The following is a 115343-nucleotide window of genomic DNA, read 5'->3' on the forward strand; positions in this document are numbered from 1 at the left end:
ATGTGTTAGGCCTGCCGCCAGCGTTCAATCTGAGCCATGATCAAACTCTTCAATTAAATATATCGAAATATGAATCGTCGTTGTGACACTCTTAACGAGTGCCCACACAGATTGTCTTGTCTAAATTGTTAAAGAACGTTGCGACTTCGTCGCAATTCACCAGAAGCCGTTGCTTCTTAGTGACCCACCCTGTTCGAGTGAGGTGCGCATTATACGCTGGAAGTTTTCGTTGTCAACACTTTTTGAAAATTTATTTTCTGAAGCGTTTCTTCTAAACTCCCGTCTTTACTGGCCTATGTAGGTAGTAGAGACTTACTTCAGGAGGGTTGCCGTTTTGCTTTTCCCCCGAAGCGGATGCGCATTTTAGGGAAATGAGCGCTCACGTCAACACTTATTTTAAATAAATACAAAAAAAGCGACCATTCGGTCGCTTTTCACTCTATTCGTTTATTATGCAGGCAGAATTATGGAAAAGAGCTCTGTCTAATAACACTAAAAGAGGTTTCCCTCTTTTCATAAAGACTAGAACTGCCTACTTACTGCTTAGAAACGTCTTCACTTTCGCTTTGGTTCTTTTTATCAGCATTGAAGTCCGCGTCTTCTTCGTGATCGCCTACCACGTCATCTAAAGTCACTTTCTCTACCGTGCGGAAAGTATTGATAGGCCCTGCCAGTGCATACAAGGCAAATACTAAAAATAGTACAAGCGCTGGCTCTGTTGCAACAACAACGAATATTAAAAGCACTAATAGAAGGCCAACGAATGGAACCTTGCCATGCCAGTTAACTTCTTTGAAAGAATTATACTTAAAGTTACTCACCATAAGTAAGCCAGCTAAACCAGTTACTGCGGCCACAATTAATCCGTAGTCAGTCCCTACTGCATCATACTCGACACCAACCCAAACAAGACCGGATACAACTGCCGCTGCCGCTGGACTAGCAAGACCTTGGAAGAAACGCTTATCAGCGATGCCAACCTGTGTATTGAAGCGAGCTAGACGCAATGCTGCACCGGCTACATATACAAATGCAGCTAACCAACCTAACTTGCCTAGTTCTGTTAATCCCCAATTATAAGCAACAAGCGCAGGTGCCATACCAAAAGAGACCATATCGGCCATAGAGTCATACTCTGCGCCGAAATCACTTTGCGTATTTGTCATTCGAGCTACGCGTCCGTCCAGTCCATCAAAAATCATCGCGACAAATATAGCAACCGCTGCAGCTTCAAAGCGGCCGTTCATTGATGATACAACAGCAAAGAAACCAGAAAACAAACCTGCTGTTGTTAATAAGTTGGGAAGTAAGTATATCCCTTTACGTTTTTGTTCAGACATATGTCCTCGTACTTCTACATGTAATTGAGTTAATTATTTCATAGATATGCAAGAAGGCATAGCAAAGTAAAGATACAGCCAGCTTCCATACATAAATTTCTGCGATGACATATTCAAAAAGCTTTGCAATACATTTAGATGAGTCCACTTTATCAAATAAGGACAACGCACAAAGGCTAATAATTTAGAACCTGCTACCTTACTTACCTCGCCAATCAGTAATAACTAGGTATACGGTCACATACCTTAAACAGGTCACCGTTTATATATCATACAACTCCATGTTGAAACTAAGTACTTTCCAAAAAAGTGTGTGTATATAAATAGTACAACGCTTGGAAGGATTGTACTTGAAGCGCTATGCGCTTTTTATATAGGAAAGTAATGATGCGATTACTAGACAAAACCCTTTCTTCCAAGACCTTGCTATTGCTTTCGATGGCGTTAGTATCGACGCTGAGCGCCAATTCTGCATTTGCTACCTATTATAAAAAGCATGATTACTCTTACTGCGGCTCATCGGGTAGCAGCAACACCCAGAGTAAACAGTGTAACTCGCCGCTTGGTGAGTATACCTATGATCTAGTCGACGATGGTGTTTACAATAGTGTTAACCCTGTTAACTCTCCTGTGGAGATTGATGGCGTAAACATTTCTTTGTCCGCATTTTCAGATACTAATAATGTGACTGGCGAAACAGTGGTTGCCGCTAGCCTACAAAAAATCTCAAATACTTGGGCTTATGGAGTTACCAATAATGACGAAGCTTACTACAACGGTAGTTCTGACCATGCTATCGACAACCTAAACTATTATTATGAAGGTAGTAAGGCTGCATATAAAAGCGGAGTGACCAATGTTGAGCGTGATTATGACTTTGTACTGCTTTCATTTGACTCTGCAGTGACGCTAACTGGCGCGAGCTTTTCATGGTTATATAGCAGTAATGATAGTCAAGTTTCAGTAGCTGCCTTAAATGACACCTCTGCTTTGACCTCTGGTGTAAATACATGGAGTGATATTGTTGCAGACGCGCTTACTTCTGCATCTTATGATATCGAGAACTGCGACTACCTAGAACACCGTGCAGATTTCGCATTCACTGAATCTGCGCAATATTGGCTCGTAGGGGCATACAACACAGTATTTGGCAATATTGGTGGGTACATTGGCAACGATGCTTTCAAACTTGCTAATGTTGGTTTCTCAATTACAGAAACGACAGGAACACCGGATACTACAGAAGTGTCTGAGCCTGGTACTATCGGCTTGTTAATGGCTTGCTCTCTATTCGTCATGTGGCGCCGTAAAAAAGCCATTTAAGAAAATTAGACTTTAGATCACTGACAGGTGGTACAACCTGTCAGTTTTTTTTACTCACGACGACAACAACTTAAAATACAATCTTAAAATCAATAGGATACAAAGCGGCACACTTAATGCTTACACGTAAAACATATTTTGTTTTTAGCATTACGTGACGGATAATCCATGAAGTATATAAAGAGAGCGGCTCTTTGCGCTATGTCACTTCTTAGCAGCACAGTTTTCGCAAATGACAGCACTTTAAATGAAGAAACCTATTCGTTGGGTTCTACTAAATATATAAGCGAATCTCTTAACCCGCTTTCATCGAATTTCATCGAAATAGATGGCCAAAAAATCTATGTTGGAATCACCGGTTGGGCCGATACTGGCGGTAGTTCAGACTTGGTATTAGAACAAGGCGCTATTAAAGGTTGGGAAAACAGCAAAGGCGTCTGGGGCTATGGTCTCTATAACAATGACACTCGACATAATTCGCAATACGGAACCTATGACACTCATAGTCTAGATAACTATACAAATGAAGGCTCCCAAGACTTTGATATGTTTTTAATTTCGTTTAGCGAAGAAGTTACGTTAACGAGTGCTTCATTTAGTTATAAACATGGTGGTGATGGAGAAAGAGAAATAACGGTAGCAGGACTTAAAAATGCTAACGCCTTTCAGGATGCTGTAAACTCAACTTGGAGCGATGTTTATAGTACTATAGTTGAGAACACACTGGGCCATTTTAGTTTGGGGAATAAGGTTAATGGTGTATTTGAATCAAGTTTCACAAACACTATTTCTGGAACAGCTCAGTATTGGTTAGTGGGTGCTTACAATACTGTATTCGACAAAAACAATACATCTCACACTGGAATAGGCTTAAAACTCTCATCTTTAAATATTGGGTTGAAAGACAACACGCAGCAGCCTCCCTCAACAGAAGTCAGCGAGCCAGGTGCCCTTGCACTGATGAGCTTAGGTTTGGGTCTTGTTCTTTATCGACGTAAGCGTCGCGTTTAATTGTTTAAAAACGCTTAGAAAACACGTATCTTTAGAAGGTGGCTTAGGCCACCTTTTTTTATGCTATTTTTGAGCCAGTGGCTAGGCTAAGTTTCGAAGGTTTATATGGATTTTTTTAATAATAAAAAGCGAATTGTACATCGCGCTATTATCTCTGCAGTTGCCTCATCGTTAATCACTTTCAACAGTTTTGCTACTACATCTGAAGATTACGAAAAAGCGCTCACCGCGTTTAACCAAAACGAGTATGACGAAGCCTATATCCACCTTAAAAACAGCTTACAGAAAGACCCTGAGAATCTAGCTGCAAAAATTCTTATGGGCGAAATGTTGCTTATAAACGGCTACTTAACCGCGGCCGAAATGGAGTTTGTAGAAGCACTTGAAATGGGTGCTGACATTAACCTTCTGGCAGAACCGCTTGGCAACACATGGCTATTTCTAAACAAGTATCAAAAGATTGTGGACTTTTTAGACTCAGACAAGCTGTCAGGTGAAGCAGAGCGTGAATGGTTGATGATTCGTGCAACCGCGTGTATTAGATTGGAAGACGAGCAGTGCGCCTTACGCGACTACAACAGCATCGTTTCCCTTTCGCCAGACTTCGTACCTGCCATTAATGGTCTAGCGTCTATTGCCCTTCAAAACGAAGATTTATCTAAAGCAAACTCTCTTATCAATAAAGCCATGTCGTTAGAACCAGAAAACGCAATAACATGGCGATTGAAGGGCCAGCTTGCTTACCGGCAGGGAGATACTGACGCAGCAACCGCGCATTTACAAAAAGCCCTTACGTTCAACCGGGACGACCCTATTGCCCTGCGTAATTTAGTAGATTTGTATTTAGAAGCGAAAGACTACGATACAGCAAAGCTATTCGTTGATGAGATCATTGAAGACACGCCTAATGATCCTCTGGCCATTTTACTCAATAGCTGGTTGCAAAGCAGAGACAACCAACAAGCTATTGATAACGAGAAGCTAAAAGAGCTTAATGATTTTATGGCGCAGCTTGACCCTGAGCTCATAACTTCGCAACCTATGTTGCTATATATCAGTGGTTTAACAAACTTCTTTAATAACAACATGGAAACAGCTGCGAAAGACTTTAATGGCTATTTGCAACAAGAGCCTGATGACTTACAGGCTGTATTAATGCTAAGCCAAGTCTATATGGCAACACAGCAAGACAAACAAGCGCTTGCGCTGCTTGAACGCCATCAAGATGCGTTAATGGAAGACCCTGACTCAGCACTTCTTCTAGGTGACTTATTTATTCGCCAAAACAAAGCGTTCAAAGCTGAACGCCTACTGCAAAATCTTGAATACAAATACCCTAATGAGAACAAGCTTCAGCTTTTCAAGATTAAATTAATGGCTGCCAGAGGTAAGCAGGACGAAGCGCTATCGATTCTTGAAAAGAATTTGCCGACCTACAAAGATAACGCGGGTTTTCTATTCACTTATTCATTAATGAATTTACAAGCCCAGCAGTTTGATAATGCTTTAAAAGGCGCAAACCTGCTAAGTGAACTTTATCCTGACGAAGCTGAAGTGTACAACTTAAAAGCCGGCATCTTGATAAGACAAGGTCAGTTAGAAGAAGCTAAAACCAATATCGAAAAGGCGCTGGCACAGAACCCTACCCTCTTTCCAGCAAAATTCAATTTAGCAGCTACAGAGAGTCGTTTAGGGAATGTAGATAAATCTAACCAACTTGTAGAAGAGCTACTTGCTTTGTCCCCTCAGCATAACGAAACTTTAATGCTAAAGGCGTTTAATTTAACCAAAGCGGGCGCCGTAGAAGACGCGAAGCAAATTTACCTCGATATATTAACGCTCAATCCTTCGAATATCGGTGCTAGAGAGCGCATTTCATCTTTATACCAGCAACAAGGCGACATCAAGAACGCACTGTATCATTTAGATTTGCTTATAAAAGATGATTTCGACAATGCTGACTACCTTCTTCGTAAAGCTGCCCTTCAGTTAGGGAATAACCAGCGTGCAGATGCCGAAAAAACGCTAAGCATTGTAAGAAACTTTATTAACGACGACGCGGGTAAATTAATTGCCTATGCCGACCAAGCCCGAAACATTGGTGATAGCGAGGGCGCGTTAAACGCCATGGCTCGCGCACACGACATAGCCAAAACGAGTACTTTTGTAACTTTGCGTTATACCAGCTTATTGTTAGATTTACAAAAAAACGATAACGCACAGTCGCTATTAGCGACCATTCCAGCAAACCAGCAAGAAAATCCGGTCTATCACTTTCTGAAGGGAAGATTAGCTGCGAATAAGGGTAATGATGAAAGTGCGATTAACGCTTTCGAAAAAGCGCTAGACGTGGATGCTGCTTTTGCACAGGCATTTATTGCGATCTACAACTACGCATTAAACGAACAATTTGTTGATGTTTTTTTGAAAACCGCGCGAAAACTTGTTCGTGAAAATGAAAATAACCTGCTGGCGAAAAATCTGCTGGCTCAGTACCTTTTCTTTATACAAGAGTTCGAGGAATCAACAGCACTCTATAAAGAACTTATTGAAGAGCCCAACCTACTTAATCCAGCAGAAGCCTTTAATCGCTTAGCTATCATGCATATTGAAAAATCGCTAATTACCGCGAAAAACTATGCGCGACAAGCTTATGAGCTACAGCCTAACTCTTCTAAAATACTAGACACATTTGGACACATTAAAGCGCTACAGGGAGATTATGAGGGTAGTCTTAAAATGCTTAGAGACGCTTTCGCAAGAGACGCTAATGACCCCAACATTCGCTATCATTTGGGGTACACGCTAGCAAAATTGAATAGAACTGAGGAAGCGAAGAAAGAGCTAGAGTATGCAGTAAATGTAGAGCGACCTTTCTTCAGGCGTCCGCAGGCTAGAGCATTATTAGAGAGCCTTTAAGGCTCTCTTCACATATAGCTATAAACAGCACGAACAATTGCGTTTGTGCTTCTCCATCTTACCAATGCCTGGATTAAAGGTATTGGTAGGGTCTAGCTCTCTGTAAAACTGCTGTAAAGTACTCTCTGCTTTATACAGATGCCCAACATTATGCTCGGCAGGATATTTAGCACCTCGGCTATCTAATAGTGCCAACATGTCTGCTTTGACTTTGTGAGCGTCGCTTCCCTTCTTTAGTATGTAATCTTGATGAAAAACATGACAGAAGAAATGTCCGTAATAAAGCGGCTTTTCAACATGTTTGGCTATGTGCTCAGGCAATTCTTCTACCCAAAACTTGTCATTGCGTCGCAGGGCAATATCTAACGCCAAAATATCCCCTACTTGTTTGTGATGCATCATTTGATAACGCACCGCGGCACCTGCCGCTGCGAAGCGAAGTAAAAAGGCTTTAGACGCCTCCTCTTCATTACAGGTAATGTAGTCACCATCTAGCTTCTCTTCAGCAAACAGTTTGGCTAAAAGAGTCTTTGCCTCTTCAATACCACCATCGCTCATCTTAAGAATAAGGTGGTGTTCGTACTTGTCGCGGTAGGCTCTCAAACTTGTAGGAATTTGGTCAGGGAAAAACTTACTCACAAACTGCATAATGTTGTCGCTTAGGTAACGAGGCATAAAAGGTAGTTTGTTAAGCACAGCATCCACCCGCCCTTTAAGTGCAAACATTTTAGGTAGTGAATCTGTACCCAAACGTTCAATACTCAATATCGTGTCTTTGCCATACACATCTGCAATATCAAACATTTCTCTATGCAGGTATTCACCTACTTCAGGAATATTTTCAAACGTCGACAAAATGTCTCTGCGTATACGGGTAAGTACACCAGCATCGTTTGTACCGATATAAAACGTTTGTTCTTTTTTTGGTACTTCGAATGTATCTAAGCGAACGGCAAAAACGGCAATTTTACCCGCGCAACCGCTGGCTTCATATAGTCTTGATGGGTCAGCATTGAAGCGACTAGGCGAACTAGCATTTACATCTCGAACGAGCTCTTCATAGTCACTAGCTGACGCTTTTTCACTCGTTTCTGGGAGTGATTTTGGAAAGTTGCCTGATGCGAGATTACCGATAATTTCTTCAGGTGATTCACCCAAGTCTATCCCTAAGTGATTCGCCAGCTTTAAGTCACCGTTAGCATCTACTTGAGCGAATAGCGACAACTCCGTATAAGCGGGGCCTCGTTTAACCAATGCGCCACCAGAATTATTAGCTACACCACCAACGATAGACGCCCCCAAACAGGACGAGCCAATAACCGAATGTGGCGCGCGGTCAAGGGGCTTTAACATTTTTTCAAGCTTAAACAAGGTTGCCCCAGGAAAACTCAATACCTGGTTTCCATCGTTTATTAGAACAATATCATCCATTGCTAGGGTGTTAATAACTACCACAGGTCTATCGTAATCGTCTCCGCTTGGTGTAGAACCTTCCGTTAACCCGGTTTTGGCTGCCTGCATAATGATGATGCAGTTATATTCAACGCAAACCTTAAGCACTTCCCAATATTGCATTAGCGTGTTTGGAAACAGCACGGCCAATGCCTTACCTTCGCCCGAGCGCCACCCTTTTCTGTAATGTTCAGTCTCACGTTTTCCAACGGCAAGGTTGCTTTCCCCTAGTACGCGTTTAAATGCGTTAATAATTGGGGCTGTTTCCATGTATGACTCCTAACACTCATGCTGAAATTGCTCTAGCAAGTAAACTAAAGGAAAAGACAGTGCCAAGGCAATAATAAAGCAATAAAAAAGGCACTGTCTCCAGTGCCTTCAAATTAAAGATTTGGCTTGATGATTAACTGCTTACTACAAATAGACCGCTTTCGTCAGCATCAATACGAATGGTTGATTCCGGTATTAATTCACCCGCTAGCAGTTGCTGTGCGAGTGGATTTTCCACCTGCACTTGTATCGCTCGCTTAAGTGGCCGTGCACCAAACACAGGGTCGAAACCTGCGTCTGCTAACTTATCCATTGCCGCAGCAGAAAGAGTAAGTTTGTAACCTTTTTCCGCTAGTCGTGCTCTTAAGGAAGCAAGCTGAATTTTAGCAATAGACTTAATTTGCTCTTTACCTAACGGATGGAATACCACTATATCATCGACGCGGTTAATAAATTCAGGTCTAAAATGCTGCCCTACAACGTTCATTACCGACGCTTTCATATCGTCATACTGACTTTCGTTGTGTTTATCTTGGATGATGTCTGAGCCTAAATTAGACGTCATGATCACCACGGTATTTTTAAAGTCTACCGTGCGACCTTGGCCATCAGTTAAACGGCCGTCATCCAACACTTGAAGCAGAATGTTAAATACGTCTGGATGTGCCTTTTCAACCTCATCCAATAAAATAACCGAGTAAGGTTTGCGACGTACCGCTTCGGTTAGGTAGCCACCTTCCTCATAGCCAACATAGCCAGGAGGCGCCCCGACTAAGCGTGCTACCGAGTGTTTTTCCATAAACTCAGACATATCGATACGCACCATGGCGTCTTCAGTGTCGAACATGAAGCCAGCCAAAGCTTTACACAACTCCGTCTTACCCACGCCAGTTGGCCCTAAAAATAAGAAAGAGCCAATAGGACGGTTTGGATCGGCAAGCCCCGCCCGTGAACGGCGAATAGCATTTGAGACTGCTTCAACAGCTTCTTCTTGCCCAACTACCCGTTTATGAAGTACGTCTTCCATGCGTAACAGCTTCTCTCGCTCGCCCTCAAGCATTCGCGCTACAGGTATACCTGTCCATCGAGAGAGAACATCAGCAATTTCAATGTCTGTTACTTTGTTTTTAAGCAACGTGGTCTCTCGGGTCTCATTTTCAGCCGCTTGCTCTAACTTTGCTTCAAGCTCAGGGATACGGCCGTACTGAAGTTCCGACATACGATTCAAATCAGATGCTCGACGGGCAATTTCTAAATCTAGCTTTGCTTGTTCAAGCTCCCCTTTGATAGTTTGGGTGCCCTGCATGGCATCTTTTTCATCCACCCACACTTTTTCAAGCTCTGCGTACTTGGTTTCTGCCTGCTCGCGCTCAAGTTCAATCATTTCAAGGCGCTTATGGCTCGCATCATCTGTTTCTTTAGCAAGCGCTTGCTCTTCCAACTTAAGCTGAATAATCCTGCGCTCCAAACGGTCCATATCCTCTGGCTTAGAGTCTATTTGCAAACGAATGCTAGAGGCCGCTTCATCAATAAGGTCGATGGCTTTATCGGGCAATTGACGGTCACTAATATAACGATGCGACAAACTTGCCGCTGCGACAATAGCAGGGTCAGTAATATCTACCGAGTGATGGAGCTCATAACGCTCTTTTAAGCCTCGAAGAATAGCAATAGTGTCTTCTACGCTTGGCTCTTCAACCAATACTTTTTGGAAACGACGCTCAAGCGCAGCGTCTTTTTCAATGTACTGACGATATTCGTCTAACGTGGTTGCTCCCACACAGTGAAGCTCACCGCGTGCCAGTGCTGGTTTGAGCATATTCCCGGCGTCCATGGCGCCATCGCCCTTCCCTGCCCCTACCATGGTGTGCAGTTCATCAACAAATAGAATGACACGGCCTTCTTCTTTAGCCAATTCGTTTAGTACTGCCTTCAAACGTTCTTCAAACTCACCACGGTATTTAGCTCCCGCCACTAACGCGCCCATATCTAAGGCAAGAACGCGCTTGTTCTTCAAACCTTCAGGCACTTCGCCGTTAATGATGCGCTGCGCTAACCCTTCAACGATGGCCGTTTTACCCACACCTGGCTCACCAATAAGCACGGGGTTGTTTTTGGTTCTGCGCTGTAGCACCTGAACGGTACGTCGAATTTCGTCATCACGCCCAATTACCGGGTCGAGCTTGCCTTGCTCCGCTCGCTCAGTTAAGTCTGTGGTGTACTTTTCAAGTGCCTGGCGCACGTCTTCAGCGTTGGGGTCTGTCACCTTCTGTCCGCCACGCATATCATCGATAGCGCCTTCAATGGCGTCTTTGGTGATATTCAAACTTTTAAGAATTTCACCTAATCGCCCTTTATCTTCAAGGGCAGCTAACACGAAAATTTCCGACGTTATATATTCGTCTTTTCGCTGCTGAGCTATTTTGTCGCAAAGGTTCAGCAGAATACCACTATCCTTGCTCAACTGAACATCGCCACCAATGCCTTCAATTCTAGGTAAGCGTTCAATAGCCTGACTCAATGCAGAGCGTAGCGCATTAACATTGATGTTTGCTTGATCAAGTAGCGGACGAACTGAACCACCTTGCTGGTTTAGCATGGCGGTCATTAAATGGACAGGTTCAATATATTGATGGTCTCGCCCCAATGCGAGTGATTGAGCATCGGATATCGCGAGCTGAAATTTACTGGTAAATCTATCTAGTCTCATATTCTCAACCTAATGAATAAACAACTATACCTGCGATAACACGCCGCGATTACGAACATTTTAACTCTCGCTGAGTGGGTAATGATCTGTGCGGAATGGTATTCTTTATGTTCTAGTTATGTAGGCTGCTCAATTGCGATTCAAGTACGAGATTGAAAAGTTAGCCAAAAAATAACAAATACTGTAGGAATTTTGATGTAGCGCAAATAAATGATGGGATTAAGAACTACTGCCCTTAGGGCCGGGTATCTAAAGCATACCTATTACGCTAACCATTCGCCCAGTTGTGCGTTTGTTTTGGTGAGTAGCTCTTCGATGCGAATAGAAGCGTCGCTCGTCAGTGTAAGTACACAGGTTACTTTGCGTAATATCTTCAACGCCAGTTTGCTGCAATTGCATCTGTGCTACTAGAGGTAAATCTAATAAGTACTTCCCTTTATTAGTACTATTGGCAATAGCGCCATCTATGTGGCTAAATTTACTTGCCAACTGTGCATCTACTTCATAGCAAGCGCCGCTAATTGCAGGTCCTATCCATGCTATGAGCTTATTAGCATTACAGCTAAAGTGTCCAACTGCATTGGCGATAATGTTTGTTTCGAGACCTTTCCAGCCGGCATGCACTGCAGCTACTAGTTCACCACTTTCATCACACAACAAGATGGGCACACAGTCTGCGGTCATCACCGCACAAAAGTGTGACTTGGAAGAAGAGTACGCTGCATCCGCAGTGGTATCCACGCTTGGCAGTGACACCACCCGATTACCGTGTACTTGCTCTAGCCACGTTATTTTTTCGCTGTGTGGGATCAGGCTTCTATTGGCTTTAACTAATAAAAGGTCATCCCCCACGTGTGCACCAACATTTAGACCTGCAAAATCCCCCATACTACCGCCCCCCAATCTTGTCGTTGTATATGCGACAATGTTAGAGGGGCATGACCATGCCGGACTGATTAAATCCAACGATGACGTAATAGGTGAATTTGCAGCTGAAAATGTCATAGTGTCATCTGCTTAAAGCATATCTTGCGGGTTGTCTGCAGAGTCTTTCTTCACCGCCTTAAGCAAGTCTTGCATATCTTGAGGCAGAGGTGCCTTCCAGGTCATCCACTCTTCGGTCTCAGGATGGAATAGCGATAGCTGAGCGGCATGTAACGCTTGGCGCTGGAATCCGCGAAGTGCAGCAATAAATTCCTCAGACGCACCTTTAGGTAAACGCGGACGCCCGCCGTACACCTGATCGCCTAACAGCGGATGCTTTATATGCGCCATATGCACGCGGATTTGGTGCGTACGACCGGTTTCAAGTTTCAAACGCAAGTGAGTATAAGCGCGGAACTTTTCAATAACGCGATAATGCGTTACTGCTGGTTTACCCATTTCGCGAACTGCCATGTGCGTGCGCTTTGTGGCATGCCTGCCGATAGGTTCATCTACAATACCACCCGCAACCATAGTACCTAAAGCGATGGCTTCATATTCACGGCTCATCTCACGGCGCTGTAGCTGATCCACAAGGTGCGTTTGCGCAGGTATTGTTTTTGCTACTACCATCAGACCCGTAGTGTCTTTGTCAAGACGGTGGACAATGCCTGCTCGGGGAACTTTGTCAATTTCAGGATAGTGATTTAGCAATGCATTAAGCACTGTACCGCTTGGATTTCCCGCACCAGGATGCACGACTAAATCAGCAGGTTTATTTATAACTAAAATATGCTCATCTTCGTAAACAATATCTAGCGCAATGTCTTGCGCAACACTTGTTACCTGCACGTCCATTTCGGCTTGTACAGTAATGAGTTCATCCATTTGCATTTTGTGTCGTGGAACGGTGATTACTTCACCATTTACCGAAACATTCCCGTCTTGAATCCAAGTTTTTAACTTAGAACGAGAATATTCAGGGAACAAATCAGCCAAAACCTGATCTAAGCGTAAACCAAAATGCGCAGCTTCCGTTGAAGCTTCTAATTGTATTGTGTTCGGCGACTGTGTCATAACACCATTGATTACGTCTAAAAAAGGGTATTATAACAAGTATTCACGCTGTACACTGCCTTGTTTACGTTTTTGTATGGTTTTTCTCGTCGTTAGTACGTTAGAATGCAATTAAAGTGTTGTTGTTTAACACATGAGCTTAGACAGCGAAGTATTAAACTGTTTAGCAGGAAAATAGAATTATTATGAAATCATTTCGTCTACTGGCTCCCGTTTTATTGGGCGCTATGGTATCTGTCGCAGGATGTAGTTCTTCAGATAAAGAAGAGAAAGCCGTTTTAGCTAACATGGGTGCACAGCAACTGTATGACAGAGCAAAGCAAAGCATGGAAGTCGGTAACTTTAGCGCTGCTGCTCAAACGTTAAGTGCGCTAGATTCCCGTTACCCGTTTGGACCACTGTCTCACCAAGTACAGCTAGATCTTATTTACAGCTACTACAAGTCGGGTAAGAATGAAGAAACACTTGCCACCATCGACAGATTTATCCGTCTTAACCCTAATCATTCGGATGTTGACTACGCATATTACATGCGTGGTTTAACTAACATGGAATCAGACAGTAACCTATTCCAAGAGTTAATGAACATCGATCGTACGGATAGAGACCCATCAAAATCTCGCGCAGCGTTTGAAGACTTTCGTCGTTTGATTCAGCAGTATCCTGACAGCAAGTATGCGGCTGATGCGAAGCAGCGTATGGTTCATATTAAAGACCGCTTGGCGCGTTATGAAATTGCAATTGCACGTTTCTACATGAGAAGGGAGGCGTATGTTGCTGCTGCCAACCGTGGTCGCTATGTTATTGAGCACTTCCCGAACACTACGCAGGTCCGACAAGCCCTGGAAATTATGGTTTCAAGCTACGAACAGCTTGGTCTAACTGAGCTTCGTGATAACGCCATGAAGACACTTAGACTTAACTATCCGGATAGCGAGTTTATTAGCTAGTCTAAGCAAGTTCGAAGCGCGAACGACTATTGAACATTAATATTTAAAACGAAAAAACGCACTTAAGTGCGTTTTTTGTTATTTAGCGATTGTAAGCAAAGAAGCAGACAAGCAACCGTTTTAAACCTTAGCGGAAGAAGAGATGGCTAAATGGATTTAATAGTCTCGCTAAACCGGAAGTAAAGTGTAATGGCTGATCTACAATGCTAAATACTAAGCAACCTTCTTTTCCTTCAGCTTTGGGCGTATGGGTCTTTTCACCATCCATGAAAATAAAGTCGCCGGTATCATAGCGGCTAAGTCCATCGCTAAACTCACCATCAATAACTAGCGTGTATTCGGTTCCTCGGTGAGTATGCTCTGGCACACTACCGCCACCGCCCATAAATATAAAATTGGCTACACCCTGATTACCTAAATCAACTGGGGCCTGCCATAGCTTACCGACTAAACTAGACCAGTTCCCGGTCTTGTCGATATACCGGTGAAGGGTTCTAGGCAAAGTAAACGTCCTGCCATCCAATTCAATAGTATTTAATTTTTCTGATTTAGATGGTGCAAGAGGCTTTTTAAAAGATTCTCGATACTCAGAAACACCAACAGTTTCGACACTGCCGTCAGGGGTTTGTGGGAGTTGTGTAATTTGTGAAAACATATCGCCAAACTGAAGGGAAGCATCAGAAGTCGCGAAAGCATTTTCGCTTACAGATGACACCATTTGTGCAGCTAAGCTTTCTGTCTCAATCTCAACGAATCGTTGGCATTTCGGACACATATCACAATGTGCTGAAACCATTAAAGATATAGCAGGTGACAGCGTGCCCTCAACGAAATCTTTAAGTTGTTGGGCACTGGGATGAAACCTAATCATTATCGTTTAACATGACCTTTAATCGTTGAAGCGCCAAACGCGTGCGTGACTTTACCGTTCCTAACGGAATGGAAAGTTCATCGGCAACTTCCTGTTGAGACTTGCCATCAATGTAGATAGCTTCAACTACCGCTTTTTGTTTTACCGGCAGTGATTCAAACAAGTGACCAATTTGCTCTAAAGTAACTTGCTCGTCAAGTGGCGCCTCATTAGCATCTGCAGTTTGCTCACAAAGCACTGGCCACAGGTCATCAGAGCATACATCTTCTTTTCGGTTCTGCAACTTACGCAACATATCAAAGCGTATGTTACGCGCAATTGTGAATATCCATGTCGATGGAGACCCTTTCTCAGCGTTGAAAAGGTGCGCTTTTTGCCAAACATTTGACATAGTATCTTGCACAAGCTCCATAGCTAACGCTTCATTACCCATTTGTTTTAAAGCATATGAACGTAAGCGAGGTGCGAAGTAATTAAATACTCTAGCAAAGGAGCGTTTGCATCTGGCGTCAGCAACCGCCACTAGGTAATCAGACATTTCAGTAGCACATTCTTTAGGTTTGATTGTGCTGTTGCTTTGTTCCAAAGGAATTCCAACTAACATAAGATTCGTCCGCTTTTCCGTTTTGGTTGTATCATTCTACGACGTTCTGACTTAAAACGTTTGCGAAAAACGCAAATGTTGGATTACGAATTTGTAATGTCAACTTCAACTCTCAAAACTAGGCAATCAGTGCAGAAAGATAATTTACCAAACTAGTACATTCTCTTTGTGCTAAAAAATGCTGTTTTTGCGAGCCATCCACTGGCAGTAACTCCAACCATCTATTTAATACCCAGTTGGGACAATCAAATTTTGGTGAGTCGTATAACGACGCCAGTTCTTCGTAATTTCCAAATATTTCTTTAAGCCGCTCGTCCATAGGCGCTATTTGTTGAGGGGCCAAATCGCATTTCCAAGGCGCTAACACCTTACAACTTCCAGTGCGAAGACCGTCTTTTTCGACTTCAATGCTACTTACCTCAACTAAGTGAGAACCAGCAACCTTTATGCCAAGCAACCCATCGTCGAGCATATCAAAGTCAACAACCTGTGCGTATGTCCCTATTTTATGGATATGTTCATTTGAATCTTTGTCACCGTTTGCATTTAGCATACACATCACAAAGCCTTTATTTTCGGCACATGCCTGCTTAACCATACGCACATACCTAGGCTCAAAAATACGCAACGCCATTCTGCCTTCAGGCAAAAGATGCGCAGATAAAGGAAATAAGGGAAAACGTTCTACACTCATACTCAACACTTCCGAAAACACGAAAATACTTACGCGACCGAGTACAAATAGGATCGAATGGGAAAATTTTTCACAGATAAACTGAAAAACATGATCTTAAGTTCAGCAATTAATGTAATTTAGATTTTGTATAAAAATACTAACAGATTTGATATCAGAGACTTGCAATCGATAATCAAAAAATGGTCGAGAGATTAAAAGAAAGTCACAACTTATCTGTCAACCGGTACCTAATATTTTAACGTGAAGGATGCTATATGGATGTCATCGCGCGCTTTTGTAAAATTTACACAGATATATGTCAGATATCTCCAGATGACTTGGAAGACATCTATGCCAGCGATATTACATTTATCGATCCCATCACTGTGCATAACGGAATAGACGAAGTTAAAAGCTACTTTTCTAACCTTCTTACCCAGGCCGAAACGTGCAAGTTCGATATAGCAAACATTTTCCAGTGCTCTGTACAAAATAACCAAAGTCAATCCGAGGTGACTCACGTCATAAACTGGACAATGACCCTCGTCCTCAAAAACAAGACTAAAAAGATAACGCTAGACGGTACAACGCAACTTGGCGTTGCCGATGACATCATCATTTACCACAAAGATTATTACGACTTGGGCGAAATGGTTTACGAGCACGTACCTATCTTAGGTTTTATAATCAAAAAGATAAAAGGGAAGCTGGCAAAATGAAGAGTATCTTAATTACTGGCGCAACATCTGGAATAGGTAAGGCATTAGCAATCAAGTGTGCAGATAATGGGTATAATGTCATTGCCTGTGGACGAAACCAAGATGCCCTCGATGAGCTTAGCAAACATAGTAATATTAGCGCTTGTCAGTTTGATGTGTCAGATGTGGAAGATACAAAGCGAGCATTAGCAAATGTTAAGTTCGATATTGCTGTACTTAATGCTGGTACTTGTGAGTATGTCGACCTTGAAGATTTCGAACCAGACATGTTCCGCCGCGTTTTCGAGCCTAATTTTTTCGGAGTAGTCCACTGTGTTGATGCGCTTCTCCCGAGATTAAAAGATGGCGACAAGCTAGTGATAGTCGACAGTATGGCCCGTCTATTGCCTTTCACACGCACGCAAGCTTATGGCTCTAGTAAAGCTGCCCTTCATTATTTTACGAAGTCTTTAGAAGTCGATCTTCACCATAGAGGTGTGAAAGTACAGGCAGTATCGCCCGGTTTCGTTGAAACACCTTTAACCGACAAGAACGACTTTGAAATGCCGATGAAAATTAGCGCTGAGGAAGCCGCTGAGGCCATGCTCAAAGGAATAGAAAGTAATAAGCAAACCGTTTTCTTTCCTCGCTTCTTTGGGTTTATTCTGCGATTTATGCACATATTGCCGACGCCAATTCAAAAGCGCTTATCCGTGGCCATGCGAAAAAAACAATAAGAGAAGTAAGAATGAATAATAAGATTGCCATAATAGGCACAGGTATTTCAGGGTTGACCTGCGCACACCTTTTAAATAGACAGCATGACATCACCGTTTACGAAGCGAATGACTACATTGGCGGTCACACGGCAACAAAGAAAATCGATGATAACGGCCAGACACATCATATTGATACGGGTTTTATCGTCTTTAATGACTGGACTTACCCGAACTTCATAAAGCTTATTACTCAGCTAAACGTTGACTACCAACCAACAGAGATGAGCTTCTCTGTTATGAGTAAAAAAGCAAACCTAGAATACAACGGTAATAACTTAAACAGCTTATTTGCACAGCGACGTAACATTCTTCGACCTAAGTTTTGGCGCATTGTTAGAGACATACTGACGTTCAATAAAGCGTGTAAAGCCATGGTGGCTGATAAGCGCGACACGTCTTCGTTAACGCTGGAAGATATTATTAAAGAATTAGGGCTAAGCGACGATTTCGCGCGCTACTATATACTACCTATGTGCGCAGCAATTTGGTCTAGTAGCCTCGAACAGACGAGGAAGTTTCCGTTAACCTTCTTCCTGCAGTTTTTTAATAACCATGGCCTGCTCAATATTACTGACCGACCACAGTGGTACACAATTAAAGGTGGCTCAAGCCAATATATCCCCCCACTGATTGCGCCATTTGAGTCTAAAATTAAATTATCTACGGCGGTAGTTTCTGTGGCCAAAAGCGATGATAAGTGGGAAGTTACCGATTCATCTGGTGCAGTTGTGACCTTCGATCATGTCGTGTTTGCGTGTCACAGTGACCAAGCGCTAAAAATGATTCATTCTCCTACTTCACTGCACAAAGATATTCTAGGCAATATTCCCTATGCGGAAAATGATGTAGTAATGCACAAAGACACTGATCAATTACCTAAAAGGAAGTTGGCGTGGGCTAGTTGGAATTACAGCTTAAAAGAAGACTCAAGCGAGGAGGCCCGCCCCGCTTCTGTCACCTACAATATGAACATTCTCCAGCGATTAGAAGCAGAGAATACTTATTGTGTAACGCTGAATAATACGCCTGAAATCGACGAAAAGAGTATTTTGCGAAGCTACCAATACGCGCACCCGCAGTATAGTGCCAACATGGTTGAAGCGCAGTCACGAAGAAATGAGATTTGCGGAGTGGATAACTTACATTTCTGTGGTGCCTACTGGTACAACGGTTTCCATGAAGACGGCGTTACCAGTGCACTAGACGTTTGTGCTCGTTTTGGTGAAGCCCTGTGATAGAAAGCGCGATATATAAGGGCAAGGTATATCATCAACGTTTCAAGCCTACCCAACACAAGTTTGACTACGACATTTATCTGTTTTGGTTAAAGCTTGAAAGCGACGAACTTAACGAGCTATCCGATACGCTGATGTATTTTAGCGCGCATACCAAAGCACGAGTTCGATTCAAGCGAGAAGACTATTTAGGCGACGCTTCTATTCCCTTGAAACAAGCCGTGTTGCAAAGAATGACCGAATTAAATGATGGTAAAGCGCTAAGCGGCGACGTTTTTATGCTTGGCCAATTACGCATGTGGGGGCTTTATTTTAGCCCGGTAAATTTTTATTACCTTCGCAACGCAGAGGGTAAATACACCCATATGCTTGCCGAGGTTAGCAATACTCCTTGGAATGAGCGCCATCACTATCTTGTAAATCTAGACAGCCAAGCCGATACGCCTAAGGCTTTTCACGTGTCGCCTTTTAACCCTATGGATATGACCTATAAATGGTCGATTTCCCAGCCTTCGTCTAGACTTTCTTTAGCGATGGATTGCGTAAGAGAAGACAAAGAATTTAGCGCTGGGATTAATTTGACCAAATTTACTTTAGATAATGCGAATCTATCTGCTGCACTTAAACGTATACCCAGTATGACAATAAAAACCGTGGCCGGAATTTATTGGCACGCGCTTAAGCTATTGCTAAAACGAACGCCACTATATACACACCCAGAAAAGAGTCAGGAACAATAACAATGTCTTTCGGTGAATCTGTACTACTGACCACCTCAGAGGTCTCTTTTGTAGATAAAACTTGTAGAACACTATTTTTGAAGTGTTTAAATCAGCTTCCATTTGGTCGCTTAACTATCCAAGAAAACGGCGATGTCGTTGCGCGGTTCGGCACCGACGAAAGCGACTTGCGCGCTACGGTAAATATCAAAGATGTGCAAGCCTATCGAAAGTTGTTACTTGGCGGCAGTGTGGGGGCTGGCGAGGCGTACATGGATGGGTTGTGGGACAGTGACGATGTAACAGCCGTAGTAAGGATTTTCGCACGGAACTTACCCACCCTAGATGAGTGGGAAAATAAGTTCAAGTGGCTGACCATGCCCATCAATAAAATTCAACATTTTGCGCGTCGAAACACAAAAGACCAAGCTAAAAAGAACATTGAAGCGCATTATGACTTGGGCAATAAGCTTTACACCCGCTTTCTTGATCCAACAATGATGTATTCATCAGCAATATACCCAGATGCAAATGCAACGCTAAACGACGCGCAGAATTACAAATTAAAAGCCATTTGTGACAAATTACAACTTTCTGAAGCAGACCACCTTTTAGAAATAGGCACTGGCTGGGGCGGCCTAGCTGTTTTTGCGGCAAAACATTACGGCTGCAACGTAACAACAACCACCATTTCAGAAGAACAGCACGCCTGGGCAAAGGACTGGATTGAGCGAGAAGGTCTAGAAAGTAAAATTACGTTACTTAAAAAAGATTATCGTCTACTTGACGGTAAATACGACAAACTGGTTTCCATTGAAATGATTGAAGCGGTTGGCAAACAGTATTTAGGTAACTTTTTCGAAAAATGTGCTTCTCTTTTAAAAGACGACGGTCTTATGTTACTTCAGTCGATAACCATTGATGATAGACGTTATGATAGCTACTCAAACAGCGTAGACTTCATACAGAAATACATTTTTCCGGGTGGTTTTTTACCATCGCAATACCAGCTAAATGCTCATCTTAAAAAATACACGAACATGATGATCCGTGATTTACACGATATTGGTGTGGACTATGCAAAAACCCTTAACCACTGGTATGAAACATTTATCGCGGCGAAAGATGAATTATTAAATGATGGTTACGACGAACGCTTTATGCGTATGTGGACCTACTACCTGAAATACTGCGAAGGTGGCTTTCTAGAAAGAACTATAAGTACTGTACAACTTGTTATATCTAAACCTCAATACAGAGGGGATTTAGCCAGAGTTTGATTCTCGTTGTTGGGTGATACCAGCAAGCACTTTGAAACCAAAAAGCGGTGCCATATGGCACCGCTTTTTTGAGGATATTGCATTTCAAAGGCGTAACGCTTAATCGTCTACCACTGATATAGGTTTAGATATCATTGGTTTACCTTGGTTAATATTAATTTCCACTCGGCGATTCTTAGCTCTATCACTTGCAGTCGTGGCATTTTCGACAATAGGATTAGTATCTGCTTTGCCTACAACAGACATACGGCTTTCATCAAATCCAGGCGCTGAGCGCATGGCTTCGGCCACCGCAACAGCACGTTGCGACGATAGATCCCAGTTCGAACGATAGAGCTCATTGGCAATATGCTGTCCGTCACTATGGCCAGAAATCTCAATTTCACCAGGCACATCCGCTAACAATGAACCAATTTTTCTTAATACAGGCTGAAATTGTGGCTGCAAGAAAGCAGACCCTGCTGAGAAAGAGCCATTCTCTCGAATACGAATGGTAAGCTGCTGCCCCAGCGACTCCATCTCAACCGAGCCATCTAAAATTTGCTTTTCCAATTGTTGGGCCACCTTTTTCATCAACTCAGCCATTTGAGATTGATCAGTGCTTTGCTCAGCAGATGAAGATGACTCAGTAGCCGTTTGTTGAGACTGACCGCCGCGTTGTTCGCCACGCTGTTTTTGCCTTCCGCCGGCCGAGTCCTCGTTTCCTGCCTGAAACTCTAGCATTTGCTGTGTCATTTCGTTGGTTTGCTGTTGTATAGATTCAATTGGCGTAGGATCAGGCTTACCAGGTCGAAACTCCATAGCTATTACACTGGTACCCTTTGGAATATCTTTTACTTCAATTTTATTTTGTACACCGAAAGCGAACTTCATCGAACCCGCTATTTGCTTAAATTTAAGTACGTCCATCTCTGAAAATGAAAGCAGAAGTACAAAGAAGCACATAAGCAGTGACATTAAGTCTGCGAAGGTTCCCATCCAAGCTGGAAGCCCCTCGGGGGGGCATTTTGGGCATTCTTCTTCTGCCATTATTCTTCCTCTGCGCTTCCGCGTTTACTCGCCGCCAGGTAGTTTTTCAATACGCCTTCAATAACTCGCGGGTTTTGACCGTCAGCTATACCGACAATACCATCTAGAACAAGGCTCTGATTTAGCTTTTCTTCCCCCGCTCGCACAGACAGCTTGAATGCAATTGGCAAACAGATAACGTTGGCGAAAAAGGCACCATAAAGCGTTGTGAGTAGTGCTACCGCCATTGCGGGGCCGATAGCTTTGGGGTCATCCATGTTTGATAGCATGGCAACCAAACCAATCAAGGTGCCGATCATACCCATGGCGGGTGCAATATCGCCCATACCTTTAAAAAACGAGGCGCCGAAATCATGTCGCTCTGACGTCATAGAAATATCTTTAGCAAGTGTCTCTCTAACCACCTCGATATCGTGGCCATCAACCAGCATGTCTACGCCTTTTTGCATAAATTCGTTCGAGATTTCCGCTTCCTCTAAAGCCAAGAAGCCACCTTTTCGCGCCGCATCCGCCATCTCTACGATTTTCTCAATAAGCTCTTCTGGCGATTCAATCTTAAACATGAAAGCTTTACCAGCAATCTTACCCGCACCGAAGAATTGACCTAAAGTAAATTGTGACAAGACAACAAACAAAGTCCCACCAAACACGATCAATATCGATTGGACGTCGATGAACATGCCTAAGCTGCCGCCTAGAATCATAGCCATAACTATGAAACCAATGGCGCCCAACATACCTATGACGGTTGCTAAATCCACTCACTCTTCCCCATTTATGCGCAGTCAGTGCTGTTAATGTACAAATATTCTATCGGCAACGGATAAAAATACTAAAACGACATTATTGAAAAATATCATATTTATTTGTTTTTTATTAAGTGTGACTTTAAAAAACCTTGTTCAGTCTTCTATATATCGACCATGCTTATAGCGTTCGCCTACCTATCAGAACACGCATGCATTCTTTTATTTAAAGTAATGTAGCCACTTATTTCGAATATAGCACAATATCTTCATATTCAACGTGGTCAACTGCATGAAAAAAAAGCTATATTGCTGTGATATAGGCGATATACGGACAAACCATTTGACCCTTGTGCGGCCCTCGGTTAATGTGCGCGGTACACGTATTTTGGCCAATGTATTGAGTGTTTTTATGACGACAGAAAAAGCATCAGCGTCTTTTGAAGAAACTTTATCAGAACTAGAAGCTATCGTTAACGAAATGGAAAACGGTGATCTGCCGCTTAATAAAGCACTGGAAAAATTTGAACGAGGTATAGCATTATCTCGTCAAGGCCAGCAATCACTTGAAAACGCCGAGCAAAAGGTGAAAATACTGCTTAGTGAACAAGGCGAAGAAACGCTTCAAACTCTTCCTGAAAGTGAACAGCCGTAAAACGTTCATTTTTAACTTACAGGCGACCTATGAATTTTTCTGCTTTGCATCAGCAAGTAAAACAGCAAACTGATGCATCCCTTCTTACCTTAATTGATGATTTACCCGATTACGCACCGCGCCTTAAAGATGCGATGCGTCACGCATTGCTTGCGGGTGGTAAGCGTATGCGTCCTCTACTAGTACAGGTTGTAGGAAACACGCTAGACGTGCCCAAAAAAGATCAGATGGCTATAAGCATGGCTATTGAGTGTGTGCACGCCTACTCGTTAGTTCATGACGATTTACCAGCCATGGACGATGATGATTTACGTCGTGGAATGCCAACGTGTCATATCGCCTTCGATGAAGCTACGGCTATTTTAGCGGGGGATGCTCTGCAATCTCTTGCATTTACTGTACTAGCTGATGCTCCTTTAAGCGTATTTGCCGAAACCAAGCGCGGACAACTGTTGTCTGTACTTGCTAAAAGTGCAGGATATGTAGGAATGTGTGGTGGCCAGGCAATTGATTTGGCCAGTACAGGTGAGGCCATCTCGTTAGAAGAACTAAAACAGCTCCATAGATTAAAAACCGGAGCATTGCTAAAAGCCTGTGTTGAAATGGTTGCTATTGTCAGTGAAGGCTTATTGCCACAAACTAAAACTGACTTAATGGCTTATGCCGCCGATATCGGGCTAGCTTTTCAAGTTCAAGACGACATTTTAGACGTTGAAGGCAGCAGCGAGAAATTAGGTAAACCGGCAGGGTCAGATGAAGCATTGGGTAAAAACACGTTTCCCGCCAAGCTTGGAATGGCTGGCGCTAAACAAGAATTAGAAATGCTTCACAATAATGCACTTCAAGCATTGACGCGTTTACCCTACAATACTGACAGTTTAATTGCGTTTAGCGAGCTTTTGGTAAAACGCGACCATTAGCCACGCGCCATGTTGAAAAAGATAATAAGTACATGAGTTTAGATCTCCAACATTACCCAACGCTTGCGCTTGCGCAAACACCTGAAAAATTGAGGCAACTGCCCCAGGATAAATTACGCGAGCTCGCCGATGAATTACGTGAGTATTTACTTAACAGTGTAAGTCAAACGAGTGGTCACTTCGCTTCGGGCTTAGGCACAGTAGAGCTCACAGTCGCGTTACACTATGTGTACAACACACCTTTTGACCGTTTATTGTGGGATGTAGGGCATCAAGCCTATCCTCATAAGATTCTTACTGGCCGTGCAGAGCGCATGAGTACCATTCGTCAAAAGAATGGTCTGCACCCTTTCCCATGGCCGCCTGAGAGCGACTATGACACCTTTGCTGTGGGCCATTCTTCTACATCGATTAGCGCGGCGCTGGGTATGGCCGTAGCGGCAGAAAAAGAAGGTGAAGATCGCAAAGTGGTTGCCGTTATCGGCGATGGCGCAATGACCGCAGGTATGGCGTTTGAAGCCCTTAACCACGCAGGTGACATCAAAAAAGACATGGTGGTTGTACTTAACGACAACGAAATGTCCATATCTGAAAACGTAGGGGCGTTAAACAGCCACCTAGCCCGCTTGCTAACAGGTAATTTTTTCAATTCAATTCGGGATGGCGGCAAAAAGCTGTTAAGCAATGTACCACCTATTAAAGAGTTCGCTAGCCGTGCAGAAGAGCACCTTAAAGGTATGGTTGTGCCCGGTACTATCTTCGAAGAGTTGGGCTTTAATTATATTGGTCCTATCGATGGTCACGATGTGAACGCTGTAGTCGATACCCTTCGCAATATGCGTAACTTTGAAGGTCCTCAGCTTTTACATGTTGTGACAAAGAAAGGTAAGGGCTACGCCGTTGCTGAAGAAGACCCAATTAAGTTTCACGCGGTGCCAAAATTTAACCCAGCAGATAACGCTTTGCCAAAGTCGAAGCCCTCTGCCCCAACCTACTCTGCTATTTTTGGAAAATGGCTATGTGATATGGCCGCGCAAGACCCAAAATTAATGGCTGTGACACCTGCTATGCGTGAAGGTTCTGGTATGGTTGAGTTTTCTCAACGCTTTCCAGATCAGTACTTCGATGTTGCTATTGCCGAGCAGCATGCTGTGACCTTTGGTGCCGGTCTTGCCAAAGACGGGATGAATGCGGTTGTTGCGATTTATTCATCGTTCCTTCAGCGCGCTTACGATCAGCTTATTCACGATGTGGCAATTCAAGACTTGCCGGTATTATTTGCTGTAGACAGAGCGGGTATTGTGGGCGCCGACGGCCCTACTCACCAAGGCGCGTTTGATATTGCTTTCCTTCGCTGCATTCCCAATATGGTCGTTATGGCACCGTCAGACGAAAATGAATGTCGTCAAATGCTCTACACCGGTCATAAGCTACAAAAGCCTGCTGCAGTGCGCTACCCTCGTGGTGCAGGCATGGGGGTTACACCAGATGAGGCGATGACGGCACTTGAAATAGGTAAATCACGTACCTGTCGAGAAACCTCTAAAGATAAATCTGAAAGCGTTGCTATTTTGAACTTCGGCTGTTTATTGCCCTATGCACTAGAAGCAGCAGAAGCTATTGATGCAACGGTTATCGACATGCGCTTTATAAAACCATTAGATGGCGATGCCGTTTTAAAAGCTGCAAATGAACACAGCGCACTTATCACGTTAGAAGACGGCTGTATTATGGGTGGTGCAGGTAGTGCCGTACTAGAACACTTGCAGCAAAACGGCGTACTAAAGGCAGTCAAAATGTTAGGGCTGCCTGATAGCTTTATTCTGCAAGGTACGCAACAGGAAATGTACAAAGAGCACGGCTTAGATGCTGAAGGTATTATTGCTGCGGCAAATAGGTTTACAGCTAGCTAATCAGTTATCTAATTCGTTACAAAACTAGCTTAGTAAAAGCGACTACTATGCTTTTCGTTTAAGCCAGAGATCAAAAAGCCCGCAAACTGCGGGCTTTTTAGTTATGTATTTTCGCTATTGCCTGACTCTTTATTACCTGAGTTTTCATTGCCTGATTTCTCACTGCCTAACTTTTCATTGCCTAATCGTTCTCAGTCGCCAATCTATGAGAGCGGCCCTGAATCTTTACTTTTAGCTAGAACAACGCCAGTGCTGCAGGCCAGAACACCATTAATAAATGTAAACAGCCACACGCCATGGCTCCAGCAAGAATATCATCCAGCATAATGCCTGTACCGCCGTGTAAGCGCTTGTCGATAATACCTATTGGCCAAGGCTTTAAGATGTCAAAAAGTCTGAACAGAACAAAGCCCACGAGTAAAGATGACGCTGAGATAGGTACAAATAGAAAGGTGATAAACATGCCCGCTATTTCATCCCACACAATAGAGCCGTGATCGTGTACCTGCATATCGTCTGCAGTCTTGCCACACAGATAGATACCTACCACTGAGAATATCAGCGTAAGCGCGATGAAGGAAACCACAGAGATCTGGCTGCACGCTACAAGTAGCGGTAGTGCAGCAAGCGAGCCAAATGTACCTGGCATAAAAGGAACAAGCCCGCTACCAAAACCGAGTGCGAGAAAATGAACTGGATTTTTCATACTCACTCTAGCGCGATATTCCGCCTGCATGCTTCTTCCTTTATTTACTCTTGTAAGATGTGGTTTGCCTAAAAGGCGTGCTCATAGCCAGATGCATTAGCTGGCGTATACTTTTCGTTATCTTTTAGCAACGAAAGTGTGCCGCTATGCCCGGTTAATTGGCCAATACACGTGGCTTTTACATTCGTACTTGCCAACGAAGTTTCAAGGCTACCGCGCTGCTCTTCACTTACAGTGAAAATAAGTTCGTAGTCATCGCCAGCGGATAGTGCATATTCAATAGCTTGTTCAGGTGTGACTGCACTTGTTAGAGCTCGTGATAGCGGTAAACGATCTACATGAACATTCGCACCGCAATTAGACGCTTTTAAAATGTGCCCTAAATCTGAAATCAAGCCATCAGAGATATCAATGCACGATGTTGCAATACGACGTATTGCCGTACCTACCGCAACACGAGGCGTTGGGAAGTAATGGCGATTAACCAAAACGTCTTTCGCTTCACCACTTACGCTGAGATTTTTTTGCAGAATATCTAAGCCCGCTCCTGCATCACCTAGTGTTCCGGTAACATAAAGCCAATCACCCGGCTTCGCGCCACTGCGCGTTAATTCGGAACCCGGCGGTATAAAACCTTGTGCGGTAATAGTAAACGCCATAGGGCCTTTTACTGTATCGCCACCGATAAGCTGGACAGAATAGTACTGAGTAAGCTCGTATAAACCAGATACAAAGTCATCTAACCAGGCTTCATCTACTTCAGGCAGTGACAAAGACAAGCTTATCCACGCGGGCTCAGCCCCCATAGCGGCAAGGTCACTTAAGTTAACAGCAACGGTTTTGTATGCTACAGACTTAGCCGGTGCATCTTTTAAAAAGTGCACTCCTGCAACGAGAGTATCTGTAGTAACGGCAAGTTGTTGGTTTTCAGGAACCGTTGTTACTGCACAGTCATCACCAATACCAATAACAACGTCTTTGCGTTTGTGGCCGCTGTTTGAAAAATAGCGGCCGATAAGATCAAATTCTTTCACGGTAATTTTTAAACCCTTTTAGCGGCAATCCATGCCGCCACGGTAAGGTTAGTCGCGCTCGTCTTTACGCAACGTGCGCACTGCTTTATCCAGTGCACCATTAATGAATTTATGGCTTTCTTCAGCACCAAATGCCTTAGCTAGCTCAATCGCTTCATTAATAATTACGCGGTAAGGTACGTCGATACGCTCAGTGAGTTCCAGCGTCGCAATGCGCAAGATGGCTTTTTCGATAGCGTCTAACTCTTCTGGCAAACGGCCAAGGTAAGGTTTAATGGTTGCATCAAGGTTGCTTGCGTTGTGTGCAACACCGCGAAGCAAGGCTTGGAAATACGCCATGTCTACCTTTTGCATGTCGTTACTGGTGGCTAGCGCCAGTTCAACCTGCTGAATATCGTTGTGACTCATTTGCCATGAATACACACCTTGAAGGGCGAGTTCACGGGCTTTACGACGAGCTGAAACTTTCACTTAATGTTTACCTTAAAGCTTTTCAACAGCATCGATAACGTTAACCATTTCTAGCGCGCCTAGTGCAGCTTCTGCACCCTTATTGCCCGCTTTGGTTCCCGAACGCTCGATAGCTTGTTCAATTGAATCTGTTGTGATTACGCCAAATGATACAGGTACGCCGTATTCAAGTGATACTTGCGCAAGACCTTTATTGCTCTCGCCTGCTACAAAATCAAAGTGTGGCGTGCCGCCACGAATAACTGCACCAAGAGCGATGATGGCGTCAAATGACTTCTTCTCAGCTAATTTCTTAGCAATTACAGGTAACTCGTAAGCACCAGGTACACGTACTACCGTGATATCGTCATCGCTTACTTCACCGTGACGCTCTAGTGTATCTAATGCGCCTTCTAGTAAGCTTTCAACAACAAAGCTATTAAAGCGTGATACAACGATAGCAAACTTCTTACCGGTTGCTCTGATATTACCTTCAATTACCTGCATGGATTCATTCCTCGAGAAAAAACGGCGCGAAGTATACCACAACTGCGCCCAAACTAAATCGATTGTTTCTTTAACTTCAACTATTCGTAAACGGCCACTTTATGCTTAACAAAATGTGGTGAGGGAATGCTCGTCGCAAACCCTCCACCGCATGGATGCGGTGGCGGAGCGTACAGGGATGTATTCACCGCGTGTTTGCGACGAGCATTCCCTCTCCACTTTCACTGTGGCCTACACCCCAGAGCTAGTCGTGCACGTACTCAACAACTTCAAGGCCGTAGCCTGAAAGTGCATGATATTTAATTGGCTTACTAAGAAGACGCATTTTGTGAACGCCCATAGAGGCAAGAATTTGGCTACCCACACCAATAGTGCGTGACGACCCCTGCCAGTCAGCGCCAGCTGGGCGTTCGCCTCTGTCTTCGGCTGCAAAGCGGCGTACTTGGCTCTCAATATGCTCTTCTTTGCCTAATAGCACTAGCACACCACCTTCTTGTGAAATTTTGCGCATGCCATCTGCTAACGTCATTGAGCGTTGAATACCGCGCGTCGAGCCAAGAAGATCACTAAAAGTATTGTGAAGGTGAACTCGAACAAGTGTCGGATCATCCTCTCTAATGTCGCCTTTTTTAAGCGCATAGTGCAACTGGTTGTCGATGCTGTCTTTAAACGTGTGCAGCTCAAAATCACCGTATTCTGTTGGCATGTTACACTGCGCAACTTTTTGGATTGTCGTTTCGTTTAAGTTGCGATATTCAATTAAATCAGCAATGGTACCAATTTTAAGGTTGTGCTTGGCCGCGAACTTTTCTAACTCTGGGCGGCGAGCCATAGTGCCGTCTTCATTAAGAATTTCTACAATAACCCCAGCTGGCTCTAAGCCGGCCAAACGTGGCAAGTCTACACCTGCTTCGGTGTGGCCTGCGCGATTTAACACACCGCCCTCTTTAGCAATTAATGGAAAAATATGGCCAGGCTGAACGATGTCTGTCGCTTTCGCATCTTTGGATACAGCCGCTTTGATTGTTGTCGCACGGTCGGCAGCTGAGATTCCGGTTGTCACGCCTGTTGCTGCTTCAATAGAAACGGTGAAGTTGGTAGAAAACTGCGCTTCGTTTTTATCAACCATTAAAGGAAGATTTAGCGTGCGGCAGCGCTCTTGAGTCATAGGTAAGCACACCAAGCCGCGAGCGTGAGTAACCATAAAGTTTATGGCTTCAGGCGTGACATGCTCCGCCGCCATGATTAAATCACCTTCGTTTTCCCTATCTTCATCATCCATCAAGATAACCATTTTACCTTGGCGAATGTCTTCAATTATTTCTTGTGTAGTGTTAAATGCCATGTTGTGTGCTTCTTGTAGGGTTATTTTCTTAAAAATCCGTTCTCGGCAAGAAATGCCATGTCGATGCCTTTGCTTGTAGGCTCGGCGGCTTTATCGCCTAGCATTAATCGCTCTAAATAGCGCGCAATAACATCAACCTCTAGGTTTACCGCTGTGCCCACTTTATAGCTTCCCATAATCGTTTCTTGCAACGTATGAGGAATAATCCAAAGCATGAATTCCGCACCGTTGACTTCGTTCACAGTCAAACTGATACCATCAACGGTGATACTGCCCTTGTGCGCAATGTATTTCGCTAGTGCTTCAGGCGCTTTTACCCAGAACTCTACATAGTCTGAGTGCTTGATAATTTGCGTAACCTCGCCCACGCCGTCCACGTGACCTGACACGATATGACCGCCTAAACGGTCGCTAGGACGCATAGCTTTTTCAAGGTTAACGGTTGAGCCTGCACTATAATGTGCAAACCCAGTCAATTTGATGGTTTCTGCCGATACATCCGCGCAGTAATAATCGGGGCCCATATCAGTCACTGTTAAGCAAACACCATTAGTCGCGATACTGTCTCCAAGTGCGACATCAGACATATCAAGCGTAGGTGACGCAACGGTTAGGCGAATATCGTTGCCACGGTTATCAAGCTTTTTAATAGTACCGAGCGCTTGAATAATTCCAGTAAACATAAAGTTCCTCTTTAATCGCGTTAACCACGAGTGTTGCCAACATCAGGGCGAAAGATAAGCTTAATATCGTTCCCCACCTGACGATTTTCAATAAGCGAAAGCGAAATACATTCATTTAATGACGTAAACGCTGGCAAATTAACCATACTTATACCCTTTTCACCTAAAAGCTTAGGCGCTTGGTAGCAAATTAGCTCATCCACCAGCCCCTCTTGCAACAATGCACCGGCTAAGCCTGGGCCCGCTTCCACCCATACTTCATTATATTGCTTATCGCCTAATGCCAACATTAGTGTATGTAAGTTGAGTTTACCGTCTTTTTCATCTACCACTAGGTAGTGCTGTGTTGCCGTATCAGGATGGGAATGGGAAGTAGCCGTTAAGGTAATATTGCCGTCGTTAAACAACGCGTAGTCTCGACTGAGCTTGCTTTTGCCATCAACGACAACTCGAGCAGGCTGGCGAATTTGTTCAAGAGGATAATCAGTGAGCTGTGCTTCTTGTTCTCTAACCAACAAACTAGGGTTATCAGCTTTTACCGTACCTGAACCTGTAAGTACCGCGCAACTTTGCGCGCGATAGCGCTGTACATCGCGTCTTGCCTCAGGTCCAGTGATCCATTGACTTACACCATTTTGAAGGGCTATTTTTCCGTCTAGGCTAATGCCTAATTTCACGCGAACGAAAGGCTTGCCAGTAAGCATGCGCTTGATGAACCCGGGGTTTAATGCTGCAGCTTCTGCGGCCATCACATCGCTGACCACTTCAATACCAGCTTCTTGCAGGATGCTGATACCGTTACCGCATACGTTTGGGTTAGGGTCGGTCATGGCAATAACCACTCGCGCCACTTTTGCTTCAACCAAAGCCACCGCACAAGGCGGCGTGCGGCCAAAATGACTGCAGGGCTCAAGGGTTACATAAGCCGTCGCGCCTTTTGCTCCGCCTTCTCTTGTGCTAGCAGCTTGTCTTAATGCATGTACTTCGGCATGAGGGGTGCCAGCTTGGATATGATATCCCTGACCTATTAGTTGATTATTTTCATCAACAATTACGCAACCAACGCGAGGATTAGGAGAAGTGGTATAGCGCCCTTGTTGGGCAAGCTGAATGGCTTTTGCCATCCAATGATAATCGTTTTTAACCGTTTCGTGGTTCACTTGGATTCCTGTTGTAGCCCTAAGTGTCTGAGGTTTTGGGTGTGCCCGACCTAGTCCCCTAATCGCGCAATTTCTTCTCCAAATTCACGAATGTCTTCGAAGGAACGATAGACAGAAGCGAACCTGACATAGGCAACTTTGTCGAGTTCTTTTAGGGCTTTCATTATTAGGTTGCCGAGCAGTTCGCTACTCACCTCACGCTCACCTGTTGCACGCAACTGTGACTTCAGTGAAAGGACACACTGTTCAACTTTTTCAGTGCTAACAGGACGCTTTTCAAGTGCGCGTTGCAAGCCTGCACGAAGTTTATCTTCGTTAAACGGTTCACGTGAACCGTCGCGCTTTATCACGCGGGGCATAACGAGCTCAGCACTTTCAAAGGTCGTGAAGCGCTCGTGACACACCATACATTCACGGCGCCTACGCACTTGCTGCCCTTCTGCAACCAAACGAGAATCAATAACTTTTGTTTCTTGTTCTGAACAAAACGGGCAAAACATGAATATTCCTTAAATATTGCGTACTTAGGCTTGTTGATCAAACCTAGACTAGTTAGTCCAGCATTAGTACCAAAGTACGCAATAAAACACAATCCTATTTACTTATAAACAGGGAATTGTGCGCAAAGAGCAACCACTTCATCTTGAACACGCTTAATAACTGACTCATCGCCCATGTTATCTAGAATGTCGCAAATCCAAGTAGCAACTTGCTTAGCTTGTTCTTCTTTAAAACCACGGCGAGTGATCGCTGGGCTACCGATACGAAGACCACTGGTTACAAACGGTGAACGTGGGTCATTTGGAACCGAGTTTTTATTAACGGTGATGTTTGCTGCGCCTAAGGCTGCGTCTGCATCTTTACCCGTAATATCCTTGTCGATGAGATCAAGAAGGAACAAGTGGTTGTCGGTACCGCCAGAAACAATATTAAAGCCACGCTCTTGCATTACAGAAACCATAGCTTTCGCATTCGCAACAACCTGCTGCTGATACACTTTAAATTCTGGCTGTAGTGCTTCTTTGAAAGCCACCGCTTTAGCTGCAATAACATGGCATAGAGGGCCACCTTGGTTACCTGGGAATACCGAACTGTTAAGCTTTTTGTAAATTGCTTCGTCGCCACATGCTGACAAGATTAGACCACTACGCGGGCCTGCAAGGGTTTTGTGCGTTGTCGTTGTTACCACGTGTGCATGAGGAAGTGGGTTAGGATAAACGCCAGCCGCTACAAGACCTGCAACGTGCGCCATATCTACAAGCAAGTATGCGCCTACGCTATCTGCGATTTCGCGGAATTTAGCCCAATCAACAACACCTGAATACGCAGAGAAACCACCGATAATCATTTTAGGCTTGTGCTCTTTGGCCAGCGCTTCTACTTGAGCGTAATCGATTTCACCGGTTTCTTTGTTTAAACCGTATTGTACAGCGTTGTAAGTTTTACCAGAGAAGTTTACATGCGAACCGTGAGTCAGGTGACCACCTTCAGAAAGGCTCATACCCAATACCGTATCGCCCGCGTCAAGTAATGCCATGAAAACAGCTGAGTTTGCTTGTGAACCAGCGTGTGGCTGAACGTTTGCGTAGTCTGCACCAAATAGCGCTTTTGCACGGTCGATAGCTAGTTGCTCAACAACGTCTACGTGCTCACAACCACCGTAGTAACGCTTGCCTGGGTAGCCTTCAGCGTATTTGTTAGTAAGCTGCGAACCCTGTGCTTCCATTACACGTGGGCTACAGTAGTTCTCAGAGGCAATTAGCTCAATGTGATGTTCTTGACGCTCAACCTCTTTAGACATTGCATCGGCTAATTCAGGATCGAAGTCGGCTATATTCATTTCGCGAGAAAACATGGGGGCTCCTTAACTGCGGTTTTTATATGGCGTTACGCACTGATTGCTCAAATTCGAGCCATATTCTAGTCATTTTCGGTTACTTGTATACCGCTTTATGACCAAATTAATATAAATGGCGCAGGTTTAACGTAATACCTGCGCCAGCGCGAGATCAGACCTGTTTCTCAAGGGCTTTAACACGGTCAAATAAACTGCCAATTTTAGCAAGGCGAACTGTGTTTTTACGCCAATCACGGTTGGTTTGTGCTGGCTGACCAGAAGAATAAACGCCGGGCTCAGTGATATCTTGCACAATCATGGTATAGCCGGTCACCTGGACGTTATCACAAATGCTAATGTGACCGTTGATGCCAACTCCTCCGCCAATAATTACGTGTTTGCCAATATGGCAACTGCCGGCGATACCGGTAGCGCCGCAAATGCAGGAATGATCGCCAATAATACAGTTATGACCAATTTGTACTTGATTGTCGATAATAACGTTAGTGCCTAACACCGTATCTTCCATAGCACCGCGGTCGATGCTGCTGCTCGCACCAATTTGACTGTCGTCACCAATACGTACTGAGCCGGTTTGCGGAATAGGGATCCACACGCCTTTATCATTTGCATAGCCAAAGCCCGCTGCACCAATTACAGTTTGACTATGAATAGTCACGCGCTTTCCAATAACCACGTCGTGATAAATGGTCACATTTGGATGGATAGTACAGCCTTCACCAATGTGAGTGCCTCTTCGGATAACGGTATTAGCGCCAACCGTAACTCTATCGCCCAGCACCACATTATCTTCAATAATAACGTTGTGTCCTAGCGACACATCACTGCCAATACGCGCAGACGGCGCAATAACCGCTGACTCAGAAATGCCTGTAGCAACCGCTGGTGTAGTATCGAATAGTTGAGCGATAAGCGCAAAGGCTGCATGAGGGTTTGCCACAACTAGTGCAGGAACTGGGCTGTCACTTTTTAGGCTCTCGTGCAGAATAACCGCACCGGCATTTGTATCTTTCAACTGTGGTTTATATTTAGGGTTGGTCAGAAACGAAATTTGATGCGATGCTGCACCAGAAAGTGTGCCAACCGCGGAAATAGTGATATTGCCATCGCCCTGCACTTCCCCACCTACATGCTTGGCGAGCTCATCCAGACTATATATGCGTTTATTCATAGCGGTCATCTTAATTGCCTGTTCAGAAATATGAATAGTATTGAGTCTATCGCTTTGGGTTCTTTATTGCTTTTTACTAGATCAGTAGCTCACCCTAAAGCCCATGTTTACTCATGCTTATAAAAAGCAAGTTTACCTTAAATCAACTCGCCAACCGATGCATAAATCAAACTTTTTGGCATGAGTGATTAAAATATCGCCAAGCACTAATACACTAAGCGTAAGTAACTGGCACAAACTACCCTGTTACGAGTAGAATAGACCACAATCACTTTTTTATTTTTCACCGCTTATTCAGCGAGGATAGAGCATGGCGCAATACGTTTACAGTATGCATCGCGTGGGCAAAATCGTCCCACCTAATAGACACATTCTAAAAAATATCTCACTTAGCTTTTTCCCAGGCGCCAAAATTGGTGTGCTAGGTCTAAACGGTGCAGGTAAATCTACTTTACTTCGCATTATGGCCGGCGTAGACACCGACATCGAAGGTGAAGCGCGTCCTCAACCAGGTTTGAAGGTGGGCTACCTTCCACAGGAACCCCAGCTTGATGAAACCAAAGATGTTCGTGGTAATATCGAAGAAGCCGTAGCCGATGTTAAACATGCACTGACTCGCCTTGATGAAGTCTATGCCGCTTATGCAGAAGCAGACGCTGATTTCGACGCCCTTGCTAAAGAGCAAGGTGAGCTAGAAGCAATCATTCAAGCGAAAGATGGCCACAATTTGGAAAATGCCTTAGAGCGTGCAGCAGATGCCCTTCGCCTACCAGCGTGGGATGCGGACGTAAGCAAACTATCTGGTGGTGAGCGTCGCCGTGTTGCGCTTTGCCGCTTACTTTTAGAAAAGCCTGAAATGTTGCTTCTTGACGAACCGACCAACCACTTGGACGCGGAGTCAGTGGCATGGCTAGAGCGCTTCCTTCACGATTATGAAGGTACAGTGGTAGCTATTACCCACGATAGATATTTCCTTGATAACGTTGCGGGTTGGATTTTAGAGCTTGACCGAGGTGAAGGTATTCCATGGGAAGGTAATTACTCTTCTTGGTTGGAGCAAAAAGAGAACCGACTAGAGCAAGAAGAGCGTACCGAAACGGCGCGTATGAAGAGCATGAAACAGGAACTTGAGTGGGTACGTTCAAACCCGAAAGGTCGTCATGCTAAAAGTAAAGCTCGTATGGCCCGCTTTGAAGAACTATCTACCAGCGATTACCAAAAGCGTAACGAAACTAACGAGCTTTTCATCCCACCAGGTGAGCGCTTAGGTGACAAGGTTATTGAAGTAAGCAACCTTAAAAAGTCGTATGGAGACCGCGTACTTATTGACGACTTAACGTTTAAAGTACCAAAGGGCGCCATTGTAGGTATCGTTGGTCCTAACGGCGCGGGTAAATCAACCTTGTTCAGAATGCTTACCGGTGCAGAACAACCTGATTCAGGCACCATCGATTTAGGTGAAACCGTTCAAATTGCTGCGGTAGAACAGTTTCGCGACCACATGGACGAAAACAACACCGTATGGAAAGAAATTTCTGACGAGCAAGACATTATCCGCATTGGTAACTTTGAAATTAACAGCCGCGCCTACTGCAGCCGTTTTAACTTTAAAGGCACCGACCAGCAGAAATTTATTAAGGACTTGTCAGGTGGTGAGCGTAACCGTGTTCACCTAGCGAAACTGCTTAAAGCAGGCGGTAACGTATTGCTACTGGATGAGCCTACCAACGACCTAGACGTAGAAACCCTTCGCGCACTAGAGAATGCGTTGCTGGAATTCCCTGGCTGCGCCATGGTTATCTCGCACGACCGTTGGTTCCTAGACCGCGTGGCAACGCACATCATGGATTACCGCGATGAAGGTAACATTAACTTCTTCGAAGGTAACTACTCAGACTACGAAAGCTGGTTGAAGCAGGAATTTGGACAAGATGTGGTTGAACCGCATCGCCTTAAATATAAGCGTATGTCTAAATAAAGGGAATTGGGGATAAAGATTTCCTTACCTTAAAAGCCCGAGAGCCGCTGTCATCGATAGCGGCTTTTTTATTTGTTTGCTTTTCGTTGCGAACGGGAGAAAATTAGCCAATACTGAGGTCGTCAATGATAACTAGGTATTTGAGTGATGACAGATAAGCGTCAATTCCAACGAGTCCCGCTGAATGTACACGGCAAGCTGGCACATAACGACAACAGTATCGATGTAGTAGTTAGCGACGTGTCACTGCAAGGCATAAAACTACAGGCAACGGAAACCGCATTGTCAAATTTACCTTTTGACAGCCATGAACCTTATGTTGCTACCTTCCAAGCAAATGAAGACAGCCCAGTTATCACCCTTTCAATCTCACAGTTATATCGCCACGCGGACAGTAGACAGGAGCTAGTGTCGTTGGGGTGTAAAGTAGAGCGTATGGATGTGGAAAGCATAAGCGCCCTTCGCCGTTTAATCTTACTAAACAGCGATGATGCTAGTATTGAAGAGAAAGATCTTAATGCGCTGGTTAATGCTGTTTATCAATCGCCAAATTAGAACAAAAAATTACGACAAGTCTCTGCAAAGCTTCAGAAAAGGCTCCACCCTCAAACTGCGCATAAAGACGTACTTCACAAGTCTTCTTGCGCGTTTCCGGCAGCTTAACATTAATGCATTTCGCTTTATTCCAAGGCATCTAACGCTTCAGAAAGGCGAGCCACGGGCACAACTTTCATGCCATTAATAGCTTGTTTGGGCGCGTTGGCTTTAGGCACAATAGCTCGTTTAAAGCCATGTTTTGCCGCTTCTATTATGCGCTCTGTTCCATTGGGAACCGGACGAATTTCACCTGCAAGGCCTACTTCACCAAACACAATCAAGTCCCGCGGTAATGAACGGTTTCTGAAGCTGGAAATCATCGCCAGTAATAACGCCAAGTCAGCACTGGTTTCAGAGACGCGTACACCGCCAACAACGTTCACAAATACGTCTTGGTCGTTCATTTGTACATTACCGTGCCGGTGAAGTACTGCTAACAGCATGGACAAACGATTTTGATCTAAGCCCACAGCTATCCGTCTTGGGTTAGACATCTGTGAATAATCCACCAGCGCTTGTATTTCCACAAGTAGCGGCCGGGTGCCCTCCCAAATGACCATAACACTAGACCCTGGCGTTTCATTTTCCCCTCGGCTTAAGAAAATAGCTGAAGGGTTACTGACCTCTTTCAACCCTTTTTCCGTCATGGCAAATACACCCAACTCGTTGACTGCACCGAAGCGGTTTTTGTGGCTGCGCAAAGTACGGTACCGACCGTCACTTTCCCCTTCCAGCATCATAGAACTATCGATACAGTGCTCAAGTACTTTAGGGCCCGCTAAGTTACCGTCTTTCGTTACGTGGCCAACAATAAACATGGCAATGTGATTTTGCTTGGCAAAGCGCGTCAAATACGCCGCGCTTTCCCTTACTTGCGACACACTGCCCGGTGCAGATTGAACATCTGATACATGCATAACCTGAATAGAGTCGATAACCATTATTTTAGGTTTTTGGGTCAGCGCTAGGTCGCAAATAGTTTCCACATTAGTTTCGGCGAGCATCATCAACTTGTCGTCAGGAAGGTTTAAGCGCTTGGCACGCATTGCCACCTGTTGGAGAGACTCTTCCCCGGTAACATAAAGGGCGGTTTCGCTTTTCGCCATCTGACACATTACCTGTAGCAAAAGTGTACTTTTTCCGGCGCCAGGCGAACCTCCAATTAACATTGCAGCGCCCGGTACTATCCCTCCGCCAAGCACTCTATCTAGTTCCTTAAACGTTGACGAAAATCGTGGCAGTGATTCTAAATCTATTGCGTTTAGCGTCTCGATTTTGGCTGCGGTTTGCCCTGCATACCCTGAAGTAGTTTGTCGAGCTACACTTTTGGCACTCGCTACCACAAACTCACTTATCGTGTTCCACGCTTTACACTCAGAGCATTGTCCTTGCCAACGTGGGAACTCGGCCCCGCAGTCAGAACACACATAAGCAGTTTTACGTTTTGCCATATTCCAGTTTTATCCATTGCTTAAAAAGAGTATTCTAACACTTAATAACGGTGAATTAAGCACAAACCCACGGTCAGTTTTCATTCAGGAATATACTTCCAAAGCATAAAAATTAAGGGGTTAATGAGTTTTGCTGATTTGCCGATAACAACTAAAATAATTGATACTTAACAACAAAGTTGCGCATTCATGAGTCAAGATTTAAAGCAATATGCTGATATTATTGAACAGCTAAAGCCCATGGTTAATGAGCCTGAATTTAACCAAGTATTGCTTCAAACTGCTTCTGACGTACCTAAAGAAAAGCGCTTTCTTATTAAAATGGAAGTGAAGCGTTTAGCTAAACCTTGTATGCGTACTATAGATTTGCGCGGTCATGTAGATGGCAAATGCAAGAAATATGTCCACGAAGGACGTAGCCACTACATGGACGACGTGGCTGTTGATAAGTTTGAAGAACAACTGCGCGTATTCGGCCGCTACACCTACGGTGTATATGAAGCCGTTCAAAACACTGAAAACAACTTTCGGTTAATGCGTGAAAAAGAACTCGCACAAGAAAGAGCTGATAAAGAAAACCCAGAACTTAAAAAGCGTTCAGCCGTTTTAGAACAGTTCAAAGTTCCTACAGTAAACCTCCTCGATTACAGGCAGCGCAATACAGAGCGCATGAACTTCGCGGTTGCCGTAGAAATATTTAACTCTGAGAATCGCTCAGTGCGAGGCTTAAGCGTAGATATTTCTCTTGAAGGCCTTCAGATAAAATTGTCTAAAGACGCCTTTTTCAAAAAAGGCGAAACGCTATTTATTTACTTCAGAGGGCTAGAAAACGAGTTTGCCATGGATAAAAAAAATGGCATTGCTTACAAACTAGTAAAAATCATTACGAAAAATGATGTTAACTATTTAGCCTTACAGCGCGATAAGAGTCATCCAAGCCCAGCATTCGATAAGTTTCTAGAAAGCTTTATCCACGGCAATAAACGCCGCTATAAAGTGAATATGACGAACACCATCGAAGCGATAACCAGTAAAACCTGTGAACAATATTTTTCACCTCGTAGCCCTACGCTTCCTGTTTTTATCGATGTCGTCAACGAAACTTTAGTGCCTCGCTATGCGATGGTAAATGAAGTAAACCGAGAAACGGTACAGTATTGGCAAGACGAAGAAGAAAACTGTCGTTTGAATTTCTTGCTATCGCAAGAAAGACTCACTCGGTTACTAAACAAATCTGATGAAGTTCGTGAAATATTTGTCTTCAGCTTTACCCATTTGCACACAGATAAAGTTTATTTTTATTCAGCCTCTTATGAAGAGTTACTGCAGAAAGAGGTCTTATACCGTGTATTTTTGGGTTTTGGCTCAAGAAAAGCGAGTTGGCGAGTGTTTAAAATAACTCTAACAGACATGGACCCAGAGCAAGCGCATATTCCGCTTTCTATCCCAGACTCTGTTGGCAATAAAGTAAAAAAGCTTAATACACCGCCTTCGGCTCGCTTGATGTCAAAGCTTAAAAACCTGCGTTATCTCGCTCATGTTACAGACGTGACCTCAGTAACAGGGCAAGAGACGTACAACGAACTTAAGTTTAATCGCGACAACCTTGCGCATTTAAGGGTTTTCGGCCACCCAAGGAATCGTGCAGCATCTAACATTCATATTGTACGCTTTAAGTACGAAGAGCAGCGCATTGAAAGCCGTTACCAGCTAAGAACGCAAATTGAAGCGAGGTTTAATGGCGAATCGACGGTTCATCGAGGGATCAGCGAAGACATCTCAGTTCACGGATTAGGCCTTCGAGTAGAGCTGGCAAAAGATTATAAAGGTAGTTTGGAAGGAAGAGTAGAAGTTGCCTTTCCTCGGCTTCAGGAAATAGCGAACAACTTTGACGTAATGCACCTTCAGTATGAAATTATTTATCATAATGTCGAGAAGAATATCCTTCACCTGAAGACAGCTACTGGCGAAGAGGGCAAAAGCGCTCGCAACTTTTTTGAAGAATTAATCAAAAAGAACAAGGCCAATCTTAAAGTCGATAACGATGAAGAAGAAGTAGAGGGCATGGGGCAAGCGCTGCGTTGTATAAATGCAAGAAACGCGACCTCCTTATCTTTCCTGATGAGTAAAGAAGGTGTTCGCTATACTCCGCAGGCGTGTATCGTTGGAAAACAAGACGAACGCATCACTACCCTTACCACGCAATACGCAGAGCGCGGTAAAGTAAATTTGGAATTTTTGTTTAGAGATAGAAAGCAAGATTCTCCTTTCGTACAAAGTGGTATCAAAGCAGTTAAGCTTGAAAACATGCCCTTACGACAAGAGCTATTCATATCTTTCGATGCGTCTCAAAAAGAGCCGCGAATGGCGATCATCCCCCGTTATTCACATAAGTTTGAAAGCAATGAACAACGCCGTGCATTTATCAGAGAAGCCATGGTGCGTGGTCAGTTTGTCGCTATACACGTTATGCTAACCACAACTGGCAAGCCTGACTTAACCATGCTCCAAACAGAAATTAACTACGTCACCATGTACGCCATGCACAGAGCTCGTGAGTTAGAAAAGAAAATGTGGAGTATTGCTGCCTGTTCCCACCTTGTCGATGTCACGGACGAGGTGCTCATAAGATACGGCTTTACTATGCAAGACATTACGGCGAATAAAACGCTAAAAAGTGCAGTACAACCTAGAGCCATGGTTAACAACGCGTAAGTAAGAGACAGTATTTTAACGTACCTATTCAGGCCTGCGCTTAGAAAAAACTAAGCTCAGGCCCCTTATTTATGCGCCAATTGTTTTAATAACTGGCGCCTCTATACAAGTACGTACAGATAATTGTGCATTCCGAAGGCGCTAGCAAGTTTCCTAGCAAAGCGAGGGAATGCTGGAATGGCTGTTCCCTTTTAAATTCCTCTAGCGTCTATTTATCTAAGAAATAAAGAAGACTGTGCAGACTACCAACGCGTACGGCTACATCCGCTTTCTCATTCACTAAAGGTTTGCCGTGACACGCAACGCCCAAGGCTGATTCAGCCATCATCACCAAGTCGTTCGCCCCATCGCCCATAGCGACGGTTTGGCTCGATGGTATTTGCCACTTTTCAGACAGCGCTTTTAACGTGCGCGCTTTTACATCAGCATTAATAATTTCGCCTTCCACTTTCCCTGTTAAGTGCCCGTCTTTTACCGAAAGCGTGTTTGATATCGCATAGTCCAGTCCCAGCCTTGCTTTTAAATGGTCAGCAAAGAAAGTAAAGCCACCTGATGCAATAGCGAGTTTCCAGTTATTCGCTTTTAAATGTTTAAGCAGTGTCTGAATACCAGGCATAATAGGAATGCTGTCACGAATTTGATTAAGGTGGTCAATGGGTACCCCCTCTAAACACGCTACCCTATGCTTTAAGCTATCGTTAAAGGCAATTTCTCCGCGCATTGCTCTTGCGGTCACTTCGGCAACCTGTTCACCAACACCAGCCAGTTTTGCTATTTCATCAATACATTCTATGGCAATAACGGTGCTGTCCATATCCATAACCAGAAGACCAGGTTCAGACAAAGACGGTCGCGAGGTCTGCAGTCCAACATCAAGGTTGTAAGCATCACTGACATCACCAAGTAAAGACTTTATTTGCTCAGGCTTTGCGTTAATTACCTGCCCTCTTATTTCGATAGCATCATCTCCCATTTGCTGATGCAAATGATGAAACGCAGCACTTACTGGCGAAAATACGTTTTTGAGTTTATCTAATACGCCTTTTAATAAATACGGGGTTATAGCCTGCCCGATTACAGTTAGCGTATGCGAATACGCTTTTGTATTGTGTTCTCTGCTGACAATGTTTGCCAGATATGAAGCTAGATGACTATCGTCATTGTTGATTTCGATGGTGAATATGTCTTTCATAACGCACACAGAATCTGTGGTGATTGGCAAATGATGCTCTAATGCTAACCAATTAGGCTAACTAATAAAATATCCCCTTTAAAATTATTTAGATTTCACCTACTGTTAGGCAACTCATAGCAATTATGGAATTACGTTTTGTTAAACGTGCTGAGCAAAGCCCCTTCACAATCAAAAAGCAATTCGCACTCACTTTATACGGCGTTGAAAAGACTATTTCATACGCTGATTGTAAGTACGGTGTTTGCGCTGGTGATTGTATTGATACTTTTGCTGCAGCAGTACCAAAGTGACTGGCTAACGGTTCAAACTCGTTTTTCTGGGGAGAGCATCGCAAGGCAGTACGCTAAACTACTTCGCCCCGCATTTGAAGCTGATCAAGCAGCCAATCAAGGAACCGAAGTAGGAGCTGACTCGACGCTATCGAGTACCCTTGCCCAACGAAACTACATTGAAAGTGTTGCTACTATTTTGGTTAACGAGCCTCATATTCTTGCTTTATCAGTGTTTGATAAAGACGGAAGGTACATTGCGCCTTTACCTCAAATAGATAGCGTTGTGTCAATGAGCCAGTCCCAAGGCGTGACGCCGCTTACCTATGTAGGCGTGATCACCGACAACAATGATAATGTCTTAGGCTATGTGAACATTCATATGGATACGCAGACGATATTAGAAAGTCCCCTTGCCCTGCGTTATCAACTTACCTTTATTGCGTGTATTTTAGTGTTTTTGGCTTTAATGTTAGGCATTTACCTGACGCGGGCGTTTTATAAGTCTCGCCCTTGGTTTATACAAGCCATCGAATCTATGAGAAAGAACAAAGATACGTAAGCAGGTATCCACGATACTTTTACACGAGATCGCAATTCTAAGCTGTTTTAAACAAGCGTAAATAGTTTTGTGTTGTAATAGATATTGTTTGTTCAGGCGATATAGCGAAAAGCTCGTGTATAACGTCAACAACATCAGATAGATACTGTGGTTCATTGGGCGCACCCTGCCTGCCGTACATGGGCATATCAGGGGCATCAGTCTCTAGTAGTATCTTATCGAAATTGTTTTCTAGCAAATACCTAAGGGTGTCTCGCGTCTTTCCTGCTCTTTCATAGGTTATGGTACCACCTATTCCTAAGTAAAAGCCTCGCTCAATATAGGCTTTAGCCGCCTCCACACTGCCAGAAAAAGCATGCACTACCCCAACACCTTGATACTTAGCTTGCTTGAAAGCTTCAAGTAGCAAATGATGACTTTTTCGGTGATGCAGAATAACAGGGAGCGCTTTTGTATCTGCGAGTTTCAAATGGGCATGTAGCACTTTCTTTTGAAGCGTTAATGGCACATTGATGTGCCCATCAATACCGGTTTCGCCCACCGCTTTTACCGAAGGGTGTAAAGTGGCAGCAGCAGCTTCAAGCTGCTCAAGATTTTCATCAATTGCCTGCTCAGGTAAGTCAGTGGTCGAAGCTGTATTAGCTTGGTTGCTATCGGTCAAAAAATAGGGATGAAGACCTAGCGCGGTATCGATAGGCAGAATGCTGCAGTATTGCTCACTAAGCGCTTGAAGCGCTTCCCAAGACCGTGGGTTAATACTTGGTGCCATTATGCGAGTAAGCCCAGCAGCCTTGGCACTTTCCAGCGAAGTATGAAGGTCTACTTTTGATGCAAGCAAGTCGAGGTGGCAATGACTATCAATCATGGCGTTGCTCCTTTCTCGCTTTACGCTCAATCAAATGCTAAGTACTTAAAATGTCTAGCGGCTGCATAAGACTCGCTACCCTATGCAGTCAATATGCGCTTTTATGGCATTAAGCGCTGTGTTGCCCATGCACCATCTTCGGTTTTGTTATACTCAAAACGGTCGTGAAGTCTATCTTCTCCGCCCTGCCAAAATTCAATTTGATGAGGTACAATGCGAAAGCCTCCCCAAAAGTCCGGTACAGGAAGTTCTTTGTTCGCAAACTTATCTTTTAGCTGCTTGAATTGGGTAAGCAAAAGCTCTCTACTGCCAATTGGCTTACTTTGTTTAGACGCATAGGCTGCCAACTGACTGTCTTTAGGGCGAGAGAAAAAATAGGCTGCATTTTCAGAAACAGAAAGCTTTTCAACGCTGCCACAGACGCGAATTTGGCGCTCCATAAAGAACCATGGGAAGTGACAGGATACTTTTGGGTTAACCGAAAGTTCTTGCGCTTTTCGACTGCCGAGATTTGTGAAAAATACAAAGCCTTCTTCACTGACATCTTTTAACAGAACAATACGTTGAGAAGGTTGCCCATTAGCGTCAACGGTAGCAACCGTCATCGCTGTAGGATCTGGGATACCAGCTTCAATGGCGTCTTTCAGCCATTTATCGAACAAATCAAATGGGCTTGAAGTAATATCAGTCTCGCTCAAACTGCCTTTCGAGTACTGTCTGCGCATATCTGAAATTGCCATATACCGCTCCTGAAAAGAGATTACTATACGTGCCAGTGCTTATTGTAGGTGCTTGTGCATACCTTTACGCGAACGCTTCTGACTTCATGTTCACCAAAAGCACTTTAGAATGAAGCGCTAATTAGCATTAGAACAAGGCTCAACGTACTAATGCTAACAACGATGTAGGCTAAAAGTTGCTGTCGTCACCGTAGCCTAGTGAACGCAAAGCGCGCTCATCGTCTGCCCAGCCTTGTTTCACTTTAACCCAAAGTTCCAAAAATACTTTATTGTCGAACAAGTTTTCCATATCTTTACGCGCTTGCTCACCAATGGTTTTCAAATGCTTACCGCCTTTACCAATGATCATGCGTTTTTGCGTTTCTCGCTCAACCAAAATTAAGCCACTAATACGATAAACACCATTGTCTGCCATTTTGAACTGCTCAATTTCTACCGTAGTAGAGTAAGGCAACTCATCGCCAGTAAAGCGCATCAGCTTTTCACGGATGATTTCAGCAGCCATAAAGCGGCTTGAACGGTCAGTGATATAATCTTCTGGGAAGAAAAATTCACTCTTAGGTAAAGACTTAGCCACTAAGTCTCTAATATCGTCTACCATTTTGCCCTGTTTAGCGCTGATAGGGATCATGTGCTCAAACGGGTGTTTCTCACCAAGCTTTTGTAGGTGAACCATAAAGTTTTCTTTATCTTCCACCTTATCCATTTTGTTTACGATAAGGTAGCAAGGAAGGTTTGCCTGCTTAACTTTACTTAACACCATTTCATCTTCAGCATTAAAGCGATCGCCTTCCACGACAAACAGCACAAGGCCAACTTCAGCTAATGAGCTAGACGCGGCGCGGTTCATGTAGCGATTAATCGCGCGTTTTTCGTCTTGGTGAAGCCCTGGTGTATCAACGTAAATCGCTTGATAGTCGCCGTCAGTATCTATACCTAGAATACGGTGACGCGTGGTCTGAGGCTTACGTGAGGTAATACTTACCTTTTGACCTAGTAAACGGTTAAGTAGCGTCGACTTGCCCACGTTAGGGCGCCCGACTATGGCAACTAGGCCGCAGCGAGTTTGAATATCTGGCATTTCTGGCAAATTCGACTCATCATGCGTTGTCATCAAGCTTCTCCAATGTTAAACGAGCAGCTTCTTGTTCTGCTTTACGACGGCTATTGCCAGACGCCACTACTGCTTTTGGTAGGCTTTCTACCTTGCAGCTCACTTCGAATGTTTGGGCATGGTCTTTACCGGAAATAGACAGCACCTCGTACGTTGGCAGTGCCTGCTTGCGACCTTGCAGAAATTCCTGAAGACGTGTTTTACTATCTTTAGGGTGGGCATTAGGGTCGAGCTTGTTTATGCGAGTCTCCCACAAACGGTCGATAACGCCACGGACCTCGTCCATACCTGAGTCAAGATAGATAGCACCTAAGATAGCTTCAACTGCGTCAGCCAAAATCGAGCTTCTGCGATGACCGCCACTTTTAAGCTCACCTGGCCCCAAGTTGAGTAATTCGCCCACGCTGGCTTCTTTAGCAAGCTCAGCCAACGTCTCGCCTTTAACCAATGTAGAGCGCATCCGGGTAAGCTTGCCTTCAGGTACTGTTGGAAAACGCTTAAACAGTGTTTCTCCCACAATCATGCCTAAAATAGCGTCGCCCAGAAACTCTAAGCGCTCATTGTGCTGTTTAGCTGCACTGCGGTGAGTGAGCGCTTGTTCCAATAACGCCTCATTGGTAAACGTGTAGCCTATCGCCTTGTAAAGACGACGATATTTATCAATTCCCTGCATTAATGAATGCCACCTGCACGCTCAAACCGAATACCTGTTGGAACCCACGTAGGAAGAAAGTCAGAAGGGCTACGCTCGAACTCAAAAGAAATCCAAATTGCTACGGCTTTTCCAACCAAGTTTGCATCCGGGACAAAACCCCAAAAACGACTATCGCGGCTATTATCGCGATTATCGCCCAATACGAAATACTGACCTTCTGGCACTATCCACTCGTTACTGCGGGTTCCCGGCTGGGTATAGAAGTTAACCGGTGAAATTTCACGAACGGGGTGGCGTAGGATATCATGCTCTACTGTGCCGAGATCTTCGGTATAGCGCATAAGTTGCGCCATGTCTTGCACAAACTCACCGCGCTCTTGGAACGTTAATGGCACTGCTTTTAATTTTGGACAATTGCTACCAGATTCGCACTTAGGTTTGATGTAAACCTGCTTATTTTGATAAACCACGGTATCGCCCGGTAAACCAATTACGCGCTTGATGTAATCTATTGACGGTTCTTCAGGGTATTTGAAAACCACCACATCACCGCGTTCTGGCACACGCGTTTCAATTAACTTACTTCTGAAAACAGGGTCTTTTACGCCGTACGCAAACTTCTCAACTAAAATGAAGTCACCCACCAATAACGTGGGCATCATTGAACCTGATGGAATCTGGAACGGCTCATATAAAAACGAGCGCAATACCAAAACGAATGCAATAACAGGAAATATCTGTTGTGAGGTGTCAACCAGGTACGGCAGCTGAGGGTCTTCTCCATAGCCCGCCCCTTCTGCAGTCGCTGCAGCCTGTAAACGCGCTTTTCGCTTCGGAGCAAACACCAGGCTATCCACTAGCCAGACTAGTCCTGTTATTAAGGTGAGTGCCACCAAAATTAAGGAGAAATAATTTGCCATTATTTGCCCACCTTAAGTACTGCAAGGAACGCATCTTGTGGCAATTCAACATTACCCACTTGCTTCATTCGCTTTTTACCTTCTTTTTGCTTTTGAAGTAGCTTCTTCTTACGGCTTACGTCACCGCCGTAACATTTCGCGATTACGTTTTTGCGCAGCTGCTTCACCGTACTTCTTGCAACAATATGGTTACCGATAGCCGCCTGAATAGCGATATCGAACATCTGGCGTGGGATAAGCTCGCGAAGTTTCTCTACCAGTTCACGACCGCGACCTTGTGAATTATCTCTATGAGTGATGACTGCAAGTGCATCTACACGCTCACCATTAATCAGAATATCTACGCGTACCATATCTGAGCTTTGGAAACGCTTAAAGTTGTAGTCAAGAGACGCAAATCCACGGCTGGTAGATTTCAAACGGTCAAAGAAATCAAGCACCACTTCGGCCATCGGCAGCTCGTAAGTTACTGCTACTTGCTTGCCGTGGTATGTCATGTTGGTTTGCATACCACGCTTTTCAACGCAAAGCGTAATTACGTTACCTAAGTATTCTTGAGGAACAAGAATGTTAGCTTCAACCATAGGCTCACGAATTTCTGCTATATCATTTACCGGCGGCAGTTTAGCTGGGCTATCTACGGTAAGCGTCTCGCCCTTCGTCGTTTCTACTTCATAAATTACTGTAGGTGCTGTGGTTATAAGACCAAGGTCATATTCACGCTCTAAACGCTCTTGGATAATTTCCATGTGCAGCATGCCAAGGAAACCAATTCTAAAACCAAAGCCAAGCGCTGCTGAGCTTTCTGGCTCATAGAATAGTGAAGCGTCGTTCAGGCTTAGTTTAGCGAGGGCATCGCGGAAGTCTTCGTAGTCATCTGAGCTTATTGGGAAAATACCGGCATAAACCTGAGGTTTAACCTTTTTAAAGCCTGGCAGCATAGCTTCAGCTGGCTCACGAGCCAAGGTAATGGTATCACCTACTGGTGCGCCTTGAATGTCTTTAATACCAGCAATGATAAAACCTACTTCACCGGCTTTTAACGTACCTGTGTCTAATGGTTTCGGCGTAAACACACCAATTTTATCTACTTGGTGAGTTTGTCCGTTAGACATTATCTGGATTTTGTCTTTCTTGCTAAGCTGACCTTCAACGATTCGTACTAATGAAACAACGCCTTGGTAGTTGTCGAACCACGAATCGATGATCAGTGCTTTAAGTGGCGCTTCGCGGTCACCTTCTGGTGGTGGAATTTTATTTACGATGACTTCAAGTACGTCTTCAATACCAATACCTGTTTTCGCTGAGCAGCGCACAGCGTCAAGTGCATCAATACCGACAATGTCTTCAATTTCTTCTGCAACACGGTCTGGTTCAGCCTGCGGCAAGTCGATTTTATTCAACACTGGCACCACTTCCATATCCATCTCGATAGCGGTGTAGCAGTTTGCTAGCGTCTGTGCTTCAACGCCCTGGCCGGCATCAACAACAAGTAGTGCACCTTCACAAGCTGCCAATGAACGAGACACCTCGTAAGTGAAGTCAACGTGTCCTGGCGTATCAATGAAGTTTAGCTGATAGGTTTCACCATCGCGCGCTTCATAGTTCAGTGTCACGCTTTGCGCTTTAATGGTAATACCGCGCTCTTTTTCCAGATCCATTGAGTCGAGAACCTGCTCGGCCATTTCGCGATCGGTTAGCCCTCCACAGTGCTGGATTAGACGGTCTGATAGCGTAGACTTACCGTGGTCAATGTGGGCGATAATACTGAAGTTACGAATGTGCGATTGTTGCATAATGCTGGAAATTACCTGCAGAAAAATTCATTAAACAAAATATGCTGCTTGCCTTGAGTTCAGGCTTATACGCAGCGCGAGCGGATTTTACCCATTTCTGGCACGAAAAGCGAATTGGCATGGCGGAAATTTTAATACACATAGAACGCAAAGCGCATAAAAGTGGCAACTTGGCGTGACTTTGCTCTCTTGCCCAGAAGTTTAAAACACGTGAAGCTCTGCTAATTTGGGCTTCTACAGATTAAATGAACAAGTCAAAAAGACAAAACCTACTTATAAGCAGGCACTTCACTCAATTCAGGCCTTGCTGGCCTAATAAAACAGGTTGATATTTCGTGCGCTCAACTCGATGTAACTTATAAGCAATGAGCTTATATGTTATGAAAGTAACCAAAGCACTTGGTCCTAGAGCCCACAATTCATGACTAAAACCTGTTGAGCTAAGCAGTGATATAAAAACTGAATACGCGCCAATAAAAGCAATAAGCGGTAGCAAATATAAGAAAGCCGAAGCGCTTAAAATACCCGCTTCGGGTATACCCACAGTCACCTGCTGACCGACTTGAACAGGCATAGGCGTGCGTAAGGTCAATTGCTGGGTTTTAGGTGCAATTGCACGGGAGATGACACCGGTGCCACAATCACTTTGGGCCTGGCATGCATTACAGGTGGATTTAATGGCCGCTTCAACTGTTACCGTATCACCATCTACGGCAACTACAGTGGCGGTTTCTTTAATCATATTTGCTCTTTTTACCGTGTTTTAGTGCTGCTTAACCTTAGCTCTCTATCGCCCTTTATTAGCAACAGGTCGTAAAGACGTAGCAATAGCATTAGCAGTCTGCAGTGGAATTTCCCCCACTACCGTCACTTGGGCCTTCCCGTCGGTTAGCGTTAAAAAGGTGCTAACTTCGTTTCGTAACGCAAGGGTTTCGCCGAGCGCATCTTCGGCTGGCTGAACATAAACAGATACGTCCACTAGGCCGTCTGAAAAGAGTTTATATTCTACGACCTGCCCTGTTAATGCTAAGCGTCTTGTATCTTGCTTTATTTCTCGCATGCCCGCTGGCAAATATGTGACATCCCACTTATGTGCTCGACTTGGGGTATTACTCAAAGCCATAGGCGCTGGTAAAGATGCTGAGTTTATTCGCGAAAAGTATTCCGCAGGTTCAGGCGATATGGCAAAAGCGGTGACTTGAATTTGCTCTAACAACGCCCCTTGCAAATCAAGCATATTCAGCTTCAGCAACATGCCAGAGGACTCATCGAGCCACAGTTGATAGCCGAACCGTGTGTTATCTCGGCTAACTATACGAATTTGCTGTGCCGAACGTCCTGCTACTCGCGCTCGACCCACGGCGACAAACTCATAGGCTGAACTGAGTTGTTCTGGGTGGTAAAGCAGTGCACTAGGGATCGGACCATTTATATGCTTTGACCGTAAGCTGTAAGGTTGAACGTCTGGTTCAAATACGCTCACTACATCATTAACGCGAATAAGCTCGCGACCGGGCCCATTTTGAAGGTTTAATTGCTCTAGTTCAGAACCATCTTCCATTATCCCATGACGCCACAGGTAAGGAACCGTTTCCTTTCCTGCGACAGTTTGCACAAAAGACACTTGAAAATTGGCGTTGGTGATAATGTTTTGTAGTTCGGCCAGCCACTGATTCGCTGACTGAAGCTGTGGCGTACGTGAAGTAGACGTGTTTTCCTCATTACGACTTTCTTCAGCTTGTATTTGAAAGCCATCTCCCTTTCCAGCACCTTCCTCTTTTGGAGCGTTTGTGTCATTACCAGCGTTATCTTCTGATTTAGCATCAATATCGCTATTCGCTTGAAATTTTGCACCAGAAGAAATCGCCACTTCGCTGGGTGCCGTTGCATGAGAAAACGTGGGATTGATAGCCCCGCCCGAAATGAAAAAAAGTGCAAGGATAGAACTACAGCGCATTATTCCCGCCTTAAAACAAACATACCAGCAGTATATGCTGGTATGGTTAAAATATGAAATGCATCTTGACCGCACTTAAGTGCAAAGACACATTTCAACTCATTTTTAATAGCTCAACGATAATCTATGGGCGCTCTGGTCCGCTTGTCTCGCTTTCACTTTCTTCTTGCGCTTGCTTGAGTTTTATTTGCTGTTCGTGGTCAGCAATCAGCGCATTTATTTTGCGCTTTTTCTCAAGCATTTCATTCATATCGTTACGCGGTAAAGTTCGGGTCTGCTCCAAACTTACTGGAGACAATCCGCCTTGAGGCGCAATTGTTGGCGCTGTCATAAATGGCTCGGTCGGCGCTTCTTGATTGGTGTATTGAACACCAAAAATAACTGCCACCGCCACAGACGCTGCCACTGCAAACTGACCTGACTGCTTCGCAAAAGGAACGACACTGCCAATTAATGGAATTGACTGCCAACGCGAGCGTTTAGGTGCGACTATCGCCGGTTCATTTTCAAGCGCAGCTGCTACGCTTGCTGTGATATCCAACTGAGGGGCTACGCTTGCCTCTTTTCGCATTGCACCGCGATACACGTGGTAACGTTGCCATTTGGCTTGAAGCGCTTCATCTTGCTTAATAGCGTCGATGATTTCATTGCCTTCTATCTCACCATCCATGAATGCGGACAATTTTTCTTGCTGTTGCGTCATATATTCATTTCCAGATCAAAGTGATCATTAACTACCCTAACACAGCTGTTAGTCATCGTGGAAAAAAGAAAGTTCATCTTTTTTTGATTTTATTTCTTTTTAATTTTCTAACAACGGTTGAATAACTTTATCAATTGCCTCACGAGCCCTAAAAATACGGGACCTTACCGTACCAACAGGACAAGACATTACGTTGGCAATTTCTTCATAGCTCAACCCTTCAATTTCACGTAGTGTAATTGCCATACGCAAATCGTCTGGTAGCTTTTCAACCACCTTGAAGAGGGTTTCTTCGATTTCCTCAGATAGCAGGCTTCGCTCAGGGGTGGATTGCTCTTTTAAAGCATCACTTCCTTCGTAAAAATCCGCTTCATCGGCATCTACATCGCTTGCAGGTGGTTTGCGACCTTGAGATACAAGATAGTTCTTGGCACTGTTCACCGCAATGCGATAAAGCCAAGTATAAAATGCACTGTCGCCACGAAAATTAGGTAAGGCGCGGTATGCTTTGATAAACGCTTCTTGCGTTACATCAGCTACGTCACCGGTATTTTTCACATAGCGAGAAACGAGATGCATTACCTTGTGTTGATAACGAGTTACCAACAAGTTGAACGCATTTTTATCGCCACGCTGTACTTTTTCGACCAGTTGTTGGTCGGTTATCTGCTCGCTCATTCGAGCCATTACTCCCTACTTCAACTACACAATAGCTCTAACAAGCATGTGTATAGACGCGCTCTTTTTACAAAAGTTCTGTAAAAGCATTAAATTTTTTAAAAAATGCTTAGGTCAGCAGGCAAGAATGATTGTGTTTTGCTATTCATCCTTTAGACTTGCCGGACCTTTGCTCGTTTGAATTGATATAAAAATACATGAAATCTGCATCGTCTTCACTAACTTCCACTTCAAATGCAATAGAACACCGTTGTGATGTATTGATTATTGGTAGTGGCGCGGCGGGATTAAGCTTGGCGCTTAAACTCGCCGACCATTGCCAGGTTATTGTACTAAGTAAAAGTGATCGCAATGAAGGCTCTACCCGCTATGCACAAGGTGGTATAGCTGCCGTATTCGATGAACAAGACTCCATAGATGCTCACGTAACAGATACGTTAGCAGCAGGCGCAGGGCTTTGTGAAGAGCCTGCCGTGAGGTTTACTGCGGAGCGAGCAAAGGCATGCCTTGAATGGCTTATCGGCTACGGCGTACCCTTTGATACAGAAAAAAGCGAATCTGGCGAGGAACGCTTTCACCTTACCCGCGAAGGTGGGCACAGCCATCGCCGTATTCTTCATGCCGCTGACGCCACAGGTGAAGCACTTCAGATTACACTAAATGACGCGGTATCGACACATCCGAATATCCACGTTTTCGAGCGCTACAATGCTATTGACCTTATTCCTTCAAAAGAAGAGAAAAAAAGTGTTGTAGGTGCCTACGTGTGGAATAGACAGCAAGAACATGTGGAAGTGATACGCGCGCCTTTCGTAGCGTTGGCCACTGGCGGTGGCAGCAAAGTCTATCAATATACATCTAACCCTGATGTATCAAGCGGTGACGGAATTGCTATGGCATGGCGCGCAGGCTGCCGTGTAGCGAATATGGAGTTTAACCAATTCCACCCTACCTGTTTATTCCACCCGCAGGCACGTAATTTCTTAATTACTGAAGCACTACGCGGTGAAGGAGCAAACCTCTGCCACGCTGATGGCACCCGCTTTATGCACAAATTTGACGAACGAGGCGATTTGGCGCCTCGTGACGTAGTAGCCCGGGCTATTGACTATGAAATGAAGCGTTTAGGTGCTGACTGTATGTATTTAGATATTAGTCACAAGCCTGCTGATTTTATCGTTAAGCACTTCCCTAATATTTATCGCAAGTGCCGCTCTCTTGGTATAGATATTACCCGCGAGCCTATTCCAGTAGTACCGGCTGCGCATTATAGCTGTGGCGGGGTAATGACCGACTTTAATGCTAAGACCGATTTAAATAATGTCTACGCAATTGGCGAAGTTGCCTACACAGGTCTACACGGCGCTAACCGTATGGCTTCTAATTCCCTACTTGAATGCGTGGTGTTCGCCAGCGCCGCTGCTGACGATATAATTAAAAACCTTCACAGCGCAGAATGTGAAGAGGCTATAGCGCCGTGGGATGAAAGCCAGGTATCAAACTCAGATGAAGAAGTTATCATTCAACATAACTGGCACGAACTTAGACTATTTATGTGGGACTACGTAGGTATTGTACGCACTGACAAGCGCCTTGAACGGGCCATGCGCCGTATCAAACTGTTAGAGCAAGAAATTACTGAGTATTACTCACATTTCAGAGTAAGTAATAACCTGCTAGAACTTCGAAACCTCGTTACGGTTGCAGAGCTCATTGTGCGGTGCGCGATGGAACGAAAAGAAAGTAGAGGGCTACATTTCAACTTGGACCACCCTGAACAATTGGACAATCCAGCCCCCACAATTCTTACACCAAGAAAGCAATTGTCGGGTTCTGACGTAGGTTTATTAATTACCCAAGACAGCTTTTCTGGCGCTGGCTAACACATAACGATTCACGCTTGCTAATGTAGAGCTAATTTAGGGCTTACGTTTAAATTAAAAGCGCCTGCTAAAGCAAGCGGATGCTTTAAATTACAGCACTCGCAAACAGACTGTGCTATTTAAAAACGCCCAAACAAAAAAGAGAGCATACTTGTATGCTCTCTCAATCACTCTTTCAGATGCCTTTTATTAACCCTGGATTCAATATTCAATTCAGGGCTATTTTCTTTTAAAGCTATTCTTTGATTAAATACCACACTGATTAAACGCCACGCTCGCTGATAAATGTACAAGGCTATCGTCACTATCGGTTACGTCTAACAGCGCACTAGTATCCGTTTTACAGTGTTGTTGAATATGAATGTTATTAGGCAAGAAAACTGGCTTTTTAAAGCGACAATTTACTTCTTTCACGGTTATAGATTGACTGTCCTCTTGGTGACTTACAAACGCTGACACCGCACAAGATAAGGTCCACATCCCATGTGCTATGGGCTGTTTGAACCCAAAGGCTTTGGCAGATATAGCAGACAAGTGAATAGGATTATAGTCGCCAGAAAGCTTAGCGTAGCGTCGTCCAGTATTTGCCGAAGCATTAATTTCAGCAATTAGCGCTCTATCTTCAAGGTTACATTCGTCACTTAGGTCGTTTTTTGGGCCACGTGGTGCAACGTGAACGGCTTTAACTTTCACCAAATAGCTACTTATCGCCCTATAGACCAGATTCCCCGACTGAAGTGCTTCTAGCATAACGTCCACTTCCCACCCACGGCTATGGGGTCTCACGTCGTGAAAGCGCACACGACATTCAAATGGCTCGCTTAAATCACAATGCTCTAGCACAAACACTTTGTTCGCAGCGTGAATCAAACCGAGTAAAGGAAATGGGCTTTGCTTGTCTAGCAAGCACTGCATCTGTAACGGTAACGAAAGCATTTGCAAATAAAGAGGATGAGCATGCTCATTCGCCGGCCAATCAACTTCTTGACAAAAAGAAGTATAGTGCACGTTATCGACATTGAGCGTTTTTGTGTATATGCGCTGCGGCAACGTAGGCGGCTTAAATTGCATAAGTTGCCTGGCGTCAACGCGTTTGAATAACGCTTTAGTATACTCACGAAACATCTGTTAAATTCCTTTAAGGCGTCGCTTTTCTTGCGAAGATAATGGCTCTTGCCAACCTGCGGTAGTCTGCCTCACAGCACTCACCTTTTAAGACCCACGTCAAATGGCTATGACCTTTTTCGAACCAATGCCGTTTATGACGCAACACGTTAATGCACATTCCCCAAGTAAATAACTGGGAAGACTGATGAATCTTCATAGATGTGCCATCAGATAAAGCATCGGCTAACACTCTGGGCATGGTCCTGCTTGATGGATCTAAAAGAAGCGCACTATCGTCAATAGCGCGAATAATACCATCGCTGGTCAAAGAGAGTGCATATTGAGTAGTAGAAATATTGTTACTAAACGCGTCATAAAGACGCCAGACTATCATTAACGCAGCCACGGCAACTATGCACACTAGTTCCCCGGTGAAGCTCAGCCAAGACCATAGGTATTGAGGAAGGCTGCATAGTGCTGCCATAAGGCAAACGGCTACGCATAATTCCCCAAATACTTTTCTAAATCTATTGTGCTTTATGCTAACTCTATACTTTGACACGATTAACAATAGTCGCCACCATGGCGGCTAATTCAGGATCTTCGCACTTTTGATGTCCCATTATCCAAGCAAACAAATCAGGGTCATCACTGGTAAGTAAACGTTCAAATGTTTCTTGGTCTTCGTAACTTAGTGAGTCAAAGGCTTCTTCCACGAAAGGAAGCAATAGTACATCTAACTCCAGCATGCCTCTGCGGCAGGCCCATTTTAATCGGGCTAGTCTTTTTGGTTCAAACATATGTCTTTTATACCGTTTTTTATTCGCTAGCAATAATACCATGCCCTGCGGCCGGGGATCACTGCTCTTTTGGTCGGATAGGCAAACTAAATAGAACTTAATCTGCACACATTAGTGTGTACTACCCTTGAATATTGCTGGTTTTACCATACCTTGAGTACATACAGCGAACTTTACAGTGGTGAATATGACATCTATCGCAGCATTACAAGATCTTCCTCATGAGTTTATGGTCAAGCTTTCAAACACCATGACTATTTCATTGGTAGGAGAACAGGCTGACAGCTACCTTCATGGTCAGATCACGGTCAATATCAATAAACTTGATGAAAATACGGCAAGGCATTTTGCGCATTGTGACAATAAAGGCAAGACGTGGGCTACGGGGTACGTGACCCGCCACTTAAACAAATTATTGCTGCTTACAAATGACGATGCTGGCAGCCATTCGTTAGCCCAGCTCAATAAGTATGGCGTATTTTCTAAGGTCGATATTGTTGACGATTCGCAGGCGTACAGCGCTCACTTCATTTCACTTGATGCAACCAAGTTAGATGAGATTAAAGCCCTATTAGAGCAACTTTTTTCGAGCGATAAAGTCGCACAACTCGTTGACGGCGATACTGCAGACAAAGGTATGCTGCCGAAAATAGAAAGCGAGCATGGCGTGGCATTTGTAGCTAACACTACTCGCAAAGGCATTGTTGTTCTTTTAAATGAAAACGGCACAAAGCAATTAAACACGTTAATTGAAACAAAAGCTGTAGCGTGTTATTCCCACGTTGTGTTTGACGCCATTCAGATTGAAAGCGTACACGCCTTAGTACAAGGTGAAGCTGTAGCGGAATATGTACCACAAATGATTAATGTACATGCGCTTCACGGTATCGACTTTGATAAAGGCTGTTATATGGGGCAAGAAGTGGTTGCACGAACACGCTTTTTGGGCAAAAACAAACGTGCCGCCTATAGCTTTAAGCTTGAAGAAAAAGTAGATATCAAACCTGGCGATAGCCTTGAAAAGCAATTAGGTGAAAATTGGCGTATAGCGGGCAAAGTACTCAATGTTGCGTCGCTTGATAACGAAACCTGGTTTATCGCTGTGTTAAATAACGACACTACCCCCGAAGATTTACACAGACTGGCTGATAACAATGCCATTACCTGTTACCCTAATAGCTTGCCGTACAGTATTGAGCAACAAGCAAGCAATATTGTGAAAAAACGTCGATAAGCAGTTTACTGCTGCATTAAATTTATTGCCCTTTTTTTAATCATAGGGCCAAGATAGGATTTGTTATGACAATTACTTCTGACAGCGTTGTAACGCTACACTACACCGTATCTACCGAAGACGGCACAACGCTAGACTCTTCAGAAGGTAAATCGCCGCTAGTTGTACTTCTAGGCCGTCGCTTCTTAATTGAAGGACTAGAAGATGCTCTTATCGGTAAATCGAAAGATGATAGCTTCAACGTTTCTGTAAACCCTGAGAAGGCTTACGGTGAACGTTCTGACGAACTAGTTCAAACCGTACCTCGTTCAATGTTCGACGGTATGGATGTTGAAGTTGGTATGTCTTTCCGCGCCACTACTCCGCAGGGTGAGCAGTCTGTAATCATTATCGAAACAACTGACGAAGAAGTTGTTGTTGACGGTAACCACCCGCTAGCAGGTATTCCGTTGACGTTCGATGTAACGGTTGTAGACGTGCGTGAAGCGACGCAAGAAGAGCTTGAGCACGGTCATGTGCATCAGGAAGCAAGCAGCTGTTGCGACCCGAAAACAGGCGAATGCTCAGAAGATAAGCACTAAGTTGTGTTGAACGTATCAAAAAGGGAGCCAAAGGCTCCCTTTTTTATTTTCGAAGAATACGATTAATTTATATTGCGTCTTCGTTTTGTTCACCGGTACGAATACGCACAGCACTTTCAACGCTGTAAACGAAAATTTTGCCGTCACCTATTTTGCCCGTTTTAGCAGATGACTGAATGGCTTCTACCGCTTGTTCAACGCGGTCATCATCTAGCACAAGCTCAATTTTGATTTTAGGTAGGAAGTCAACTTGGTATTCAGCACCGCGATAAAGCTCGGTATGACCCTTCTGGCGGCCAAACCCCTTCACTTCTGATACTGTCATCCCTGCGATACCGACTTCAGCTAGCGCTTCCCTAACGTCGTCCATTTTGAACGGTTTAATGATAGCTTCAATTTTTTTCATGACTACAACTCATCGTAAATTGTTGGAATTGGTACACGTTTGTGTTGTGTACGCTCATAAATATAGAGCAATTTCTCTTCCACTTCTGCAGAAACAGGCTTGCCTTCCAAAAAGTCATCGATTTGGTCGTAGGACATGCCCAGCGCTTGCTCGTCAGCTTTTTGTGGCGAAAGGCTTTCTAAATCAGCGGTTGGGGCTTTAGTGATTACATTGTGCGGTGCACCTAAATGGGCTGCCACTGCACGCACTTGGCGCTTACTTAGACCAAATAAAGGGGCTAAATCACACGCTCCGTCACCGTACTTAGTATAAAACCCTGTAATATTTTCAGCCGAATGGTCTGTACCGAGAACAAGCCCATCAACCATCCCCGCAATTTCATACTGAATAACCATGCGAGTACGCGCTTTGACGTTGCCTTTAACGAAGTCCTGCTTCTCATCGCTTTCAGGAAGAAGGTTGGCATTGGCAAGCGCTTGAGAAGTAGAGGCGTGAATTGCGTCTGCACCTGGTTTAACGTTCACTGCTAGCGAATGTGAAGGCTGAATAAAATCGATAGATTTTTGTGCATCTTCTTCGTCAGCTTGAGTGTCATAAGGTAAGCGAACCGCGATGAACTGATAGTTTTCATGATGTTCGTCATTTAGCTCGTTCACAGCTAACTGTGCTAATCGACCCAAAGTACATGAATCAATTCCCCCACTAATACCTAATACCAGCGAATTCAAACCTGAGGTAAGCAACTGCTTTTTGATAAAAGATACTCGACGTGCAACTTCATATTCGACGTCAATTTCAGGCAGCACTTTCATTTCATCAATAACTGCTTGTTTTTGCATTGTAATATCCACGTATTTTTGAGGCGTCCTGGAACTCGATTCTACGACAATATCACTTCAGATGTTAGTGGTATCCTCGCATCTATTTGATTTACCTTGCACTTACTGTGCAAAAGAAAACGCATCGTATGTATATTTTATTATTTTTGAGCGTAGGCATGGGTTGTGCGAAACAGTTAACCGTAAGGCGTATGGTCAACTATGCGATATCACGGTAAAACATACCTTTGCTACTGTATTTTAGTTTACCCTAAAAAATAGGCGAGTAATGCATATTTATCGCGTAGTATCATTACATCGAAGATAGAATAAAAAAGTAAATTGAAGGTAAATAAGGTTTTTGCTCAAGGCAAGCTCTGAAGGCTCAGAAACCCTAAAAGCAATAGCTTTAACCTGAGGTTTGTATGGCGCATTTCATTAGTTAATGATTTAGAAAAGTTCGGAAGATAGCAATCTCACAATGATAAGAATAAGATTCAAAAAATACCCAAAAGCCTTTGTTAAACAAAAAGGTCTTACACTTCTGGAGATGTTGGTCGCTGTTGCTGTGCTAGCAATTATCCTTACTACTGTCGCGCCTAGTATACAAAGCGTGCTTATCAAAAATAGAATTACCTCAGATATAAATAATTTAAGTGCCGTGGTGCAGCGGGCCAGGTTTACCGCGGTAGACGAACAAGCAAGTGTTGTTTTGTGTCCAACAGAAAATTACACCGCCTGCACAAGCAGCTGGAAAAAGGCGAAAATGGTATTTGTGGACAAAAACGGTAATGGTAGTCGTGACAATAGCGAGGCACTTATTGTCGCAAGCGATCCGCTTAACTCCGCAAACGCTATCTACGGTGTAACAGGCAGCTTAACCTTTGACGAGCAAGGCGCAATCGATACGGCGGCGACAATTACGCTGTGCCCCAAAGATAACGATGCAGACTATGCCTCTGCCCTATTACTTTCGCTATACGGGCGAATTTCGATAGCTGTAGACAGTGACGACGATGGTGAAAAAGAAGATTTAGATGGTAATGCGCTATCTTGTAGTTCATAGCCGTAGTTGCTTGCCGCACTTCCCAGCCGAAGTTAGTATACGCAGTTAATAAGCTGGGTTGATAACGCTATTACCAGCATTCTTTCGGGGCCAATGAGGTTTCACTAATTTTTAAAACCCTACAACTGTCATTTTGCTTTTTAAAAAATAGCGTAGCTGCCACTTCATATTCACCACTTTGACTCATCGTCTGTGCAATGCTGACCTTGTCGATATTGGCTTGAGGCAGAGCAGTCAACGGTAGGTAGACACCTGACTCCAACCAACTTCTCGACTGCATTGACTGTATTGATAATAAGTACGCTTTAACTTGATTTACTTGGCTTAATTGCCAACTTGATATTATCGCTGTTGTAGTTGCTAAACCTAATACACTAACGATAGCGAGCACAGCCAATACCTCAACTAGCGTAAATCCTGTGTTAGAAACTCGATTGTTTAAACCAACGCTATTCCCTTCCATGGTACAGCTTTCTCTCATTGTGTTTTTCAGTACATTAAGCCTATCAATTTAGCACGGGCACTATTACTGGACTTACGCATGGCTTTTCCTGAACGAAGAAATAAAAAAAGAGAAAATAATGGGTACAAGCGCGCAATAGGCATGTCGCTCATTGAATTACTTATCGTGATAAGTATTACAAGTATATTGTCGGTAAGCGCGGTTCCGTCATTTCAAACGTGGCTAGAACGGAACAGTTTTAAACATTTCGCGTCGCAATTAGCCAACTCAGCTAAGCAAGCACGTATTTATGCACTTACCCAAAAAAAGCCCTATTACCTCATCGCAAAATTCGAAAATGCGAACTGCATAATAATCAGTGACGATGAAAACTGCACCTGTTCAACATACCAAAACTGTGCGTTAAATGAGGCCGCGTTTTGGGAGCCTCCAGCTAAATGGAATTCAAAGCTAACCACGTTAAACGCAAAAGACAAAACCGTAGCCTTCAACCAACAGGGTACACTTAATTTCGGCAGTGCCACCACATTCAAGCTTTCCAGTGACCATTTTGCTGCCAAAGTCACGGTCAGCCCGCTGGGTCGAGTGAAATTGTGTAGCGAACAACGCATTACAGGCATTACGCTGTGCTAGCTTTTCCAAAAACATTGAACGATTTAAGTACAAATAAAACTGGCGGCTATAGTATTTCAGAGCTTATGGTGGCCTGCACTTTATCGGGCATACTGATAGCAGCGATAACGACTTACAATGTGCAGTCTTACGTTAGTTTATCGTCACTACAACATGCTACCGCAATAGAAGAAGACGCCCGAGCACTCCAAGATACTATTTCACGGCATTTAAGCAGAGCCGGGTTTATTGAAAATAGCAGCACGCTTACGCCATTTTTAACACTTGCAAGCATCCCTCAAATAGTGGCCAACGTGACCCTTGGTCACCAAACTGGTGAAACAGCAAATAGCTGCATCACGTTTTCCTACGACAAAAATCGCAGTGGCGTTATTTCTACAGCGCAAGACGAAATGTTTGGATATCGACTACACGATAAGGCAATTGAATACAGGGTTGGAGGAAAAACCTGTACGCAAGGGGGATGGTTTGACTTGACCGACCCAAATACTGTCGAAGTAACACAATTTTCCGTAATGGTACTGCACAAAAGCAGCTGGGGTGCCGCTTATGAAATTAAATTAAGCCTACAAAGTGTGATAGACCCCAGCCTTGTTGTCAGCAAAACGTTTGTGGTGGAGGCGACCAATGAGAGATAAAGAGAGAGTAAAACAGAAGTCTATTACCTCATACACACAAACATTTACGTGTAAGCCTTACTTTTCGACAGGGAAACAACAAGGTATGGCACTCCTCGCGATTGTCGCCATCCTTCTGAGTGTCGTGACGTTTACGACCATAATTACCTCGCAAAGCGTTCAGCAGTACTATGCCATACAGAAAATCAGGCAAGAGACGGTAAGCTCTCGAATACAATTAAAACAACATCTTAAAGAAGTGGCGACAGCGCTTAGAACGAAAAGTATTTCAGCGGCACTAAACACGACAAGTCAGCCTTTTCTATCAACCACAGTAAACCAAGAAAGCCTATCGGGTGTTGGTCAGCAGTCTCTCACCCACTACGAAGTAAGCGTTTCTCACAATGCAGAAAACATTCAATATAAAGCTAATTTTCTTCGTTACCCTGCCCTTCTTAGATTGCCCACCGCAGCACAGCTATTTTCATGGGATAACCAGCTTACTCATTGGTTGTTCAATCGAAGTGAAGCCGAGCTAAGTGCAGCATTTTTTCCCAACAGCGCGACAGCTTCTCATTGCTACAACTTGGTGAATGCCACAGTCTATTGGATAAATGGTGACTGCGTTCTAAGCCATAGTGATCTAACTCATACATCAAGTTCAGCGCCTGCCTTGTTAATAGTGGTAGATGGAGATCTTACTATAAGTGCGAACACTCACTTCTTTGGGCTGATCATCATGCTCTCAACGACCACAGCTACTCATGAACTTCACCTGACATATTCCAGTTCGATTAAGGGTGCATTCGTGTCTAATACACAGTTACAACAGCAAATTTATGGCCTTTTGACGCCTTCAGCGCAAGTACTTAGCAACCTACAGGCTAGCACTCATATAGCGAAAATAATTCCCGTTCCTGGAACCTGGTATGACATCAATTAAAAAACCCCAACAAAAAGAATTCAAAAGCGTATTGTCGATAATGCGTAGAAGCACACCTGATGATAATCGTCTTTGCTCAAACTATAGTGGTGCGAATAGAGGTGGAGTGTTAATAGAGGTACTCATAGCGCTTTTAGTTTTTATGACCTCTAGTGCTTACCTACTTTCAAGCGATATTAAAACGCGAGTGCTTTGGCAGGCAACGTTAAAGTCACAAGACGAACAAACAAAACAGTTAGATACTACAAGATTGGCACTCACACAAGATAGCGTAGATCAACGTTGGGAGGATATAGCCGTGTTTGGCATTCCGACAATCACACCTTAGCGTATTATAGTTTGCTAAGGTGCAATAATGAGGTGAATCAGTTAATCGTTAACAAGACCAGCAATATTCATCAGTTTCAAGAGAGCCATTATTATTTTTGTCCCACCCTTTTCTTCCATCGCTGAAGTAGTAAAGGGTACCATCTGCCGCTTGACCAGTTCCCGATACAGGGGTCGCTCTCAATTCGTAATCAGTCACTCCGGCAGATTGAATAGTTAGATTATAACGACGATTAGCCGCGGGCTCTGATGAAGGTGAGTGTGTTGCAAAAATAGAAGGCGCTCCGGTATCGCCTCCGCTTGCGCCTGCACCTTTGTAGCTAAAAGAACCACTATGATGACGCTCCATCGCTGACGCTAGACCTAACAAGTCAGCCTGGCCGGTACCGCGATATCCATCAGCAATAACGCCCTGATAAGACGGATAAGCAATAGCCGCGATTATGCCGACGATAGCCACCACTATCATGAGTTCAATAAGTGAAAAGCCCTGAGCGTGTTTTTTTGCTTCCATGATTATTCCCTTTCAGTTTCTGAATGCCAGCTACCGCGTTGAATACGTTCAAATCGCCCGTAAATGTTTTCAGCTAAACACTCAAAAGCACTGTTACAAGCTTCGTCATTGCCGTCCTCATCGACCTCTATTACCGCAGACACACACTCAGTACCTAAACATACAACCGGGCTAACAATATCTTCAATAAGTATCTTAGTTTCAGGTGCAATACCGGTTTGCTTCAACTCAGCAACGCGATCATCACCATTCACATCACCGTCGTTATTCACATCTGTGACAGCATTGCCATTAAACATACTAACAAGATATGCCCGACTGTTTCCGGTAGGCGGCGCACAGGCACTGGTGCTGCTTGCAGCCGGAACATAGGTGGTAAAGAATACTTTGTAGTCGATGATAAGCGGAGACGACAGCACTTTCTCACCATTCGTTGTTAGGTTCAAATACCAGCCATCTTTATTGGCGAACTCTGCTGCCGCAAGTGCTCGCTCGCTTTCATCACTGCTATTTAGCGCGTGACTGGTAGCATTGTACATTTGATTTTCGGTCACTGTAGTCATGTACGTGTACTTGCCGTTTTCATCGCGTTTGAACACACCGCTATCTTTAAGCATGTAGAAGTTATCTTCCACTACGGTATCTAGTGGAGATGCACGCCAGCCACTCCCCAACGCAACGGCATAATACAATTCATCACCTAATGCGATTTCTGTAACATCCGGCCCATAGTAAAAACGGCGATTGGTTTCTTCAGTATCACCACCGAAATCGGCAATACGTGCACCTTTTATAAAGTCAGAACCAGACTCTCCATTATAAATATCCAGACGAAATAGTTGGCCCCCTGTATCAGCAACATACATGTGGTCAGCTTCACCATCATTATCCCTATCGATGACAGAAATGCGCCCCGGGATACTATAAGTCATATGGGTTAAATCAAGATCAGAATCTTCATTACTGGCGTGCCAAAGTAGGCTTCCCGTATCAGCATCAAACATGTAGACGGCATTACCAACTACGTCGTTGGCTCGTATCGCACGATCATCTTGAGCGTCATCATAACCGCCTCCAACAATCATCACGTTTTTAACTTCACCACCCATATTTACTTTTGTGATAGTTGGTCTCGACCACGTTTGACCTAACTTAGTTAAATCACCTTCTCCGCCAGTAAGTTGATACTTAAGCTTAGGCGAGTTTTTCGCAGTAACGTCAAAGACGTAATAGTTGCGGCCACCTCTACGCATGCCCACATAAAGATACATTTTGTTATCCACAGTACGCAGAACCATATCGCCATCTAGACCATACTCATGGGTTAACGACGGAGTATCTTTGTAGAAGTGATGTAAATTTTGTAGCAGCTCTTTTGGCATGATGGCAAAATTTTCTTCGCCGGTTTCTGTATCAAATGAATGAAGCATTCCTTGGTTAGTCGCGACAAAAATGGCCGAATCGTTAGTACCGTAATTCACTATAATCGGTTGTGAATGAATGGGGTCGCCCATTTGGGTTCTGTAGTCACTTGTGCTGCCATTACCATTGCTGTCTTTTACATCAACACCTCGTGCCCATTTTAAGATAGCCTCTCTTAGCTCATCCGCATCGGTCTCATTTTGGATAGCAAGATCTTCATTCGTAATATCAGAGTTTTCTTCATGAAGTTTATTGTCCTCATCCACAATAGACCCCGTTCCGTCAAAAACATAGATGTTGCGGTTTGTACCCATACGACTTGCGGCGCCACCTTCGCTCACCTCACTGCCATCCGCGAGTGTTGACCAATAGCTATGAGAATTCTCAGCAAAGAACCCAGTTTCGCTATCCACAGCACTGTGGCTGTTTTTATCGAGAATTTCGTCTCCACTCAACCTGTAGCGCTTTAAGTTACCAGGCCAAATTGCGCCTTCGCTAGGCTTAAACAGTGCAAAATAAAGCTCATCTCTGTGGGTAAGACGGTTTAACTGGTTAACCGCAACACCGGGGGAAACAAACGTGGCATTCACGTCTTTTACAGAACGCAAAATAGTATTGAAAGCTTCAAGTAAATCAGTGCTGTTATCCGCTTGATAGAAACCCCCACCGCTTTGCAGCGCAAGTTGGTTGAGGAAATTATTAGCAGTATTATTCGCCGCGAAACCTATCGTGTGCGTTATCACTCTAGGCCCAATCACAGATGTAGAGGTATCGCTAATGTTTCTTACCAAATCTAAGCCGCATTTTTCGCCACCACTACCTGTACAGCTTTCACCCAATAAGGTTTGAATTTTAGAAACACTGTGGTTGTTATTCGCTTCACCATCTGAAAGCAATACGATGTGGTTGTTGGTTTGACACTGTAAGTCAGATACTGGCGAAATGTAAGTCGCGGGAGTTGGAATTTGTTCTGTAACGCAATCGCTGTCAGATAGATTATCTTCTGTACATCCAGACGGTAAAATAGAGTCTTCACCTATATAAGAGCTACGATGGCTTACCCTGGTGCTTTTTCTAACGGAGTTGTTAACTCCGTTCTCACCACGTTTGCGGCCATAATCCACACTTCGACCACCATAATAATTTGTGGCTTCTAACAAGGTATCTACGATAGGAGTAAAGCCGTTAGCACTTAGCTCATCAATCTTACTTATTAAGTGTTCGCGTACTGATGCTGTTGCGCCCGGCGTGGCGGCACCATTAAATTTCACAATCAATTTGGGCGCTTTAGACGGTGAGTTATAGGTGTGCGCTCCTCGATATGACACAAAATCGTCCATCACAAACGCCATATCATTACCTGATCGCCAACCAGAGCGGTCAACGATTTGTTTGACGATACTGCTTATGTTTGGCGTTCGATAATTGTTGTTGTTGTAAAAGTCAGGCATTGACCACGTAATGCCTGAGGTTTTTGGCAGGTTTCGCAAGCGATAGCGTTGGTTTGGATGAAAGTCTGACGCATCATCGTCAGCAACACCGCGTATACGCATACTAGGGTTGCCATAAGTTACAGTGCTGTAGGCGGTAAATTCAAGGTACGCCTCTGTTATCTCAGCGCCTTGCGGAATATTTACGTTTCTGAACCTTACCCCTATGTAGTCGTTGTATGATGGGTGAAACGTGAGCTCACTTCCTGTGTTAGGGTAACCATTGGTCGCTTCTTCAGAGTTATCTTTAGCGTTACCAACTTGATAAACGCCCTCACCTTGCACACACCCCGTCGCCGTAGAGTCGTCGTATGACACAACTAATTGCGGTGCACCGCTTTGCCCTACATCACTCGCCCTGGCCTCTCGACCACTAGCGCTGTCCGAACTTGAACCTTCAATCAGGATGTTTAAGTCTTTTCCGCCACACCAAGCAGACAAGTCCACGACTTCTTGTATTACAGCGCTAATGTCTGGCGTGGTAATGACTTCGCCTGAGGCGGGAAAACTATTATCAGTCAGCCATTCAACATTGGCGGCTGTTTTGGTCCGTTCGCTAAGATTATTACTGCTTGAAGAAAACTCGGTGCTAGATGCAGATGCTTCTGCTGAAATAACAAGAGAAGTGCCTGCAATATTAAACCTTTCAGAGGTAAGGCGAATATTAGCACTAACAATGGTAGCTCCTTGCGGTATGTTTAAATCGGTAAAGCGCAAGCCAGAAGTTACCGTTTGGGTGCCACTACTTAATATCAAGTCGTTGCTGTCTGTAGTCACATTACCGTTTATTTCATGGGCATCATGATCATCGTCGTTTGTTGACACAATTATTTCAGGACGCACAGCCTCGTCAATATTACGTATCGGATAGAGGATTGGTCCGCCATAATCGGAGAAACGCATCAGTCCGGCATTAATGTTTGTGGCAGAGCTCAGCGCGTCTTTTAGCGCGTTTTGTACTCTGAGCATTCTGGTCTGGCTGGTGTTATCGTACGACCCCATACTCCCCGATGAGTCCATAATAAACAGCACATTTGGGTTATAGGTAACCGCACTACTGGCATTGCCTAAATAAATATCAAGGTCATCGCCAAAGGCAGAAAAGCCAATGCAGCTAAACAGCGTAATTGAAGCAAGGTAATTTGTTATTTTTTTCATCATAATACCTATTGTGAAGCCGGGCCAAAAACGGATGCAGCTAAGCTGTTCGCTACCACTGTGGACTTACCCGCAACTTTTCCGCAGCCTCTAATAATAAATACGTGGCAGTTGACATTACTTCCACCGATTACATTGCTAGACCCTCGGCAAGCTTGTTCACGAATAAATGCCGTGCGCGACCAGCTTTTTGAAGACGCCTCATTTTGATATGTACCATCTGTAATATGCCTATCACCGATAGTTAAGCCGCCTTCAGTCATGTATCTATCAGTCCATTGATTTTCGTCGAAACAGCTCATAGAGTCTGCTTCAGGATTGAAAATAGTGCCTTGCCTTGCTTCTGAAAGTGGATCCGTTTTTGCTGGGTCAGTGAGCAAGGACTCATCTTCGGATTCGAAAAAAACACCCGCGATTGCAGCTTCAGCTGCGTCGAACGCTAATCCACTTTGCTGCATAGACACCGCCATCTTTGATTGAGACAAACTGCTGGTTACAGCGCTTACGCCTAAAACCGTGATAGACAACAAAACAAGTAGCGCAAATACCATTACTAAGCCTTGCTGTTTCATTTTGAACTCCTGACAAAATTTTTCATATTTCTTAGGGCCAAGGTCTTAGAAAAGACTTGATAATAGTGGTCGGTCGTCATTGTTTTAGACGCTTCATTTAAGAGCGCATATTTTTGTGCTTGGGTTTGCCGCACTTCATTTTCATAGCTTTTGAGCATAATGGCCCATCGCAATGACACTACTTGTTGATTAAGGGCTCTTAGATTATCGATAGCATCGGCAGTTACGTAAGTGACGGCCTGACCATTAGAACTTGTGATCACGTCTGACACGCCAAACTGCACTTGAAAACTTTCCACGTTATCTAGCAATGTGACTGTAATAGGGTCAACCGTTTGCGACTTAATACCAAGTAAAACGCGCCCATCATAACCGGTACATTTTAGTGCGCTGCCGCTCACAAAATAATGATTAACAACGTGGAATTCGCGGCCAGCATAGCCATGTGCGTTGCCTGTACAATCTTCGTGATTCAAAAGGCTTACTACGAGTTTATCGCTGCCACCGTTGGTGGTCTGTACGCTACCTAATGTGGTATTGGTGGAAAAGTCACCGGGCAAGGCAACTGGATGATTTTCGACGTAAGCAGCTTCAGCAACAATATCAACAGATGTATCGACATCTGCGACAATTTGGTCATAACGACCAACTTCGTAAAACTCCGCCGACAAGCGGGCCATAATAAAGCGCCCAGATTCTTGAACTTGGGCCACCGCTTGATTAACTTTATTGGTAACGCTTGAACTGACTAAAACCTGAATAACCGCACCGGAAATAATTAGGCCTAGAGTCAAAGTAATCATTAACTCAACCAAAGAAAATCCGTATTGTGCTCGTTGACGATAGCTATTCATAGTGTGACGTCCTTAAACACACATCCATTGCTGTCCCCTTCGGCTTCGTTACATCGCGAATTCAAATTATATTGCTGGTTGCCGGAGGATGACACGGGCCACTTTAGCAAAATTTCCACGCGAGAACCTGGGCTACAACTGTAAGTGTCAGCGGCGTTATTGTCCTCACAGGTTACTGAAACTGTAGTTTGTGGATTTGTCTGCACTGCAGAGCAAGAAAGCGCCCAGCCATCATACTTGGCCATTTGCACTTCACTACAGGCTTGCCCTTCACAGTTAGGAATGTTGGCGGGTCTTGTTAGGCAGCAGCCATAATAGGGCTGAGAGGAATTTGAACAACTTAAACCTGAAAAATTATAGGTTGTGTCTGTGAAATAGTCGTTGTTTGCCACCATGCCATCGCCCACCGTTGCTGGACGTGCGGCGGCGCGTAATCGCTCTGCTACTTGTGCGGCAACCATTTCCGCTTGGGTCCGGCTTATGGCATCTTTATTGGCAAAAGAACCAGTAAACTGGAGTGCAGCAACGCCCAGTAATCCTACCGCCAATATAAATAGAGTAATCAAAATCTCTATTAGACCTACACCGCGTTGGGTGCAGATTGTGCTTCCTTTCACTTGGTTTCTCGCCACCTTTTTAACTCTCATCACTTTTGCCAAATTCGAAACGTAAGAATGGGTGTTATCACCAATTTAGTATAGTAAGACAAAAGCGCACTACGCTGGGTATCATTGGTTATCAAAACGTATAATTTTTAGCTACCTATAAGGCCACAAACTGGCTATTAATGTTACGCTGACTTCCTCGGCCCTGCCGCACGAATACTTCACAGTAACGTAATTAAAGCCTTTGACTTAACACGCCAGCGTGCACGCTACTGTAGTATTGAAGCTTCACTTCCACTAAAAATAAAACTGACTTGTTACCTTGTACAAGTAGCTAAATTTTTTTAGTCGCTAAACCTCATTTTAATTTAAGGTATCATTATCTATCCGCAAGTCATTGAATTTCCAGTAGACAAAAGCATAAAAAAACACCGCAACAAAGTGCGGTGTTTTTTTATTTTGAAAATGTAGCGAGTTTAAACGACTTGCTTAACTCTCAATTCTTTAGGAACAGCAAATTCCACGTTCTCTTCGCGCCCGGAACGCTCAGAAGCTGAAACCGCTCCCCATGCTTTAAGCTTATTTACTACGCCTTGCACTAAGACTTCAGGGGCAGATGCACCTGCGGTAACGCCAATATGCTCTATACCTTCTAGCCATTCCTTTTGAATGCAATTAGCATCAGCTATCAAATAGGCTTTAGCGCCAATTTTTTCAGCCAGTTCGCGAAGACGGTTCGAGTTTGAGCTATTCTGTGCACCAACAACCAGTAATACCTGACAATCTTGGGCTAGGTCGCGCACCGCGTCTTGACGGTTCTGCGTGGCATAGCAGATGTCGTCTTTTCTGGGACCATTGATTTTGGGGAACTTAGCGCGAAGTGCATCAATGACATCGGCGGTATCATCAACAGATAGCGTAGTTTGGCTACAGTAATAAAGGTTGGCTGGATCTTTAACTTCAAGCGTTGCGACATCCGCTTCAGACTCTACTAAATAGATACCGCCTTCTTCATTGCTGTACTGACCCATGGTGCCCTCTACTTCAGGGTGACCAGCATGACCAATCAAGATGCACTCAGTACCTGTTTTGCTAGCACGAGTAACTTCCATATGTACTTTAGTAACCAACGGGCACGTTGCGTCAAACACTTTAAGGCCGCGATTATCTGCTTCTTTTCTCACCGCTTGCGACACACCGTGCGCCGAAAAAATTACGATACTGTCGTCTGGCACTTCGTGTAGTTCATCCACAAACAGCGCACCGCGCTCGCGCAGCCCGTCTACGACGAACTTATTGTGTACAACTTCGTGGCGCACATAAATTGGCGGTTCAAACATTTCAAGCGCGCGCTCGACTATGGTAATCGCTCTATCTACGCCTGCGCAGAAGCCGCGAGGGTTAGCTAAATGAATCTGCATAACTAGTGTCCACCTTGTGCTGAGGCGCCAGGCTTAACATCAATGATTTCTACATCGAAAATAACCGTCTGACCTGCTAACGGATGATTGAAGTCTACCGTTACTGAATCGCCGGCAGCACTTCGAATAATCCCCGGAATTTCAGAACCATCTGGCTGTGCAAAGGCTAGAATCATGCCTTCTTCTACTTGTAAGTCAGCACCGAAGCGGCTTCTATCCATGTAGTGAATATTGTTCGGGTCAGACTGACCAAACGCATCTTCAGGGCCTAATGTGAAAGACTTTTTTTCACCCTTGGCGAGCCCAAGTAAACACGCTTCAAAATTCGGTGTTAGGCTACCGTCACCCATAACCATTTTTGCAGGTTTGTTATTTACACGAGTGCTGTCTGCAGCAGAGCCGTCTTCAAGTTTTAAATCGAAGTGAAGAATAACTTCGCTATCTGCGCCTATTACTAAAGAATCTGTCATAACCTTTCCGAATACTACTTAATAGTTTCACTACTTTTCGCGCCGCTTGCTTGCACGTTTGCGCTTTTTTCTTCACTTCTTTTATCGCCATTTTTAAACATGTCGATGATAAGTAAAGCCGCACCTATAAATATGGCGCTGTCGGCAATATTAAATGCTGGCCAGTGATAATTGTTTACGTAAAAATCCAGAAAGTCGATGACATAGCCATGAACTAAACGATCGTAAACGTTTCCTAGTGCACCACCTAAGATAAAGGCAAATGCAACCGGCAGCATTTTTTGCGAACGAGGTGACTGTTTCAGCCACCACAAAATTACTACACTTACTACAACAGCAATGGCAGTGAAGAACCAGCGCTGCCAACCACCCGCATTTTCTAAAAAGCTAAATGCGGCGCCGTAGTTGTGTACGTAAGTAAAGTTAAAAAACGGCAGTACCTGTATCGACTGATACAGCGACATGCTGTCGATAACCGTATACTTACTCCATTGGTCGAGTATAAACGCAAATGCGCTTATCCATAAGAAACGCAACCCCGTTTCGCGAAAAAGCTTAAGCATAGCGACGCTCTTCTCCGTCTCCGTCGATGTTTGTCACACAGCGACCACATAGCTCTTCGTGACCTTCATGTGAACCAACGTCTTCACGGTGATGCCAACAGCGCACGCATTTTTCGCCACTTGCTTTATCAACGCTTAGCCATAGACCTTCAACGTCTGTAGCTTTCGCATCAGACGGAGCATCGTCGACTTTGGTTAGCGAAACGCCTGACGTAATAAGCACAAAGCGCAGTTCGTCTTCTAGTTTAGCGAGTACGTTATAAAGTGATTCGGTAGCATAAAGCGAAATGCTCGCTTCTAATGAACCACCCAGCTCGCCATCTTTACGTGCCTGCTCCATTGCTTGGTTCGCCGCGTCTTTCACGCTTAGCACCTGATGCCACAGGGCATCATTGAACGTGTCGCTTTGTGTGAAATCATTAAAGCCTTCATACCAAGTTTCAGTAAATACAAACTCACTACGCTCACCTGGTAGCGTTTCCCAAATTTCTTGAGCAGTAAAGCTGGTGATAGGCGCCATCCAACGAACCAATGCTTCAATGATGTGGTACATGGCCGTTTGGCATGAGCGACGGGCCAAGCCATCTGCTTTGGCTGTATATTGACGATCTTTGATTACGTCTAAATAGAATGAACCCAGTTCAATTGAACAAAAGTGCGTAAGCTTCTGTGACACTACTAGTAGGTCATACTTTTCATACGCTTCGATAAGCTCTTCTTGAAGCGCCTTGGCACGAGCAACAATCCAGCGGTCAAGCGCAACCATATCATCTTCTGCAACTGCATCTTTAACGTCAAAACCGTTAAGGTTAGCAAGAAGGAAGCGTGCCGTATTACGTACGCGGCGATAGCCGTCTGCAGCGCGCTTTAAGATTTCATCCGATACTGCAATCTCGCCGCGATAGTCAGTAGACGCCACCCATAGACGAAGGATATCTGCACCTAGTTTATTAGTAACTTCCTGAGGTGCTACAACGTTACCTACCGACTTCGACATTTTTCTGCCTTGGGCGTCTACCGTAAAGCCGTGGGTTAGCACTTCTTTATAAGGAGCGTGACCGTGCATAGCAGTAGAAGACATAAGCGAAGACATAAACCAACCGCGGTGTTGGTCTGAACCTTCAAGGTATAAATCAGCAGATGCCGGGATGTCATCGCGACGGTCTACCACAAAGTAGTGAGTAACACCTGAGTCAAACCATACATCTAGGGTATCAGTTACTTTCTCGTAGTTGTCTAGCTCGCTACCAAGCAGTGCTGCATCATCTAGATCCCACCACGCTTGTATGCCTTTCGCTTCAACTTCTTGCGCCACTTTTTCCATCAATACCGCAGACTCAGGGTGAATCTCACCGGTAAGTTTATGCACATACAAAGGAATAGGCACGCCCCACGTACGTTGGCGAGAAATACACCAGTCTGGACGACCTTCAACCATTTTTTCAATGCGGTTTTGGCCCCAATCTGGGATCCATTTGGTTTGTTTAATTTGTTCCAGTGAATCAGCGCGAAGGCCTTTCTTATCCATGCTAACAAACCATTGAGGCGTAGCGCGGAAAATAATTGGCGTTTTATGGCGCCAGCAGTGCGGGTAGCTATGCTCGTATTTCACATTCAAGACAAGGTTGCCCTTCTCTTTTACCGTTTCAATAATTTCATCGTTAGCTTTAAATACAAACTTACCTGCAAATAGAGGCGTGTTTTCAAGGTACACACCATTATTACCTACCGGATTGTACACTTCGATATCGTATTGTTTGCCAACGTTGAAGTCGTCAACACCGTGAGCAGGTGCAGTGTGAACACAGCCAGTACCAGACTCTGTAGTAACGTGTTCGCCCAGAATTAGCGGTACTTCAAGATCTAAGAATGGGTGATTCACTTTAAGCTTATCTAGTGCTTCGCCAGTACAGGTTGCCACTTCACGGAAATCTTCTACGCCGTAACGGTTCATACAGCTTTCAAGCAGGTCCTGCGCTACCACTAACCATTCGTTTGACGGCTGAACCTCAACAATTGCGTAGGTAAGTTCAGGGTGTAAGCTAATTGCACGGTTGGCTGGTAGCGTCCACGGTGTAGTAGTCCAAATAACAACGCCAGCTTTGTGTGAGGTTAAGTCGCTTTCAGATACGCCGAACGCTTCTGCAATTGCAGCAACATCAGCTACTGGGAACTTAACGTCGATAGCCGGAGAAACTTTGTCTTTGTATTCAACCTCTGCTTCAGCAAGCGCTGAACCACAGTCTGTACACCAATGAACAGGCTTAAACCCTTTTTCCAAATGACCAGAATCAACAATTTTACTTAATGCACGAATGATGTCGGCTTCAGATTTGAAGTCCATGGTTTTATATGGGTTATCCCATTCACCAAATACACCTAAGCGTTTAAAGTCGGCCATTTGCCCGTCAATTTGCTTTTGCGCATATTCGCGACATTTTTGACGAAACTCAGCTGCTGTAACTTTCTTACCCGGCTTACCAACTTTCTTTTCTACCATCAACTCGATTGGCAGACCGTGACAATCCCAACCAGGAACATACGGAGAGTCGAAGTCGGAAAGGTTTTTAGACTTTACAATAATGTCTTTAAGAATTTTATTAACCGCGTGACCAATGTGAATATCGCCATTTGCATATGGAGGGCCATCGTGAAGAATGAACGGCTTTTTACCTTTTTTCGCTTCACGAATCTTGCTGTATACCCCTTTTTCCTGCCAGTCTTTAAGCATTTTTGGCTCGCGCTGAGCAAGGTTACCGCGCATCGGAAACGCAGTTTCTGGTAGGTTCAGTGTGGCTTTGTAATCACTCATAAAATTGTATTATCCGGTTACCTTAATGTTCACCCAATGCACGAAAACATTGTGAAGGCGATATTCATTTTGCGATGTTCAAATTAAAACGCTGAATTTGAAAAATTCAACGTAAAACTGGGTGTCGCCCCCACTAACGCGAGGCCGACGAAATATGTTCTAGCACCATAATGCACTTGCACGTTTCACAAACAAGGATCAACGTTTAAAAAGTCGAGCGCAATGAAACTAATACGCGCACAAACGTCTTGTGACTTTATCACGTTTAACTATGCTAATAACAGACGCGCTTGCGCCGCATCCGCTTGAATTTGATCTTTCAACGCCTCGAAAGAATCAAATTTAATTTCATCTCTTATTTTCGCCATCGGAAACACCGTAATGGGCTTACCGTATAGGTCGGATGACAAGTCAAAAATGTGAACTTCAAGTTGGTTTCGTACCCCGTTTACAGTGGGACGAGTACCAATGTTAGCAACACCGTTAAAGTGTTTACCATCTACATCAACACCCACCGCAAACACGCCGTGAATGGGTGTTTTCTGGCGTTTAAGCATTACGTTAGCGGTGGGAAAGCCAATGGTACGGCCTTTTTTCTCGCCGTGCACAACCCTGCCGTGAATAGCGAAGGGGCGGCCTAACATTTCGGTAGATAGTCCGAAATCACTGTCAGCTAGCGCTTCTCGAACCGCAGTTGAGCTTATTCGATGAGCGTGCATAGTAAAGCTATGTGTACTTACTACATCGAAGCCGTACTGACGACCCGCCGCTTCAAGCATCTCGAAGTCACCTTTACGACCATTGCCAAAACGGAAGTCATCACCAACAACTAGGAATTTAACACCTAATTTGTCTACCAATAGATCGTGGACAAAAGTGTCGGCACTTTGTTTTGCAAACTCAGCGTTAAAGCGTACAGCAAGCAGTCTGTCCACACCTTGTTGGCGCAGCAATTCGTATTTTTCACGAAGAGGGCTGATACGCGCTGGGGCCTTATCAGGCATAAAAACTTCTTCAGGTTGCGGTTCAAACACCATCACGGTGGCTGGAAGTGATAGCGATTTCGCTTTCTCAAGCACATTCGCCAGCACAGCCTGATGACCACGGTGTACGCCGTCGAACTTGCCGATAGTGAGCACACACCCTTTGTGGTGCGGTTTTACATTGTTTAGCCCGCGGATAAATTCCACTGTTAGCCACTACCTTTTAACTGCTAGAAATTCAAAGCTCGCGATTATAGCCGACCACGAGCACAATACCAAGCACGCGCACTATTCCCGCGCTGTCGGGTTACCCTAATTAAAAATTACTCGCCACCGCTTCTAAAGTGCCTCGGACGCATGCCCAGCACAACCATAGATGTCATAAATAGTATTACCGATAGCGAAATGGTTATCCCTACCTCTAACATTTGGGCTGAAAGCGATAAATCAAAGAAGGCTAAGCCTTGGTCTCGATAGTAAATAAGCCCGCCCATGGCAGCACTTGAGAGTACCACGCGCGCTATAAACAGAACCGATGTACGACTAAGCGCAAACACTCCTTGACGGTGAAGCGTTATATAGAGCAAAGCAGCGTTTAGCGTAGCTGACATGCTAGTCGCAATAGCTAACCCTACATATCCAAAAGGTATAGCAAGGACTACGTTAAACACCATGTTAGCGACCATACACCAGATACCAAATTTCACCGGCGTTTTAGTGTCTTGTCGGGAATAAAAGCCTGGCGCAAGAATCTTAACCAGCATAAAGCTGAGCAAGCCAAATGAGTACGCAGTAAGCGAGTAAGAAGCCATAATGGCCGTTTCTGCAGTAAATGCACCGCGTTGGAATATAACGGTTAAAATAGGCCTTGCCATAACGCCAAGCCCTACTGCTGCCGGAATGCCTAACAAACACACCATGCGAAACGCCCAGTCGATATTCGCAGCAAACGCTTTGGGGTTATTACTTACATGATTTCTAGACAGCGTAGGTAAAATAACTGTGGCAATGGCAATACCAAACAGCCCTAAAGGAAACTCAAGTAGCCTGTCTGAATAGTACAACCAGCTTATTGAACCGGTAACTAAAAAGCTGGCGATAAAGGTATCAAACAGCAGGTTAATCTGTCCTACTGACACACCGAATAATGCGGGGATCATAAGGGTACGCACTTTAACCACATTTTCGTCGTGCCAACCCCACTTCGGTTTAACCAAAAGCCCAGCTCTGAACAAGAACGGTAGTTGAAACAAGAACTGCACAATACCGCCAATAAACACTCCCCAAGCGAGAGCGTATGCAGGCTGTTCCAATTCAGGTGCTAAATATATGGCACACGAAATAATACATACATTTAGTAAAACAGGAGTGAAGGCTGCAACGGCAAATTTGTTGAGGGTATTGAGTATTGCGCCAGCCAACCCTGTTAAGGAGATAAATGCTAAGTACGGAAAAGTGATTTTTAGCATGGTTGATGCAAGCACAAACTTGTCGCCAGCTTCATCGCCTTCAAGCCATGCCACAAACCAACCGGTACCAAAGAGGGCTGCCAAAACAGGTGATGCAACAACGCCAATAATAGATACCACAAACACGATAGCGCCTAACGTACCGCTAACCTTCGCAACAAATTCTCTTAGCTGCTTTTTATCGTCGTTTTCGTGAACTTCGGTTAACACCGGAATAAACGCTTGTGCAAATGCGCCTTCCGCAAACAGGCGACGTAAAAAGTTGGGAATTTTGTTAGCAAAGAAAAATACATCAGCAGCTGCCCCATCGCCCATAAGCTTGGCCACAACAACGTCGCGTACTAGGCCCAACACCCGCGATAACAAGGTCATAATACTGACAATAAGACCAGATTTTATTAACTTCCGTGACACGTCACACTTCCAATAGAGGTAAAAATAGGCTGAACAGCAAACAGTTTTTAAGCGTAATTAAAGACGTCTGCTACGCGTAAAGCGACAACAAAAGGTTGCGAGCGAGTCATAATAGCGAAAGCCTATGGTCTACGAAACGATTTATTCAAAATAGTTGTGCACCTTTATGAACTTTCTTGCTATAATCCGCGCCCGATATGGGGTGCTGTTGTTTATGCATGTCTATCGCTTAAATGTCCTGAAAGAATATCGTTATGAATCTCTTTCAAAAAATGTCGCAGAGAAATGTCGCAAAGAATGTGCAACGTGTTGAGCATACTTTGTGTTCAATAGCTTGCGCGTTTTAACGCGGAACGATTTAAGTTTTAAATCGTTTGACATTTGGGCGTTTGGTAGGCACAATCCGCACCCTCGTTTTTGACATGAATTTATTTTGGGAGTTACACCTTGGCTAACATTAAGTCTGCTAAGAAGCGTGCAATCCAAGCCGAAAAGCGTCGTCAGCACAACGCTAGCCGTCGTTCAATGACTCGTACAAGCATCAAGAAAGTTATCGCTGCAATTGCAAGCGGTGATAAAGAAGCGGCACAAGCTGCACTTACTGCTGCTACTCCAGTACTTGACAGAATGGCTACTAAAGGCTTGATTCACAAGAACAAAGCTGCTCGTCATAAGAGCCGTCTAGCTGCACAAGTTAAAGCACTAGGTTAATCTTTACGATTAGTAGTTAAAAAAGCGCCTTTCGGCGCTTTTTTTGTATCTGCTCTATAATACCAGTGGGCAAAGACAACTAACTATGCAGACTGGTATTACTTACTCAACTCATTTTTCTTATTGAGCTTGCCGGTGCAATACGCATGATCCAGTGAAGAATTGCCCAAGGCCAGCTTGGCACAAAGGCATTCGCTTTTTCTTTATTGATTGCGTTGACCATAGCGCGACAGCCCACATCGGTATCAACAATAAACGGCACCTTCTTAACTTTTTCATTTATCTCACTGCGAATAAAACCGGGGTGAATACAGGTGACTTTAATCGGCGTATTCATCACATCCATTCGAATACCTTCTGTCATAGACGTTAGGCCTGCCTTCGTAGCGGCGTAAACAGTCATAGCTCGTCTAAACCCACGTACAGCACTTATTGATGAAATTGTCACTAAATGCCCACTGTTTTGTGCTTTGAAAATAGCCATTGCCGCTTCACATTGCGCTAGCGCCGACACAAAGTTAGTTACCGCCGTTTGCTTATTGGCATGGAAATACCCTGTCCCAATTGACGCGCCCTTTCCCATTCCTGCGTTCACAATAACTCTATCTAGGGTTCCCATGTCAGCTTTGAATGTGTCGAACACTTCAAAAACCGCATCGTGATCATTGACATCCAGCGAGCGAATATACACGTCAATGTTTGGGTTAATTGAATGCAATTCTTCTTTCAATTTTTCTAAATTCTCAAAGCGCCTTGCGCATAAGGCTAAGTTACAACCCTGTTTGGCAAACTCAATCGCCATTCCCTTGCCTAAACCAGAACTCGCGCCCGTTATCAGAATATTGCGTCTTGTTGTCATTATCGTTTTCCTGATGCTTTGATGGCCTTATTACAACGCCACATTAAGTAATGAATAAAGATCCAAAAGTTTTTGAACGCCGGATTATTGGTTTGCTTGTGGTGATAGCGATAGTAAATTTGCTGTGCAATACCAGCTAAACGGAAAAGCCCGTAAACCTCATAAAAAGCAAAATCTTCAACATCTATCTCCATTTCCTTACAGTAATACGCCACAACTTGCTTACGTGTTAGCATTCCCGGTAAGTGAGTTGGCTGACGACGTGTAGATTGTGCTAATAAATCATCATCAGCTTGCACCCAATACGCCAAGGTATTACCTAATTCCATAAGCGGGTCACCCAAGGTAGCTAACTCCCAATCAAGAACGCCGATAATTTGGGTGTAGTTGTCCGGCTTTAACACCACATTATCGAACCTGAAGTCATTATGCGTAATACAAATGCGTTCTTGGTCAGGCATGTTGTTCTCTAGCCAGCGCATAATTTTTTTACCCGAAGGTACGTTCCAGGTTTTTGCTCTACTATAGCGCTCGCTCCACCCGCTAATTTGTCGCTCAATGTACCCAGCACCTTTCCCTAAGTGTTCCAGCCCCGCTTTTTGGTAATCAACCTTGTGAAGCTCAATCAAGCTATCAAGTACATTCGTGCAGAGCTGCTTGGTTTGCTGTTCGGTGGTGTTCAAGCCTTTAGGTAAGTTCTTGCGGGGTATCACACCGGTAAACTTCTCCATCACGTAGAACTCAGTGCCAATTATGCTTTCATCTTCGCAAAGCCCAAGCATCTCTGGTACATAACGATAAACAGGCTTTAAGGCGTGCTGTAATCGGAACTCTCGCACCATATCGTGGGCCCCTTTAGCTTTTGTACCTGCGGGTGCTCTGCGTAAAATTAATGACGTTTGTTGGCTGTCGTCTTGGTTACTGTTTTGATAGTCCAAGCAATACGTCCAATTGGAAGCGCCACCGGAATATTGGGTTACTTTAGGCAATGTCTCGCTGCTTTTTATAGCAGCAGCCATGGTTGGACTAGATGCGTTAATATGTTCTTTAAGCCAATTGTGTACAGCGCCGACGTCTAGCTCTTCCCCTGCTCGCACGCTATCCGCTTTATCTACTACCTGTTGTTGCATATATCGTTCTTCTTTTACTCTTTTGCTAAACGCTTATTTAAAGCTGGTCATTGGTAAGCATTTATTCGAAACAAATTTTGTCTATCTTTATTCTTTAATTGTGTTTTTCCATTGCTCGTTTCATCGTTTTAGTTTGATTGAGCATATTGCTTATATAGCGCTGAGTGGGTAACAACTTTTTCAATAAGAACGCCCGTTTGCCTAACTTGTGAGTGAGGATAAGGAATTTTCCTTGACTGACTTGTTGATATATTGACTCTGCCACCTCTTCTTTAGTCATATCTGCCTTAGCGAAAAACTTGTTAATCATCTTATGCGAGGCCGGGTTGTTGCTTCGCATCGACTCATCTAAATTTGTTTTGAAGAAACTGGGGCATACCACACTAACGTTTATATTGTCTGGTGCCAGTTCCAACTTCATTGTTTCAGAAAACGATACTACAGCGGCTTTAACTGAGTTATAGCTTCCCATATAAGGAATCGGCGTAAGCCCTGCTTGCGAGGCAACGTTAATAAAGTAACCACTGCATTGCTTGCGCATTAACGGTAATAGCGCACGACTCACTCTCACCATGCCTAACACGTTAATATCGAATACCCATTGCCACTGCTCGATAGTCTCGTCTAAAAGACTACCGCCCGTAGCGACCCCAGCGTTATTAAACACATAGTCCACGCCGCCCCAACGAGTTTCGATAGTTTGCGCTAGGGCTTTAACGTCATTGTCGGAGGTTATATCGCAGTGTACATAAAACGCATTTGCACCTTGTGCAGAAAGCATATCTACCGTTTCATCTCCCCTCTCTTGGTTAATGTCTGCAATGCAAATACTTATATCTTTGCTTACCCATTTTTCCGTCCATTTTAGGGCAATGGCCTGACCTAAGCCGGTAGCACCACCGGTAATCAATATACGCATTATGTGTTTCCTAATTATTATTTCACGAGTACTTTTGGCGTTGTTTTCACAGCTATCTTTGCATTTCGTTTTGCCCACAGCGCTAATAAGGCAGGACCGATGTACATTGCTATACCGTAAACACCTGGGGCAATCGCATAGTCAGGCGCTTGTAAAAAGGTAATACATATAAGCATGGCGAGTGCCGCGTTTTGCACGCCTATTTCAATAGCAAGGGTAAGAGAGTCTTTAAATGCTAATGCAGAGATCTTGGCAAGTACCAACCCTAGCAATACTGATAAAAGGTTTAACGCTAAACAAACTAGAAAGGCACCTTCGAAAGATGTCGCTAGGTTATCTCTTTCTGAGACAAGCACTCCGATAATCATAAGCAACATAAAGTACATCGAAAATTGTCGAAAAAAGTTTTCTGTTTTCATAGCGAAGCCACTTTTAAAATGGCGAATAGCCATACCAATTATCACTGGGAATATTGATATACCTACTAGCCCTGTCACCGTTTGAATAATAGAAAACTCAGGCGCGTTTTCTTTTACAAAGTAGTTAAGAGCAAATTGAATAATAAATGGCGTTGTGAGCACGCAGGCAATGGTTGAAATTGCGGTTAAGCTAACCGAAAGGGCTAGATTGGCTTTTGCAATATGGCTGATTAAATTACTGGTGGTTCCGCCAGGGCATGCAGCCAAAACCATTACTCCCACGGCAATATAGTCGGGCACCCCAAACGCAATACATAAACCTAAGGCTAACAAAGGTAATAAGACAATTTGACCTATAAAGCCTGTTATTACCGCCCTAGGCGCTTTAATCAATCGGGCAAAGTCTGCAAGGGTTAGCGTTAGCCCCATACCAAACATAACAAATGCCAACGCTAGAGGTAACAACACCTCGGTAAGTACAGATGCCTGCATGCACACGCCCCTTACAAAAGAAACCTTTTATTAACATTTAAGCCAGTGTACCCTGTTTATCAATAAATAAAAATGATAGCTTATTATGCGAACCCATAAATATTATGCATGGAAAAATAGATTTTAATTTATTCGTAGTGCTACGTGCGGTCTATGAGCACGGCAGCATTACTAGAGCCGCCAATGCGCTGCATATTACTCAGCCTGCGGTAAGTCATGCGCTCAGTAGGCTACGAGAAAAATTTGATGACCCATTGTTTACGCGCCATGGGCGACAAGTTATTCCTACCCCGTTCTGCCAAGGCATCATTACGTCGGTCGTTACATCAATTGAAACCCTTGAAAATACGTTAAAAGGCAAAGTGGACTTCGACATAGGTGATAAACCACGCACAGTTAACCTTGGAATGCGTGATATTTTAGAATCTATATTTTTTCCAACGTTAATTCCTGAACTTGTTCTAAACACCCCCAATATCACGGTAAATAGTAGACAGGTAACTTGGCCCGAACTTGCGCCAGCTCTTTCTAATAAAGAGATTGATATCGTAATTGATGCTCTTGTTCCCAACAGCAGTGAGATACGTTCACAATTTATCTGCGAAGAAACCTTTGTGGTAGTATGCGCGCCAACGAATCGCTACTTAGACAATCCCAGTATTGAAAACTACTCAGTTGCACAGCATGCGCTTGTGTCTTTAAAAGATTCTAAACTAGACACTGTTGATCTCGCCCTTGCTCAACACAATTTGCATCGAAAAATATCCTTACAATGTGAGCACTACTTTGCCGCTGTTAATGTAGTGAGTCAGTGTGACCTTTTGTTAACTATGCCAGCACGCTTTGCACAGCAATTTAGCGACAGATGTAATATCGAGACTTTGCCTCTTCCGTTTGAAGTACCTCCTCTTCCCGTGCACATGTACTGGCACAAAAATGCGGATGAAGATTTAGTAAATATTTGGATGCGGGAGAAGCTTTTAGAAGTAGCAAATAAATTGGGGCTATAGAAAAGCCGATACACTAAGGTATCGGCTTGTACTCTCTTCAATTTATCAGAGTTAAAGAATTGGAAGTGTTAACTTACCCGATGCATTTTCGCCAGCTTTTGTTTGATACTCATAACTAAAAGTCGCACTGACAGGATTTTCCGCCGTGTTGTCCTCTAGATATAGGCTGATTCTATCTCTGTAGATGTATTCACCATCAGCTACTGTCGTACCACTTATATACGAAGTATAAGCCTGATTAGAGATACTTTCATTTTGAGCCACGTTTATCGCAAGCAAACGCTGCATAGAAATGTTTTCATCTCGAACTAGCTCATATCTATTCACAAAAGCGTATTCGTTTCCATTTTCAGTGTAACTTTCAAAATTAATAATAAGGTAATTAAGTGATTCAACTGAGGTTGGCAGTAGAATACTCACTGAATTACCAAAATTATTTGCCGAGTTTGCAACCCCGGCTGTATTTTCACTAACGATAACTGAGCCATTAGAATAGTAATTGCTGTTATCTAATTTTAGCGCGTTGATATCGAACTCTGCCGTTTCATCAGCGGGGGTGGTAAATGAATAATCATCACCACCAATATTTGCTGAAACACCATCAGAGGCTGGAGAAACTTCACCAATTGCAAAACGGTAGTTAGTGTTAGTTTGTAATTCTGTTGCTGGAGAAAACGTGTGCTTAACACCACCAAGGTCCACGCTCTGGCTAAGCTCTACACTTGCCTCTTCACTTAAAATATAAGTGTAACCATTAGGAACGCTATCATCAGCAGACTCGTTGCCGCGAACAATTGAAACTTCGTCGAAAGTTAGGCTAACCTCGTCCAGTTCTATGTCAACAGCTTCGCTGTAATACACTGAATAGGCAAAATTAGACGGGTTAACATTCGTAGTAATAACTTCAACGGTTGCTTGGGGCTCAACTTCAGTAGGAACTAGGACTAAGTTAATAATCTCAGAGTCAGCTACTGTGTAATAGCTATTTGACTCAAACCCACTTGTACTAACGTTAATTGAAGTTTCACCTGTGGCATAACGTGTTGAACGACTGAGGTTAATACTGCCTGTTGAATAGGTGATATCACCAACCTGGAATGAGGACATTTCGAACGAAATACCACCATCAAATGGAACGACCAACTCATAAGAGCCATTTTCTTCATCATATTCAGACGTGTACGTTTCCTCTGACGTATCCATCATGAACTCAGCGCCTGCGATAGGCTCGCCCATACTGTCAATCAGGCTTATTACAACAGTTTTCTCTTCTGCTGTAACTTCATCGTATTGACCAAGGCTGATTTCCTCTTCTGAAAACTCACTTGCATCGTAAATAAACAGTGTATCGCCAGATATGTTTACATTGTCGTTGTTAGTGAAATCGAAGTCAGCTTCTCCGTCGTTATCTATGTCAATATTCGCACGTAGTGTAACGTTTAAATCACGTGGCAAAGTAATTTGGTAAGTTTGTGATTCTTCATTGAATTCGCTTTCATGGGCAAAATCAAATACGCTGCTGGTAGATGCCCCCGAAAAAGAAAAACCAATAAAGCTAAGTCCACCGACTGCTTCGCCGCTTTCCGTTTCCGTAACGCTGAACTCTACCTCAACAGGTGTAGATACTCCTATGATACCAATGTCGTCATACCCTTCCCCTGAGCTCACAGGGCCAGTGGTAATAAAAAATGCGCGTTCTAAGTAACTTTCATCAGAGGAAGAAACTACAACGGTAAGGTCAGCACTCGCTGGTAAGCCTTCTAAGTTAAAACCGCCATTCTCTGAGGTTACACCTTCAGCAACCACTGTATTTCCTTGATAAACAGCGACGTTTAAGCCCACTAAAGGTATATCAGTGCGTGTATCAACTACTGCACCTGCCAGCGTAACCGAAGTTTGATTATTTTCGATTTGCTCTGCAAGGAGGTTGTTTTGTTCAGTAAGTACAGTATTTTGTTGATTAAGCGCGTCAACAACTCCGTCGTTACTATCGTCATCAACTTCAATACACCCTGTCAGAACGAGGGATACAAAAAGTGGGATCGGGGCGAGCTTTTTATTTATTTTCATGAGTGGCCTCTTAGTTTTTACGTTACATCAAAACAGAAACTAAGGACGAAGAGAGAACGAGAGGATATTAATAACGGTCTGAATACTGAGACGGAACTACCTTGTACGTTACGAAACTTCATCCTTGAAACATCAGAGTATCCGATTCGAATTTTAATTGCATGTAATTTATAACGATAATTGCCGCCCCTTTCTTATACTTTAGACCAAGTTTGTAACACAATGGTCAAGCAAGCGTCACGGTAGTGTCAATTTGCAGACCTATAGTGACGGTCCAAGGCATCGCTTTGGGAAACCGCTATGAAAAAGACACACTATCGAACACTTTGGCTTTCAGATATTCACTTGGGAAACCGTGATTGCAAAGCTGAATACTTACTTTCCTTTCTAGATAGCATCACAGTAGATACCTTATATTTGGTGGGCGACATTGTTGATATGTGGCAAATGACCAAACAATTTCGATGGCCAAAAGCCCATAATCAGGTTATGCATAAGTTTATGCAAATGAGCCAAGAAGGTACTCGTGTGGTGTACTTACCCGGCAACCATGACGAACCAATTCAGTCATACTCTGGCATGGCTTTCGGTGATATAGAAATAGAGCGAGAGTTGGTGCACACCACAGCACAAGGGAAGCGTTATTTAGTCTTACATGGCGATCAGTTCGACGGTGACGTGACCATGGGCAAGTTCCATGCGTGGATTGGCGATAAAGGTTACGACCTATTGCTCTTTTTAAATCGCGAGTTTAACCGACTTAGAGCGTGGCGAAAACGTGAATACTGGTCACTGGCAGGTTATATCAAAAAGCACATCAAAGGTGCGAATGAAGCCATTGCTCGCTATCGAGAGGCATGCTGTAAGCGCGCAGAAGAAATGGGATTGGATGGCGTAGTGTGCGGACATATTCACCACCCTGAAAGTAGTTTTGAAAACAGCATTCACTACATTAATGATGGCGACTGGGTTGAGAATTGCAGTGCATTGTCTGAAGACATGGATGGTAATTTATCCCTTATCCATTACCTCGATTCATTAGAGTCAGCCACAGTAACATCCATTGCAGCCAAGACGTCCCGTTCAAAAGCAGCATAGTTACCGCATCTTTTAAAGGGGGGCACTTATAGCCCCTCTAATGCTTTTACTGCACGCATCTGCTCGTAACCAACTTGTCGAGCCAGCACTCATAACATCTTTTTAACACTGTCAAATAACTGCCATCAAAGTGTGTAAAAAGCGTCATATTGTCTTGCTATTGTTCGCCAAAACCGAAAGAGAAACAGGTTCTATGTTTACTGTAAACGACGTACTGAACAAGCATTATCCTCAAGTAGCGAACAACCCTATTCTGTTTAAATCGCTGTCTTTCGTATTAAGACACCTACTCCATGAACGTGAAATTACAGAGTTTGGTGAAACCTACCCTCACTATGAAGATATTGATTTTGTCGAGCAAGTGTTGGAATACTTCAATATCAGCTATTCCACCCGCGATGTAGAAAAAGAGCGAATTCCTAGTGAAGGGAAAGTAGTGATCATTGCCAACCATCCAATTGGCTCGCTTGACGCTCTTGCCTTAATTAAGCTAGTAAGTGAAGTGCGTCACGATTTGAAAGTGGTCGCTAACGAAATGCTTATGGCAATCGAGCCCCTTCACGAAATGCTGCTACCGGTTAACAACATGCAAGGCGGTACACCAAAGCAGCATTTAACCGCTATTCAATCACATCTAAATAGTGATGGTGCCATACTTATTTTTCCCGCAGGCGAAGTCTCTCGTTTGCGCCCGCAAGGCGTTCGTGACACCAGGTGGCACACAGGTTTTTTACGTATTGCGAAGCAGGCGAAAGCGCCAATACTACCAGTTTATATTGATGCTAAAAATAGCCCACTTTTTTATGGCGTGTCCATGGTATACAAGCCACTCGCCACTGCCCTGCTGGTAAAAGAGATGTTTAAACAACGCAAAAAGCACTTGCCCATGCGCATAGGTGAACTCATCCCTTTTGAAGCATACCAGCAAACGTCTATTCCGCTGAAAGAGCAGGTAAAGCTGTTTAAGCGCCATCTATATCGAATAGGGAACAATAAAAAAGGCGTATTCGAAACACAGGCTTCTATAGCTCCTCCAGAAGACAGAAAAGAACTGGCTCGAGCTATGCGAGAATGTGAGCACCTTGGAGAAACAGGTGATGGAAAATCTATTTACTTATATCAGCACAAAAGCTGCTCGCCTATTATGCGTGAGATAGGTCGCTTACGAGAGGTGGCATTTCGCGCAGTGGGCGAAGGCACTAATAAGCGCAGAGACATCGACCAATACGACTCTTATTATTATCATCTTGTACTTTGGGATGATAGCGATTTAGAAATCGTGGGCGCTTATCGTTTTGGTGATGCAGAACTTTTGACCGCACCCGACCACCCTACCGGACTCTATTCAGCAACTTTATTTAATTACAGTAAAAACAACGAAAGACTATTTAAGCAAGGCTTAGAGTTAGGTCGAAGCTTTGTCCAGCCTCGCTACTGGGGCAAACGCAGCTTAGATTATTTGTGGTTTGGTATTGGGGCATTTTTAGGTCGCTACCCTAAATACCGGTATCTTTTTGGTGCGGTATCCCTAAGCAATACCTATCCTGAGCCCGCTAAAGATCTACTGGTACAATTCTACACTACGTATTTTCCTGCGAAGTTCGGGGAAGCGACCTGTAAACGCCCTTATCAAATGGCGCAAGATTCCTTGCATCAGTTCACAGGTAGCGATTATAAGGCCGAATTTACGCAGTTAAAGCATCTACTAGCTAACATGGGCGTTAACGTGCCTACGTTGTATAAGCAATATTCTGAAGTGGCTAAAGATGGTGGTGTGGCGTTCCTTGGATTCAATGTCGACCCAGATTTTAACGACTGCATTGATGGCTTGGTAGTGGTTGATATGCAAAGTCTTACCGAGAAGAAACGCAAACGCTATTTGACCGATATTCAACTTAAAGCCACGGCTTAAGCTTAAAACTGTATAAGGGAGCGTGTTACATACGCCCCCTTCTTCGATTTACTACGAATATCTGTATCAATTACCTACCGCCAATATTTTTAAGAATATCCGTATAGATATCTTCAAGTGTGAGTAAATCCGATAAGTGAATGTGTTCGTTTACCTGATGAATAGTGGCATTGGGCACACCTACTTCAACAACCTGAGTACGCTCACTCGCAAAAAAGCGCCCATCTGATGTTCCGCCAGATGTACTTATTACCGGATAACGACCGGTAGCCCCCTTAATAGCTTTCTCAACGCAAGTTATTAAGCACTTTTCTGAATCATTATTGGGGCTGCTTAAATACGCTTCGCAAGGCCTTGAAAAGCTAACTTGGGCCTGTACATCGACATTCTTGATAATATCGCGTAGTAGTAAAGACAGGCTGTTTTGATTGAACTGCCACGAATACCTAACATTGAATTCTATCCGTACTGAGCTAGGCACTATGTTATCAGTAAAGCTTCCTGTATCCATGTGTGTTATTTGAATTGTAGTGCCAGGAAAGTCATCGCTTCCCGTATCAAATGGATAGTGAGTTAGTGCATTAACCACACTACTTGCTTTATGAATAGCATTAACCGCGGTCTTTGGGTAAGCCACATGGCCTTGTTTGCCAGTAATGTGAATAGTGCCAGAAAGTGAGCCTCTACGGCCTATTTTTATCGTATCACCGGTTCTTGTAGATGCAGAAGGCTCGCCTACTAAACACATATCAAGCTGGACATTTTTAGACGACAAATATTCAGCTATCCACTTTGAACCCCATTCAGCTTCTCCTTCTTCATCACTGGTAATTAACCACCAGAAAGACATATTGCTAGGATCTAAAGAGGCAATGGTTCGCTCTGTTGCTGCTAGCATAGCTGCAATGCCCGTTTTCATATCGGCAGCGCCTCGCCCGTAAAGTTTATTTTCACTTATAACCGGGCTAAATGGGGGTGATTTCCATTTATCGATAGGGCCTGGAGGCACTACATCAGTGTGGCCACTAAACGCTAAATGAACAGGCCCCTGCCCCCATCTGGCGATGAGGTTTTTAACGCCATTTATCTTATGTTTCTCACATATGAAACCAAGTTTTTCAAGCTTATAGATTAGATAGCTTTGACAACCCGCATCCATTGGAGTGATAGACTCTCTTGCCATTAATACTTCGGCGAAGTGAATACTGCGCGCTGGCGCTAAAGAAGGTAAAGGCTGAATTGACATTCACGTAACCCAATTTAGAAACATGAGTCTATTACACAAATTTAAAATGACACACTAATAACAGATTTGCGACAAAGCCATGACAGCAAAGCCAAAGCCCGTATTGCGTGTATGGAAGAAAAAGAGACTACTGCAGGTGCATGAAAGTTTCCACGGGCCTACCTAATGTTTGTTTATAGCTGCCCACATTGATATAAATAGAGCACAACTTAAAAGAAGGCGTCACCGTGTTAAAAATAATTGTTTTAATACCCCTTATCTTGTCATTACTTTGGTTTGGTTATTTGCAGGCAAACAAGTATACCCTTGAACAAGGCAAGCAAGGTTTCCTTTACATATTCGTGCTATCTGGCGTCATTGCGGCGTTTTATACACTCATGTTGTTTTTAACAAATTAGCTCTTTTTTACTTATAGAATTGCTACCTATGTGCCAACCCAATATAGCCCATGGGTTTAGTAAGTAGATTTACCGAGGTGTTAATTACGCTGCTGTTCCCGTTAAACGACCATCAAGGGAAAGAATAAAACCGATCAAAAAAGCCAGCTCTTATTTAAGCTGGCTTTATATCATTTATTTAATTGTTGCCACCCGTCAATCGAGTGGCTCAATTCTACTTACAATGACTCAGAAATAGTCACGTCAGCATTTGCACGAAGCGCATCGATGTACTGCTGATAAACCCGTTGACCTTGTACTTGCGCAAGGCGTTGTTTCAGGTTTTCACCTAGCTCGGCTTCAAGTTCAGGTGCAGCATTTACGCCTTCTAGCATAACAACTGCAACATCGCCGTTAACTGTTGTTGCTACGTCAACCTTATCTTCACCTTCAAGGCCCAGTGAGAAAAGCGTATCAACCAATGCGCGTGCTAGTGTAGCGCCTGCTCTTGGCACTGCTGCTGCCGTTTCCCAGGCTACAGATTTTTCTGCTAATTCACTTTCAACGCTTTCACCCGCACGTACTTTCTGTGCAATGTCGAAGGCCCAAGCTTCTGCTGCTTCTTTCGCTTTTTCCGCTTTTACTGATGCTTCAATTCCTTCGCGAACTTCATCTAGTGACTGAGTACGTTGTGGTTGATGCTCAATAACACGCGCAACAACAACTGTTTCGTCATCAAGTTCAATAATGTCGCTGTTAAGGCCTTCTTCAACTAGCTCTGATGAGAAAGCAACATCCAGCAAACCAGGGAAGCTTAGTTCTGCAGGCGCCGTATTTCGGCTGAAAAGCACAGACTCTTGTATAGGTAGATCTACAGCATTAGCTGCGTCTTCAAGTGTATCTGGCACCTCAAACGCAATCTCAGCTAGGGTATTTTGAAGCTCAAAGTACTTTTCCATCGCCGCATCGTAAAGAAGGGTGTCGCGAATTTCGCTAGCCACTTCATCAAATGATTTTACTTGCGCTTCTTTGATGTCTGTTAACTTAATAATGTGAAAGCCAAACTCGGTCTCAACAACGTCAGATACATCACCTACATTTTCTAAAGCAAAGGCAGCTTCATCGAACGCTGGGTCCATCATTTCAGGTGTAATGAAATCTAGGTCACCGCCGTTCTCAGCCGAGAAGGTGTCATCAGAATTTTCTTCAGCAAGTACTGCAAAGTCAGCGCCGTTATCAAGCTGAGTTTTTAATGACTCTGCTTTTGCTTTTGCAGCATCTTGGTCATCACCGGCTTCGATAAGAATATGTGAAACGCGGCGTTCCTCTTCAGTGCCATAGCTTCCAAGGTTATTGTCGTAATAAGTACGTACTGCTTCTTCATCTACAGAAACGCGACCTTTCAGGTCTTCAACGCTTAGTTTTACATAAGCCAGTTTCACCTGCTCTTCAGTATCGAAAGAGGCAATATTATTGTTGTAGAAGGCTTCTATGTCTGCGTCTGTTACTTCGATAGAACTAGCAAACTCGTCAGAGCTCACTAATACGTATTTTGCATCACGAGTTTGGCGTTGAAGGGCATTAGCTCGTTGCACTTCGCCATCTAGAGAAAATGAAGAATTCGTTAACGCTGCCGCCAACTGATTCTGAGTCATCTGCGTTCTTAGGTAATCGCGGAAATCTGCAACTTGAAAACCATTTTGGCGGAGAATAGCTTGGAAACGCTCGTTATCAAACTGACCACCAAATTGAAATTCTGGCATTTGCACTATCGTTTCACGAATCTGTTCATCGCTTACACGCAAGCCCATATCGGTAGCTTGTTGCTGAATCAGCTTTTCAGCAATAAGTCTGTCCAGTACATTTTTTCTAAAATCTGCGAGATATTGTTCGCTAGAGAAAAGCTGCGCGATGCTTTCGCCGTACTGTGACTCCATTTGTGCACGCTGGTTTTGGTATGCACGTTCTAGTTCTTGTGCCGAAATTTCTTCGCCGTTGACAGTTGCTACTGCTGTAGTACCTGATGATGTTAGGTAACTACCAACACCTGCGAATACGAAACTTAAAACGATAAGCGCAATAATCGCCATCGCCCAAGGGCCTTGAGAACCTTCTCTGATTCTTTCTAGCATGATTGTTCTTCAACTCCGTTGCTTACTACAATTACCCTTATCTATCACCTGCTGGCGAGCTCAAGGTAAAATAAGCGATGATTATAACCCAATGCAGCCGAATATAAACGTCAAAACACACTATTTGTAATGACTTTCGTCAAGTTAAAGCGCTTCACTGACATGTATGAAAATCGGCATGCCTAAAGGGGAAATTCTTACTCTTGAAATATTGGGGTCAGAGTCGTTACTCTGACCCCAATATTGAATTCTTTGCTTTAGAAATAAAAAAGGCGATGGACTAGCCATCGCCTTTTTCTATAATTTTTTTGCTTAGTTACAAGCGTCTTTCAGTGCTTTACCAGCTTTGAAAGATGGAACTTTCGCTGCTGAAATCTGAATAGTCTCACCAGTTTGTGGGTTACGACCACTGCGAGCTGAACGTTCGCGAACTGAGAAAGTACCAAAGCCTACTAGTGCAACTTGGTCGCCGTCTTTTAGCGCCGCAGTTACTGAGTCAGTGAATGCGTCAAGAGCGCGGCCAGCAGCTGCTTTAGAAATGTCTGCACCAGCAGCGATTTGGTCGATAAGTTGAGACTTGTTCACAATTAGATCCCCTTCGATTGTTATTATACTGTTTGTCCAAAACGATTTTGCTTGAACGTTATAGCAAGCTTGATCGTTAACATCAAGCTTCAGTCACAAATAATTAACTTTTTAAATGAATCGCTGCAATCCCTTTTGTGGCAAGGCTTCAAGCGAATACCACTTAAAGGTAACACAACTTTTGCGACATGAAAGCCCTATTTTCAAAAAAATAAGCTTTTCTTTCGTCTAATGCACATAATTTAGTCAATTATTGCATTTTTATAGCAAAAACAAGGCTGCACGCCTTTAAAAATAAAGGTATACAGCCAAACGTGTAAGTTACTTTTTAACCACTTCGAAACTTTCAACAGGTTCCTGAAGCGCAATATCAAGAACATCATCAATCCATTTAACTGGGTGAATTGATAAATCTTTTTTCACATTGTCTGGAATTTCTTCCAAATCACGCTCGTTATCCTTTGGAATAACCACCGTTTTAATACCACCACGGTGTGCTGCAAGTAACTTTTCTTTTAGACCACCAATAGCAAGTACTTCACCGCGAAGCGTAATTTCACCCGTCATGGCAACATCACATTTCACAGGGTTACCTGTTAGTGAAGATACTAAAGCGGTACACATTGCAATACCGGCACTTGGTCCATCCTTCGGTGTTGCACCTTCAGGAACGTGCACATGAATATCACGCTTCTCATAAAAGTCATCATTAATGCGAAGCTTTTCAGCGCGGCTTCTCACCACTGTCATCGCTGCTTTGATTGACTCCTGCATAACATCGCCCAAAGAGCCTGTGGACGTCATTTTGCCTTTACCTGGAACCGATGTGGTTTCGATAGTTAGTAAGTCGCCACCAACTTGAGTCCAAGCTAAACCGGTAACTTGACCGATTTGATTGTCTTTATCGGCTTTACCGTAGTCAAAGCGCTGAACGCCAAGATAATCTTTAAGATTATCTTGAGTGACAATGACCTTGTCTTTGCTCTTAGTAAGTAAAATATCTTTAACCGCTTTACGGCATACCTTTGACACTTCACGCTCTAAGCTTCTAACACCCGCTTCGCGCGTGTAGTAACGAATCATGCCAATGACAGCAGAATCTGTAATCTCAAGCTCTTTCGCTTTAAGACCATTGCGCTCCATTTGCTTACCAATTAAGTGGTTCTTCGCAATATTAAGCTTTTCATCTTCGGTGTAGCCAGATAGGCGAATAACTTCCATACGGTCAAGCAGCGGACCTGGAATATTCATGCTGTTAGAGGTTGCGACGAACATCACGTCAGATAGATCGTAATCCACTTCTAAATAATGGTCGCTGAAGCTGTTGTTCTGCTCAGGATCTAGTACCTCTAGCAAGGCTGACGCAGGGTCACCTCGCATGTCTGATGACATCTTGTCGATTTCATCAAGTAGGAACAGCGGGTTTTTAACCCCTACTTTCGCCATTTTTTGTACGAGCTTACCTGGCAATGAACCAATGTAAGTACGACGGTGACCACGTATTTCGGCCTCGTCTCGCACGCCGCCTAGGGCCATACGTACATACTTACGTCCCGTCGCTTTTGCGATAGATTGGCCAAGCGAAGTTTTACCCACACCAGGAGGCCCAACAAGACATAGAATCGGGCCTTTAAGCTTCTTAACGCGCTGTTGAACCGCCAAGTACTCAAGAATACGTTCTTTTACTTTTTCAAGACCGTAGTGGTCTTCGTTAAGCACGCCTTCAGCCCGTGAAAGATCTTTCTTCACAGGCGAACGCTTATTCCACGGAACATTTGTAAGCCATTCAATGTAGCTTCGAAGCACAGTAGCTTCTGCTGACATCGGTGACATCATTTTAAGCTTTTGAAGTTCAGCTTTCGCTTTATCTTCAGCCTCTTTAGGCATTTTCGCGTCAGCTATTTTCTTAGAAAGAGCCTCGAACTCATCAGGCGCATCGTCTAGCTCACCCAATTCTTTTTGAATGGCTTTCATTTGCTCATTCAAATAATATTCGCGCTGGCTTTTTTCCATTTGCTTTTTAACGCGGGTGCGAATTTTCTTTTCCACCTGCAGCAAATCAATTTCGCCTTCCATCAGTGCCATCAAATATTCAAGGCGCTCATTAACACCCTGCATTTCTAGCACTTTTTGCTTCTCAGTAAGCTTAAGAGGCATGTGCGCAGCCATGGTATCTGCTAGGCGCGCCGCATCTTCAATCCCATTAAGTGAAGTCAGCACTTCTGGTGGGATTTTTTTATTCAGTTTCACATAGCCTTCAAACTGCGACACTGCAGAGCGAATCAAGACTTCTTGCTCACTCTCATCAATGCCTTCATCTTCTAACTTATCAACGTTAGCGACAAAGAAAGGGTCTGACTGTTTATAGCTTTCAATTTCACCACGTACGCTACCTTCTACAAGTACCTTTACAGTACCGTCAGGAAGCTTTAAAAGCTGCAGAATAGTAGCAATGGTACCTACAGTGTAAATATCGTCTGCTTCAGGCTCATCAACGCCCGCGTCTTTTTGTGCTACTAGAAAAATTTGTTTGTCATTATCCATTGCCGCTTCTAGGCAACGGATTGATTTCTCACGCCCAACAAATAGGGGTATGACCATATGCGGGTAAACAACCACGTCCCGCAAGGCAAGCACAGGAATTTCAATGCGATTTTCACGCTCAACTGTCATACTTGTTCTCAATTAGTTTGAAATGTCATTTTTATATGGGGATGCAAGAGCAAAGTTCAATCGAAACTTATTAAAGTGTGTTAATTCCTTAACCTTACCTTCCCTGCTCTGGGGCCTGTCGACCTTAATATAACCATTATCGATTTTGCACCGAATGGCAATACAAAACTAAAAATTCTAGTAGAAAGGATAGCTTTACCACTCTTACCCGCTTAAATATTAACCGTATCAGCGAATTAGTTATTGTCAGTTATCACAAGATTGCTTACGAACCATTATCTACCGATACATACAAAAAAAGGTCCCGCAGGACCTTTTTCATGACTAGCTAACGTCTATTCAGACGCCGCCTTTTTCTCATTACTGTCGTAAATCAAAATAGGCTTCGATTCACCACGAATAACCGTTTCGTCGATAACAACTTTGCTAACGTCTTCCATAGAAGGAAGGTCGTACATGGTATCTAGTAGAACGGCTTCTACAATTGAGCGAAGGCCACGAGCACCGGTTTTGCGCTCCATTGCTTTTTTCGCAATAGCATTTAACGCATCATCACGGAATTCAAGCTCTACATCTTCCATTGAGAACAATGCACCGTATTGTTTGGTGATTGCATTCTTAGGCTCGCGTAGAATTTGAATTAGTGCCTCTTCGTTTAACTCTTCAAGGCTGGTAACTACCGGAAGACGACCGATGAATTCTGGAATTAACCCGTATTTCACCAAGTCTTCAGGTTCAACCTGTTTAAACAGCTCGCTAATTTGCTTACTGTTGTCTTTCGACTTAACCGTTGCACCAAATCCAATACCTGTGTCTTTCTGTGCGCGCTGCTCGATAACCTTATCAAGGCCAGCAAATGCACCGCCACAGATAAACAGTATTTTAGAAGTATCAACTTGCAAGAACTCTTGCTGAGGATGCTTACGTCCACCTTGCGGAGGAACCGACGCAACCGTACCTTCAATCAACTTAAGAAGAGCTTGTTGAACACCTTCACCCGATACGTCACGGGTAATTGATGGATTGTCAGACTTACGAGAAATTTTGTCGATTTCATCAATGTAAACAATACCGCGCTGCGCTTTCTCAACGTCGTAATCACACTTCTGAAGTAGTTTTTGAATAATATTCTCAACATCTTCACCCACGTAGCCCGCTTCCGTTAGTGTGGTTGCGTCAGCCATTGTGAACGGCACGTCAAGTAAACGTGCAAGTGTTTCTGCTAATAGTGTTTTACCACTGCCTGTAGGGCCAATTAACAGAATGTTACTTTTGCCTAGTTCTACGCCTTCGTGAACATCACCATTGCGCAAACGCTTGTAGTGGTTATAAACCGCTACTGATAGCACCTTCTTCGCATGTTCTTGGCCGATAACATAATCGTCAAGATGAGCATGAATTTCAGTTGGTTTAGGTAAAGCGTCCTGCTTTTGCTTAGGCGCGATTTCCTTAATTTCTTCGCGAATGATATCGTTACATAACTCAACACACTCGTCGCAAATAAATACCGACGGGCCTGCTATTAACTTTCTTACTTCGTGTTGGCTTTTGCCACAAAACGAACAGTACAGTAGCTTGTTATCACCGTCACCGCTTTGCTTATCACTCATTACTTTTGCCTCTGCCTTACCCGAGCCGAAAACCAAATTCGTGCTATGCACTGGCTCGGGTCATCTATAACTATACTACTTAGTTCCGGCTACGTCAGATCGATTTGCTAAAACTTGGTCAACCAGGCCGTAATCTTTTGCCTCGGTTGCGCTTAAAAAGTTATCACGGTCTGTGTCGCGCGCGACTTTTTCATAGTCTTGACCAGTATGGTCTGCCATTAGGCGATTCAACTTCTCTTTAATAGACAGAATTTCTTTCGCATGTATTTCAAAATCAGATGCCTGACCTTGGAAACCACCAAGAGGTTGGTGAATCATTACGCGAGAGTTAGGTAGACAATAACGCTTACCTTTTGCTCCTGCAGATAGTAGAAATGCGCCCATGCTCGCAGCTTGGCCCATACACACTGTGCTCACGTCTGGCTTGATAAATCTCATTGTGTCATAGATTGCCATACCAGCAGTCACAGACCCGCCCGGCGAGTTGATGTATAGGAAAATATCTTTCTCTGGGTTTTCAGCTTCTAAGAACAACATTTGAGCAACGATGAGGTTGGCCATGTGATCTTCAACTTGTCCTACCAAGAAAATTACGTTTTCTTTTAAAAGACGAGAGTAAATGTCGTATGAGCGCTCACCTTTTGAGGTTTGCTCAACAACCATAGGAACAAGTGCATTCATTGGGTCAAACGGGGTATTAGTCATAGCTACCTTGATTATCTAGCGTTAAAAACAAAAATGCTCGGAAGGCTCCGAGCATTTAAGCAGTTGCTGACAAGTATTGTCAATCAGACAGTAAAAAATTACGCCTGTTTGTTCATAACCTCGTCAAAAGCTTTAGTTACTTCAGTAACTTTTGCTTGCTCAAGAACCCACTCAATCGCTTGTTCTTCTAGCGCAACGTTTTGCATTTGCTGCATAAGCTCTTGATTGTTGTTGTAGTAGTCAACAACTTCTTGTGGATCTTCATACGCAGAAGCTGCAGTTTCGATCATCTCGTTAACTTTAGCTTCGTCTGCTTTTAGTTCGTTTTCTTTGATTACTTCACCTAGAAGTAGACCAATAGATACGCGACGCTTAGCGTTGTCAGTAAACAGTTCTGCAGGTAGGTCTGGAAGATTCTGACCACCGCCTTGTTGGCTGAAACGTTGCTTCGCTTGCTCGCGTAGCGCGTTTACTTCTTGATCGATAAGCGCTTGAGGAATATCAATCTCGTTAGCTTCAACAAGCTTAGAAATTACGTCTTCTTTAACTTGTGCTTTAAGCGTTTGGTCTAGCTCACGCTGCATGTTCTTGCGAACTTCAGCTTTAAGTGCGTCAACGCCGCCTTCTTCAACACCGAATAGCTTAGCAAACTCTTCGTCAACTTTTGGAAGGTCTAGACCTTCTACTTTCTTAACTGTTGCTTGGAAAACTGCGTCTTTACCTTTTAGGTTTTCAGCATGGTAATCTTCTGGGAAAGTAACTTCGATAGTTACTTCTTCACCCGCTTTCGCGCCAACTAGTGGCTTCTCGAAACCTGGGATCATGCGGTCTTTGCCAAGTTCTAGAGCGAAATCTTCTGCTTTTCCGCCTTCGAACTCTTCACCGTCGATAGAACCAACGAAGTCGATGATAACTTTGTCGTCTTTCTTCGCTTTACGCTTAACTTCTTTCCAAGATGCGTGCTGCTTTTGAAGCGTTTCCATCATGTTATCAAGATCTTTATCAGTAATTTCTACTACTGGCTTTTCGATTTCGATATCGCTAACACCTTTCACTTCTACTTCTGGGTAAACTTCGAAAGATGCTACAAATTCTAGGTCCTGACCGTCTTCGTCTTTAGTCAGTTCAAACTTTGGCATACCAGCAGGCTGAATCTTTTCTTGAATGACTGCTTGGTAGAAGTTTTGCTGCATAACATCGCCAGCAACTTCTTGGCGAACTGCCTGGCCGAAACGCTTTTTGATTACGCTTACAGGAACTTTACCTGGACGGAAGCCGTTGATGCGTTGTGTTTTTGCCAACTGCTGTAGGCGTGACTTAACTGCTGAATCAACCGTGTCAGATGGAACGGTGATAGTAAGACGGCGTTCTAAACCCTGGGTCGTCTCGACTGAAACTTGCATTATGTTACCTCAACTATACGCCTCTACAGGCGTTTTGTTCTCAATCCCCTCTCCCGTCATGCATTAATTGCATATCACTCCGGGGTAGAAGGTCGTTATTCGACGTTTATAAAATCAAAGTTAGGACACAAAATCGTGCCACAAAGCCAACCTGAAACAAACGTACTGGTTAAAAAAAGACGCGGTAGTATACAGCCGCACACCACAAGAGTCGAGAGGGAAACACAAGTTTGTAACAACCAATTGAACGCATTTTAAACAAATTGCGAAACAAGTAAGAAAAATAGATTGAAAAACCACATTGACTAGCGATTTAAGACGCTATTTAGGAAAGATAGAAGAACAGGGAATAAGAGATAGTGGTCGGTGAGACAGGATTTGAACCTGCGACCCCTTGTACCCAAAACAAGTGCGCTACCAAGCTGCGCCACTCACCGATAGAAATGTATATATCCAAGCTTTAAGTAAGCTTAGAAATATGGTGCGGAAGGAGAGACTTGAACTCTCACGCCGTGAAGCACTGGAACCTAAATCCAGCGTGTCTACCAATTCCACCACTTCCGCAAGAAGTGGGGTGGACGATGGGACTTGAACCCACGACAACCGGAATCACAATCCGGGGCTCTACCAACTGAGCTACGCCCACCACAGTAATCCTGTATTTGTTTACGTGCGAACTGATAAACACATAAACATCTATCGAACTGTCAGGATCTTACTTTGCTGCTCGATAGTCTGATTTGACTTTAACCTTTAACGCTCTTGGAATTATTCGCTGAGCTGCGGGTTATTACTAAGTCAAATAAGCATAAATGGTCGGTGAGACAGGATTTGAACCTGCGACCCCTTGTACCCAAAACAAGTGCGCTACCAAGCTGCGCCACTCACCGACAGGAATGCTTAATTTAAGCTTTTAAAAAAGCTTGAAAATATGGTGCGGAAGGAGAGACTTGAACTCTCACGCCGTGAAGCACTGGAACCTAAATCCAGCGTGTCTACCAATTCCACCACTTCCGCTAAAAGTGGGGTGGACGATGGGACTTGAACCCACGACAACCGGAATCACAATCCGGGGCTCTACCAACTGAGCTACGCCCACCATAGGGTGTGTTGCAGTCTACATGCTTTATACTAGCAGTGTAGATGTAAAAATTCAGCCTTGCTGTCAGGACCTACCTGACTCGCATGGCGCGCCCGGCAGGATTCGAACCTGCGACCCACGGCTTAGAAGGCCGTTGCTCTATCCAGCTGAGCTACGGGCGCTTGGCGAATCTTCGCTGCAAAAAAGTGGTCGGTGAGACAGGATTTGAACCTGCGACCCCTTGTACCCAAAACAAGTGCGCTACCAAGCTGCGCCACTCACCGACTGTCGTACCGAACAAGATGCGTAAGCCTCTGTGCCGTTACGGGGTGCGAATATTACTGACATCCCCCCACCTCGTCAAACACTTTTTTAAATAAAATCACCAACCGCTCACAAAGCACTCATTATCATGTTTTTTTGTACAATTCTGTCCATATTCCACTACTTTTAGCACGCGTAGCAACCCGTAAACGGCTTTGCCATATTGCTATTGCAAGAAAAGTTATTTGTTCAACCTAGACCAGACAACCATGCTTAAAGGAAAGGGCTTTGTTTATTATCACGTAAACTACTTTTTGACTTTGTTGGTCTCTCGTTATTTCTTTTATGTTGAGCGGTTACTCAGTTACACACGCTATACGGTTAAGTTGAACTTATTTAAGGTTCGGTTACGACCAATAACTACTATCTAATAATTGCTAGAGTATTCCCCCTGTTTTATGAAACAATATAGGGCACTTGTTGACCACCCAACCATATAAGAATCGTACAAGACTATGACCGCCCATCTTATTGACGGCAAATTAATTGCCAAGCAAGTTCGCCAACACGTAACATCCTATGTTGAATCACTTACTCAGGCAGGTAAAAGACAGCCAGGTCTTGCCGTTGTCCTTGTAGGCAGTGATGCCGCTTCTCAAGTTTACGTTTCAAATAAGCGTAAAGCCTGTGAAGAAGTAGGCTTCGTTTCTCGCTCTTTCGATCTACCTTCCGACACTACGGAAGAAACCTTACTTAACTTAGTGGACGAGCTAAACGAAGATAAAGAGATAGACGGTATTTTGGTTCAACTTCCACTACCCGCCGGTCTCAACGCAGAGAAAGTGTTAGAGCGTATTCACCCGCATAAAGATGTCGATGGCTTCCACCCCTATAACATTGGTCGCCTTGCTCAACGCATTCCCGCTTTGCGACCTTGTACACCCAAGGGCATCATGACCATGATTGAGTCAACTAAACGCCCTGTTAAGGGTTTAGACGCGGTTATTGTCGGTGCGTCGAATATTGTGGGCCGCCCTATGAGTCTTGAATTATTGTTGGCCGGCTGTACTGTTACTACCTGCCACAAGTTTACTCAAGACCTTAAAAGCCACGTTCAGCGTGCAGATTTACTTGTTGTAGCTGTCGGTAAACCTAACTTTATACCTGGCGACTGGGTTAAGCCTGGGGCGATTGTGATCGATGTGGGCATTAACCGTCTTAATGATGGCTCATTAATAGGCGATGTTGATTTTGAAAAAGCCAAAGAGCGTGCAGGCTGGATAACACCTGTACCTGGCGGTGTTGGTCCTATGACAGTGGCAAGTTTAATAGAAAACACGCTTGAGGCGTACGTTAAGTTTCATTCTTAAAGCACTAAGGCTTAATTAAATTTTAAAGGCAGAAATTAAATTTCTGCCTTTTTGCTTTATACTCCCCTCTCTTTGAATACAGACCTAAATTGAAAAACTTCTCTATGGCAGAACCAATCTCTTCGTTGTGCGAACAACACGTAATTGATGCAACGCTTAAGTGGGTTGATGATATTGTGATAAAACACAATTTTTGCCCCTTTGCGCGCTATGTAAGAACGCCAAATCAAATTCGTTGTGAAGTAATAGCGGGAGATGCAGGGGACGTTATTCAATCTCTATACGACGAACTTCGCCATTTGGAAGAGAATGAGAGCACCGCTACCACACTAATTGCCCTGACAAATCCGAGCCTTGCTGATTTTGAAGAGTACCTTGATGTGCTAGCTATTGGCGATAATATGTTGCATGACTGGGGATACAGTGGCACCTATCAACTCGCGAGTTTTCACCCTGACTATGTTTTTGACGGTAGCGATTTTAACGATGCTGAAAACTACACGAATCGTTCCCCCTACCCGCTCTTGCATTTAATCCGCGAAGCTGACATTACTCGCTATATGAAGAAAGAAGAGGACGCGGAAAAGATATTCAGCCATAACATTGAAAAGGCGCAGGCACTTGGCTGCCCTTATTTTGAGAACGCATTAGAAGCAATAAAAAAAGATAAGCCTGCGCAGTAAAACACGAGCGTTTTAATTGCTTTGCTAAGTACACAAGTTTTATAAACTGATACCAGAAAAAGTTCTAGTGCGATAACTAAGCAGGCTAAAAATGTTGGATTACTCCAGGGAACCCAAATAAACATTTCATTCGTGAACCGAAAAAATACTTTATCTGGTTCAAGTTTTCACTTGCACTGTTACATTACCTGTTAAGTATGAGAGTAATATGACAGCAAAAATTATTTTTAATTAGGTTGAAGCAGACCCGTGACTACGCCAACTTCATTTAACGTATCGACAATTGCGAGTATCGCTACGCCTTTCAAGCAAAAGTTTGCCATCCCAAGGCAACCTAACTTAGCAAAAGCTCATGGGATAATTACGTTCGAAGAAGGGTTTAACGATATCCACATGCTAAAAGGGATAGAAAGTTATAGTCACCTGTGGCTACTTTTTATTTTTCATAAAAACATTGAGCGCGGTTGGAAAAATACAGTAAAGGCACCTCGGTTGGGCGGCAATGCCACTATGGGTGTTTTAGCCACTCGCAGTACACATCGGCCGAACAGTATTGGCATGTCTGTCGTGAAAAACAATGGGCTAGTTCACGATAAGGGTAAAGCGCACTTGCTAGTAGAAGGTGTAGATTTAGTAGATGGTACGCCGCTTATTGATATCAAACCTTACATCGGTTACGCAGATAGTGTTCAAAACGCAAGCGACAAGCTTGACGACATTAGCCCCATTCCCCAACGCCATGTGGAATTTTTAGATACGCTCAAGCCAACGCTTTCTGAGATAGACAAAAAGTACAGCGACTTTACCTCTTTAGTTAAGGCGGTACTGGCGCAAGACCCTCGCCCAGCGTATAAACAAAAACTAGATAGCGACGAGAAAACCTACCGCGTTACCCTATACGATGTTGATGTAGGCTTTAAGGTAAAAAATAGTGTGGTATGGGTAACTGAGCTCGTTCATTTAGGATAATTGCACTTTTAGTGTAAACAGTCTGTGGCGAAATGGCTCACAGTTAATTAGAATACCGCCAAACGTGTGATGCCCATTCTTTGTTTAAAGCATTTAGCAACAATTCCATAATGTGTAGAACTTATCGCAGAAGGCCAGCACACCCACAGTCATAAATACATTGAAAACAGGATACCTGCTTTACATGCGCACTAGTCAATATTTGCTTGCCACGCAGAAAGAAACACCTGCCGATGCAGAAGTTATCAGCCACCAGCTTATGCTGAGAGCTGGTATGATCAGAAAGCTTGCCTCAGGTCTTTACACGTGGCTGCCGTCAGGTCTTCGTGTACTTAATAAAGTAGCCAATATTGTTCGTGAAGAAATGAACAAAGCAGGCGCAATTGAAGTGCTTATGCCCGTTGTTCAGCCTGCTGATCTATGGGAAGAGTCAGGACGCTGGGAAGAATACGGCCCAGAACTGCTTCGCGTTAAAGACCGTCACCAGCGCGACTTTGTATTAGGCCCAACTCACGAAGAAGTGGTTACAGCCCTTGTACGCAATGAAATAAGCAGCTACAAGCAACTTCCACTAAACCTGTATCAAATCCAGACAAAATTCCGCGACGAAGTTCGCCCGCGTTTCGGCATTATGCGTGGTCGTGAGTTTACGATGAAAGATGCATATAGCTTTCACTTAGAAGAAAGCTGCCTGGAAGAGACTTACCAGAAAATGTATAACGCTTACTGCAACATTTTCTCTCGTATGGGTCTTGATTACAGAGCAGTAATAGCCGATTCAGGCTCAATTGGTGGTAATCATTCTCATGAGTTTCACGTGCTAGCTGACTCTGGTGAAGACGCCATTGCATTCTCATCAGGCAGCGACTACGCGGCTAACGTTGAAATGGCCGCCGCTGTGGCACCAGAAAAAGCACAAGCTACCGGTGCCTCTGTAGAAACGAAAGATGCAAAAGGCAAAGACTTCGAAAAAATACTTAAAAGTATCGATGCCGATATAACCAATGCTGTAAAAGTTGTTGTGGTAAAAGCGGCAAACGCAACAGATGACAAAGGCGAAGAAGTACAAGCAGACAACTGGGTTGCATTAGTGCTGCGCGCTGACCACGAATTAAATGATATTAAAGCAGAGAAAATTGAAGGTGTTGCTACCCCGCTGGTTGAAGCGTCATTCGACAAAGCGAAAGAAGTGCTTGGTGTAGTACCCTATTTTGCAGACGCAACTAACCTTCCAATCCCAGCTTACGTGGATGCAAGTGCTGTAGCGCTAGCAGATTTTACAACAGGCGCTGGCGCTGGCGGTAAAATGAACATCAACGTAAATTGGTCTGATGATATTACTGGTGTAGATATTCGCAATGTCGTCGCTGGCGATGCGGCTCCAGACGGTAAAGGCACGCTTGATATTAAGCGCGGTATCGAAGTGGGTCATATTTTCCAACTTGGCAGCAAGTATTCAGAAGCCATGAACTGCGGTGTGCTAAGTGAATCAGGTAAGCATCAAACGCTGACCATGGGCTGTTACGGCATTGGTGTATCGCGCATTGTTGCTGCTGCTATCGAGCAAAATCACGATAAATTCGGCATAAAGTGGCCAGATCCTATTGCGCCGTTTAAAATTGCATTAATACCAATGAATATGCATAAATCTCATCGTATAAAAGAAGCTGCAGAAACGCTATACGAAGAGCTTATTGCACTAGGCGTAGAAGTGTTATTTGATGACAGAAAAGAGCGCCCGGGTGTTATGTTCAATGATATGGAATTAATTGGCATACCTCACAGCATTGTTATTGGTGAAAGAAACCTGGATAATCAACAGGTTGAATATAAGAATAGACGTACTGGCGAGAAACAGTTATTAGACCTTAGCGCAGCAAAAGACTTTGTAGCCGCTCTCTAAAACCTGAACTTGCTCATTAGATAAGTAGATGAGGGCGTATGCGGTTAACTTTTTATGGCGTAAGAGGGTCAATACCTACTCCGGGGGCAGCTTACGTTCGTTATGGTGGTAACACCGCATGCGTTCACATTGAGCTCGAGGATGGTACTGATATCATTCTCGACTCAGGTACTGGTATTCGCTTACTTGGCGACCGCTTAATTAAAAAGACAACGCCAATCCACCTTTTATTAAGTCACAACCATTGGGACCATATTCAAGGTTTTCCTTTTTTCGCACCTATTTACCAAGAATCACGTGAAATAAACATTTATCCGGGTCTTACTCAACTCAACGAACCAGATCAAATTTTAAAACAAATGGAAGGGTCATTATTCCCCGTTCCGAAAAACGCGTTAAAGTCTTCCATAAGCCTTATTGAGTATCCTGCCACAGAGAATACATTTACCATTGGAAGTGCGACTATCACCCGCTTGGCCATGAACCACCCAGGCAGCGGTAGCGCCTATTGTATTGAAGCCGACGGTGTCAAAGTTGCTTATATCACCGATAATGAACTCTACCCTCCTTATAAAAAAGAAACAGATTTTCTAGATTTTGCGAAGTTTGCTAACGGCGCAGACTTGCTTATTCATGATGCACAGTACATGTTAACAGACATGCCTGCTAAAAACGGGTGGGGTCATTCCGTTGCTGAAGAAGCGGTCAAACTAGCAATGGCAAGTCATGTTAAGCAACTAGCTTTATATAGTCATGATCCAGAACGCACAGATGACGCTATAGATGATGTCGTGAAACATTGTAATGAATACGTCACAGTGGCAGCGTCTACTTTACATGTATTTGCGTCTTCAGAAGGCCAAACGTTGGACTTCAATAAAATATAACAACCCCTTGTAACGGAGAATTTAAGGTGTCTGTGTTAAAGCCTTTAATAATATTGGCAGCGTTTGCTGCTTGCACGTCAGTATGCGCTCAAGAATCACAAGAAGTGGTAAGCGAACAAACATCACCTATCGAGAACAGCGAACAGGAAAGCCTTGTTGAAAAGGCAGATGAGCAGCGGTCACAAGAAGAAAGTGGTATTGAGGTTATAGATATCATCAAACGTGACACAACCACAGAGAGCGCGCTAGATGAACGCCTGGAAGGTGATAAAGAAGCACTGGACAACGTTTTTGCTATTACTCAGCATAGACAAAATTATTTACTTCCTATTACTTACGTTTCTAACCCTAACACCTTCGGCAATGAAGAGTTAACAGAAGAAAACGTAGATAATAAAGAAGCTAAGTTTCAAGTGAGCGCTAAGCTACCCCTGTACATGGAAGATACTGGCTTTGACGGCTTGTACTTCGGCTTTACGGTAACCTCTTTCTGGCAGCTTTATAATAGTGAAGCGTCAAAGCCCTTTCGCGAAACTAATTACGAGCCAGAAGTTTTCTGGCAAGAAACCGCTGATTATTCGGTACTTGGCTACAAATTTAATACCTTCCAAGTCGGTTTCAATCATATGTCGAACGGCCAAAGTGGTCTGCGCTCTCGCAGTTGGAACCGCCTCTTCGCGTCAATAGTGTTCAGCGACAACGACGATATTTACTACCTTAAGACTTGGTATCGTATTCCTGAAGACGAAAAAGCAGACCCGCTTGATCCGACGGGAGACGATAACCCAGACATTCAAGACTACTACGGCAGAATGGAATTTGGTTACGGCAGAAAAATTGGTGCTTTTAAAGTGCTTGCGCTTCTGAGAAACAACCTAGATTTTGACGAAAACAAAGGCAGTATTCAGCTAGACTTCACCTACCCGATATCTGACCGCTATGAGTTACTGCTGCAGTATTTCAATGGCTATGGCGACTCTCTTATCGACTACAACCGTTCACAAGAACGCATCGGTATTGGTTTTCAGCTGCACTTTTTGTAAAACAAATAAGTACGCTTAATTACAAAGCGCGCGGCAAACGATTTTTTTATCAACACGTTTTGAGCGCGCTTTTTATTGTTCGATAGCTACTCGCCGCAGCTAGCCAATTACACCCGCAGCGCGATAAAGCTGAATATGCACATCTACCAGCGCAGCAATATCTCTTTGATACCCTCCACCAATGACCGCCGCAATTGGCACACCTAAACGGTCAGCTAAAGCAAATACTGTCTTGTCCCTTTCATAAACACCTTGGGTGGATATATGTAAATGCCCTAAATCGTCGTTCACATGAATATCCACACCTGCGTCATAGATAATGGCATCGGGTTGAAACTGCCTATTAGCCAACGTAAGCGCTTCTTCAAGCGTGCTTAAATACTCGTCATCTTCCGTCCCCTTGGCAAGCCCGATATCAATATCCGAATGCTGCTTTCTGTATGGAAAGTTTTTTTCACCATGAATGGATAAGGTAAAGATATCGCGATCATCTTCAGCAAGCTTTGCTGTGCCGTCTCCCTGGTGCACATCCAAATCGATAATGAGCACATTATCAATAGATGATGTTTGCTGCATGGTTTTTGCCGCTAAATACAAATCATTGAAAAGACAAAAGCCAGAACCAAAATCAGAGAATGCGTGATGATACCCCCCAGTTAAATTCAAGGCTTTGCCATGCTCTAATGCAAGGTTTGCCGTTAAACAAGTGCCTGCGACTGCGGTTCGGGTACGTTCAATTAACTGCTGCGACCAAGGAAAGCCTATACGGCGCATAGCTTTTTTATCTAATGCGCCAGTAGTAAGCGCATAGACATAGTTCGAGTCGTAATAGGCCGTAAGAACAGATAAATCAACGGGTGACGGGGTAGTAAAACGCGCTTTATCAACACCACGCCTTACCAGCTCGTCTCGAATACCCACATATTTTTCGATGGGAAAGCGGTGTCGTTCGGGAAGGTCTAACTGGCTATATATAGGGTGAAAAACGAGTGGCGTGGTCATTATTTTTAGTGCAACTTATTCAATACATGGCTCATGGAACAAGGAATAAGCGGCATGGTTTTAAAAGCCACCTTGACGCTTACTCCGAAACATTTTCGTTCCACATCTGCGGTTAATACTGACAAAGCACAGTTAGCGGGTCAAACTGTTCACCACCTTTTCCACGTTTTCTGACATACTTTTCATTGAGCGAGACATGTCATCACGCTGCGCAAGCTGATGGTATTTTTCTGACGATGTCACTACGTTGCTTATAATTGCTTCCACCTGCTGTAGCACCGCTTCTTGCTCATCTGCCGCTTCGTTAAGTGCCACCACTACGCTCGCGGTTTCTTGAATATCTCTCACTACATTATTGAGGGTTTCAAGTGCCGTAGCGGCCTCTGCCGCGTTGTTATCAGATAACTGCTTGCCCGATGACATAGCAGCAACTGCGCCTTTTGCTTCCGCCTCAAAGCTGCTTAATATATCGTTGATTTCTTTAGTCGACTGCTGCGTTTTAGCCGCAAGCGCACGCACTTCGTCTGCCACTACAGCGAAACCACGACCGTGCTCACCTGCTCGCGCTGCCTCTATTGCTGCGTTAAGTGCTAACAAATTAGTTTGGTCGGCAATTTCATTAATGACGTTCACCACTTTTAGGATATTCGTGCTTCTACTTTGTAGCTCAGACACAATATTGCTGGATTCGGTTACCGTTTTAGCTAGTTGTTTAAAGCCTGCATTAGCACTTTCAAATGTGGCATAGCAACTTGCCACGTTCTTTTCAGAATTATCTGTCGCCACAGCAACTTGGTCTGTGATGGCCACTAAATTCTGAACAATTTCTTTAAGCTTATCTGTGCTGCTATCAAGCGAACGCGAGGCATCGCGCTGTCCATTGGCGCCCTCCATAATAGATTGGCTAACACTACCCAAGGTGCCAAACGCTTTTTCCATTTCTCGCTCTGCCTGTTGAAGCTGTGCAACCGAATCTTTTAATTTGTATTGCAACGCTCGGGCGGAATCGGCCAACATACCTAGTTCGTGCTCACTTGTATAAGTTAACTCATAGTCATAGCGGCTATTAGCTAAGTTCGATATACACGCAGCAACAGCCTTCGTTGGCTTGATAACATGAGAGCGCAAGCGAGCAACAACGTACACAACTGAAAGCACAGACAGCGCAACAGCGGCCAATAATATGATCCAAAGCATAGTGCGGGTATTAACTTTAAGCTCAGCTATTGCATTGGCAGAATCTGCTGCAATTTCCGATGCGATGCTTGATAAAAGCTTAGCTGGCTCCCTATCGATACCGCGCACAAAACTATCGCCAACTTTAGGGTCGAACCCTGAGGTAACAAACGCGCTGTAACCTTCTCGATATTTTTCGGCCATTACAGCATGCGCTTTTTTAAATTGTCTGATATCAGACTTCACGCTATCACTTACCACATCGCTTGATAGCATCAGGTCGAACTGTCGAGTTATATCAGCTTCACGCTGCTTGAATCGTTCCCAGTATTTTTCTCTATCTTCTTTTTTGTGTCCGCGCAGCAAGACGTTCTTCCATTCTTGAACTTGTGTTTTGAACGTACTAAGCGTTGTATTGACGTCTCGCTCAGCTTGAACCAACGTATTCTCTAGCTCATCAAATGCGCTAAGCAAAGAAAATGACTTTAGAATTGAAGCACCATTGAGTAATACAAGAATGAAAAGGCTGGCGAGAACGGGCGTCATCACCAAACGACTGATGCTTGTGTAATTGAACACGGCTTAACCTTTAGTATAATTTTGAAGGAGGACGTCGCCATTAAATGATAGTTTTATGACGGTATGGTTACATGATAGATATAAATTTTTATAACATAAGATAGGATAAAATACGTTTAAGTTTGTTTTCTAAACCAACATATATAAACTTTCGTTGTGCAAGTGAACTTAATAAGTTTCCCAGAATTCAATCACAATATTTACATCATAATTATCAGTTCAAAATAACGTTCAAAGCAAAAACGACCAAAAACGTAAATTAACGATTTGCTAGTATTGATAAATTACGATAGTGCTGAAGTGCTATTTCTAGCGAATCTTCGTCAAGTTCAATGCTTTGACTATTATTAGTCTCAATGATTTTACCAGAAACTATGCTAGATGACGGATCGCCGTGCCCTGCCTTACCTGTCTTATTAAACAAGTTATAGTTTTCACTAAGTTCAGAATCTAAATTTAACCAATCGCTAAGGTCCTTTAGAGTGTGAGCTGTGTCTTTTACGACTTTGTCTGATTCTATAATATGTACTTTTGAGTACTTTTTAGAGATATCTATTAAATAAGAAATACGCTTAATATAGTATTGAAGCATTTTATCCGTATTTGAATATTCCGGTTTATTAGTTGCCTCTCCCATTTTAACTAGACTTCTTATCGTTGCCTTTGGCTCCCTGAACAAAACTAAAATATGAACTTTCGGGTTACTAAGAATTTTATCAGAAATGACGTAACTATTATGAAGCACCTTGTCTAAATAGTATTTACTTTCATTAATGTCGTTCAAATCCTTGTATAATTCTAAGTGCATTTTGAATAGTGACGTGGGAGTGGGATAATCATAATGTAGCTCACCATATCCACAAATTTCTGGATGACTTCCCAAAAGGTGGGATAGTAACGAAGAGCGACTTCTCATGTGACTAAGAATAAAAAGATAGTTTTTTTTACTTCTAAATAATGAAGGATGGCTGAGCGCCATATTAATCTTCTCAAATTTTGTAGCAAAAGACATAAAATTTCCGCTCGAAAGGTGACATCAATTTATTTTTAGTGTTAGCACACCCCACAAATAATAGCAACAACAATATCTGCATGAGATAGAAGTTATAGTTTTTCCTTAATAAGAAAAATAGGTTAGGAGGATATGTATGAAAAAGGTGCTCAGAACTTGTTATACGATTTAGCTCACGATAATAACTTCATTACTTAAAAACTTAATAGACATTTATTCTGAATAGAAAACTTCAGAACTTCTTTACAATAGCAATTAGAGTATAAACAACGCGAAATCTGGTCGATCCAAATATGAATTTTCATTACTTTTTTATTTTTTTTCATTTGGTTTAACAAACCAATCTAACTCATCAATTCTTGTTGCAAAGAAGCGAGCTCCAGCAATAGAGTTGTGCCCATAATCATAATAATATTTTTCTAAATCTTTAGAAACAGCAAAACAGACTTCACTTTTTATTTCGCACTGATATTCCATTCTATCTAGAATTTTAATTTCCGGGTGATTTCTTGCTAAAGCTATCAACCTTTGATTAATATCATGAACATTGCCATCAAAGTCATGTCGGGTCGCATACTTCTTTTCAGTATACGCAATGAAGTATTGTTGATTGATTATGTTTGCTAGGTCACTGGGGGATACCAAATTTAATAGCTTGTCATCGACACTGTGTTCGTATGCCACATACTCAGCCATTGTCCATTTTCTAGTTCTATACTCGGGAAACTCAAAGGTATTTAGTATAATAACCAATCGCTTATTATCTTCTATAAATAGAGAAATGACTTTCTCAAACTCTTCTATGTCGGCAAGATCGTACCTCGAAGCAAAAACCACTGTATCGGCAAATTTGTAGTTCGGTAATCGACGAATTTTATTTATATTGTGCGGTACTTCACTTATTTGAGTGCCATACCTCGAAAATTGAAAATTCTTACCATTCGTCTTCGAGAACGTTAAAGTATTGTAGATATCTTTTGAGTGAGAATTTCCTAGTATCATAACCTTCTCTATATTTTTATCTAGATCATACCAGAGGGAATGCTCATTTTTTTCTTTCAAATTACTCCATGACTCTAGTCTCAATTTCTCGTTACTAATTGAATTTTTTGATAACTTGAAAAAAATAGCTTCATTGAACTGCCCTGGATTGACTACATTTGCAAACCAACTTCCTAAATTCCCTATTAGAAAAAATAACAAGAGTGTAAAAAATGATAACTTAAAGATTCGAGCACGAGTAAAATGTTTTTTGTTTCTAAATGGCGACTCTATAAATTTCCAGCTTATAAATGCTATAAACAAAGAGCTTAACACCATAATCCATTTGAGATTTAAGTCGAGTTCTTCGATCGAATTTACTCTAACGAAAGCAAAAATTGGCTGATGCCATAGGTAAGCTGAATAACTGAGCAGTCCTATTGATACCAATAGACTATTACTGAGAATCTTGTTAACTAGAGTGTTATTTCTGCCGAATAATATTACTAAAAAAGTGCCAAGAACCGGGGCCAAAGTATAAGCGCTAGGAAACGGCGTATAATCATCAAACAAAAAAATTCCTAACACTATGAAAGACAAACCTACCATAGACAAAATATCATTCGCCTTAGGATCTACTGACTTCATCAAAATTGCAGCAAACGCTCCTACGAATAACTCCCAAACTCTTGATGGCAGTAAAAAAAAGTTTGCGCTAGGCTTTAAAACTACAAGATATTCACAAAGGATAAAACTCATCACCGAAATTAAAAAGAGCCACGTATACAAAGCCCCCCTGCTTCGCCTGTAAAGTAGTAGTAATAAAATAGGAAAAAACAGATAGAATTGCTCTTCTACCGCCAAACTCCAAGTATGCAGTAACGGTTTTTCTTCCGAGGCAGCTTGAAAGTAGCCACTCTCTAACCAAAAAAGAATATTAGAGCCGAATAAACTTACAGCAGTAACACTTTGTGAATAGTCTTTAAGTTGTGAGGTATTCAAGTACATCCAGGAAAGCGGCATAGTAACAAATACGACTACTGCTAAAGCAGGTAAGATTCTCCGCGCTCTTCGCTCATAAAAGCTTATAAGGCTAAATTTATTGTTATTTATTTCATTGAGAAGAATAGAAGTTATTAAGAAGCCGCTAATGACAAAGAAAACATCAACACCAATGTACCCTCCAGAGAAGTGTTCAAAACCAGCGTGAAAAAAAATTACTGGCAGAACAGCCAAAGCTCTAAGCCCGTCAATTTCAGGTCTATAAGTCAATGTGCTGGACAACGTCCTATTCCTATTTTAAAGATTTTACACGTTATCTCGATATATTATGTTATTGAGATAGTTCTTTACAAATAACCTTGCCAATTATTAGTAGAATGAGAGAAGATAAACCTTAACCTCGCAAGGGCCCAACATTAAGTAAACGCAATCAAAAGTTTCTATCTATGTGCAGTGCTAACTACTGTAAGTTTTATATAACCACCATTAAAAATTTAGTGCGTGCCTTAGATAGTTTCGGGTTAAGCTGGCGCTTTATAATATATATTATTTTGAAAAAACGTACCCTTTCTAAACAATAGTTTCAATTCTTTAGTTATAACTTCTCCTATTATCAAACTAAGATGAAGCTTCTTAAAAGAACTGCATTTATAAACGTTGTAAGTACTAATACAAATTTGCCATCTGCCGCCTAGCAATTTTCATTCGCATGGTTATTCCTGAACTTTGGAATAACCATGCTTAAGGGCTATATTAGTATCTATTCCCACTCAATCGTAGCAGGTGGCTTACCAGAGATGTCGTAAACCACGCGGCTAATACCGTCGATTTCATTGATAATGCGGTTCGACACTTTACCTAGGAAATCGTATGGCAAGTGTGCCCAGTGAGCTGTCATAAAGTCGATGGTCTCTACTGCGCGAAGGCTTACCACCCAATCGTATTTACGCGCATCACCCATTACGCCAACCGAGCGCACTGGAAGAAATACGGTAAACGCTTGGCTTACTTTTTGATACAAATCAGCTGCATATAGCTCTTCAATAAAGATAGCGTCAGCACGACGTAGTAGGTCGCAATATTCTTTCTTAATTTCACCAAGTACACGAACACCTAGACCCGGTCCAGGGAACGGGTGGCGGTAAAGCATGTCGTATGGTAAACCTAGCTCAAGGCCTATTTTGCGGACTTCATCTTTAAATAGT

At 43.7% G+C, this 115343-nt stretch carries 100 protein-coding genes and 8 tRNA genes (1 of these 108 running past the window's edge); 34 read left to right on the forward strand and 74 right to left on the reverse strand.

Going from position 1 to position 115343, the window contains the following annotated elements; genetic code table 11:
* Positions 1-536: 536 nt before the first annotated feature.
* Positions 537-1340, reverse strand: a complete 804-nt coding sequence (gene pssA, locus IW644_RS09025) for a CDP-diacylglycerol--serine O-phosphatidyltransferase (protein ID WP_136782349.1) — start codon at positions 1338-1340, stop codon at positions 537-539.
* A 387-nt stretch (positions 1341-1727) separates the two neighbouring features.
* On the opposite strand from pssA, the gene xdp1 (IW644_RS09030) reads away from it, so the two are divergent.
* The 3 genes from xdp1 (IW644_RS09030) (at position 1728) to prsT (ending at position 6593) form a co-directional block, all read left to right on the forward strand.
* Positions 1728-2663 carry an exosortase-dependent surface protein XDP1 gene (gene xdp1, locus IW644_RS09030; protein WP_333473853.1) on the forward strand — a complete coding sequence of 312 codons (936 nt, stop codon included), beginning with the start codon at positions 1728-1730 and terminating at the stop codon, positions 2661-2663.
* Positions 2664-2831: 168 nt separating this feature from the next.
* Positions 2832-3674, forward strand: a complete 843-nt coding sequence (gene xdp1, locus IW644_RS09035) for an exosortase-dependent surface protein XDP1 (RefSeq protein WP_269917327.1) — start codon at positions 2832-2834, stop codon at positions 3672-3674.
* A 105-nt stretch (positions 3675-3779) separates the two neighbouring features.
* Complete coding sequence (gene prsT, locus IW644_RS09040; RefSeq protein ID WP_269917328.1) at positions 3780-6593, forward strand: XrtA/PEP-CTERM system TPR-repeat protein PrsT; 2814 nt, start codon at positions 3780-3782, stop codon at positions 6591-6593.
* 18 nt (positions 6594-6611) lie between these two features.
* Here prsT and dld read toward each other — a convergent pair whose 3' ends face one another.
* The 4 genes from dld to rluD all read right to left on the reverse strand — a co-directional run bounded on the left by dld (position 6612) and on the right by rluD (position 13026).
* Positions 6612-8315, reverse strand: coding sequence for a D-lactate dehydrogenase (dld, locus tag IW644_RS09045; protein ID WP_269917329.1), 1704 nt, complete (start codon positions 8313-8315; stop codon positions 6612-6614).
* Positions 8316-8448: 133 nt separating this feature from the next.
* Positions 8449-11025, reverse strand: coding sequence for an ATP-dependent chaperone ClpB (gene clpB / locus IW644_RS09050; RefSeq protein ID WP_269917330.1), 2577 nt, complete (start codon positions 11023-11025; stop codon positions 8449-8451).
* Positions 11026-11274: 249 nt separating this feature from the next.
* The gene (pgeF, locus tag IW644_RS09055; RefSeq protein ID WP_269917331.1) at positions 11275-12030 is read right to left on the reverse strand and encodes a peptidoglycan editing factor PgeF; all 756 of its coding nucleotides are present in this window, start codon (positions 12028-12030) and stop codon (positions 11275-11277) included.
* Between the two features lie 12 nt (positions 12031-12042).
* Positions 12043-13026 carry a 23S rRNA pseudouridine(1911/1915/1917) synthase RluD gene (gene rluD / locus IW644_RS09060; RefSeq protein WP_179983971.1) on the reverse strand — a complete coding sequence of 328 codons (984 nt, stop codon included), beginning with the start codon at positions 13024-13026 and terminating at the stop codon, positions 12043-12045.
* Between the two features lie 185 nt (positions 13027-13211).
* Between rluD and IW644_RS09065 the strand changes: the two genes are divergently transcribed.
* On the forward strand, positions 13212-13976 hold the full coding sequence (locus IW644_RS09065) for an outer membrane protein assembly factor BamD (RefSeq protein ID WP_269917332.1): 765 nt from the start codon (positions 13212-13214) through the stop codon (positions 13974-13976).
* Positions 13977-14103: 127 nt separating this feature from the next.
* Here the strand turns inward: IW644_RS09065 and IW644_RS09070 are convergent, their stop codons facing one another.
* The 3 genes from IW644_RS09070 to IW644_RS09080 form a co-directional block, all read right to left on the reverse strand.
* Positions 14104-14847, reverse strand: a complete 744-nt coding sequence (locus IW644_RS09070) for a ChrR family anti-sigma-E factor (protein ID WP_269917333.1) — start codon at positions 14845-14847, stop codon at positions 14104-14106.
* Positions 14840-15451 (reverse strand): sigma-70 family RNA polymerase sigma factor, encoded by a 612-nt coding sequence (locus tag IW644_RS09075; RefSeq protein ID WP_179983974.1) that lies wholly within the window; start codon positions 15449-15451, stop codon positions 14840-14842. The genes IW644_RS09070 and IW644_RS09075 overlap by 8 nt, the downstream gene beginning before the upstream one ends.
* Before the next feature lie 118 nt (positions 15452-15569).
* Positions 15570-16145, reverse strand: coding sequence for an LON peptidase substrate-binding domain-containing protein (locus tag IW644_RS09080; RefSeq protein ID WP_179983975.1), 576 nt, complete (start codon positions 16143-16145; stop codon positions 15570-15572).
* Between the two features lie 257 nt (positions 16146-16402).
* Between IW644_RS09080 and IW644_RS09085 the strand changes: the two genes are divergently transcribed.
* The 5 genes from IW644_RS09085 to IW644_RS09105 are packed head-to-tail and all read left to right on the forward strand — an operon-like array spanning position 16403 to position 20838.
* Entirely contained in the window at positions 16403-16846 is a 444-nt protein-coding gene (locus tag IW644_RS09085; protein WP_269917334.1) for a nuclear transport factor 2 family protein, read from the forward strand.
* A complete protein-coding gene (locus tag IW644_RS09090; protein WP_179983977.1) occupies positions 16843-17562 on the forward strand; it encodes an SDR family NAD(P)-dependent oxidoreductase in 720 nt (239 codons plus the stop codon). Before IW644_RS09085 ends, IW644_RS09090 begins: the two co-directional genes overlap by 4 nt.
* Before the next feature lie 11 nt (positions 17563-17573).
* Positions 17574-18839, forward strand: a complete 1266-nt coding sequence (locus tag IW644_RS09095) for an NAD(P)/FAD-dependent oxidoreductase (RefSeq protein WP_269917335.1) — start codon at positions 17574-17576, stop codon at positions 18837-18839.
* Positions 18836-19579, forward strand: coding sequence for a DUF1365 domain-containing protein (locus tag IW644_RS09100; RefSeq protein WP_269917336.1), 744 nt, complete (start codon positions 18836-18838; stop codon positions 19577-19579). Before IW644_RS09095 ends, IW644_RS09100 begins: the two co-directional genes overlap by 4 nt.
* A gap of 2 nt (positions 19580-19581) precedes the next feature.
* Entirely contained in the window at positions 19582-20838 is a 1257-nt protein-coding gene (locus tag IW644_RS09105) for a class I SAM-dependent methyltransferase (RefSeq protein WP_269917337.1), read from the forward strand.
* Between the two features lie 99 nt (positions 20839-20937).
* On the opposite strand, the gene IW644_RS09110 is transcribed toward IW644_RS09105, so the two are convergent.
* Together IW644_RS09110 and pomA are read right to left on the reverse strand one after the other, a co-directional pair.
* The gene (locus IW644_RS09110) at positions 20938-21867 is read right to left on the reverse strand and encodes a flagellar motor protein MotB (protein WP_269917338.1); all 930 of its coding nucleotides are present in this window, start codon (positions 21865-21867) and stop codon (positions 20938-20940) included.
* Complete coding sequence (gene pomA / locus IW644_RS09115) at positions 21867-22628, reverse strand: flagellar motor protein PomA (protein WP_012518934.1); 762 nt, start codon at positions 22626-22628, stop codon at positions 21867-21869. Before pomA ends, IW644_RS09110 begins: the two co-directional genes overlap by 1 nt.
* A 397-nt stretch (positions 22629-23025) precedes the next feature.
* Here pomA and xseB point away from each other — a divergent pair, with 397 nt between their 5' ends.
* The 3 genes from xseB to dxs are packed head-to-tail and all read left to right on the forward strand — an operon-like array spanning position 23026 to position 26101.
* Complete coding sequence (gene xseB, locus IW644_RS09120; protein ID WP_136782332.1) at positions 23026-23268, forward strand: exodeoxyribonuclease VII small subunit; 243 nt, start codon at positions 23026-23028, stop codon at positions 23266-23268.
* Between the two features lie 29 nt (positions 23269-23297).
* Positions 23298-24188: a farnesyl diphosphate synthase gene (locus IW644_RS09125; RefSeq protein ID WP_179983982.1), complete on the forward strand. Its 891-nt coding sequence runs from the start codon at positions 23298-23300 to the stop codon at positions 24186-24188.
* Positions 24189-24220: 32 nt separating this feature from the next.
* Entirely contained in the window at positions 24221-26101 is a 1881-nt protein-coding gene (gene dxs, locus IW644_RS09130; RefSeq protein ID WP_269917339.1) for a 1-deoxy-D-xylulose-5-phosphate synthase, read from the forward strand.
* 235 nt (positions 26102-26336) lie between these two features.
* Here the strand turns inward: dxs and IW644_RS09135 are convergent, their stop codons facing one another.
* The 10 genes from IW644_RS09135 to lpxD all read right to left on the reverse strand — a co-directional run bounded on the left by IW644_RS09135 (position 26337) and on the right by lpxD (position 35024).
* Entirely contained in the window at positions 26337-26837 is a 501-nt protein-coding gene (locus IW644_RS09135; protein ID WP_269917340.1) for a phosphatidylglycerophosphatase A family protein, read from the reverse strand.
* A gap of 38 nt (positions 26838-26875) precedes the next feature.
* Entirely contained in the window at positions 26876-27841 is a 966-nt protein-coding gene (thiL, locus tag IW644_RS09140) for a thiamine-phosphate kinase (protein ID WP_179983985.1), read from the reverse strand.
* 48 nt (positions 27842-27889) lie between these two features.
* Positions 27890-28312 (reverse strand): transcription antitermination factor NusB, encoded by a 423-nt coding sequence (gene nusB, locus IW644_RS09145; protein WP_014979773.1) that lies wholly within the window; start codon positions 28310-28312, stop codon positions 27890-27892.
* Between the two features lie 12 nt (positions 28313-28324).
* Positions 28325-28798, reverse strand: a complete 474-nt coding sequence (gene ribH, locus IW644_RS09150) for a 6,7-dimethyl-8-ribityllumazine synthase (protein WP_025255832.1) — start codon at positions 28796-28798, stop codon at positions 28325-28327.
* 244 nt (positions 28799-29042) lie between these two features.
* The gene (ribBA, locus tag IW644_RS09155) at positions 29043-30143 is read right to left on the reverse strand and encodes a bifunctional 3,4-dihydroxy-2-butanone-4-phosphate synthase/GTP cyclohydrolase II (protein WP_269917341.1); all 1101 of its coding nucleotides are present in this window, start codon (positions 30141-30143) and stop codon (positions 29043-29045) included.
* 20 nt (positions 30144-30163) lie between these two features.
* Positions 30164-30826: a riboflavin synthase gene (locus IW644_RS09160; protein WP_025255834.1), complete on the reverse strand. Its 663-nt coding sequence runs from the start codon at positions 30824-30826 to the stop codon at positions 30164-30166.
* A 20-nt stretch (positions 30827-30846) separates the two neighbouring features.
* Positions 30847-31986, reverse strand: coding sequence for a bifunctional diaminohydroxyphosphoribosylaminopyrimidine deaminase/5-amino-6-(5-phosphoribosylamino)uracil reductase RibD (ribD, locus tag IW644_RS09165; protein ID WP_269917342.1), 1140 nt, complete (start codon positions 31984-31986; stop codon positions 30847-30849).
* A 50-nt stretch (positions 31987-32036) separates the two neighbouring features.
* Entirely contained in the window at positions 32037-32486 is a 450-nt protein-coding gene (gene nrdR / locus IW644_RS09170) for a transcriptional regulator NrdR (protein WP_118493418.1), read from the reverse strand.
* 98 nt (positions 32487-32584) lie between these two features.
* Positions 32585-33841, reverse strand: a complete 1257-nt coding sequence (glyA, locus tag IW644_RS09175) for a serine hydroxymethyltransferase (RefSeq protein WP_179983990.1) — start codon at positions 33839-33841, stop codon at positions 32585-32587.
* Between the two features lie 154 nt (positions 33842-33995).
* Complete coding sequence (gene lpxD / locus IW644_RS09180; RefSeq protein WP_269917343.1) at positions 33996-35024, reverse strand: UDP-3-O-(3-hydroxymyristoyl)glucosamine N-acyltransferase; 1029 nt, start codon at positions 35022-35024, stop codon at positions 33996-33998.
* Positions 35025-35325: 301 nt separating this feature from the next.
* Here lpxD and ettA point away from each other — a divergent pair, with 301 nt between their 5' ends.
* The gene (gene ettA, locus IW644_RS09185) at positions 35326-36993 is read left to right on the forward strand and encodes an energy-dependent translational throttle protein EttA (protein ID WP_269917344.1); all 1668 of its coding nucleotides are present in this window, start codon (positions 35326-35328) and stop codon (positions 36991-36993) included.
* 147 nt (positions 36994-37140) lie between these two features.
* Positions 37141-37548 (forward strand): PilZ domain-containing protein, encoded by a 408-nt coding sequence (locus IW644_RS09190; RefSeq protein WP_269917494.1) that lies wholly within the window; start codon positions 37141-37143, stop codon positions 37546-37548.
* Between the two features lie 125 nt (positions 37549-37673).
* Here the strand turns inward: IW644_RS09190 and radA are convergent, their stop codons facing one another.
* Positions 37674-39041, reverse strand: coding sequence for a DNA repair protein RadA (radA, locus tag IW644_RS09195; protein WP_269917345.1), 1368 nt, complete (start codon positions 39039-39041; stop codon positions 37674-37676).
* Between the two features lie 189 nt (positions 39042-39230).
* Between radA and IW644_RS09200 the strand changes: the two genes are divergently transcribed.
* On the forward strand, positions 39231-41756 hold the full coding sequence (locus tag IW644_RS09200) for a PilZ domain-containing protein (protein ID WP_269917346.1): 2526 nt from the start codon (positions 39231-39233) through the stop codon (positions 41754-41756).
* 208 nt (positions 41757-41964) lie between these two features.
* On the opposite strand, the gene serB is transcribed toward IW644_RS09200, so the two are convergent.
* Positions 41965-42948 carry a phosphoserine phosphatase SerB gene (gene serB / locus IW644_RS09205; RefSeq protein ID WP_269917347.1) on the reverse strand — a complete coding sequence of 328 codons (984 nt, stop codon included), beginning with the start codon at positions 42946-42948 and terminating at the stop codon, positions 41965-41967.
* A 252-nt stretch (positions 42949-43200) separates the two neighbouring features.
* On the opposite strand from serB, the gene IW644_RS09210 reads away from it, so the two are divergent.
* Positions 43201-43782, forward strand: a complete 582-nt coding sequence (locus tag IW644_RS09210; protein ID WP_269917348.1) for a hypothetical protein — start codon at positions 43201-43203, stop codon at positions 43780-43782.
* Positions 43783-43819: 37 nt separating this feature from the next.
* On the opposite strand, the gene IW644_RS09215 is transcribed toward IW644_RS09210, so the two are convergent.
* The 10 genes from IW644_RS09215 to rpoE form a co-directional block, all read right to left on the reverse strand.
* Positions 43820-44647: a TatD family hydrolase gene (locus tag IW644_RS09215; RefSeq protein ID WP_269917349.1), complete on the reverse strand. Its 828-nt coding sequence runs from the start codon at positions 44645-44647 to the stop codon at positions 43820-43822.
* A gap of 101 nt (positions 44648-44748) precedes the next feature.
* Positions 44749-45387 (reverse strand): pyridoxamine 5'-phosphate oxidase, encoded by a 639-nt coding sequence (pdxH, locus tag IW644_RS09220; protein ID WP_269917350.1) that lies wholly within the window; start codon positions 45385-45387, stop codon positions 44749-44751.
* A 169-nt stretch (positions 45388-45556) separates the two neighbouring features.
* Positions 45557-46468, reverse strand: a complete 912-nt coding sequence (gene era / locus IW644_RS09225; RefSeq protein ID WP_269917495.1) for a GTPase Era — start codon at positions 46466-46468, stop codon at positions 45557-45559.
* 19 nt (positions 46469-46487) lie between these two features.
* Positions 46488-47174: a ribonuclease III gene (rnc, locus tag IW644_RS09230; protein WP_269917351.1), complete on the reverse strand. Its 687-nt coding sequence runs from the start codon at positions 47172-47174 to the stop codon at positions 46488-46490.
* Positions 47174-48076, reverse strand: coding sequence for a signal peptidase I (lepB, locus tag IW644_RS09235; RefSeq protein ID WP_269917352.1), 903 nt, complete (start codon positions 48074-48076; stop codon positions 47174-47176). The genes rnc and lepB overlap by 1 nt, the downstream gene beginning before the upstream one ends.
* Entirely contained in the window at positions 48076-49872 is a 1797-nt protein-coding gene (gene lepA / locus IW644_RS09240; protein WP_269917353.1) for a translation elongation factor 4, read from the reverse strand. Before lepA ends, lepB begins: the two co-directional genes overlap by 1 nt.
* A 292-nt stretch (positions 49873-50164) precedes the next feature.
* On the reverse strand, positions 50165-50614 hold the full coding sequence (locus IW644_RS09245) for a SoxR reducing system RseC family protein (RefSeq protein WP_179984002.1): 450 nt from the start codon (positions 50612-50614) through the stop codon (positions 50165-50167).
* 45 nt (positions 50615-50659) lie between these two features.
* Positions 50660-51829 (reverse strand): MucB/RseB C-terminal domain-containing protein, encoded by a 1170-nt coding sequence (locus IW644_RS09250; protein WP_269917354.1) that lies wholly within the window; start codon positions 51827-51829, stop codon positions 50660-50662.
* Between the two features lie 124 nt (positions 51830-51953).
* Complete coding sequence (locus tag IW644_RS09255; protein WP_179984004.1) at positions 51954-52532, reverse strand: sigma-E factor negative regulatory protein; 579 nt, start codon at positions 52530-52532, stop codon at positions 51954-51956.
* Between the two features lie 99 nt (positions 52533-52631).
* A complete protein-coding gene (gene rpoE / locus IW644_RS09260; protein WP_012518957.1) occupies positions 52632-53210 on the reverse strand; it encodes an RNA polymerase sigma factor RpoE in 579 nt (192 codons plus the stop codon).
* Between the two features lie 197 nt (positions 53211-53407).
* Here rpoE and nadB point away from each other — a divergent pair, with 197 nt between their 5' ends.
* Positions 53408-55093: an L-aspartate oxidase gene (nadB, locus tag IW644_RS09265; protein WP_269917355.1), complete on the forward strand. Its 1686-nt coding sequence runs from the start codon at positions 53408-53410 to the stop codon at positions 55091-55093.
* Between the two features lie 246 nt (positions 55094-55339).
* On the opposite strand, the gene IW644_RS09270 is transcribed toward nadB, so the two are convergent.
* The 3 genes from IW644_RS09270 to IW644_RS09280 all read right to left on the reverse strand — a co-directional run bounded on the left by IW644_RS09270 (position 55340) and on the right by IW644_RS09280 (position 57000).
* Positions 55340-56218 (reverse strand): MaoC family dehydratase, encoded by an 879-nt coding sequence (locus IW644_RS09270; RefSeq protein WP_269917356.1) that lies wholly within the window; start codon positions 56216-56218, stop codon positions 55340-55342.
* 13 nt (positions 56219-56231) lie between these two features.
* Positions 56232-56684, reverse strand: a complete 453-nt coding sequence (locus IW644_RS09275; RefSeq protein ID WP_269917357.1) for a hypothetical protein — start codon at positions 56682-56684, stop codon at positions 56232-56234.
* A gap of 64 nt (positions 56685-56748) precedes the next feature.
* Positions 56749-57000, reverse strand: coding sequence for an FAD assembly factor SdhE (locus tag IW644_RS09280; protein ID WP_014950112.1), 252 nt, complete (start codon positions 56998-57000; stop codon positions 56749-56751).
* A 187-nt stretch (positions 57001-57187) separates the two neighbouring features.
* Here IW644_RS09280 and ygfZ point away from each other — a divergent pair, with 187 nt between their 5' ends.
* Positions 57188-58234, forward strand: a complete 1047-nt coding sequence (gene ygfZ, locus IW644_RS09285; RefSeq protein ID WP_269917358.1) for a CAF17-like 4Fe-4S cluster assembly/insertion protein YgfZ — start codon at positions 57188-57190, stop codon at positions 58232-58234.
* A gap of 65 nt (positions 58235-58299) precedes the next feature.
* On the forward strand, positions 58300-58815 hold the full coding sequence (locus tag IW644_RS09290; RefSeq protein ID WP_179984008.1) for an FKBP-type peptidyl-prolyl cis-trans isomerase: 516 nt from the start codon (positions 58300-58302) through the stop codon (positions 58813-58815).
* A gap of 67 nt (positions 58816-58882) precedes the next feature.
* On the opposite strand, the gene IW644_RS09295 is transcribed toward IW644_RS09290, so the two are convergent.
* Together IW644_RS09295 and nadE are read right to left on the reverse strand one after the other, a co-directional pair.
* Entirely contained in the window at positions 58883-59221 is a 339-nt protein-coding gene (locus tag IW644_RS09295) for a P-II family nitrogen regulator (protein ID WP_012517511.1), read from the reverse strand.
* 2 nt (positions 59222-59223) lie between these two features.
* The gene (gene nadE, locus IW644_RS09300; RefSeq protein ID WP_269917359.1) at positions 59224-60060 is read right to left on the reverse strand and encodes an ammonia-dependent NAD(+) synthetase; all 837 of its coding nucleotides are present in this window, start codon (positions 60058-60060) and stop codon (positions 59224-59226) included.
* A gap of 460 nt (positions 60061-60520) precedes the next feature.
* Here nadE and IW644_RS09305 point away from each other — a divergent pair, with 460 nt between their 5' ends.
* Positions 60521-61105 carry a GspH/FimT family pseudopilin gene (locus tag IW644_RS09305; protein WP_269917360.1) on the forward strand — a complete coding sequence of 195 codons (585 nt, stop codon included), beginning with the start codon at positions 60521-60523 and terminating at the stop codon, positions 61103-61105.
* A gap of 70 nt (positions 61106-61175) precedes the next feature.
* Here IW644_RS09305 and IW644_RS09310 read toward each other — a convergent pair whose 3' ends face one another.
* The gene (locus IW644_RS09310; protein ID WP_269917361.1) at positions 61176-61568 is read right to left on the reverse strand and encodes a prepilin-type N-terminal cleavage/methylation domain-containing protein; all 393 of its coding nucleotides are present in this window, start codon (positions 61566-61568) and stop codon (positions 61176-61178) included.
* 78 nt (positions 61569-61646) lie between these two features.
* On the opposite strand from IW644_RS09310, the gene IW644_RS09315 reads away from it, so the two are divergent.
* From IW644_RS09315 to IW644_RS09330, 4 genes are read left to right on the forward strand one after another with little or no spacing between them, the layout of a single operon-like run.
* Complete coding sequence (locus IW644_RS09315; protein ID WP_269917362.1) at positions 61647-62201, forward strand: GspH/FimT family pseudopilin; 555 nt, start codon at positions 61647-61649, stop codon at positions 62199-62201.
* Complete coding sequence (locus IW644_RS09320) at positions 62195-62839, forward strand: potassium:proton antiporter (protein ID WP_269917363.1); 645 nt, start codon at positions 62195-62197, stop codon at positions 62837-62839. Before IW644_RS09315 ends, IW644_RS09320 begins: the two co-directional genes overlap by 7 nt.
* The gene (locus IW644_RS09325; RefSeq protein WP_269917364.1) at positions 62829-63761 is read left to right on the forward strand and encodes a hypothetical protein; all 933 of its coding nucleotides are present in this window, start codon (positions 62829-62831) and stop codon (positions 63759-63761) included. Before IW644_RS09320 ends, IW644_RS09325 begins: the two co-directional genes overlap by 11 nt.
* Positions 63748-64089: a type II secretion system protein gene (locus tag IW644_RS09330; protein WP_269917365.1), complete on the forward strand. Its 342-nt coding sequence runs from the start codon at positions 63748-63750 to the stop codon at positions 64087-64089. The genes IW644_RS09325 and IW644_RS09330 overlap by 14 nt, the downstream gene beginning before the upstream one ends.
* A 48-nt stretch (positions 64090-64137) precedes the next feature.
* Here the strand turns inward: IW644_RS09330 and IW644_RS09335 are convergent, their stop codons facing one another.
* The 11 genes from IW644_RS09335 to murJ all read right to left on the reverse strand — a co-directional run bounded on the left by IW644_RS09335 (position 64138) and on the right by murJ (position 78835).
* The gene (locus IW644_RS09335) at positions 64138-64602 is read right to left on the reverse strand and encodes a type IV pilin protein (RefSeq protein ID WP_269917366.1); all 465 of its coding nucleotides are present in this window, start codon (positions 64600-64602) and stop codon (positions 64138-64140) included.
* 2 nt (positions 64603-64604) lie between these two features.
* On the reverse strand, positions 64605-68672 hold the full coding sequence (locus IW644_RS09340; RefSeq protein WP_269917367.1) for a PilC/PilY family type IV pilus protein: 4068 nt from the start codon (positions 68670-68672) through the stop codon (positions 64605-64607).
* Positions 68673-68680: 8 nt separating this feature from the next.
* Positions 68681-69244, reverse strand: a complete 564-nt coding sequence (locus tag IW644_RS09345; protein ID WP_269917368.1) for a PilX N-terminal domain-containing pilus assembly protein — start codon at positions 69242-69244, stop codon at positions 68681-68683.
* Positions 69241-70098 carry a PilW family protein gene (locus tag IW644_RS09350; protein ID WP_269917369.1) on the reverse strand — a complete coding sequence of 286 codons (858 nt, stop codon included), beginning with the start codon at positions 70096-70098 and terminating at the stop codon, positions 69241-69243. Before IW644_RS09350 ends, IW644_RS09345 begins: the two co-directional genes overlap by 4 nt.
* A complete protein-coding gene (gene pilV, locus IW644_RS09355; protein ID WP_269917370.1) occupies positions 70095-70745 on the reverse strand; it encodes a type IV pilus modification protein PilV in 651 nt (216 codons plus the stop codon). Before pilV ends, IW644_RS09350 begins: the two co-directional genes overlap by 4 nt.
* A gap of 434 nt (positions 70746-71179) precedes the next feature.
* Positions 71180-72124, reverse strand: coding sequence for a 4-hydroxy-3-methylbut-2-enyl diphosphate reductase (ispH, locus tag IW644_RS09360; RefSeq protein WP_269917371.1), 945 nt, complete (start codon positions 72122-72124; stop codon positions 71180-71182).
* 2 nt (positions 72125-72126) lie between these two features.
* Positions 72127-72594: an FKBP-type peptidyl-prolyl cis-trans isomerase gene (gene fkpB / locus IW644_RS09365; protein WP_269917372.1), complete on the reverse strand. Its 468-nt coding sequence runs from the start codon at positions 72592-72594 to the stop codon at positions 72127-72129.
* A gap of 14 nt (positions 72595-72608) precedes the next feature.
* Positions 72609-73157: a signal peptidase II gene (gene lspA, locus IW644_RS09370; RefSeq protein WP_269917373.1), complete on the reverse strand. Its 549-nt coding sequence runs from the start codon at positions 73155-73157 to the stop codon at positions 72609-72611.
* Positions 73150-75969 (reverse strand): isoleucine--tRNA ligase, encoded by a 2820-nt coding sequence (gene ileS / locus IW644_RS09375; protein WP_269917374.1) that lies wholly within the window; start codon positions 75967-75969, stop codon positions 73150-73152. Before ileS ends, lspA begins: the two co-directional genes overlap by 8 nt.
* Before the next feature lie 269 nt (positions 75970-76238).
* The gene (gene ribF, locus IW644_RS09380) at positions 76239-77159 is read right to left on the reverse strand and encodes a bifunctional riboflavin kinase/FAD synthetase (protein WP_269917375.1); all 921 of its coding nucleotides are present in this window, start codon (positions 77157-77159) and stop codon (positions 76239-76241) included.
* A 116-nt stretch (positions 77160-77275) separates the two neighbouring features.
* Positions 77276-78835 (reverse strand): murein biosynthesis integral membrane protein MurJ, encoded by a 1560-nt coding sequence (gene murJ, locus IW644_RS09385; RefSeq protein WP_269917376.1) that lies wholly within the window; start codon positions 78833-78835, stop codon positions 77276-77278.
* Positions 78836-79282: 447 nt separating this feature from the next.
* On the opposite strand from murJ, the gene rpsT reads away from it, so the two are divergent.
* Complete coding sequence (rpsT, locus tag IW644_RS09390) at positions 79283-79546, forward strand: 30S ribosomal protein S20 (RefSeq protein WP_269917377.1); 264 nt, start codon at positions 79283-79285, stop codon at positions 79544-79546.
* A 106-nt stretch (positions 79547-79652) separates the two neighbouring features.
* Here the strand turns inward: rpsT and IW644_RS09395 are convergent, their stop codons facing one another.
* The 4 genes from IW644_RS09395 to IW644_RS09410 all read right to left on the reverse strand — a co-directional run bounded on the left by IW644_RS09395 (position 79653) and on the right by IW644_RS09410 (position 83365).
* On the reverse strand, positions 79653-80405 hold the full coding sequence (locus IW644_RS09395) for an SDR family oxidoreductase (protein ID WP_269917378.1): 753 nt from the start codon (positions 80403-80405) through the stop codon (positions 79653-79655).
* Positions 80405-81535 (reverse strand): phosphotransferase family protein, encoded by a 1131-nt coding sequence (locus IW644_RS09400; RefSeq protein ID WP_269917379.1) that lies wholly within the window; start codon positions 81533-81535, stop codon positions 80405-80407. The genes IW644_RS09395 and IW644_RS09400 overlap by 1 nt, the downstream gene beginning before the upstream one ends.
* A 94-nt stretch (positions 81536-81629) precedes the next feature.
* Complete coding sequence (locus IW644_RS09405; RefSeq protein WP_269917380.1) at positions 81630-82454, reverse strand: SDR family oxidoreductase; 825 nt, start codon at positions 82452-82454, stop codon at positions 81630-81632.
* 17 nt (positions 82455-82471) lie between these two features.
* Complete coding sequence (locus tag IW644_RS09410; RefSeq protein WP_269917381.1) at positions 82472-83365, reverse strand: bile acid:sodium symporter family protein; 894 nt, start codon at positions 83363-83365, stop codon at positions 82472-82474.
* Positions 83366-83469: 104 nt separating this feature from the next.
* Between IW644_RS09410 and IW644_RS09415 the strand changes: the two genes are divergently transcribed.
* Complete coding sequence (locus tag IW644_RS09415; RefSeq protein WP_269917382.1) at positions 83470-84375, forward strand: LysR family transcriptional regulator; 906 nt, start codon at positions 83470-83472, stop codon at positions 84373-84375.
* Between the two features lie 51 nt (positions 84376-84426).
* Here IW644_RS09415 and IW644_RS09420 read toward each other — a convergent pair whose 3' ends face one another.
* Complete coding sequence (locus IW644_RS09420; protein ID WP_269917383.1) at positions 84427-86445, reverse strand: hypothetical protein; 2019 nt, start codon at positions 86443-86445, stop codon at positions 84427-84429.
* Between the two features lie 300 nt (positions 86446-86745).
* Between IW644_RS09420 and IW644_RS09425 the strand changes: the two genes are divergently transcribed.
* Both IW644_RS09425 and IW644_RS09430 read left to right on the forward strand, forming a co-directional pair.
* Positions 86746-87543, forward strand: coding sequence for a UDP-2,3-diacylglucosamine diphosphatase (locus IW644_RS09425; protein ID WP_269917384.1), 798 nt, complete (start codon positions 86746-86748; stop codon positions 87541-87543).
* Positions 87544-87736: 193 nt separating this feature from the next.
* Entirely contained in the window at positions 87737-89455 is a 1719-nt protein-coding gene (locus tag IW644_RS09430; protein ID WP_179984030.1) for a GNAT family N-acyltransferase, read from the forward strand.
* 70 nt (positions 89456-89525) lie between these two features.
* Here IW644_RS09430 and dapE read toward each other — a convergent pair whose 3' ends face one another.
* The 15 genes from dapE to IW644_RS09505 form a co-directional block, all read right to left on the reverse strand.
* Positions 89526-90701 carry a succinyl-diaminopimelate desuccinylase gene (gene dapE / locus IW644_RS09435; protein ID WP_269917385.1) on the reverse strand — a complete coding sequence of 392 codons (1176 nt, stop codon included), beginning with the start codon at positions 90699-90701 and terminating at the stop codon, positions 89526-89528.
* Between the two features lie 616 nt (positions 90702-91317).
* Positions 91318-93210: a SurA N-terminal domain-containing protein gene (locus IW644_RS09440; RefSeq protein WP_269917386.1), complete on the reverse strand. Its 1893-nt coding sequence runs from the start codon at positions 93208-93210 to the stop codon at positions 91318-91320.
* A 312-nt stretch (positions 93211-93522) separates the two neighbouring features.
* Positions 93523-93795 (reverse strand): nucleoid-associated protein HU-beta, encoded by a 273-nt coding sequence (gene hupB, locus IW644_RS09445; RefSeq protein WP_012518978.1) that lies wholly within the window; start codon positions 93793-93795, stop codon positions 93523-93525.
* A gap of 321 nt (positions 93796-94116) precedes the next feature.
* Positions 94117-96468: an endopeptidase La gene (lon, locus tag IW644_RS09450; RefSeq protein WP_179984033.1), complete on the reverse strand. Its 2352-nt coding sequence runs from the start codon at positions 96466-96468 to the stop codon at positions 94117-94119.
* 335 nt (positions 96469-96803) lie between these two features.
* The gene (clpX, locus tag IW644_RS09455) at positions 96804-98078 is read right to left on the reverse strand and encodes an ATP-dependent protease ATP-binding subunit ClpX (protein ID WP_269917387.1); all 1275 of its coding nucleotides are present in this window, start codon (positions 98076-98078) and stop codon (positions 96804-96806) included.
* A gap of 75 nt (positions 98079-98153) precedes the next feature.
* Positions 98154-98783 (reverse strand): ATP-dependent Clp endopeptidase proteolytic subunit ClpP, encoded by a 630-nt coding sequence (gene clpP / locus IW644_RS09460; RefSeq protein WP_118493312.1) that lies wholly within the window; start codon positions 98781-98783, stop codon positions 98154-98156.
* A 98-nt stretch (positions 98784-98881) separates the two neighbouring features.
* Positions 98882-100186 (reverse strand): trigger factor, encoded by a 1305-nt coding sequence (tig, locus tag IW644_RS09465; protein ID WP_118493310.1) that lies wholly within the window; start codon positions 100184-100186, stop codon positions 98882-98884.
* A 360-nt stretch (positions 100187-100546) separates the two neighbouring features.
* Positions 100547-100623: transfer RNA gene (locus tag IW644_RS09470), tRNA-Pro, on the reverse strand.
* Positions 100624-100665: 42 nt separating this feature from the next.
* Positions 100666-100750, reverse strand: a tRNA-Leu gene (locus tag IW644_RS09475).
* Positions 100751-100756: 6 nt separating this feature from the next.
* Positions 100757-100832: transfer RNA gene (locus IW644_RS09480), tRNA-His, on the reverse strand.
* Between the two features lie 167 nt (positions 100833-100999).
* Positions 101000-101076, reverse strand: a tRNA-Pro gene (locus tag IW644_RS09485).
* Positions 101077-101118: 42 nt separating this feature from the next.
* Positions 101119-101203 (reverse strand) — tRNA-Leu (locus tag IW644_RS09490).
* A gap of 6 nt (positions 101204-101209) precedes the next feature.
* Positions 101210-101285, reverse strand: a tRNA-His gene (locus IW644_RS09495).
* Positions 101286-101372: 87 nt separating this feature from the next.
* Positions 101373-101449, reverse strand: a tRNA-Arg gene (locus IW644_RS09500).
* Positions 101450-101474: 25 nt separating this feature from the next.
* A tRNA-Pro gene (locus tag IW644_RS09505) sits at positions 101475-101551 on the reverse strand.
* Positions 101552-102046: 495 nt separating this feature from the next.
* On the opposite strand from IW644_RS09505, the gene folD reads away from it, so the two are divergent.
* From folD to IW644_RS09535, 6 genes are all read left to right on the forward strand, one after another.
* Entirely contained in the window at positions 102047-102901 is an 855-nt protein-coding gene (gene folD / locus IW644_RS09510) for a bifunctional methylenetetrahydrofolate dehydrogenase/methenyltetrahydrofolate cyclohydrolase FolD (RefSeq protein ID WP_118493308.1), read from the forward strand.
* A 104-nt stretch (positions 102902-103005) separates the two neighbouring features.
* Entirely contained in the window at positions 103006-103584 is a 579-nt protein-coding gene (locus IW644_RS09515; RefSeq protein ID WP_269917388.1) for a DUF1415 domain-containing protein, read from the forward strand.
* A 249-nt stretch (positions 103585-103833) separates the two neighbouring features.
* Entirely contained in the window at positions 103834-104553 is a 720-nt protein-coding gene (tsaA, locus tag IW644_RS09520) for a tRNA (N6-threonylcarbamoyladenosine(37)-N6)-methyltransferase TrmO (RefSeq protein WP_269917389.1), read from the forward strand.
* A gap of 184 nt (positions 104554-104737) precedes the next feature.
* Positions 104738-106456: a proline--tRNA ligase gene (locus IW644_RS09525; protein WP_269917390.1), complete on the forward strand. Its 1719-nt coding sequence runs from the start codon at positions 104738-104740 to the stop codon at positions 106454-106456.
* A 38-nt stretch (positions 106457-106494) separates the two neighbouring features.
* The gene (locus IW644_RS09530) at positions 106495-107343 is read left to right on the forward strand and encodes an MBL fold metallo-hydrolase (RefSeq protein WP_269917391.1); all 849 of its coding nucleotides are present in this window, start codon (positions 106495-106497) and stop codon (positions 107341-107343) included.
* A 26-nt stretch (positions 107344-107369) separates the two neighbouring features.
* Entirely contained in the window at positions 107370-108386 is a 1017-nt protein-coding gene (locus IW644_RS09535; RefSeq protein ID WP_269917392.1) for a phospholipase A, read from the forward strand.
* A 99-nt stretch (positions 108387-108485) separates the two neighbouring features.
* Here the strand turns inward: IW644_RS09535 and IW644_RS09540 are convergent, their stop codons facing one another.
* The 5 genes from IW644_RS09540 to guaA form a co-directional block, all read right to left on the reverse strand.
* Positions 108486-109388, reverse strand: coding sequence for a histone deacetylase family protein (locus IW644_RS09540; protein ID WP_269917393.1), 903 nt, complete (start codon positions 109386-109388; stop codon positions 108486-108488).
* A 132-nt stretch (positions 109389-109520) separates the two neighbouring features.
* The gene (locus tag IW644_RS09545; RefSeq protein WP_269917394.1) at positions 109521-111143 is read right to left on the reverse strand and encodes a methyl-accepting chemotaxis protein; all 1623 of its coding nucleotides are present in this window, start codon (positions 111141-111143) and stop codon (positions 109521-109523) included.
* 259 nt (positions 111144-111402) lie between these two features.
* Positions 111403-112155, reverse strand: a complete 753-nt coding sequence (locus tag IW644_RS09550; RefSeq protein ID WP_269917395.1) for a hypothetical protein — start codon at positions 112153-112155, stop codon at positions 111403-111405.
* Positions 112156-112467: 312 nt separating this feature from the next.
* Positions 112468-114420, reverse strand: a complete 1953-nt coding sequence (locus tag IW644_RS09555; protein WP_269917396.1) for an acyltransferase family protein — start codon at positions 114418-114420, stop codon at positions 112468-112470.
* A gap of 478 nt (positions 114421-114898) precedes the next feature.
* Positions 114899-115343, reverse strand: the 3' portion of a protein-coding gene (gene guaA, locus IW644_RS09560; RefSeq protein WP_269917397.1) for a glutamine-hydrolyzing GMP synthase. 1133 nt of this gene lie beyond the right edge of the window; the window shows 445 of its 1578 coding nt (coding positions 1134-1578); its start codon lies off the right edge, out of view; the stop codon is at positions 114899-114901.

Source organism: Alteromonas sp. PRIM-21 (assembly GCF_027563165.1).
In the GTDB taxonomy this organism is placed as follows: Bacteria; Pseudomonadota; Gammaproteobacteria; order Enterobacterales; family Alteromonadaceae; genus Alteromonas; species Alteromonas macleodii_A.

Bases quoted from the DNA above. Each gene is read 5' to 3' on its own strand.
- pssA (WP_136782349.1), bottom strand. From the start codon at position 1,340: ATGTCTGAACAAAAACGTAAAGGGATATACTTACTTCCCAACTTATTA.
- xdp1 (WP_333473853.1), top strand. From the start codon at position 1,728: ATGCGATTACTAGACAAAACCCTTTCTTCCAAGACCTTGCTATTGCTT.
- xdp1 (WP_269917327.1), top strand. From the start codon at position 2,832: ATGAAGTATATAAAGAGAGCGGCTCTTTGCGCTATGTCACTTCTTAGC.
- prsT (WP_269917328.1), top strand. From the start codon at position 3,780: ATGGATTTTTTTAATAATAAAAAGCGAATTGTACATCGCGCTATTATC.
- dld (WP_269917329.1), bottom strand. From the start codon at position 8,315: ATGGAAACAGCCCCAATTATTAACGCATTTAAACGCGTACTAGGGGAA.
- clpB (WP_269917330.1), bottom strand. From the start codon at position 11,025: ATGAGACTAGATAGATTTACCAGTAAATTTCAGCTCGCGATATCCGAT.
- pgeF (WP_269917331.1), bottom strand. From the start codon at position 12,030: ATGACATTTTCAGCTGCAAATTCACCTATTACGTCATCGTTGGATTTA.
- rluD (WP_179983971.1), bottom strand. From the start codon at position 13,026: ATGACACAGTCGCCGAACACAATACAATTAGAAGCTTCAACGGAAGCT.
- IW644_RS09065 (WP_269917332.1), top strand. From the start codon at position 13,212: ATGAAATCATTTCGTCTACTGGCTCCCGTTTTATTGGGCGCTATGGTA.
- IW644_RS09070 (WP_269917333.1), bottom strand. From the start codon at position 14,847: ATGATTAGGTTTCATCCCAGTGCCCAACAACTTAAAGATTTCGTTGAG.
- IW644_RS09075 (WP_179983974.1), bottom strand. From the start codon at position 15,451: ATGTTAGTTGGAATTCCTTTGGAACAAAGCAACAGCACAATCAAACCT.
- IW644_RS09080 (WP_179983975.1), bottom strand. From the start codon at position 16,145: ATGAGTGTAGAACGTTTTCCCTTATTTCCTTTATCTGCGCATCTTTTG.
- IW644_RS09085 (WP_269917334.1), top strand. From the start codon at position 16,403: ATGGATGTCATCGCGCGCTTTTGTAAAATTTACACAGATATATGTCAG.
- IW644_RS09090 (WP_179983977.1), top strand. From the start codon at position 16,843: ATGAAGAGTATCTTAATTACTGGCGCAACATCTGGAATAGGTAAGGCA.
- IW644_RS09095 (WP_269917335.1), top strand. From the start codon at position 17,574: ATGAATAATAAGATTGCCATAATAGGCACAGGTATTTCAGGGTTGACC.
- IW644_RS09105 (WP_269917337.1), top strand. From the start codon at position 19,582: ATGTCTTTCGGTGAATCTGTACTACTGACCACCTCAGAGGTCTCTTTT.
- IW644_RS09110 (WP_269917338.1), bottom strand. From the start codon at position 21,867: ATGGCAGAAGAAGAATGCCCAAAATGCCCCCCCGAGGGGCTTCCAGCT.
- xseB (WP_136782332.1), top strand. From the start codon at position 23,026: ATGACGACAGAAAAAGCATCAGCGTCTTTTGAAGAAACTTTATCAGAA.
- IW644_RS09125 (WP_179983982.1), top strand. From the start codon at position 23,298: ATGAATTTTTCTGCTTTGCATCAGCAAGTAAAACAGCAAACTGATGCA.
- dxs (WP_269917339.1), top strand. From the start codon at position 24,221: ATGAGTTTAGATCTCCAACATTACCCAACGCTTGCGCTTGCGCAAACA.
- IW644_RS09135 (WP_269917340.1), bottom strand. From the start codon at position 26,837: ATGCAGGCGGAATATCGCGCTAGAGTGAGTATGAAAAATCCAGTTCAT.
- ribH (WP_025255832.1), bottom strand. From the start codon at position 28,798: ATGCAGGTAATTGAAGGTAATATCAGAGCAACCGGTAAGAAGTTTGCT.
- ribBA (WP_269917341.1), bottom strand. From the start codon at position 30,143: ATGGCATTTAACACTACACAAGAAATAATTGAAGACATTCGCCAAGGT.
- IW644_RS09160 (WP_025255834.1), bottom strand. From the start codon at position 30,826: ATGTTTACTGGAATTATTCAAGCGCTCGGTACTATTAAAAAGCTTGAT.
- nrdR (WP_118493418.1), bottom strand. From the start codon at position 32,486: ATGTTTTGCCCGTTTTGTTCAGAACAAGAAACAAAAGTTATTGATTCT.
- glyA (WP_179983990.1), bottom strand. From the start codon at position 33,841: ATGTTTTCTCGCGAAATGAATATAGCCGACTTCGATCCTGAATTAGCC.
- lpxD (WP_269917343.1), bottom strand. From the start codon at position 35,024: ATGACCGCTATGAATAAACGCATATATAGTCTGGATGAGCTCGCCAAG.
- ettA (WP_269917344.1), top strand. From the start codon at position 35,326: ATGGCGCAATACGTTTACAGTATGCATCGCGTGGGCAAAATCGTCCCA.
- IW644_RS09190 (WP_269917494.1), top strand. From the start codon at position 37,141: ATGACAGATAAGCGTCAATTCCAACGAGTCCCGCTGAATGTACACGGC.
- radA (WP_269917345.1), bottom strand. From the start codon at position 39,041: ATGGCAAAACGTAAAACTGCTTATGTGTGTTCTGACTGCGGGGCCGAG.
- IW644_RS09200 (WP_269917346.1), top strand. From the start codon at position 39,231: ATGAGTCAAGATTTAAAGCAATATGCTGATATTATTGAACAGCTAAAG.
- serB (WP_269917347.1), bottom strand. From the start codon at position 42,948: ATGAAAGACATATTCACCATCGAAATCAACAATGACGATAGTCATCTA.
- IW644_RS09215 (WP_269917349.1), bottom strand. From the start codon at position 44,647: ATGATTGATAGTCATTGCCACCTCGACTTGCTTGCATCAAAAGTAGAC.
- pdxH (WP_269917350.1), bottom strand. From the start codon at position 45,387: ATGGCAATTTCAGATATGCGCAGACAGTACTCGAAAGGCAGTTTGAGC.
- era (WP_269917495.1), bottom strand. From the start codon at position 46,468: ATGCCAGATATTCAAACTCGCTGCGGCCTAGTTGCCATAGTCGGGCGC.
- rnc (WP_269917351.1), bottom strand. From the start codon at position 47,174: ATGCAGGGAATTGATAAATATCGTCGTCTTTACAAGGCGATAGGCTAC.
- lepB (WP_269917352.1), bottom strand. From the start codon at position 48,076: ATGGCAAATTATTTCTCCTTAATTTTGGTGGCACTCACCTTAATAACA.
- lepA (WP_269917353.1), bottom strand. From the start codon at position 49,872: ATGCAACAATCGCACATTCGTAACTTCAGTATTATCGCCCACATTGAC.
- IW644_RS09245 (WP_179984002.1), bottom strand. From the start codon at position 50,614: ATGATTAAAGAAACCGCCACTGTAGTTGCCGTAGATGGTGATACGGTA.
- IW644_RS09250 (WP_269917354.1), bottom strand. From the start codon at position 51,829: ATGCGCTGTAGTTCTATCCTTGCACTTTTTTTCATTTCGGGCGGGGCT.
- IW644_RS09255 (WP_179984004.1), bottom strand. From the start codon at position 52,532: ATGACGCAACAGCAAGAAAAATTGTCCGCATTCATGGATGGTGAGATA.
- rpoE (WP_012518957.1), bottom strand. From the start codon at position 53,210: ATGAGCGAGCAGATAACCGACCAACAACTGGTCGAAAAAGTACAGCGT.
- nadB (WP_269917355.1), top strand. From the start codon at position 53,408: ATGAAATCTGCATCGTCTTCACTAACTTCCACTTCAAATGCAATAGAA.
- IW644_RS09270 (WP_269917356.1), bottom strand. From the start codon at position 56,218: ATGTTTCGTGAGTATACTAAAGCGTTATTCAAACGCGTTGACGCCAGG.
- IW644_RS09275 (WP_269917357.1), bottom strand. From the start codon at position 56,684: ATGGCAGCACTATGCAGCCTTCCTCAATACCTATGGTCTTGGCTGAGC.
- IW644_RS09280 (WP_014950112.1), bottom strand. From the start codon at position 57,000: ATGTTTGAACCAAAAAGACTAGCCCGATTAAAATGGGCCTGCCGCAGA.
- ygfZ (WP_269917358.1), top strand. From the start codon at position 57,188: ATGACATCTATCGCAGCATTACAAGATCTTCCTCATGAGTTTATGGTC.
- IW644_RS09290 (WP_179984008.1), top strand. From the start codon at position 58,300: ATGACAATTACTTCTGACAGCGTTGTAACGCTACACTACACCGTATCT.
- IW644_RS09295 (WP_012517511.1), bottom strand. From the start codon at position 59,221: ATGAAAAAAATTGAAGCTATCATTAAACCGTTCAAAATGGACGACGTT.
- nadE (WP_269917359.1), bottom strand. From the start codon at position 60,060: ATGCAAAAACAAGCAGTTATTGATGAAATGAAAGTGCTGCCTGAAATT.
- IW644_RS09305 (WP_269917360.1), top strand. From the start codon at position 60,521: ATGATAAGAATAAGATTCAAAAAATACCCAAAAGCCTTTGTTAAACAA.
- IW644_RS09310 (WP_269917361.1), bottom strand. From the start codon at position 61,568: ATGGAAGGGAATAGCGTTGGTTTAAACAATCGAGTTTCTAACACAGGA.
- IW644_RS09315 (WP_269917362.1), top strand. From the start codon at position 61,647: ATGGCTTTTCCTGAACGAAGAAATAAAAAAAGAGAAAATAATGGGTAC.
- IW644_RS09325 (WP_269917364.1), top strand. From the start codon at position 62,829: ATGAGAGATAAAGAGAGAGTAAAACAGAAGTCTATTACCTCATACACA.
- IW644_RS09330 (WP_269917365.1), top strand. From the start codon at position 63,748: ATGACATCAATTAAAAAACCCCAACAAAAAGAATTCAAAAGCGTATTG.
- IW644_RS09335 (WP_269917366.1), bottom strand. From the start codon at position 64,602: ATGGAAGCAAAAAAACACGCTCAGGGCTTTTCACTTATTGAACTCATG.
- IW644_RS09340 (WP_269917367.1), bottom strand. From the start codon at position 68,672: ATGAAAAAAATAACAAATTACCTTGCTTCAATTACGCTGTTTAGCTGC.
- IW644_RS09345 (WP_269917368.1), bottom strand. From the start codon at position 69,244: ATGAAACAGCAAGGCTTAGTAATGGTATTTGCGCTACTTGTTTTGTTG.
- IW644_RS09350 (WP_269917369.1), bottom strand. From the start codon at position 70,098: ATGAATAGCTATCGTCAACGAGCACAATACGGATTTTCTTTGGTTGAG.
- pilV (WP_269917370.1), bottom strand. From the start codon at position 70,745: ATGAGAGTTAAAAAGGTGGCGAGAAACCAAGTGAAAGGAAGCACAATC.
- ispH (WP_269917371.1), bottom strand. From the start codon at position 72,124: ATGCAGATTCATTTAGCTAACCCTCGCGGCTTCTGCGCAGGCGTAGAT.
- fkpB (WP_269917372.1), bottom strand. From the start codon at position 72,594: ATGACAGATTCTTTAGTAATAGGCGCAGATAGCGAAGTTATTCTTCAC.
- lspA (WP_269917373.1), bottom strand. From the start codon at position 73,157: ATGCTTAAGCTTTTTCGCGAAACGGGGTTGCGTTTCTTATGGATAAGC.
- ileS (WP_269917374.1), bottom strand. From the start codon at position 75,969: ATGAGTGATTACAAAGCCACACTGAACCTACCAGAAACTGCGTTTCCG.
- IW644_RS09395 (WP_269917378.1), bottom strand. From the start codon at position 80,405: ATGACAACAAGACGCAATATTCTGATAACGGGCGCGAGTTCTGGTTTA.
- IW644_RS09400 (WP_269917379.1), bottom strand. From the start codon at position 81,535: ATGCAACAACAGGTAGTAGATAAAGCGGATAGCGTGCGAGCAGGGGAA.
- IW644_RS09405 (WP_269917380.1), bottom strand. From the start codon at position 82,454: ATGCGTATATTGATTACCGGTGGTGCTACCGGCTTAGGTCAGGCCATT.
- IW644_RS09410 (WP_269917381.1), bottom strand. From the start codon at position 83,365: ATGCAGGCATCTGTACTTACCGAGGTGTTGTTACCTCTAGCGTTGGCA.
- IW644_RS09415 (WP_269917382.1), top strand. From the start codon at position 83,470: ATGCATGGAAAAATAGATTTTAATTTATTCGTAGTGCTACGTGCGGTC.
- IW644_RS09420 (WP_269917383.1), bottom strand. From the start codon at position 86,445: ATGAAAATAAATAAAAAGCTCGCCCCGATCCCACTTTTTGTATCCCTC.
- IW644_RS09425 (WP_269917384.1), top strand. From the start codon at position 86,746: ATGAAAAAGACACACTATCGAACACTTTGGCTTTCAGATATTCACTTG.
- IW644_RS09430 (WP_179984030.1), top strand. From the start codon at position 87,737: ATGTTTACTGTAAACGACGTACTGAACAAGCATTATCCTCAAGTAGCG.
- dapE (WP_269917385.1), bottom strand. From the start codon at position 90,701: ATGTCAATTCAGCCTTTACCTTCTTTAGCGCCAGCGCGCAGTATTCAC.
- IW644_RS09440 (WP_269917386.1), bottom strand. From the start codon at position 93,210: ATGCTAGAAAGAATCAGAGAAGGTTCTCAAGGCCCTTGGGCGATGGCG.
- lon (WP_179984033.1), bottom strand. From the start codon at position 96,468: ATGACAGTTGAGCGTGAAAATCGCATTGAAATTCCTGTGCTTGCCTTG.
- clpX (WP_269917387.1), bottom strand. From the start codon at position 98,078: ATGAGTGATAAGCAAAGCGGTGACGGTGATAACAAGCTACTGTACTGT.
- clpP (WP_118493312.1), bottom strand. From the start codon at position 98,783: ATGACTAATACCCCGTTTGACCCAATGAATGCACTTGTTCCTATGGTT.
- tig (WP_118493310.1), bottom strand. From the start codon at position 100,186: ATGCAAGTTTCAGTCGAGACGACCCAGGGTTTAGAACGCCGTCTTACT.
- folD (WP_118493308.1), top strand. From the start codon at position 102,047: ATGACCGCCCATCTTATTGACGGCAAATTAATTGCCAAGCAAGTTCGC.
- IW644_RS09515 (WP_269917388.1), top strand. From the start codon at position 103,006: ATGGCAGAACCAATCTCTTCGTTGTGCGAACAACACGTAATTGATGCA.
- IW644_RS09525 (WP_269917390.1), top strand. From the start codon at position 104,738: ATGCGCACTAGTCAATATTTGCTTGCCACGCAGAAAGAAACACCTGCC.
- IW644_RS09530 (WP_269917391.1), top strand. From the start codon at position 106,495: ATGCGGTTAACTTTTTATGGCGTAAGAGGGTCAATACCTACTCCGGGG.
- IW644_RS09540 (WP_269917393.1), bottom strand. From the start codon at position 109,388: ATGACCACGCCACTCGTTTTTCACCCTATATATAGCCAGTTAGACCTT.
- IW644_RS09550 (WP_269917395.1), bottom strand. From the start codon at position 112,155: ATGTCTTTTGCTACAAAATTTGAGAAGATTAATATGGCGCTCAGCCAT.